Origin of the sequence: Defluviimonas sp. D31 (assembly GCF_033436765.1) — a bacterium.
GTDB lineage: Bacteria > Pseudomonadota > Alphaproteobacteria > Rhodobacterales > Rhodobacteraceae > Albidovulum.
The window spans coordinates 108,805-195,673 of record NZ_JAWQFN010000008.1; the positions used below are offsets into that span (position 1 = coordinate 108,805).

The 86,869-nt window shown below is 66.0% G+C and carries 81 protein-coding genes and 1 tRNA gene (1 of these 82 cut by a window edge); 46 read left to right on the plus strand and 36 right to left on the minus strand.

The features are described 5' to 3' along the window. The 5 genes from R5H32_RS14885 to R5H32_RS14905 all read left to right on the plus strand — a co-directional run. Positions 1-1,966, plus strand: the 3' portion of a protein-coding gene (locus tag R5H32_RS14885) for a dynamin family protein (RefSeq protein WP_318339475.1). 65 nt of this gene lie to the left of the window's left edge; 1,966 of the gene's 2,031 nt are visible here — the last part of the coding sequence; its start codon lies off the left edge, out of view; its stop codon occupies positions 1,964-1,966. Positions 1,967-1,979: 13 nt separating this feature from the next. Next, entirely contained in the window at positions 1,980-3,515 is a 1,536-nt protein-coding gene (locus R5H32_RS14890) for a dynamin family protein (protein ID WP_318339476.1), read from the plus strand. Between the two features lie 88 nt (positions 3,516-3,603). Beyond that, entirely contained in the window at positions 3,604-3,975 is a 372-nt protein-coding gene (locus R5H32_RS14895; RefSeq protein WP_318339477.1) for a hypothetical protein, read from the plus strand. A gap of 33 nt (positions 3,976-4,008) precedes the next feature. After that, entirely contained in the window at positions 4,009-4,776 is a 768-nt protein-coding gene (locus R5H32_RS14900) for a hypothetical protein (protein ID WP_318339478.1), read from the plus strand. Positions 4,777-4,792: 16 nt separating this feature from the next. Continuing rightward, on the plus strand, positions 4,793-6,109 hold the full coding sequence (locus R5H32_RS14905; protein ID WP_318339479.1) for a hypothetical protein: 1,317 nt from the start codon (positions 4,793-4,795) through the stop codon (positions 6,107-6,109). A gap of 148 nt (positions 6,110-6,257) precedes the next feature. On the opposite strand, the gene R5H32_RS14910 is transcribed toward R5H32_RS14905, so the two are convergent. The 6 genes from R5H32_RS14910 to R5H32_RS14935 form a co-directional block, all read right to left on the minus strand. Continuing rightward, entirely contained in the window at positions 6,258-7,361 is a 1,104-nt protein-coding gene (locus R5H32_RS14910) for a LysM peptidoglycan-binding domain-containing protein (protein WP_318339480.1), read from the minus strand. Positions 7,362-7,423: 62 nt separating this feature from the next. Beyond that, positions 7,424-8,680 (minus strand): LysM peptidoglycan-binding domain-containing protein, encoded by a 1,257-nt coding sequence (locus R5H32_RS14915; protein WP_318339481.1) that lies wholly within the window; start codon positions 8,678-8,680, stop codon positions 7,424-7,426. Beyond that, entirely contained in the window at positions 8,680-9,447 is a 768-nt protein-coding gene (locus R5H32_RS14920; protein WP_318339482.1) for a PP2C family protein-serine/threonine phosphatase, read from the minus strand. Before R5H32_RS14920 ends, R5H32_RS14915 begins: the two co-directional genes overlap by 1 nt. A 16-nt stretch (positions 9,448-9,463) precedes the next feature. Beyond that, entirely contained in the window at positions 9,464-10,411 is a 948-nt protein-coding gene (locus R5H32_RS14925) for an FHA domain-containing protein (protein WP_318339483.1), read from the minus strand. Between the two features lie 46 nt (positions 10,412-10,457). Continuing rightward, a complete protein-coding gene (locus R5H32_RS14930) occupies positions 10,458-12,488 on the minus strand; it encodes a protein kinase domain-containing protein (protein WP_318339484.1) in 2,031 nt (676 codons plus the stop codon). A 390-nt stretch (positions 12,489-12,878) separates the two neighbouring features. Next, positions 12,879-14,081, minus strand: coding sequence for a PepSY-associated TM helix domain-containing protein (locus R5H32_RS14935; RefSeq protein WP_318339485.1), 1,203 nt, complete (start codon positions 14,079-14,081; stop codon positions 12,879-12,881). A 150-nt stretch (positions 14,082-14,231) separates the two neighbouring features. Between R5H32_RS14935 and pcaD the strand changes: the two genes are divergently transcribed. From pcaD to R5H32_RS14965, 6 genes are all read left to right on the plus strand, one after another. Beyond that, positions 14,232-15,020 (plus strand): 3-oxoadipate enol-lactonase, encoded by a 789-nt coding sequence (pcaD, locus tag R5H32_RS14940; RefSeq protein WP_318339486.1) that lies wholly within the window; start codon positions 14,232-14,234, stop codon positions 15,018-15,020. Between the two features lie 3 nt (positions 15,021-15,023). After that, positions 15,024-15,770: an alpha/beta fold hydrolase gene (locus R5H32_RS14945; protein WP_318339487.1), complete on the plus strand. Its 747-nt coding sequence runs from the start codon at positions 15,024-15,026 to the stop codon at positions 15,768-15,770. Between the two features lie 143 nt (positions 15,771-15,913). Then, positions 15,914-17,137, plus strand: a complete 1,224-nt coding sequence (locus R5H32_RS14950) for a TCR/Tet family MFS transporter (RefSeq protein ID WP_318339488.1) — start codon at positions 15,914-15,916, stop codon at positions 17,135-17,137. A gap of 18 nt (positions 17,138-17,155) precedes the next feature. Further along, entirely contained in the window at positions 17,156-18,232 is a 1,077-nt protein-coding gene (locus R5H32_RS14955; protein WP_318339489.1) for a Zn-dependent alcohol dehydrogenase, read from the plus strand. A 96-nt stretch (positions 18,233-18,328) separates the two neighbouring features. Beyond that, positions 18,329-19,570 carry a mandelate racemase/muconate lactonizing enzyme family protein gene (locus R5H32_RS14960; RefSeq protein ID WP_318339490.1) on the plus strand — a complete coding sequence of 414 codons (1,242 nt, stop codon included), beginning with the start codon at positions 18,329-18,331 and terminating at the stop codon, positions 19,568-19,570. 195 nt (positions 19,571-19,765) lie between these two features. Continuing rightward, entirely contained in the window at positions 19,766-20,389 is a 624-nt protein-coding gene (locus tag R5H32_RS14965) for an exopolysaccharide biosynthesis protein (RefSeq protein WP_318339491.1), read from the plus strand. A gap of 48 nt (positions 20,390-20,437) precedes the next feature. On the opposite strand, the gene R5H32_RS14970 is transcribed toward R5H32_RS14965, so the two are convergent. Further along, the gene (locus R5H32_RS14970) at positions 20,438-21,184 is read right to left on the minus strand and encodes a porin family protein (RefSeq protein ID WP_318339492.1); all 747 of its coding nucleotides are present in this window, start codon (positions 21,182-21,184) and stop codon (positions 20,438-20,440) included. 311 nt (positions 21,185-21,495) lie between these two features. On the opposite strand from R5H32_RS14970, the gene R5H32_RS14975 reads away from it, so the two are divergent. The 4 genes from R5H32_RS14975 to R5H32_RS14990 all read left to right on the plus strand — a co-directional run bounded on the left by R5H32_RS14975 (position 21,496) and on the right by R5H32_RS14990 (position 27,293). Further along, entirely contained in the window at positions 21,496-22,119 is a 624-nt protein-coding gene (locus R5H32_RS14975) for a cytochrome b/b6 domain-containing protein (RefSeq protein ID WP_318339493.1), read from the plus strand. Between the two features lie 167 nt (positions 22,120-22,286). Further along, positions 22,287-23,207 (plus strand): LysR substrate-binding domain-containing protein, encoded by a 921-nt coding sequence (locus R5H32_RS14980; RefSeq protein ID WP_318339494.1) that lies wholly within the window; start codon positions 22,287-22,289, stop codon positions 23,205-23,207. Positions 23,208-23,299: 92 nt separating this feature from the next. Continuing rightward, positions 23,300-24,856 carry a trimethylamine methyltransferase family protein gene (locus R5H32_RS14985; protein WP_318339495.1) on the plus strand — a complete coding sequence of 519 codons (1,557 nt, stop codon included), beginning with the start codon at positions 23,300-23,302 and terminating at the stop codon, positions 24,854-24,856. A 25-nt stretch (positions 24,857-24,881) separates the two neighbouring features. Beyond that, complete coding sequence (locus R5H32_RS14990) at positions 24,882-27,293, plus strand: FAD-dependent oxidoreductase (protein WP_318339496.1); 2,412 nt, start codon at positions 24,882-24,884, stop codon at positions 27,291-27,293. 117 nt (positions 27,294-27,410) lie between these two features. Here the strand turns inward: R5H32_RS14990 and R5H32_RS14995 are convergent, their stop codons facing one another. From R5H32_RS14995 to R5H32_RS15010, 4 genes are all read right to left on the minus strand, one after another. After that, complete coding sequence (locus tag R5H32_RS14995; protein WP_318339497.1) at positions 27,411-28,457, minus strand: YeeE/YedE family protein; 1,047 nt, start codon at positions 28,455-28,457, stop codon at positions 27,411-27,413. A 47-nt stretch (positions 28,458-28,504) separates the two neighbouring features. Beyond that, on the minus strand, positions 28,505-28,831 hold the full coding sequence (locus R5H32_RS15000) for an ArsR/SmtB family transcription factor (RefSeq protein WP_412099029.1): 327 nt from the start codon (positions 28,829-28,831) through the stop codon (positions 28,505-28,507). Between the two features lie 72 nt (positions 28,832-28,903). Beyond that, the gene (locus tag R5H32_RS15005; protein WP_318339498.1) at positions 28,904-29,395 is read right to left on the minus strand and encodes a heme-binding protein; all 492 of its coding nucleotides are present in this window, start codon (positions 29,393-29,395) and stop codon (positions 28,904-28,906) included. Continuing rightward, positions 29,392-29,688, minus strand: a complete 297-nt coding sequence (locus R5H32_RS15010; protein ID WP_318339499.1) for a hypothetical protein — start codon at positions 29,686-29,688, stop codon at positions 29,392-29,394. The genes R5H32_RS15005 and R5H32_RS15010 overlap by 4 nt, the downstream gene beginning before the upstream one ends. Before the next feature lie 152 nt (positions 29,689-29,840). Between R5H32_RS15010 and R5H32_RS15015 the strand changes: the two genes are divergently transcribed. From R5H32_RS15015 to R5H32_RS15075, 13 genes are all read left to right on the plus strand, one after another. Beyond that, positions 29,841-30,578, plus strand: coding sequence for a cytochrome c biogenesis CcdA family protein (locus R5H32_RS15015; protein WP_318339500.1), 738 nt, complete (start codon positions 29,841-29,843; stop codon positions 30,576-30,578). Positions 30,579-30,597: 19 nt separating this feature from the next. Beyond that, complete coding sequence (locus R5H32_RS15020) at positions 30,598-31,164, plus strand: thioredoxin family protein (protein WP_318339501.1); 567 nt, start codon at positions 30,598-30,600, stop codon at positions 31,162-31,164. A gap of 118 nt (positions 31,165-31,282) precedes the next feature. After that, positions 31,283-31,756: a sulfur oxidation c-type cytochrome SoxX gene (gene soxX / locus R5H32_RS15025; RefSeq protein ID WP_318339502.1), complete on the plus strand. Its 474-nt coding sequence runs from the start codon at positions 31,283-31,285 to the stop codon at positions 31,754-31,756. A gap of 41 nt (positions 31,757-31,797) precedes the next feature. Next, positions 31,798-32,217 (plus strand): thiosulfate oxidation carrier protein SoxY, encoded by a 420-nt coding sequence (gene soxY, locus R5H32_RS15030; protein ID WP_318339503.1) that lies wholly within the window; start codon positions 31,798-31,800, stop codon positions 32,215-32,217. A 17-nt stretch (positions 32,218-32,234) separates the two neighbouring features. Beyond that, positions 32,235-32,564 carry a thiosulfate oxidation carrier complex protein SoxZ gene (soxZ, locus tag R5H32_RS15035; RefSeq protein WP_318339504.1) on the plus strand — a complete coding sequence of 110 codons (330 nt, stop codon included), beginning with the start codon at positions 32,235-32,237 and terminating at the stop codon, positions 32,562-32,564. Positions 32,565-32,627: 63 nt separating this feature from the next. Beyond that, complete coding sequence (gene soxA, locus R5H32_RS15040) at positions 32,628-33,485, plus strand: sulfur oxidation c-type cytochrome SoxA (RefSeq protein WP_318339505.1); 858 nt, start codon at positions 32,628-32,630, stop codon at positions 33,483-33,485. 117 nt (positions 33,486-33,602) lie between these two features. Further along, positions 33,603-35,294: a thiosulfohydrolase SoxB gene (gene soxB, locus R5H32_RS15045; protein WP_318339506.1), complete on the plus strand. Its 1,692-nt coding sequence runs from the start codon at positions 33,603-33,605 to the stop codon at positions 35,292-35,294. Positions 35,295-35,328: 34 nt separating this feature from the next. Further along, entirely contained in the window at positions 35,329-36,597 is a 1,269-nt protein-coding gene (gene soxC, locus R5H32_RS15050; protein WP_318339507.1) for a sulfite dehydrogenase, read from the plus strand. Continuing rightward, a complete protein-coding gene (locus R5H32_RS15055; protein WP_318339508.1) occupies positions 36,581-37,672 on the plus strand; it encodes a c-type cytochrome in 1,092 nt (363 codons plus the stop codon). Before soxC ends, R5H32_RS15055 begins: the two co-directional genes overlap by 17 nt. 1 nt (position 37,673) lies before the next feature. Further along, positions 37,674-38,393 carry a c-type cytochrome gene (locus tag R5H32_RS15060; protein ID WP_318339509.1) on the plus strand — a complete coding sequence of 240 codons (720 nt, stop codon included), beginning with the start codon at positions 37,674-37,676 and terminating at the stop codon, positions 38,391-38,393. Positions 38,394-38,416: 23 nt separating this feature from the next. After that, positions 38,417-39,682, plus strand: a complete 1,266-nt coding sequence (locus R5H32_RS15065; protein ID WP_318339510.1) for an NAD(P)/FAD-dependent oxidoreductase — start codon at positions 38,417-38,419, stop codon at positions 39,680-39,682. A gap of 38 nt (positions 39,683-39,720) precedes the next feature. After that, a complete protein-coding gene (locus tag R5H32_RS15070) occupies positions 39,721-40,152 on the plus strand; it encodes a DUF302 domain-containing protein (RefSeq protein ID WP_412099030.1) in 432 nt (143 codons plus the stop codon). Positions 40,153-40,228: 76 nt separating this feature from the next. Beyond that, positions 40,229-41,278 carry a YeeE/YedE family protein gene (locus tag R5H32_RS15075; protein WP_318339512.1) on the plus strand — a complete coding sequence of 350 codons (1,050 nt, stop codon included), beginning with the start codon at positions 40,229-40,231 and terminating at the stop codon, positions 41,276-41,278. A gap of 105 nt (positions 41,279-41,383) precedes the next feature. On the opposite strand, the gene R5H32_RS15080 is transcribed toward R5H32_RS15075, so the two are convergent. The 4 genes from R5H32_RS15080 to R5H32_RS15095 are packed head-to-tail and all read right to left on the minus strand — an operon-like array spanning position 41,384 to position 45,024. Further along, positions 41,384-41,644, minus strand: a complete 261-nt coding sequence (locus R5H32_RS15080; RefSeq protein ID WP_318339513.1) for a hypothetical protein — start codon at positions 41,642-41,644, stop codon at positions 41,384-41,386. Between the two features lie 52 nt (positions 41,645-41,696). Continuing rightward, the gene (locus R5H32_RS15085; RefSeq protein WP_318339514.1) at positions 41,697-43,124 is read right to left on the minus strand and encodes an ABC transporter permease subunit; all 1,428 of its coding nucleotides are present in this window, start codon (positions 43,122-43,124) and stop codon (positions 41,697-41,699) included. After that, entirely contained in the window at positions 43,121-44,032 is a 912-nt protein-coding gene (locus tag R5H32_RS15090) for an ABC transporter permease (protein ID WP_318339515.1), read from the minus strand. Before R5H32_RS15090 ends, R5H32_RS15085 begins: the two co-directional genes overlap by 4 nt. Then, entirely contained in the window at positions 44,029-45,024 is a 996-nt protein-coding gene (locus R5H32_RS15095; protein ID WP_318339516.1) for an ABC transporter ATP-binding protein, read from the minus strand. The genes R5H32_RS15090 and R5H32_RS15095 overlap by 4 nt, the downstream gene beginning before the upstream one ends. A gap of 292 nt (positions 45,025-45,316) precedes the next feature. On the opposite strand from R5H32_RS15095, the gene R5H32_RS15100 reads away from it, so the two are divergent. Then, entirely contained in the window at positions 45,317-45,778 is a 462-nt protein-coding gene (locus R5H32_RS15100; RefSeq protein WP_318339517.1) for a GNAT family N-acetyltransferase, read from the plus strand. A gap of 10 nt (positions 45,779-45,788) precedes the next feature. On the opposite strand, the gene R5H32_RS15105 is transcribed toward R5H32_RS15100, so the two are convergent. Further along, entirely contained in the window at positions 45,789-46,460 is a 672-nt protein-coding gene (locus R5H32_RS15105; RefSeq protein WP_318339518.1) for a DNA-3-methyladenine glycosylase I, read from the minus strand. Positions 46,461-46,570: 110 nt separating this feature from the next. Here R5H32_RS15105 and R5H32_RS15110 point away from each other — a divergent pair. Next, positions 46,571-46,647 (plus strand) — tRNA-Arg (locus tag R5H32_RS15110). Positions 46,648-47,007: 360 nt separating this feature from the next. Here R5H32_RS15110 and R5H32_RS15115 read toward each other — a convergent pair. After that, positions 47,008-47,589 (minus strand): GNAT family N-acetyltransferase, encoded by a 582-nt coding sequence (locus R5H32_RS15115; protein ID WP_318339519.1) that lies wholly within the window; start codon positions 47,587-47,589, stop codon positions 47,008-47,010. Between the two features lie 174 nt (positions 47,590-47,763). Between R5H32_RS15115 and R5H32_RS15120 the strand changes: the two genes are divergently transcribed. The 4 genes from R5H32_RS15120 (at position 47,764) to R5H32_RS15135 (ending at position 51,515) form a co-directional block, all read left to right on the plus strand. Beyond that, positions 47,764-48,117, plus strand: coding sequence for a cupin domain-containing protein (locus R5H32_RS15120; protein WP_318339520.1), 354 nt, complete (start codon positions 47,764-47,766; stop codon positions 48,115-48,117). 85 nt (positions 48,118-48,202) lie between these two features. Further along, on the plus strand, positions 48,203-49,870 hold the full coding sequence (locus R5H32_RS15125) for an amidohydrolase (protein ID WP_318339521.1): 1,668 nt from the start codon (positions 48,203-48,205) through the stop codon (positions 49,868-49,870). 298 nt (positions 49,871-50,168) lie between these two features. Continuing rightward, positions 50,169-50,936 carry a GNAT family N-acetyltransferase gene (locus R5H32_RS15130; RefSeq protein ID WP_318339522.1) on the plus strand — a complete coding sequence of 256 codons (768 nt, stop codon included), beginning with the start codon at positions 50,169-50,171 and terminating at the stop codon, positions 50,934-50,936. Positions 50,937-51,269: 333 nt separating this feature from the next. Next, positions 51,270-51,515, plus strand: coding sequence for a hypothetical protein (locus tag R5H32_RS15135; protein ID WP_318339558.1), 246 nt, complete (start codon positions 51,270-51,272; stop codon positions 51,513-51,515). On the opposite strand, the gene R5H32_RS15140 is transcribed toward R5H32_RS15135, so the two are convergent. The 6 genes from R5H32_RS15140 to R5H32_RS15165 are packed head-to-tail and all read right to left on the minus strand — an operon-like array spanning position 51,398 to position 58,091. After that, a complete protein-coding gene (locus R5H32_RS15140; RefSeq protein WP_318339523.1) occupies positions 51,398-51,652 on the minus strand; it encodes a transposase in 255 nt (84 codons plus the stop codon). The genes R5H32_RS15135 and R5H32_RS15140 overlap by 118 nt on opposite strands. Continuing rightward, positions 51,645-52,910 carry an aminotransferase class V-fold PLP-dependent enzyme gene (locus tag R5H32_RS15145; protein WP_318339524.1) on the minus strand — a complete coding sequence of 422 codons (1,266 nt, stop codon included), beginning with the start codon at positions 52,908-52,910 and terminating at the stop codon, positions 51,645-51,647. Before R5H32_RS15145 ends, R5H32_RS15140 begins: the two co-directional genes overlap by 8 nt. A 29-nt stretch (positions 52,911-52,939) precedes the next feature. Further along, a complete protein-coding gene (locus R5H32_RS15150) occupies positions 52,940-53,953 on the minus strand; it encodes a glutamate cyclase domain-containing protein (protein ID WP_318339525.1) in 1,014 nt (337 codons plus the stop codon). Further along, on the minus strand, positions 53,950-55,215 hold the full coding sequence (locus tag R5H32_RS15155) for an aminotransferase class I/II-fold pyridoxal phosphate-dependent enzyme (RefSeq protein WP_318339526.1): 1,266 nt from the start codon (positions 55,213-55,215) through the stop codon (positions 53,950-53,952). Before R5H32_RS15155 ends, R5H32_RS15150 begins: the two co-directional genes overlap by 4 nt. Next, positions 55,212-56,702 (minus strand): aldehyde dehydrogenase family protein, encoded by a 1,491-nt coding sequence (locus tag R5H32_RS15160; RefSeq protein ID WP_318339527.1) that lies wholly within the window; start codon positions 56,700-56,702, stop codon positions 55,212-55,214. Before R5H32_RS15160 ends, R5H32_RS15155 begins: the two co-directional genes overlap by 4 nt. Positions 56,703-56,714: 12 nt before the next feature. Further along, positions 56,715-58,091, minus strand: a complete 1,377-nt coding sequence (locus tag R5H32_RS15165) for an aminotransferase (protein ID WP_318339528.1) — start codon at positions 58,089-58,091, stop codon at positions 56,715-56,717. Between the two features lie 105 nt (positions 58,092-58,196). On the opposite strand from R5H32_RS15165, the gene R5H32_RS15170 reads away from it, so the two are divergent. Beyond that, entirely contained in the window at positions 58,197-59,123 is a 927-nt protein-coding gene (locus R5H32_RS15170; protein WP_318339529.1) for a LysR family transcriptional regulator, read from the plus strand. Positions 59,124-59,126: 3 nt separating this feature from the next. Here the strand turns inward: R5H32_RS15170 and R5H32_RS15175 are convergent, their stop codons facing one another. The 3 genes from R5H32_RS15175 to R5H32_RS15185 are packed head-to-tail and all read right to left on the minus strand — an operon-like array spanning position 59,127 to position 65,455. Beyond that, a complete protein-coding gene (locus R5H32_RS15175) occupies positions 59,127-61,538 on the minus strand; it encodes an FAD-dependent oxidoreductase (protein WP_318339530.1) in 2,412 nt (803 codons plus the stop codon). Positions 61,539-61,542: 4 nt separating this feature from the next. Next, positions 61,543-63,957, minus strand: a complete 2,415-nt coding sequence (locus R5H32_RS15180; RefSeq protein ID WP_318339531.1) for an FAD-dependent oxidoreductase — start codon at positions 63,955-63,957, stop codon at positions 61,543-61,545. Between the two features lie 4 nt (positions 63,958-63,961). Then, positions 63,962-65,455, minus strand: a complete 1,494-nt coding sequence (locus R5H32_RS15185) for a trimethylamine methyltransferase family protein (RefSeq protein ID WP_318339532.1) — start codon at positions 65,453-65,455, stop codon at positions 63,962-63,964. A gap of 188 nt (positions 65,456-65,643) precedes the next feature. On the opposite strand from R5H32_RS15185, the gene R5H32_RS15190 reads away from it, so the two are divergent. Then, the gene (locus R5H32_RS15190; protein WP_318339533.1) at positions 65,644-65,787 is read left to right on the plus strand and encodes a hypothetical protein; all 144 of its coding nucleotides are present in this window, start codon (positions 65,644-65,646) and stop codon (positions 65,785-65,787) included. Positions 65,788-65,925: 138 nt separating this feature from the next. Here the strand turns inward: R5H32_RS15190 and R5H32_RS15195 are convergent, their stop codons facing one another. The 7 genes from R5H32_RS15195 to R5H32_RS15225 all read right to left on the minus strand — a co-directional run bounded on the left by R5H32_RS15195 (position 65,926) and on the right by R5H32_RS15225 (position 72,889). After that, positions 65,926-67,572 (minus strand): acyl-CoA synthetase, encoded by a 1,647-nt coding sequence (locus R5H32_RS15195; RefSeq protein WP_318339534.1) that lies wholly within the window; start codon positions 67,570-67,572, stop codon positions 65,926-65,928. Then, complete coding sequence (locus R5H32_RS15200; protein ID WP_318339535.1) at positions 67,569-68,369, minus strand: enoyl-CoA hydratase; 801 nt, start codon at positions 68,367-68,369, stop codon at positions 67,569-67,571. Before R5H32_RS15200 ends, R5H32_RS15195 begins: the two co-directional genes overlap by 4 nt. A gap of 24 nt (positions 68,370-68,393) precedes the next feature. Then, entirely contained in the window at positions 68,394-68,843 is a 450-nt protein-coding gene (locus R5H32_RS15205) for an OsmC family protein (protein WP_318339536.1), read from the minus strand. A 30-nt stretch (positions 68,844-68,873) separates the two neighbouring features. Further along, positions 68,874-70,016: a glycine cleavage T C-terminal barrel domain-containing protein gene (locus R5H32_RS15210; RefSeq protein ID WP_318339537.1), complete on the minus strand. Its 1,143-nt coding sequence runs from the start codon at positions 70,014-70,016 to the stop codon at positions 68,874-68,876. A 181-nt stretch (positions 70,017-70,197) separates the two neighbouring features. Beyond that, complete coding sequence (locus tag R5H32_RS15215; protein WP_318339538.1) at positions 70,198-70,689, minus strand: Lrp/AsnC family transcriptional regulator; 492 nt, start codon at positions 70,687-70,689, stop codon at positions 70,198-70,200. Positions 70,690-70,871: 182 nt separating this feature from the next. After that, positions 70,872-71,729 (minus strand): helix-turn-helix domain-containing protein, encoded by an 858-nt coding sequence (locus R5H32_RS15220; protein ID WP_318339539.1) that lies wholly within the window; start codon positions 71,727-71,729, stop codon positions 70,872-70,874. A gap of 33 nt (positions 71,730-71,762) precedes the next feature. After that, positions 71,763-72,889 (minus strand): IS3 family transposase gene (locus R5H32_RS15225; protein ID WP_318339540.1). Its coding sequence is split into 2 segments (ribosomal slippage): positions 71,763-72,625 and positions 72,625-72,889, totalling 1,128 coding nucleotides; the frame shifts between segments, so codons are not numbered across the junction. A 253-nt stretch (positions 72,890-73,142) separates the two neighbouring features. Between R5H32_RS15225 and R5H32_RS15230 the strand changes: the two genes are divergently transcribed. The 6 genes from R5H32_RS15230 to R5H32_RS15255 are packed head-to-tail and all read left to right on the plus strand — an operon-like array spanning position 73,143 to position 79,193. After that, on the plus strand, positions 73,143-74,351 hold the full coding sequence (locus tag R5H32_RS15230) for an alpha/beta hydrolase (protein ID WP_318339541.1): 1,209 nt from the start codon (positions 73,143-73,145) through the stop codon (positions 74,349-74,351). Further along, the gene (locus R5H32_RS15235; protein ID WP_318339542.1) at positions 74,352-75,179 is read left to right on the plus strand and encodes an ABC transporter ATP-binding protein; all 828 of its coding nucleotides are present in this window, start codon (positions 74,352-74,354) and stop codon (positions 75,177-75,179) included. It abuts the gene before it with no gap. Continuing rightward, positions 75,173-76,537: an ABC transporter permease gene (locus R5H32_RS15240; RefSeq protein ID WP_318339543.1), complete on the plus strand. Its 1,365-nt coding sequence runs from the start codon at positions 75,173-75,175 to the stop codon at positions 76,535-76,537. The genes R5H32_RS15235 and R5H32_RS15240 overlap by 7 nt, the downstream gene beginning before the upstream one ends. A gap of 16 nt (positions 76,538-76,553) precedes the next feature. Then, a complete protein-coding gene (locus tag R5H32_RS15245; protein WP_318339544.1) occupies positions 76,554-77,204 on the plus strand; it encodes a DUF3299 domain-containing protein in 651 nt (216 codons plus the stop codon). A 40-nt stretch (positions 77,205-77,244) separates the two neighbouring features. After that, positions 77,245-77,430 carry a hypothetical protein gene (locus R5H32_RS15250; RefSeq protein WP_318339545.1) on the plus strand — a complete coding sequence of 62 codons (186 nt, stop codon included), beginning with the start codon at positions 77,245-77,247 and terminating at the stop codon, positions 77,428-77,430. A 47-nt stretch (positions 77,431-77,477) separates the two neighbouring features. Beyond that, the gene (locus R5H32_RS15255; protein ID WP_318339546.1) at positions 77,478-79,193 is read left to right on the plus strand and encodes a mechanosensitive ion channel family protein; all 1,716 of its coding nucleotides are present in this window, start codon (positions 77,478-77,480) and stop codon (positions 79,191-79,193) included. Between the two features lie 194 nt (positions 79,194-79,387). On the opposite strand, the gene R5H32_RS15260 is transcribed toward R5H32_RS15255, so the two are convergent. Then, positions 79,388-80,917, minus strand: a complete 1,530-nt coding sequence (locus tag R5H32_RS15260) for a trimethylamine methyltransferase family protein (protein WP_318339547.1) — start codon at positions 80,915-80,917, stop codon at positions 79,388-79,390. A 407-nt stretch (positions 80,918-81,324) separates the two neighbouring features. Between R5H32_RS15260 and R5H32_RS15265 the strand changes: the two genes are divergently transcribed. From R5H32_RS15265 to R5H32_RS15280, 4 genes are all read left to right on the plus strand, one after another. Next, the gene (locus R5H32_RS15265; RefSeq protein ID WP_318339548.1) at positions 81,325-82,212 is read left to right on the plus strand and encodes a MurR/RpiR family transcriptional regulator; all 888 of its coding nucleotides are present in this window, start codon (positions 81,325-81,327) and stop codon (positions 82,210-82,212) included. 104 nt (positions 82,213-82,316) lie between these two features. After that, the gene (locus R5H32_RS15270; protein ID WP_318339549.1) at positions 82,317-83,288 is read left to right on the plus strand and encodes an ABC transporter substrate-binding protein; all 972 of its coding nucleotides are present in this window, start codon (positions 82,317-82,319) and stop codon (positions 83,286-83,288) included. Positions 83,289-83,373: 85 nt separating this feature from the next. Next, on the plus strand, positions 83,374-84,402 hold the full coding sequence (locus tag R5H32_RS15275; RefSeq protein ID WP_318339550.1) for an ABC transporter permease: 1,029 nt from the start codon (positions 83,374-83,376) through the stop codon (positions 84,400-84,402). Between the two features lie 10 nt (positions 84,403-84,412). Continuing rightward, positions 84,413-85,462 carry a betaine/proline/choline family ABC transporter ATP-binding protein gene (locus R5H32_RS15280; RefSeq protein WP_318339551.1) on the plus strand — a complete coding sequence of 350 codons (1,050 nt, stop codon included), beginning with the start codon at positions 84,413-84,415 and terminating at the stop codon, positions 85,460-85,462. A gap of 9 nt (positions 85,463-85,471) precedes the next feature. Here R5H32_RS15280 and R5H32_RS15285 read toward each other — a convergent pair whose 3' ends face one another. Both R5H32_RS15285 and R5H32_RS15290 read right to left on the minus strand, forming a co-directional pair. Beyond that, positions 85,472-86,023, minus strand: a complete 552-nt coding sequence (locus tag R5H32_RS15285) for a Coenzyme F420 hydrogenase/dehydrogenase, beta subunit C-terminal domain (RefSeq protein WP_318339552.1) — start codon at positions 86,021-86,023, stop codon at positions 85,472-85,474. Beyond that, complete coding sequence (locus tag R5H32_RS15290; protein WP_318339553.1) at positions 86,020-86,733, minus strand: coenzyme F420 hydrogenase/dehydrogenase beta subunit N-terminal domain-containing protein; 714 nt, start codon at positions 86,731-86,733, stop codon at positions 86,020-86,022. Before R5H32_RS15290 ends, R5H32_RS15285 begins: the two co-directional genes overlap by 4 nt. Between the last annotated feature and the right edge of the window lie 136 nt (positions 86,734-86,869).

Sequence of the window (86,869 nt, forward strand, 5' to 3'; positions counted from 1 at the left end):
CTCCGAACTCGCCGACACGCTCGACCGGCTTGGAGCGGCCGCAGACGCGCGCACCGCGTCGCGCGCGGCGGGGCTGAAATCGCGCCTTCAGGCCTTTTCGCCGCGGATCACGCTCGTCGGTCAGGTCAAGGCCGGCAAATCGGCGCTGACCAACGTGCTCGCCGCGTCGCCCGGCCTCCTGCCCTCCGACGTCAATCCCTGGACATCGGTCGTCACCATGCTGGCGATCAACACGCGGGCGCCGGCGGACCCGACGGGCCCCGCCAACACCAAGGCGCGCTTCACCTTCTTCAACCGCGACGAATGGGACAACCTCGTCGTGAACGGCGGCAGGCTCGGCGAACTTGCCGAACGGGCCGGCGCCGAAGAGGAAATGATGGAGATCCAGCGCCAGATCGACACGATGCGGAAAACGACCGAGGCGCGGCTCGGCAAGCATTTCGAGCTGCTGCTCGGGCAGAACCATTCCTACGGCTATGTCGATCACGAACTGGTTGAGCGTTACGTCTGCCTTGGCGACGGCCCGGACCTTTCCGATGCCGGTGCCGCGACCGGGCGGTTCGCCGACATCACCAAGTCGGCCGAGTTCTACCTCGACGTGCCGGAATACGATTTCTCCATGACCCTGTGCGACACGCCCGGCGTCAACGACACCTTCCTGATCCGCGAGCAGATCACGCTGCGCAGCCTGCGCAACTCCGAGCTTTGCGTCGTAGTGCTCTCGGCCCATCAGGCGCTGACCACGGTCGATCTCGCGCTTATGCGGATCATCTCGAACCTCGAGAACCGCCAGATCATCCTGTTCGTCAACCGCATCGACGAACTGAACGATCCGATGGCGCAGATCCCCGAGATCCGCGCCGGCATCGAACAGACGCTGAAGAAGTTCAACATCGGCCCCGACGTCGCGGTGATCTTCGGCAGCGCAAGGTGGGCCGAGGCGTCGCTGACCGCCTCGATGCGCCTGCTCAGCCCGGACAGCCAGCACGCGCTCACGGCCTATTCCGCGAACCTGCCCGAGCGCAAGAGCGAGAGCGGCTGGGAAACGATGTGGAACCTCTCCGGCGTACCCGACCTTCTTGAGGCGATCGGGGAGCGGATCCGCGAAGGCGCCGGAAAGCGCCAGCTCGAACGAACGAAACGCAGCGCCCGCAACCTCGCCAACGAGGCCCGTGCCAAGGCCGTCGCCGCGCGCCAGCCGTCCCGCGTCGTCAATATCAAGCTTGGCGAGGGCGGCGCGGCCGCCGCGATGCGCGAGCTTTCCGCCCGCTTCGAGGCGGACGCGGCGTCGCTGTGCCAGCGCCTCCGCGATGATCTTGTGCAGCGCATGCAGACCGCCGAAGCGAGTTTCGTGAAACGCGCGACGGATTCGCTCGTCACCTATCTTGAGCAGCATGGCGAGCAGGGCACCTGGAACTACGACCCGACCGGGCTCCGGGTCTTGCACCGCACGGCCTACGCCAGTTTCTCTCGCGCGCTTGCCGCGAAGGTCGGCACGCTCTACGGCGAGGCCGCTTCGCATGTGCAGGGACTCTATCTCGCGGTGCTCGGCGACGAACTGGCCGACTTCAGCGTCGAGCCGCCGCATCCGCCGCGGGTGCCCGCTCCGGTCGGGCTCGGCCGGACCATCGCGCTCGACCTGCAGAGCACCTGGTGGCGGCGCTGGTGGCAGAAGCGGCGCGGCGCGAGCGCCTATGCCAAGGACTACGCCCAGCTGATCAGCGCCGAGGTCCACGCGATTTCCAAGGAGATCGAGGACAGCCAGGTCGCCGCGGTCCTAGAGAACACCCGCGCGACGCTGCGCGACTTCCTGCGCGAGCATGAGGAGACGATCAGCCGCATAACCAACGCCGACGCCTCCACCGACGAGACGGCGGAAGACCCGTTGGCCGGTTTCCGCACCGGCGGCGACGCGAATACGACCTTCAGCGAGATCCTCAAGGGTCTTGAAGAGATGGCAGCCTGAGCAGGACCGAAAGATGACCGACAGCAAGAACGAAGAGCGGCGCGAGGTGACGGCAGAGTGGATGACCCGGCTGGAAAGCTGGGCAGGCCGCAAGCCGTGCATCGCGCTGATGGGGGAGTTCAGCGCCGGCAAGACGACGCTTGTGAACTTCCTTCTCGGCGAGGACGTGCTGCCGACGCGGGTCACCGCCACCCAGTTGCCGCCGGTCTGGATGAGCTACGGCGAACCCTCGGCACATTACGTCGACACCGAGGGCCAGCACCACGACCTCCCGATCAGCGACCTCCACAACGTCCCGGTCGAAGGCGTGCGCTACATCCGCCTGTTCTGCCGCGGCCGGATTCTCGAGACGATCGACCTGATCGACACGCCCGGCATCTCCGACCCCTCGATTCCGCGCCACATCTGGGAAATCGCGGTCGGTTATGTCAACGCGATCCTGTGGTGCACCCATTCCACCCAGGCCTGGCGAGAGACCGAACGCAGCGCCTTCGAATCCCTTCCCGAAAGGTTGCGCGCGGGCAGCGTTCTTCTGTCGACTCGCTCGGACAAGCTGACCCCGCCGGAGCGCGAGCGCGTGGCCGGGCGCCTGCGCCGTGAGACGGCGGGCCTGTTCCGCCAAGTCGTCATGTTCTCGGCGACCGATGCGATCAAGGCGAGCGCCGAGGACGAGGACAGCGACCTCTGGACCGAGAGCGGCGCGCAGGATCTGCTCGACGCGCTGCAAGAGATCGCCGACGACATCGCGGACCACCGCAAGGACATGCTGTCGCGCTACAACGTGGTCGAGACATCCGCCTCGAAACGCCCGGCGCCGCTCACGCTCGTGTCGACCGGCGAGGAGGGCAGCGAGGCCGGCTCGTCCCGGCTACATGTCCTGCCGAACCGCGTCGGCCGTACCGTACGGCCGGTGCGCGTCGAGGCCCAGAACCGCTCCCGCATGAGCCGGGCAGAGGCCGACTCTCTGCGCACGCAGATGCTGGTCAGCGACACGACCAACGATGCCACGACGGAGCCGGCGGAGCCCGGAGCGATGCCGCTCGTTCTCAAGGCCCCGATCAGGTCCGTCGAAGCGGACGCGTCCGACGAAGGTATCGACCCCGCAGAAACGGCGCTGACCGCCCTGGCCGGTCACCATGACACCGCTGGCGAAACCGCCGATGCTCCCGATGGGGGTGACGCTTTCGAAGACGAGATGTCCGAGGACGCGGTCGACCTAAGCTCGATCGATACCACACCCACGGAAGCCGATGAGGGGGCCGGATCTCCGGCGGAGACCTCAGAGGGCAGCGAGGAGGTGGCGGAGAAACCGGGCGAGGACGATCACGCGCCGGAACACGACGCGGACGAGCGGCCCGGCTCGGTCGAGCTCTGGCGCGAACTCGTCGCCCGCTCGCCACAGATCGAAACCGTGCCCGACGTGCTGGTGCTCATCGAGGAATTTCTCCGCGCCGACGATGCCCGCCGCAGGCGCGAGGCGGCCTCGGAGAAGAGTGCGGCGCAGGGCGGTGCCGGCGGACAGCCGCTCCGCCTGCCGCGGCGCGCTTGATGACACGCGCGGCCGGATTCGCCGCGATCCCTGCCGGCCTGTCCCGTACCGGGACGGGCCGCTCGTTCTTTTTCAAGGAGGCCGGGCCATGTCGTTCCGCGCAGTGATCGAAGCCGGGCTGGATTCGGCGCCGGACTGTATCGCGCTTTCCTATATCGACATGCGGGCGCGGCTGGTGCTCAACTCTGCGAGCCGCACGCCGCTACCGCAGGAGATGCTCGACCGGGTCGCGAACGTCGCCGCCCGGCTGTTCCTCGCCCCGGCCTTCGGCGCGACGGGGAACGCCTCCGAAATGGCAGAACAGGCCACGATCCTCGGCAGCCGCCATATCTATCTTTTCCAGCGCATGCAGACCCTGCCCGACCACGCCTTTTGCCTGCTTTGCCGGCGCGGGGCCGATGCGGTGGGGCTTCGCAGGCACGCGTTGTCCTTGCGCGGAAGGCTCGCCCATGCTCTTTGAGCATGAAGGCGATTGACCGAGGGTCCGACCGTAATGACGCTCAGCACCGAGATCGTGACGCTACTGGCCGGGATCGAGCGGACCGCCGCCCCGCGCGCCCGGCCCGAGCGCGACCTCCCCGGGACCAGCGCCGAGTCACGTCTCGAGGCGATGCTTGGCACCGTCGAGGGCACCGTCCTGCCACGTCGGCTCAGCTTCAACTCGGAGGGCGGAGTCCGGCTCGAACTGACAGCGCGCAGCGGCCGGCTGTTCGCGCCCGGCGGCGAGAGCGGCCTTGCTGGCGTCGCGCGGGCGCTGGTGGCTCACGCGCGGCGTGAGGGGCGGCTTTCGGTCAGCAGCACCCCGACCAGTGACGACGGCGAGGAGGGGGAAGTCAGCTTCCCGCTGGCCGAGCTTCGCGCAGCCTGCAGCCATGCGGCCGCCATGCCCGAGGTGGAAGCGGAACCCGATACGCCGTCCGGCGACGGCACTTTCTACGGGCTGATCGCGAAAGCCTGCCCCGTACGGGCCGAATTCTCGGAGAACGGGACGAGGTTGCGCGATACCGGCGACGCCTCGCTGCCCGATGCGGTGGGCGCCACCGCGCTGCTGGCGGAACTCGCCGCGCTCGAAACCGAAATGGCCGCTTTGGGAGACGCCCCGGCGTTGGTCATGCTCGGCGACGGGCGCGAAGGCGACCTGATCCTTTGCGGCGACGAAACCGGCGCGGTCCTCGGCCGCCTCGGGGGGGCGGGGTGGTCAGAACTGGTGCGCTTATGGGATGCTGTCTTGCCTCCCGAACCGGCGGTAAAGGATGAGTAACGGTGAGAATGGGGCAATGACCAATTTTTCCGACGTAGCCCATGTGCGTGCGTTCCTCGGCCGCCTCCTCGCGGCGATGGATGCCGACACGGGCACCGAGCCCCCGATCGACCCTTCCGCGCGCGAGCAGGTGGTGGGCTGGCTCGCGCGGCTCGATCACCCGGTCCGGATCACCCTCATCGGACCTGCCGGTGCCGGCAAGTCGAGCCTTCTCAACCTCCTCGTCTGCGAGAAGATCCTGCCGACCGGGCTTGGCGGCGTAGCCCTACCGGCCGTGTCGCTGCGCCATGCGGATGTTTACGAGACGGCGGCCGGCTGGTGGGACCGCCCCGAGGAACGTCTGGGTGGGATCGCCCTGGACAAGGCCCTGGCGCTGGCGCCGGACATCCTTTCGATCGGCCTCGACAGCGAACTGCTCGAGGATCTCAACTTCATCGAGCTTTCGGACTTTGACGATCCCGCGGCACGGGCGAACGGGTTCTTCGTCCTGAACCGGCTGACCGACATGGTGATCTGGTGCAGCCGGGCGGGGTCTGACTGGACGGCGCGCGACCAGGAGCTTTGGTCCCAGGTGCCGACCGCGCTGCGCCGGCGCAGCCTTTGCGTGCTCACACATGCCGACACGCTGCCCCCGCAGGAGCGGGCTGCGTGTTTCGCCGGCACCGGCGCACCGTTCGATCACGGCTTTGCCGCCGTCCTGCCGATCGCGACGCCGGAAGGATGGCAAGCGCTTCAAAGCGCTGAAGCCGGTGCCGAACAGCGCTGGTCCAGAAGCGGCGCGGACGCGCTGTTGCAGGCTATCGTCGAGATGGCCGGCTCGATCTTCGACAGCGATCTCACGAAGATCGTGCAGGAGATCGAGCGGCTGCCTGATACCTTCCTGACCCTCGGCGGCGAACCGGCACCCGCGCGCCCGCCAGCCGGCGAAGGGACGCCCGCACCCGCGACCGAGGTGGCACCGACCGCGAATCACTCGGAGGCGCCGAACGATGGGCTCTTCGCCCGCTGGATGCAGGAAGTGGCCGCGCTTCACGCGCGCGCGCTGTCCGGCGACTTCGCGGCTGACAGCGACTTCGCCGAGGCCTGCTGCACGCTGGTCGGGGAGTTTCTCGATGACCCGGAGGCACTTGGTGAACCGGCGTTCGCCGGGCACTGGCTCGTCGACGAGTTCGAGAAGGCGCGAGACCTGCTTGTGCTGATGCAATACGAGGCGGATTCGCCCGCCGGAAGCGCCGCGGCACGGCTGCTCGTGCAGCTGACCGACGACCTTGCCTGGGGCGCGTCGGACGCCACAGGCATCGCGGTTAAGGAAAAGCACCGCAGGCGCGCCTGATCCCGGTGCATCCTCGCGCCCCGGGCCCGCGCTCACTCAGACAATCGGAAAGAAGAAAGCCCGCCGGCTCCTTAGGGGCCGACGGGCAGTTGCCGCCCTCGCGTGACGGTTGGGTGCCGCGGGCCTGTGACGGTCCGCGGCCTTTTGGTCAGTTCGAAGCCGAGCGCTCGTTCACTTCCTGCAGCGTGCCCGAGATCACGTCGTACCATTCGCCCGAGTCGCGCATTTCGGTCAGACCGCGGTTGACCATCGCCAGGTATTCGCGGCCGAAGGGGTTCGACTTGTGCGCCAGAGCCGCCATCGTCATGACCGACGACAGGTAGGGGTTCTCGACCACCTCGGCTTCGATCCCGAGCGTCTTGATCACGTCGGCGGCCGACTGCACTTCCATCGCCACGATGTCGATATTGCCGAACATCATCCCTTCGAAGCACTCCTCACGCTTGGCCGGGCGCACCAGGGTGATTGTGGGTTCCACGAGCCCTTGCTCCTCGAGGTCGAAAGTGTAGTAGCCGTCGAGGCGGCAGATCCGCGCGCCTTCGAAATCGGCGTAGGTCTTGGCAGCCGCGTATTTGCTACCCGGCTTGGCGTAGAAGCCCGACACCGGCTCGTAGAGCGGCAGCGAGGCGTCATAGTCGGTGCAGCGCTTGGCCATCGCCTCGGACAGCTTGTCGATCTTCTCGCAGTTCGGCATGTACCAGGCGAGGCCGATGTCGAATGCGCCCGAGGGCAGGAGCGCGGTCATGTGCGAATCCCAGTCATCGACCCAGTTGACGGTGTATTCGCGATCGTTGCCGCCACGATGCATCGCGGTCGTGGCAAGGCGCACCGCGATTCCGCCGCCGGTCAGCGATTCATCGGCGAAGGGGCTCCAGTCGTTGCCCGAGACGAATTTCACCTTCGGCCGGTAGGCGCCGACGCTGTTGCCGCTCGACGATCCCGCCGCGGGCGCCTCGGGAAGCTCGATCGCGGGTGCCGGAGAATCGGCAGTCAGACGGCCGTCCTTACAGGGCAGCACAAGCTCGGTGCCGGGTTCCAGACCGTTCGGATTGGAGCCGAGGATCTGGCGGTTGGCGTTGAAGATAACCTGGTAGTCGAGCGATCCGTAGGCAGCCTTTGCGATGGTGCCGAGCGTGTCGCCATCCTTGACGGTGTAGGTGGTACAGGCCTCCTGCGCGAAGGTGGACGAGGACATGATCGCCGTGACGGCGCAGGTGGCGGCCAGTTTGACGAGTGTAGCTTGGATATTCACGGGCTATTCTCCTGTGCTGGTATCTGGGAAGGGCTCTGACCCTTTGATGAATTGAGGGGTGATCAGGACTTGGGCGCGACCTTGCGGGCCTGCTCCAGCAGGCCGGCGGAGACGATGTCGTACCACTCGCCGCTCTGGCGCATGATCGCGAGACCGGAGTTGATGGTGGCGATGATCTCCCCCGCATTCGGGTTCTTCTTGTGGACGAAGACGCGCAGCGTCTTGATATGGGCCAGGTTCGGGTTCTCGATCGCGTCGTTCTTGAGCCGGAGCGCGTCGAGCGCCTCGGCCGCAACCTGGACCTCGATGTGAACGACATCGACCGTGCCGGCGGCGAGCGCCGAGAAGCACTCCGCGACCGTGACCGGACGGACCAGCGTGATGTCGGGCTCGGAGAGGCCCGAGCTGCTCAGCCAGGCCAGCGAATGGCCGTCGGGCCGGCAGATCCGCTTGCCGAGGAAGGCATCGAAGCTCTTGGCGTCCTCGAGACCGCTGCCCTTCATCGCGAAATAGCCGTCGACGATGTCGTAGAAGGACTCGCTGTGCTCGAAATCCGTGCAGCGATAGGCGTCGGCAGCGGTCAGCACGCCGAGATTACCACAGTCCGGAAGGCTCCAAGGGAAGGTCGCATCGAAGGCACCGCTCGGCAACAAGGTGTCGAGATGCGCGCCCCAGTCGTTCACGAAGGCGATTGAAACATCGGCGCCGCTGTTTGCGCGCACCATCGCGGTCCGCACAAGCTGGGTGATGATGCCGCCGCCGGCAAGCTGCTCGTCGGCGAAGGGCGGGTAGTCGTCGCCGGTGATGAAGGAGATTTTCTCCAGCGGCGCGACTGAGGGCGCTGCGGGCTCCGTAGCGGCCTCCGCCGTGACTTCGACCGCCGGTTCGGCCTCCTCTACGACTTCCGCGGTTGCAGGCGCAGCCGGCTCCGCCACCTCCGCGTCGGCGGCTAACTGACCATCGAGGCACGGGATCTCAAGCACCGTCCCTTTTTCGATCAGGTTGGGATTGCCGCCGATCGCGGCGCGGTTGGCACTGAATATCCGCTGGAAGTTATAGTCGCCATAGGCCGACCTTGAGATGCTCGAAAGCGAGTCGCCGGGCTGCACCGTGTAGCGCGTGCACGCTTCCTGCGCGGACGCGCCGAGCGGCACCGCAGCCAGCGCGAAGCAGGCGGCTGCGAGTGTCTTGCGAAGGGTTTCGTTATCCATTCCTGGGCCTTTTCTGCGCGCAGCACGAGCCGGCCCGGCAAACTGGTCGCCTGTCCTGCCTGTTGGGTTATCACTTGACCGGCGCCCGGCGCCGGCGGGTTCACTCATTAACTGACCTTAATCACGGCCACCGAGATGTTGTCCTGGTCCGGATCGCCGAGCGACTGGACCGAAGCGACGAGCGCCTTCGCGAGGACCGCACTGCTTTCAGTGCGCAGCCGGCCCAAGATGTCCTGGATCTCCTCGTCGGTGAGGAACTGCAGCCCGTCGCTCGAGGCGATCACGATATCGCCGGGGACGAGCTTCACCGGAGCCTTGCCCCAGTCGATCCGCGGGATCGCGCTGCCCATCAGCACCGAGGTCAGACAATTTCGGTCAGGATGGTTGCGCGCGGTTTCGGCGTCCATCATGCCCGCGCGCACCAGAAGGTCGATCTGCGGCGCCATCGAGTGGTCCTCGTTGACCTGCCGGAGGCCATCCTCGCTGAAGACGTAGAGCGGGGAATCTCCGACCGAGATCCAGTGCAGCATGTCCTGGTGGACGACCGGGGCGATGAGCGTTGCGCCCATGCCGGCGACATCGCGGTTCTGCGCCACGTAGGAGGCGATCGACGCGTTCGCGCTGGTGGCAGCTTCGTGCAGAATTGCGGGGATGTCGTCATCGCTGACCGCACCCGGCTCCAGCCGGTCGTCGAGGCTGCGCGCCACCTCCTCCACCACGATGGCGCTGGCGATATCACCGGCTGCGTGGCCGCCCATTCCATCCGCCAGAACCGCGAAGCCGATCGGGCGATTGGCGGCGAACCTGGCCGCCACGGCATCCTCCTGGCAATCGCGCTGGCCTTGGTGGAGCGCCGTGGATACATCATAACGCATTGAACAAACTACTTTCTTACTGGTCAGCCCAATTGAAATCCTCGTCGCAGAAAGCAACGAAGCTCAGTGTCGTCTCGCCAATGCGGATCAGGTCGCCATCTTGAAGGTGCTCGGTGCTTAGGACCGGCTTGCCATTCAGCCGGACGATGTTCGCCTTGCCGCCATGGCCGAGATAGAACTTGCGCTCCTCGTCGTCGAAGGCGATCGCGGCATGGTTGGAGCGCGAGATGTTGGTATCGCCGAAATCAAGCTGGATCGCCTGGTCGTCACCGCGCCCAATCTGCGAAACACCGGCCTGGAGCGTGAACGAGGCGCCGCGGCCCGGTCCCTTGACGACCACGACCCATCCGAACGGAAACTCCGAACGGCCGGTCACCGGCGCGCTGGTAGCGCCGTCGGCGAACAACTCCGCCACCCGCCCGCCGGAGCGGTCGAAGCCGAGGAACGTCGTCTTGACCCGGCTCGAACGGCGCGGCGCCGACGCCGGCGCGGGATCCGCCGCCACGGCGACGGGAGCGGGATCGGCGGCCGGCGCGGGGGGAGCGACGGGCTCGGGAGTTACAAGAGCGGCGACCGCGGGCCGGGCCTCGGGGGTCGGCACGGGCGCAATGTCGGTGGGCTCCGGGGCGACCGCGGGCGGGGCCTCAGGGGTCGGTACGGGCGCGATGTCGGTGGGCTCCGGGGCGACCGCGGCCGGCTCCACGGAAGACGCCAGGCGCCGCAGGATCAGCGTTTCAAATGCTTCCACCTGCCCGTTTCCGGTGCTGGCCGGGGCCGGCTTGGGCGTCTCGGCCTTGACGACCGGATCGGGCTCCGGCTCGGACGCGGGTTCGGCTGTCGGTACCTGCGCTGCCTTGCGCCGTGACACGAGATCGAAGGAGAAACCGCGGTCTCCGAGTCCTTGCAGTGGTCTTATCTTCATCATCTCGACCTTTTCGGTTGATGTGTCGGGGCGCGGCGACATCCGCAGAACTACTTCAAAAGAACCAGGCCGAGCCTCCGCCGACCGCTCAGCCAGCGGGGGCCAGCGACACTGTCACTGTCACGGTCTGGCCACCACGCTGCACTTCGAGCGTCGCCTCCGTCGTTCCACCGTCGGCCAGCTTCGCGATGAGACGCTCGGCGGAATCCGCAGCGTCGAACCGCGTTTTGGTGGCAGCCTCGCGCAGGAGCACGTCTCCGTCTTGCAGACTGGACGCCGCGCCCTCGGCCTTACCGACCGCAACAGTCTTCCATGCGCCGTCGACAAGACGGCTCTCGAGGCTCGTCGCATCGGCCAGGCCGACGCGGCGCACGGCGGGAATGGCGATTTCGACACCCTGGTATTTCGCACCGCCCGGCGCCTTGATCCGAAGATCGGCGCGGACCATTCCGTCCTTGCCGACCGCGATGTCGCGCAGCACCTGCGAGGCCAGGTCAATCGTGGTCGAGACCGGCCGGCCGTTGACCGCGAAGATCATGGCGCCATCGACCATCCAGTCGGCGACAAGGGCCGGGTCGACACCCTCGTTGACGCCGGTCAGCCGCGCGAAACGCGTGTTGCCGATCACGCGGTATTCGGACGCGAAGGGCAGCGACACGTCCCAGACCGCGTAGGAGAGTTCGGCGCGCGCTGGAACCGCCGCCGCGCCTTCGGTCGCCGCGCTCTCCAATGCAGCAGTCTCCGCCGCCACAGGTTCAGCCGCAGCAGTCTCCGTCGTCTCGGCTTCAGTCCCAGCAGTCTCCGCCGTCTCGGCTTCACTCGCCTTGGGCTCGGCCGCCTTCTCCGCCACCAGGGGCGCGGACGGGGCCGTCGCTGCTACGGGCTCCGAGCCGTTCATCGTCATCGCGACGCCGACCGCCGCCACGATCGCCAGCGCCGCGGTACCGAGCACCAGGCCGCGCCGCCCCTTGCGACCGGCCGGCCGCAAAGCGGCGGCCTCCGTCCGCCCGGCGCCATCATCCGGCGTGGAGGCCTGCGGTTCGTCCTGCGGTTCGTCCTGCCTCTTGTCCTGCGACTCTGCCGCCTTCCCCTGCACGGTGCCGCCCTTGGGCACAGAGGCCTGCGCCCGCTCCTGTGGCTCATCCTGTGGCTCCGCGGCGTCCTCCTGCCCGGACACGGCCACCATCTCGGCCACCGCTGCCTCGATCGCCGCGGCCGCCTCAGCGACCGAAACCGCGACCGCCCCGTCCAGAAGCGTCAGCCAGTCACCGGCCGACTGAATGCGGTTGCGCGGCAGCACGTTCAGCGCCTGGTCCACCGTCTCGAGGTAGCCACCGGGGTATCCCGGGAACCGCCCCGCGAGCGGCTTGTAGGGGTCCGGTTTGGATTCGGCGATGGCGGCGAGCCGCACCTGGCTGTTGACCGGAGCCTCCCCAGCGATCGCGTGGTAGATCGAGGCGCCGAGCGCGTAGAGATCGCTCCAGGGCCCCTGATCGCTGCCCGCGATGTAGAATTCCTGAGGCGAATAGCCGTCCTTGACGACCCGGAGCGCCGAAAGCGCCCGGCTCGCGCGCGTGGCTTCCTCGCGGGCGGCCCCGAAGTCGATCAGGATCGGCTCTCCGGCTCCGTTGATGAGGATGTTGTCGGGCGAGATGTCGCGGTGCAGAAGGCCGTTGTCATGCACGAAGGCCACGGCGTCAAGAAGCCTGCGCGTAATCGAAACGATCCGCGCCGGCGCGAATTCGATCTCCGGATCCTCGATCAAGTCCAGAAGATCGCGGCCGTTTACGTAGTCGATCGCCATGTAGGCGGTATCGTTGTCCTCGAAGACCTGGTGAACACCGACGATGTTGGGATGGACCAGCTTGGATAGGTTGCGCGCCTCTTGCACGAAGAGCCGCACGATCGAGCGGAACTCGGCCTGATGGGCGCGCGAGCGGGCGCCGACGATCGCGTTCGAGCGCCGGCAGAACGCGCCCGGGAAGCATTCCTTTATCACCACGTCGCGGTCGAGACTGTCCTTGGCCAGATAGGTGATCCCGAACCCGCCATGGTTGAGAAATCGGGAGATCGTGTATTGGCCGTTCAGTAGTTTCGTGCCCGCCGAAAGCTCGTCCACGAAGTCTTCCTGCTCCGCAGGGGTTTCCGCGTCAAGTTGCGCTTGCACTGTCATTCTCTTACCCAAGTTTTTTTACGGCCGCACCAATGTAAAAGCTACGCTCGGCGCATCTCAAACGCCGGCTCAACTCACACAGAAGAACGCAACATCACCCCTGGGTACAATTGTTCACAGGATGAAAGAGGCCGAATTTTGGCGCAAGATTGGCGTAACCGCGACTTAACCCTAGGGCGATTGATTTTACTCTTTTTTCACCTCTCACGACATGGCGACGAAATCGTTGATGGGGCCGCCAGGATGCGCGCCGCTCAATCTTGGCGAGAATCGTTTGCTCCCACGGCTTGTTCGCCTGAGCCCGCGCGGGGTCGCCGGAAGGCGCGCCGACAGCCGTCAGATCGCGTGGATCAGCGCCATTGCGGCCATCGCGGCGACAAGCGCCGCATAAGCCCATTTCACCGGACCAAGCCCGTCGAGAAAGACCCGCAAACCGCCCACCGGCAGATCGGTTCGCCCCGGTCGGAGCCGCGCGGCGAAGACTCTCATTCCCGTTACGGAAAGCGTGACCGCCCCGAGACCGAAAACAACCCAGGCGATGAGCGAGACGAATCCGCCCCAATTGCCATAGTGAAGGCCGATCGCCACCGGCAGGATCCGGGCCATCGCATTGCCGGTCTCGGGCACTGACCGCGCGACAATCTCCGTCGTCGCTGGATCGAACTGAACCTGCGCCGGTCCGAAAATCTCCCCCCGGTCGGCGATATGACCGGCGACCACGAACGGATCTCGCGGCAAGCCGGGAAGCGTGATCTGGGTCGCGACCAGCCCCGGAACCGCCGCCTCGGCGGCGGCAACCAGCCGGTCGAGGTCGCGGCCGCCGAAGCCGTCGGGCAACCGCCACGCGCGCTCGGCAAGATCGCCGGGGGGCGGATAGCGCGCGCTCATGCCGACATGGTCGAGCAGGAACACCATCCCGGTCAGACTCGCGATCAGCAGGAACGGCCAGACCCAGACCGCAACCAGCCGATGCCACATTCCCATTCTCTGCCGGGTATCGCCGCCCGGCGCGGGCCAGCGGAACATCCCCCGCCAAAATCGGCGGTAGGTGACGAGCCCGGTGACCACCATCGCGAAGAGCACGACCGAAAGCGCCGTCACGGCGACCTCCACCGGTTTCCACCGGGTCAGGAAGTTGACATGTATCTCGCGGATCGCGTTGCGCGCCGCGGCGAGCCCCGCCCCGCCCGAGCCGAGCACCTTCCCATCCGCCGGATCGGTCCAGACCATCCGCGGCCGGCCACGCACGTCCTTTACGTAGGCTATGTCGCCAAACCAGGGCCGCTCGGAACGCCGCATGATGAAGACGGACGTATCGGGATCGGCCTTCAGTATGTCGTCATAGGCCGCGCCGAAGGAGTGTTGTTCGCTTGGCGTCAGGCGCGCCAGCCACAGATCCGGCCGTCCGGCAAGGATTAGTTCCGGCGAGAAGAGAAGGAGCGTCCCGGTCACGAAACTGAGCGCGAACAGAAGGCTGAGGTTCAGCCCGACCAAGGCGTGCAGCCGAAACAGCACCCGGCGCAGGTTCCGACCGGCCATGATCAATCACACCATATCCAATACCCGTCACGTCGAAGTGGTAGCATTGCCACCGGCACGGCGCAAATCCCTACCGCCGCGAGACCGGCGCGGTCTTGTGGATCCGTCGTCGCCGCCGCAGGATGCCGGAGCAACCCCGGAAGGCACGCGATGAACATTCTCGATCTCGGCGACATCCAGCTCCACTGGCGCGAGGACGGCGACCCGGCCGGCGCGCCGGTGGTCTTCGCCAACTCGCTCGGCAACGATCTGCGGATGTGGGACAAGCTCGTGCCGCTGCTGCCACAGGGGCTCCGCCTGATCCGCTACGACAAGCGCGGCCACGGGCTGTCCTCCTGCCCGCCCGGCCCCTACGCGATGGGCGCGCTGATCCGCGATGCCGAGCGGCTGCTCGACGGGCTCGGGGTGCGCGACTGCGTCTTCGTCGGCCTCTCGGTCGGCGGGCTGATCGCCCAAGGCCTCGCCGTGAAGCGGCTCGACCTCGTCCGCGCCCTGGTCTTGTCGAACACCGCGGCCAAGATCGGCACCCAGCAGATGTGGGCCAACCGCATCGCGGCGGTCCGCAAGGACGGGATCGAGGCGATCGCCGACGGGCTGATGGAGCGATGGTTCTCGAAGCCCTTCCGCGCCACGCCCGAAATGCTGGGCTGGCGCAACATGCTCACCCGGCAGCCGGTCGAGGGCTATGCCGGCACCGCCGCCGCGATCGCAGGGACCGATTTCATCACGCCCACCTCCGGCCTTACCCTGCCGACGCTGGTGCTTGCCGGCTCCGAGGACGGCGCCACGCCGCCCGATCTCGTGCGCGAGACCGCGGGCCTGATCCGCGGGGCGCGGTTCGAGCTCATCCGCGGCGCGGGCCACCTGCCGCCGGTCGAGAAGCCCGCGGACTACGCGGCCCTCCTGACCGGCTTCCTGACCGCCATCGGCCATGTCTGAACGATGGCGCGGTTCCTCCTGATCCACGGCTCCTGCCACGGCGCCTGGTGCTGGAGCGGCGTTATCGCGGCGCTCGCCCACCTGGGGCACGAGGCGAAGGCCATCGACCTGCCCGCCCACGGCGCAGACCCGACCCCGGCGGCGGCGGCGACGCTCGATCTCTACGCTGAGGCGATCCTTGCCGCCATCTACGAGCCGGTGACGCTGGTCGGCCATTCCGCCGGCGGCTACCCGATCACCCTCGCGGCCGAGCGCGCACCGGAAAAGATCACCCGGCTCGTGTATCTTTGCGCCTATGTCCCCGCCCCCGGACTCTCGATGATCGAGATGCGCCGCGCCGGGCCGAGCCAGCCGCTTGCCGGCGCGGTCCACGCCGACCCCGACGGCATCAGCTACCGGATCGACCCGGAGAAGGCGCGCGCGACCTTCTTTCACGACTGCTCCGAGACGGCGCTGGCCCACGCTCTGGCCAGGCTCTGCCCCGAACCCATAGCGCCACAGTCGACCGCACTGCCGCCGCTCCGCCACTGGCCCTCGGTCGAGAAGCACTACATCCGCTGCGACGACGACCACGCGATCCCGCCCGACTACCAGACCACGATGAGCGCCGGCTTCCCGGCCACCCATGTCAGCGCCCTGCCGACCGGCCATTCGCCGTTCCTCTCGGCCCCCGCCCTCCTCGCCCGCCGCCTCGACGAGATCGCCCGGAACCAGCCCCTGATCCCCCTCGAAGGCGACACGTCCGGTTGAAGCGCCTCCCCTCCCCCTCGTGGGGAGGGGATGGGGGTGGGGGGCGATACCGGGCCCGCCCAGATTCCACGGCAGGGATTTCCCGCCTTTCCCCGCCGCGCGGCGTCCGCTAGCGTATCCCGGCCCAAGGGGCAGGACATCCCATGCAGAACCGCCTCGCGCTGATATTCATCCTGATGACCGTGATGATCGATGCCATCGGAATCGGCATCATCTTCCCGGTCATGCCCGACCTCCTCGCCGACGTGACCGGCGCCGACATCTCGCATGCAGCCCTTTGGGGCGGGGTGCTCGCCACCTCCTTCGCGGTGATGCAGTTCCTCTTCGGCCCCGTCGTCGGCAACCTCTCCGACCGTTTCGGGCGACGGCCGGTGATGCTGACCGCGCTCGGCGTGATGGCGCTCGACTACGCGATCATGGCGGTCGCCGGCACGATCTGGCTCCTCCTTGTCGGACGAGTCGTCGCCGGGATCACCGCGGCGACCTACACCACCGCCTCTGCCTACATGGCCGACATCTCGCCGAAAGAGGACCGCGCGAAGAATTTCGGCCTGATCGGCGCGGCCTTCGGGCTCGGCTTCATCGCCGGCCCGTTCCTCGGCAGCCTGCTTTCGACCCTCGGCATCCGCGCGCCCTTCTGGGGTGCGGCGGCGCTTTCGGCCGCCAATCTCGTGCTTGGACTCGTCGTCCTGCCGGAATCCGTGACCGACCGGATCCGCCGCCCCTTCTCCTGGGCGCGGGCCAATCCCCTCGCCTCGTTCCGCGCCATCGGCCGGCTGCCCGGCCTCGGACGGCTCCTCGCGCTCTACCTCGTCTACAACGTCGCGCTCCATGTCTACGAGGCGGTCTGGGCCTTCTACGGCAAGGCCCGGTTCGACTGGGAGCCGTTCATGATCGGCGTCTCTCTCGCCGTCTACGGGCTCTTCTTCACGCTCGTGCAGGCCTTCGCCATCGGCCCGGTGATCCGCGCCGTGGGCGAACGCCGCGCGGCACTCTACGGTCTCTGGATCGAGTTCGCGGCCTGCCTCTTCTTCGCCTTCGTCACCTCCGGCTCCGCCGCCATCGTCTTCACCGCCATCGCCGCCTTCGGCAGCGTCGCCGGACCGGCGATGCAGGGATTGATGTCGAACGGCACCCCCGACGACCAGCAGGGCGAGCTTCAGGGCGTGATCGCCTCGCTCACCGCCGTCGGCATGATCCTCTCGCCGATGCTGATGACCGGGACCTTCTCGTGGTTCACCCGGCCCGACGCCGCGCCCTACTTCCCCGGCGCGCCGTTCCTGCTCGCCGCCGCGCTGGTGGTCGTTTGCGTCATCATCCTTGTCGCGCGTTCGCGCGAATCCGCCCCCGCCGACCCCGTAGCCTGACCCCGAACGGAGACCGCAATGCCCCAGATCCGCGCCGCCATCTGCCACGCCTTCGGCCAACCGCTCACGGTCGAGACGGTCGATCTGCGCGCGCCCGGCCCCGGCGAGGTCGAGGTGACGCTCGACGCCTGCGCGATCTGCTTTTCGGACATCTCCTATATCGACGGTGGCTGGGGCGGAGCGCTGCCCGCGGTCTATGGCCACGAGGCGGCCGGCCGGGTCAGCGCCACCGGCCCCGGTGTTGTCGCCTACGCGCCCGGCGATCCGGTCCTCGTCACGCTGATCCGCAACTGCGGCACATGCACGCCCTGCGCCACCGGCCGCCCGGTCCTTTGCGCCACGCCCCCCGGCGGCGACTGCCCGCTCAGCTGGAACGGCGCGCCGCTCGCGCAGGGCCTGAATTGCGGCGCCTTCGCCGAACGCGTCGTGGTCCAGACAAGCCAGCTCGCGCCCCTTCCCGAAGGCATCCCGATGGACGCCGCCGCACTTCTTTCCTGCGGCGTGATCACCGGGCTCGGCGCCGCGGTCAACACCGCCCGCATCCGCCCCGGCGAGGTGGTGACGGTGATCGGCGCCGGCGGCGTAGGCCTCAATGCGATCCAGGGCGCCCGCCTCGCCGGCGCCGCGCGCATCATCGCCGTCGACATGAGCGCCGACAAGCTCGCCACCGCGATCGAGTTCGGCGCCACCGACGGCGTCCTCGCCACCCTTCCGAAACCCTGGACGGAAGCAAAACGCATCGCCGGGCGCGGCGCCGACGCCGTGCTCGTCACCGTGGGCGCGATCCCCGCCTATGACACCGCGCCGCGCTTCCTCGCCCCCGGCGGCCGCATGGTCGCGGTCGGCATGCCGCATTCCGGCGCGACCTCAACTTACGAACCGGTGCTCCTCGCCGCGACCGGCCAGAGCATGACCGGCTCGCTCATGGGCGACACCGTGCTCGCCCGCGACATCCCCTGGATCACCGATCTCTACCTGCAGGGCCGGCTCAAGCTCGACGAGTTGATCTCTGGCCGCTGGAGCCTCGACGAGATCAACGACGCCATCGCCGACACCAGATCCGGAGCCGCCCGCCGAAACGCACTCATCTTCTGATTTCTTCATTGCCGAAATACCCCGCGGGGGGAGGCCCGGGCCCCGCCCGGGCCCGGGGGGGCGCGAAGCCCCCCGCCACGCCAGAAAGGACAGGACATGCGCCTCAAGGACCTCGAGATCTTCACCGTAGCTCCCCCCGCCCCCGGCTGGGGCGGCCGCTACTGGATCTTCACCAAGCTCACCACCGATGACGGCATCACCGGCTACGGCGAATGCTACGCCTCCTCGGTCGGGCCCAAGGCGATGGAGACCGTCATCACCGACGTCTTCAACCGCCACATGGCCGGCGAAAACCCGGAAAACATCGAACTGATGTTCCGCCGCGCCTATTCCTCGGGCTTCACCCAGCGCCCCGACCTCACCGTGATGGGCGCCTTCTCGGGGCTCGAGATCGCCTGCTGGGACATCATCGGCAAGGCGCGAGGCCGCCCGGTCCACGCCCTCCTCGGCGGAAAGATCAACGAGCGGCTGCGCTCCTACACCTATCTCTACCCCGAAGCGGGCAAGGAGACGGCCGAGTTCTGGGTCAGCCCCGACATGGCCGCCGAGGCGGCGGCACGCTTCGCGGACATGGGCTTCACCGCCGTAAAGTTCGACCCCGCCGGCCCCTACACGATCCGCGGCGGCCACGATCCCAGCCAGTCCGACATCTCCCGCTCGGCCGCCTTCTGCAAGGCGATCCGCGAGGCGGTCGGCGACCGCGCCGACCTCCTCTTCGGCACCCACGGCCAGTTCAACGTCGCCGGTGCGATCCGGCTTGCCCAGGCGATCGAGCCCTATGGGCCGCTCTGGTACGAGGAGCCGATCCCGCCCGACAACCTTTTGGACTTCGCCGAGGTGCAGAAGGCGGTTCGGATCCCGGTCGCGACCGGCGAACGCTTTACCACCAAGGCCGAGTTTGCGACCGTGCTCAGGACCGGCGGCGCCCGCATCCTTCAGCCCGCCCTCGGCCGCGCCGGCGGGATCTGGGAGATGAAGAAGCTCGCCGCCATCGCCGAGGTCTTTACCGCCCAGATGGCCCCGCATCTCTATGCCGGCCCGGTGGAATGGGCGGCCAACATCCAGCTCGGCGCCTCGATCCCGAACCTCCTTATGGTCGAGACGATCGAGACCGGCGGCGCCTTCCACCTCAAGCTCATCAAGAACTCGATCAAGTGGGAAGAGGGCTACGTCATCGTCCCGGACACCCCAGGTCTCGGCATCGAGTTCGACGAGGATCTCGCGCGCTCCCATCCCTACACCGGGACGCGCCTGCACCTCGAGATGCAGGAGGCGCCCTGCGACTACGCGAGGCCCAACTGGTTCGAGGGCGGCGCGCCCGCGACGAAGCGGCCCTGAGGCCGGCCGAAACCCGCCGCCGCCCCGGCAGACGCTCTTGACGCGCCGGGGCGGCGGCCCATTTAAGACGCTAGCGCCCCACCCGCCCCGATCACCGGCGGCGGCATTCCGGCGGCCATGAGGTAGAGAAATGCGCCGCCCCTCCGCCCAGCGCGGATCCGCCCCGCGATGAACGCGCCCGTTCACTTTCCGGACATGAGCGAAGAGCCCCACGGCCCGTTTCGCGAGCCCAAGCCCCTGTCGCAGGTCCTCGTCGAAGCGGTGTCCGGCCCCGCCCCGCGGCTCACGCTCGGCGAGCTGGTCGGTCATCTCTCCTCGCGCGGGCTCGCGCCCCTGATCCTGCTCATGGGGATGATCAACGTCGTCACGATCATCCCCGGCTCCTCGACCGTGCTCGGCCTGCCGCTGGTGTTCCTCGGCCTTGCGCTCCTCATCGGAGCCCGCACGCTCTGGCTGCCGGCGAGCCTCCGCGACCGCAGCTTCGATCGCGCCGCGCTCCAACGGGGAGTTGAGCGCGCCCTGCCCTACCTGCAGCGGATCGAGCGCCTCGCCCATCCGCGGCTCTGGCCCTGGGGACAGGCGTTCCTCGACCGGATCTACGGTGCGATCGTGCTTTTCCTTGCGCTTATGGTGACGCTGCCGGTGCCGTTCGGCAACACGATGCCGGCGATCTCGATCATACTCCTGTCGCTCGGCTTCACCGCCCGCGACGGGCTTTGGGTCGTGGCCGGCCTCTTCACGACGGCACTTGCGCTTGGCATCGTCCTTGGCGTTGCCGGTGCGGCCACCGTAATCGGTACCAATCTGCTGGGGATATGATCCCAGCGGTTGCCGTCACCCGCAACCGTACCGTTTGGGAATGGCCCGTCAGAAGCGGTATGTCGCCCCGAGGATGGGACCGGACTGGGTGAACCTGAAGCCCCGGCCGCTGATGTCGTGATCGAAGGTGATGTAACGCCAGCCGCCCCTGATCACCCAGTTCTGGTTGATTTCGTAGTTTACAGTGCCGAGCGCCTGCCACGTCTCGCTGTCGCTGCTGAATCCGCCGTAGTCCGCAAGGATCGTGCCGCTCCACCGGTCGGCGATGGGGAACCGTACCCTCGCGCCGATCACCGGGTCGACCCAATCGTCGCCAACGGACACCCGACGCCCCGGCAGAGCGCCCGAAAACAGCTCGAGAGTGTTGTCGGTGCTGAACCACCTGAAGCCTCCGGCAAGGTCGATCGATGCGGCAGGCTCTTCATAGACCGTGTACATCGCGTAGCCGGAAAATATCTGCGTGCGCGCGTCAAAATCGGTACCCGAGAACGCGCCGCCCAGCACCGCCCCCCCGGGGATGGAGAGATCGGTGAGCATATAGTCCGCAAGCAGGGACCAGCGCCCGTTTCTCGCCTCGAATGCGCCCATCAGCGCCAGGTCGAGATTGTCGAGCGCGTCGGAGAAACTCAGCTTGGACTCGACAGTTCCGAATGCCGTACCGACGCTGTTCTTGGTTTCCGCTCCGAAAAGGTAGAAGGTCGCGGAGTAACTCCAGTCGCCAGATTGTGCCGCGGCTTGCCCAGCCAAGAGTGCGAGTGCCGCCGCACTGCATGTAGTAAGCATAAACTTGCGCATCATATACTCCGTTTGCTTTTCGGCCCAAGACATTGCGCGAATACACACCGGCGACCCGGACGCGGTCATGATTGCATCATTTTGCCACGACACCAAATGAAATCCGGCCGCGGATTCTTGCCGTCCGCACTGCAAGAGCGAATGCTCTCACGCCGAATGTCTTGCAAGCGAAGCGGCCTGCCTCTCGGCCAGATGCATCATCCGGGGCACTACCTTACAAATCCGTATAGCTCAGGAAAGCGGGGCGGCAGGTTCCGACGCGAAGGGATGAATGACACTCCGTCCACCCTCCATCCGCAACAGGTTCTGACATGCCCACCGCACTTGCGCCGACAAAGCACTCATTCGCCACCCGACTGGCCCATATCGGATTGGCTCTCGCCGTCCTGACTCAGCTTGGCACCAGCCAGGTGATGGAACCGGTCGAGCCCGGCAGCGCCGGCAATGCCTTTTTTACCCTGCACGAGTATGCCGGTCTTGCCGCCTTCGCTTTTGTCCTTGGTTTCTGGATGGCCGCGACCTTCCGGCGCCGTGGCACGGCCTGGGGCCTCCTGCTGCCCTGGTTCTCAGGCGCGCGGCTCGCGGCGCTTTGGGCCGATTCAAAGGCGCATCTCGGATCGCTCACCCGCTTTCGGATACCGGTTTACGATGCGCAATCGCCGCTGGCCTCGGCGGTCCACGGACTCGGCCTTTTACTGATGACCGCGATGGCGGGGACGGGCACGGTCTATTACGCCATCAACGCGGGCAATCCCGATGCGGGCGGGCTGGTCGGGCTGGTAATGTTCGTCCATACCAGCCTCGCAAACCTCGTCTGGGCTTATCTCATCGGCCACGGCACGCTGGCGCTGATCCATCACTTCACGCAGAACCTCGACCTGCGCGAGATGTGGTCGCTCAGCCGAGACGGAACCACCGGAGGCTCGGCGAACTGACCGGTGAATACACCCCGGGCGCTCCGCAATCCGATTGTGCGGCCGGAAGGCGGCTCTCCCCGGCGGCGCCCACGTGGCTGGCGCAACGTCTCCGGCGGTGTTGCATTTCGGCGGGCCGGAAAACAATGATCGACGAGCGCGAGTGAAACGTGCCGCAGGAGAGCCGCTTGAAACGATACACGATGCCGTCCCTGTCGTTGTTCCACACATTCGAGGCCGTGGCCCGGCGAAAGAGCTTCACGCTTGCGGCGGATGAGTTATGCCTGACGCAAAGCGCCGTCAGCCGGCAGATCAGGGCGCTGGAGGACCAGCTGGGCCTGCCGCTCTTCCGGCGCCTGCACCGGGCGATCGAGCCGACCGCAGAGGGGCGGCGGCTGTTCGAATCCGTGACGCGTGGCCTGCGGGAGATCGAGGACTGCGTCGCCGGGCTGCGCGCGGCGACGGAGAACCCGCAGATCACCGTCGCGGCCTCGGTCGCCTTTTCCTACTACTGGCTGATGCCGCGGCTGGAGCGGTTCAGTGCCCGGCATCCAGAAATCGACCTGAGGATTCTCGCGACGGACCAGAGGGTGGACCTTCGCCAGGAAGGCGTGGACGTGGCGATACTGTACGGTTCCGGGCAATGGGAGGGCGCCCGCTCGTACCTTCTGTTCGGGGAGCGGGTCTACCCGGTTTGCAGTCAGGCCTATCTGCGAAGCCACCCGGAGCTTCGCTCGGCCTCGGACATGCTCGACCAGACGCTTCTGCATCTCGATGGCGGCGGCAACATCTGGGGTGGCGTGGACTGGCGCGTCTGGCTCGCGACGCAGGGCGCGACGGGTCAGCCGGTGCGGCGCGGCGTCCGGCTGAACAGCTATCCGATGATCATCCAGGCGGCCGAAGCCGGGCGCGGCGTGGCGCTGGGCTGGAGCTACATCACCGACCCGATGCTGGCCGAGGGCCGTCTGGTGTGCCCGGTCGACAAGGTACTGGAGACGCGCGAGGGCTATTACGTCGGCGCATTGGAAACAGACGCGGATGACCCGGACATCGCCAGCTTTCTGCAGTGGATAAGGGACGAGGTCGACGGGGCTCCGCGTGACGCATGATCCTGGGGAATGTATTGCATTCGAATTGATCGTTTGAACCACGATGACAAAGTCGTTCAACTGCGCCCTCGGAAGACCTCTGGAGGGCCGTCATGACCAATGTCTCGCTTCGCCGATCCAAACGCCCGGGGCGCGGCGGCGGCGCCGAGGTGACGCCCGCGCTTCCTCCGATCACGCCCGGCATGATCGGAGGGCACTACCAGCCCCTCACCGGCCCCGAGATGGAGCGCATCCACCAGCTGGTTCTGCGCCTTCTCGAAGACCTGGGGCTTTCGCAGGTCACGCCAAGCCTGGAGCGGCGCGCGGTCGAGGCCGGGTGCCGGGTCGACGACGACGGCCGCCTGCGGTTTCCCCGCGCGCTGGTCGAGGACGTAATCGCCCGCACAAGGCGCAAGTTCACCCTGCATGGGCTAGACCCGATCCACGATCTGGAGATCGGCGGCCGGCGCGTGCACACGGGCACCGGCGGGGCGGCGCCAACGATCATGGACTTCCACAGCGGAAAGTACCGTGAAAGCACTGTGGCCGATCTCTATGACATCGCCCGTCTCGTGGACCGGCTCGACAATATCCACTGGTATCATCGCTCCGTCGTGGCGCGCGACACCGACACGATCCTCGATCTCGACATCAACACCACCTATGCCTGCCTCTCGGGCACGACCAAGTCGGTTGCCGTCAGCTACACCGACGGCAACAGCGTGCGCGCCGTGCAGCCGATGCTGGACATGGTCGCGGGCGGCGAGGGCAAGTTCCGCGAACGGCCCTTCTGCACCGCCGTATGCTGCCATGTCGTGCCGCCGATGCGCTTTGCCACCGAAAGCTGCGACGCGCTGGAAGCGGCGGTCCTTGCCGGAATGCCGATCCTTCTCGTCTCGGCCGGCCAGGCCGGGGCAACGGCGCCGGCGGCGCTTGCCGGAGCAGTGGCGCAGGCCTGTGCCGAGGTGCTCGCGGGGCTGATCCTGTGCAACATCATCGAGCCCGATTGCCGGGGCATCTTCGCCACCTGGCCCTTCGTGTCGGACCTGCGCACCGGCGCCATGTCGGGCGGTTCGGGCGAGCAGGCGCTCCTGTCGGCGGCCTGCGCCCAGATGGCGGGGTTCTACGACCTGCCGAACTCCGTCCCCGCGGGCATGACCGACAGCAAGTTGCCCGACGCCCAGGCAGGCGGTGAAAAGGGCTACACGATCTCGCTCGCCGCCCATGCCGGGGCGTCGATGATCCACGAATGCGCCGGGATGCAGGGCAGCCTGATGGGCACGGCATTCGAAAGCTATGTGCTGGACAACGATCTTCTCGGCGCGATCCTGCGCACGGTGAAGGGGGTCGAGGTCAGCGAGGATGCGCTCAGCTTCGATGCGATCCGCGACGTGGTAATGGGCGCGGGGCACTTCCTCGGTCATCCGCAGACCTTCGCGCGGATGAAGACCGACTACCTCTACCCCGAGATCGCCGATCGCCGCAGCATCAGCGAATGGCAGGATGCCGGAGCCCGCGAGGCGCGCGAGGTGGCGCGCGACAGGGTGCGCCGGATCCTCGCCGACCACTACCCAAGCCACATCGGCGCCGAGATCGATGCGCGGCTGCGCGATAGCTACAAAATCATCCTCCCGAAGGCCCGCATGCGCGCCGGGAACGGCGTCTGGTAAACCATCGAAAGAAACGGAGTTCGTGATGCAGTCACATGCGAGAGTGGTCATCGTCGGCGGCGGCATGATGGGCGTCGGCCTCGCCTATCACCTGGCCGAGGAGGGCTGGAAGGATGTGCTGCTGATCGAGAAGGCGGAGTTGACGAGCGGTTCCACATGGCATGCGGCGGGCCAGTGCCCGTCCTTCATCGGCAACTACAACATGGCCAAGATCCATCACTACTCCAACACGCTCTATCCGCGGCTGGAGGAGCTGACCGGCCATCCGACCGGCTGGCACGGCTGTGGCGGCATCCGCCTGGCCACGACGCCGGAGGAAGTCGACTGGTTCCGCCACGTCTCGGGCTTTGCCGCCAATGTCGGCTTCCAGATGGAGATCATCGGCCCCGACCGGATCCGGGAACTGAACCCCTGGCTGAACACCGACGGCATCCTCGCCGGCGCGCATACGACAATGGACGGCCATGTGGACCCGGCCAGCGCCTGCAACGCCATGGCCGCCGGGGCGCGGCAACTCGGCGCGACGATCGTCCGGCACAACCGGGTGACCGGCATCACCCGCCTGCCCTCGGGTGAATTCGAGGTGGTCACCGAGCAGGGCAATGTCATCTGCGAACACGTCGTCAACGCCGGCGGCTGCTATGCCCGCGAGGTCGGCGCCTGGCTGGGGGTCGAAACCCCGATAACCAACATGGAGCACCAGTACCTGGTGACCGAGCCCTTGGCGGCCTTCAAGGGTCTGGATACCGAGCTGCCGGTCATGCGCGACCCGGCCACCGCCGGCTATTACCGCCAGGAACAGAAGGCCGGGCTCGTCGGCATCTACGAGCATCACGGCGCGAAGGAGGCCTGGGCGGCACGCGGCGGCCGGCCGGAATGGCAAAGCGAGAACGAGCTTTTCGAAGGCGATCTCGACCGCATCGCGCCTTGGCTCGAAAAGGCGCTGGAGCGGATGCCGATCTTTGCCGAGGCGGGCATCAAGCGGATCATAAACGGGGCCATCCCGCACACGCCGGACGGCAATCCCTTGGTCGGCCCAGCGCATGGTGTCCGGAATTACTGGCAATGCTGCGGATCGTCGATCGGCATCGCCCAGGGCGCCGGATGCGGGAAATACCTCGCGCAGTGGATGGTCCACGGCGATGTCGAGATCAACATGGCCAGCGTCGATCCGCGCCGCTTCGGCGGCTATGCCGATGCGGACTACACCCGCGCCAAGAGCTTCGACGACTATCACAACATGTTCGAAACCCCGCTGCCCGGCCGCGAGATCCATGCGGGCCGCCCGAACCGGGTAACGCCGCTCTACGAGAAGCTGAAGGCGAAAGGCGCGGTCCACACCGAGGTCCACGGCTGGGAGCGGCCCAAGTACTTCGCCCCGGCGGGCTTTGCCGAAAAGCTGCAGTACCGGCGCAACAACACCTTCGATCTGGTGGCCGCCGAGTGCCGCGCGGTGCGAGAGCGGGTGGGCATCATGGACCTGTCGATCTTCGCCAAGTTCGACGTCGCCGGCCCCGGCGCCGAGGCGCTTCTCGATCGGCTGACGGCGAACCGGCTGCCGCGAAAGCCGGGCGGCATCAACCTTACCCATGTCCTGTCGGAGGGCGGCCGGATCGAGGGCGAATGGACCATCACCCGCCTCGCCGACGACCGGTTCTATGTGCTGACCGGTGCCGGCGCCGAGCGCCAGGCGCTCGACCATCTGCGCTTCGCCGCCGGTGGGGACGTGACCATCACCAATGTCACCGACGCCTACGGCATGCTGGTCGTCGCCGGCCCGAAGGCGCGCGAGGTTCTGGTGCCGCTGACCGATGCGGACCTGAGCAACGCGGGCTTCCGCTGGCTTTCCGGGCAGGAGATCACCATCGCAAACGTGCCGGTCCGCGCACTCCGGGTCACCTATCTCGGCGAGCTCGGCTGGGAGCTGCACGCGCCCATGGCCGAGCTGGAAACGCTCTACGATGCGATCTGGGCATCGGGCGCGGCACACGGCATCGCCGATTTCGGCAGCCATGCGGTCAACGCGCTGCGCATGGAGAAGGGCTATCGCGGCTTCGGCGCCGAGCTCACCAACGAGATCACACTGGTCGAGGCCGATTGCCTGCGCTTTTACGCTCCGGACAAGGGCGATTTCTCCGGTCGCGCCGCCACCGAGGCCCGGCGGGCGGACGGCATTGCAACCCGGCTCGTCTATGGCGAGGTCAACGCCACGGATTGCGACATCTACGGCGGCGAGGCGGTGATGCTGGGCGAAAGGGTGGTGGGTGTCTGCACCTCCGGCGGCTACGGCCATGTCACCGGCAAGAGCCTTGCCTTCGCCTATCTGGATCCCGATGCCACCGGCGATCTCGAGGTGGTCATCCTCGGTGAGCGGCGCGCCATGAAGCTTCTGGGCGAACCCGCCTGGGATCCGGCGAACGTACGTCAGAAAGGGTAACGCTGCCCGCATCTGCGACGGAAGAAGACGGGGCCCTTGCCGGATCAGGGCGCAGCTGAACGCCGGCACCGATGCCGGCGTTCCGGCCTTCGGGCCCGGGCAAGACCGCCGGACCTGTCAGTCCGGCTGGAACCCCTGAATCAGCCGCCGCAGCCCGAAGAGGGCGCCCAGCACGATCGCGCCCAGCGTCACCGGCGCGGAAAAGGCCAGTGTGGACATCGCGGTCACGCCCTGTCCGATCGAGCATCCCAGCGCCAGCGTGCCGCCGATGCCCATCATCGCCGCCCCGGAAATCTGGCGGCCGAGCTCGCGGGGATCCTCGCATGCCTCCCAGCGGAAGCGGTGACGGATCGTCGAACCGATGAACGCTCCCGCCAGGACGCCGGCAACGACACCGACCGAGAAGCCCGGACCGCCCGCGGTCGACGTCATTGCGTACAGGATCGTGCGTCCGAGCGGCGCGGTGAAGTACGGCCCCTCGACGGCGATCTCGCCGAAGCTGTAGTCGTTGAGCAGCGACGTACCGACAAAGCACCAGACCACCGCCAGGCCGGCCGCGACGCCCCAGTAGATCTGCCGCGGAGACTCGCGCAGCGGCTGGTGTACCAGCGCCCATGCCAGAGCGCCCCCTCCGGCGATCAGCGCGAAAATGAGGGGCGCAAGCCCGGACAGGTCCGCGAACAGATACGCAAAGCCCTGCGGCCCCTCGGAGGGCTCCTGCGCAAAGAGCGCGATCCGGATCGGAGCGAGCGGGCCGGACAGCGTCACGAAGGCGAAGATGCCGATTACAACCACCACGACCAGCGACCGCAGATCGCCTCCGCCGAACCGCACCAGCGCGCCGAAGCCGCAATTCCCGGCCATCGCCATGCCGTAGCCGAACAGGAGCCCGCCAAGCACGGAAGCCAGGGGGTTCCAGGCGATCGTATGGTAGAAGCTCGCCGCGGGATCGGCCCAGCCCACGGCGGCCGCGGCGAAGGTGCCGATGATCGAGATGCCTAGCACCACGCCCCAGAGCCGAAGCCTGCGCTGGTCCTCGCCGTAGAAGGCCGCCTCGATCGCGCCGAGCGTGCAGAACTCGCCGAGCCGGGCGGCAAGCCCCAGAACGATGCCGCCGACGAGCCCGACAATCGCGGCAAGAGCGCCAACAGGTAGTGACTCCATTGTTCTTCCTTATTGCCCGCCGGTGCCGATCGTCAGCCTTGCGGCTCTCAGTTTTCGTTGCAGTACATATCGAAGACAAGCCCTACGACCCGAGCCGCGCGGTCGTCGTTCAGCGAATAGTAGATCGCCTTTCCGTCCCGGCGCGCCTTGACCAGACCCTCGAGGCGAAGCCGCGCGAGTTGCTGACTGACGGTAGATTGCCGCGACAGAAGAAGCGTTTCAAGTTCGGTGACCGACTTCTCGCCGCTGGCGAGATAACACAGGATCATCAGCCGCCCGTCATGGGCGAGCGCCTTGAGAAGGTTGGATGCCTGCTCTGCACGCTCCGCAAGCCCCGAGGAATGGATGTCGCGAAGCCCGTCCTCGCCGCACACGCGCTGCGCCGACTCCGGCTTGCTCTTCCTGTCTGGGGTGTCCAAAGGGGTGATTCCTCTCGGGTCGCGGGCTCAGAAGCTGATGTCGTCCTCCACCGCGGCGATGCCCGCGCGGGCGCAACCGTCGTCGAGATCCGGCCCTGGCGCCCCCGAAACGCCGACGCCGCCGACCAGCGATCCGGCGGCATCCACCGGCACCCCGCCACCCAGCGCGAGCGCCTGCGACAGGTCGCGGATCCCCGACGAGATCGTACCCGGCAAGGTCTCTTCGGCGAGCGCCAGCGTGTCGGTGCGGAAGCTCACCGCCGTCCAGGCCTTGCGCCGCGCGGTTTCTTCGACATGCGGACCGGCGAGGCGGTCGCGCAGGAACACCTGGGTCACCCCGAACCGGTCGACCACCGCGACCCCGACCTGGTAGCCCTTGGCGCGGCAATCCTCCATCGCCGCCTGAGCAAGACGGAGCGCGACTTCCAGCTTCATCACGCTGAACTGGACAAGCGCCTCTTGGTCCTGCGACTGGGCAGGACCAGCACAAAGCGCGACGGCAAGCGCCAACCTTTTCATTCCTCGTTCTCCCTTTTGTATTGGCCCGTCTCGACGAGCATCTTGCCAAGCAACCCCCAGAAGAAATCCTCGCCCGGATGGCCTTCGATCCTGCCGACCTCCCGCCCGTCGGCCAAGAGGATGAAGGTCGGTGTAAACACCGGCAGCGCCGCGATTTCGGCGTTCGCCGGGTACGGCCCTTTTACATGCACGCGCTCCAGCGGAGCCGCCCGGCCCTCGGGCGTTTTGGGATAGATCGGGGCGATCACCCGGTCCCACTCGGCGCAATAGGCGCAGCCTTCGCGCTCGACCATGAGCAGACGGAGATCGGCTTTCGCTGCGCTTGCAACGGTGCCGGCCAGAAGCAAAAGACAGATCAGGGCGCTACGCATTGTTGACGCCTGCATGATTACATATAAATATCTTAATATGTTTCGGCGCGACCGGCAAGGCGAGGTATTCGGTGTTGCTCGATCCCACAATTGGCGGCGCGATACTGGCGGGGCTCCTGTCGTTCCTGTCGCCATGTATCCTGCCGATGGTGCCGTTCTACCTGTGCTACATGGCCGGAATCTCGATGGCCGAACTCCGCTCGGACGCGTCGGTGGCGCCGGGCGCGCAGCGGCGGCTGGTCCTGTCCGCGGTCTTCTTCGCGCTCGGCGTGACCTCGATCTTCGTGCTTCTCGGCATGGGGGCCACCGCCGTCGGCAATGCCTTTCGGCAATGGATGGAACCTCTGTCCTGGGTCGCAGCGGCGGTTCTTCTGGTCTTCGGGCTGCACTTTCTCGGCATCGTGCGCATCCCCTTCCTCTACCGGGAGGCGCGGATCGAAACGAAGGTGGCGCCGACGAGCATCGCCGGCGCCTATGTCATGGGCCTCGCCTTCGGCTTCGGCTGGACGCCCTGCGTCGGACCGGCGCTCGCGGCGATCCTCATGGTGGCCTCCAGCCTCGAGACAATCTGGCGCGGGGCCGTGCTTCTCTTCGTGTACGGCCTGGCGATGACTACGCCCTTCGTGCTGGCCGCGATATTCGCCAAGCCGTTCCTGAACTGGATGAGCAAATACCGGAAATACCTCGGCCATGTGGAAAAGATCATGGGCATGATGCTGATCGCCTTCGCGGCGCTGATCGCGACCGGTTCGGTCAACGCGATCGCGCAGTTCATGATCGAGCACATGCCCTGGACCATGAATTTCGTTTGACCCTGCAAGGGAGGGAGCCATGAAGACCTTCATTCGCACGCTCGCCGTTCTCGCCGCGCTTGCGACGCCTGCTCTTGGCGTCGAACTCGGCGACGACGGCCTGCACAAGCCCGACTGGCTGCGCAATACGTTCAAGGACCTGCGCGAGGATCTGGCCGAAGCGAATGCCGAGGGAAAGCGCCTGATGGTCATCATCGAGCAGCGCGGCTGCATCTACTGCACCCAGATGCACGAGGAGATATTCCCCGACCCCGAGATCGACGCGCTGATCCGCGAAACCTACTTCGTCGTGCAGATGAACCTCTTCGGCGATGTCGAGGTCACCGACTTCGACGGAACGGCCCTGCCGGAAAAGGAGATGGCCGTGCGCTGGGGCGTGGTCTTCACCCCGACGATGCTCTTCTTTCCCGAGGAGGTGCCCGAGGGTGTGACCGCTGCGCAGGCCGCGGTCTTCACGGTTCCCGGCGCGTTCGAAAGGGGGACAACCTCGGCGCTGTTCACCTGGGTTCGCGACCACGGGTACGAATCGGGGGAGCATTTTCAGCACTACGTGGCCGAGCGCTCCAAGGCGGGCGGGTCGAACTGATCGAGGGATCCCGGACATGCGAAAACACATTCTTACATTCAGGTAGTTGAATTTTTTGTTGCGTGCGGCAACTTGCCTCGGCTACCTTCTGAGTCGGAGGAAATCAGGGAGGACTTCGATGAAGCGCCAGATTGTTCTTGGCCTGGTCTTGTCGGCGCTCACGGCCCCGGCGGCAGTGGGCGCAACGGCTCCGTCGGCGGTGTCGTTCGCTGAGGGCGCGGTGGCCGAGTCCCTGACCGGGACGGCAGGCAACCCGGAAGAGGGGATGAACGTGATTTCGGACCGCGGGCTTGGCAACTGCGTTGCCTGCCATGCGATCTCGGCGATGCCGGACGTCGCTTTCCAGGGCAATGTCGGACCGACCCTCGACGGGGCCGCCGACCGCTGGACCGAGCAACAGCTCAGGGGCATCGTCGCCGATGCCAAGAAGACCTTCGACGGCACGATCATGCCGTCCTTCTACAAGAACGAGGGCTACATCCGCCCCGGCGACGCCTTCACCGGCAAGGCTGCCGAGGGCGAACTGGCGCCGTTGCTGACGGCGCAGCAGATCGAGGACGTGGTGGCCTATCTCCTGACGCTCAAGGAATGAGCGGGTGGGGACGGACGGATCGAATGAGAAGGAACCAAGCGATGCAACTATCCAGACGTAACGCGATGGCGATCGGCCTCGGCGGCGTCGCCCTTGCCGTCCTGCCGCGGCAAGGGCGCGCGGCGACGGTCGAGGAGCTCACGGCGGCTTTCTCTGGCGGCGCCGAGATTGGGGCCGGCGGGCTCACCCTGACGGCGCCCGAGATCGCGGAGAATGGCAACACGGTGCCGATCTCGGTCTCCGCGCCGGGGGCCACGGCCATCATGCTCATGGCTGCGGGGAACCCGACACCCGCCGTCGGCACGTTCAACTTCGGCCCGGCGGCCGGGTCGCAGGCGGTTTCCACGCGGATCCGGCTGGCCAAGACCCAGGACGTGATCGCCATGGCTAAGATGGCCGACGGCAGCGTCGTGCAGGCGCAGGCCACGGTCAAGGTCACCATCGGCGGCTGCGGCGGCTGAGGCAAGGGAGCAAGAAAATGGCAAAAGACGTCAAACCCCGCGTGAAGGTCCCGAGTTCGGCCGCTGCCGGCGACGTGGTGACAATCAAGACGCTGATCAGCCACCCGATGGAGTCGGGCCAGCGCAAGGACAAGGACGGGAGCCTGATCCCGCGCTCGATCATCAATCGCTTCACCTGCGACTTCAACGGCCAGAACGTCATCGACGTGACGCTGGAGCCGGCGATCTCGACCAACCCGTATTTCGAGTTCGACGCCAAGGTCGATGCGACCGGAGAGTTCAAGTTCACCTGGTACGACGATGACGGCTCCGTCTACGAGGAAACCAAGGCGATCGAGGTCGCCTGACGACGGGCGAGGACAGCGCGTCTGCCGGCCTGACCGGCGGACGCCTCTCAGGGAGGATAACGGATGAAGATGAGATTACTCGCCGGCACCTGCGCCCTCGCGGCCCTTGCGCTCTCGGGCCTGACGGCGGCTGCGGATCCCGTGGATGACACGCTGGTCGTCAACGGCGATATCCAGATGGTCACCCGAACCGACAAGGCGCCCGAATATATCGATGGATTGAGCGAACAGTATTCCGGCTGGCACTTCCGCGAGGACGATACCCGCGTGATGCAGGCCGACGACTTCGACAACCCGGGCATGCTCGGCGTCGAGGCCGCGACCGAGGTCTGGAACGCGGTCGACGGCAGCGAGGGCAAGGCCTGTGCCTCCTGCCACGAGGCGCCCGAAAGCATGGCGGGTGTGCGGACCCAGATGCCGAAGTTCAACGAGGCGAAGGGCGACATGTACACGCTCGAGATGTATGTCAACGAGTGCCGGACCGAGCGCATGGGCGCCGAGGCCTGGGAATGGGATAGCTCCGACATGGTCAACATGACGGCGCTCATCTCCTCGGTCTCGCGCGGGATGCCGATGAACGTGGCCGTCGACGGGCCCGCCCAGTCCTACTGGGAGAAGGGCAAGGAGATGTACTACACCCGCTATGGCCAGCTCGAACTCGCCTGTTCGAACTGTCACGAGGACAATTACGGCAACTTCATCCGCGCCGACCACCTGAGCCAGGGCCAGATCAACGGCTTCCCGGTCTACCGGCTGAAGGACGCCAAACTCTCGTCGATCCACAACCGCTTCAAGGGCTGCATCCGCGACACGCGGGCCGAGACCTTCAAGCCGGGCTCACCGGAGTTCATCGCGCTGGAGCTTTACGTCGCCTCGCGCGGCAACGGGCTGTCGGTCGAGGGGCCGTCGGTGCGCAACTAGTGACGCCGGCCGGGCGGTCCATCGCCTGGCCGTTGCATCCGCTAAATGAAAGACGAGGCAGGGCAGCTCGCGCTTCGGCGCGCGGGCGGGCCTTTGCCCAAGGATAAGGACGTAGAGATGATCTCGCGGCGGGACTTTCTTCAGGCGACGGTAGCCGCTTCGGCGCTCTGGGGCGCGTCGGGCGTCGGCAACTGGGCGCGGCTCGCCGCGCAGCAACGGCTCACGCAGGACCAGCTCCTGAAGTTCGAGGATTACGGCAACGTGACCCTCATCCACATCACCGACATCCATGCCCAGATGAAGCCGCTCTGGTTCCGCGAGCCCGAGATCAACATCGGCGTCGGCGACAACCGGGGTGTGCCGCCGCATGTCACGGGGGCCGATTTCCTGAAGATGTTCAATATCGAGACCGGCAGCCCCCATGCCTATGCGCTGACCTACCCGGATTTCGAGGCGCTGGCGAAGGGCTACGGCCGGATGGGCGGGCTCGATCGCTGCGCGACCGTGATCAAGGCGATCCGCGCGGCGCGCCCCGATGCGCTTCTGCTCGATGGCGGCGACACATGGCAGGGTTCGCTTACCGCGCAGCGCACGCTCGGTCAGGACATGGTCAATGTGATGAACGCGCTGAAGCCCGATGCGATGACCTCGCACTGGGAGTTCACGCTCGGCATCGACCGGGTGACTGAGATCGTTGAGGGGCTCGCCTTCCCCTTCCTCGGCGCAAACATCTTCGACACCGAATGGGACGAACCGGCCTACGAGCCCTACAAGATGTTCGAGGCGGGTGGGACAAAGGTCGCGGTGATCGGCCAGGCCTTCCCGTATCTTCCGATTGCCAACCCGAAATGGATGTTCCCGGGCCTTTCCTTCGGTGTACGCGAGGAGCGCATGGCCGAGGTCGTTCAGGAGGTCCGCGACGCCGGCGCCGGTCTGGTCGTCGTGCTTTCCCACAACGGCTTCGACGTCGACCGCAAGATGGCCGGCAATGTCGAGGGGATCGACGTGATCCTGACCGGCCATACCCATGACGCGCTGCCTGAGCCGGTGATGGTGGGCAAGACGCTGCTGATTGCCTCCGGCTCGAACGGCAAGTTCATCAGCCGTGTCGATCTCGACGTCCAGAACGGCCAGATGTTGGGCTTCAAGCACAAGCTGATCCCGATCTTCTCGGACGTGATCACCCCTGACGCCGAGGTCGCCGCGCTGATCGACGCCGAGCGCGAGCCCTTCAAGGCGGAGCTTGAGGAAGTCATCGGCGCGACCGACAGCCTCCTCTACCGGCGCGGCAACTTCAACGGCACCTGGGACGACCTGATCTGCAACGCGCTGATCGACGAGCATCAGGCCGACATCGCGCTGTCGCCCGGCTTCCGCTGGGGGCCGTCGCTGCTGCCGGGCGAGCCGATCACCCGCGAGGACCTGCACAACGCGACCGCGATGAACTACCCGGCAGCCTACCGCACGGAGATGACCGGCGAGACGCTCCACACGATCCTCGAGGACGTGGCCGACAACCTCTTCAACCCCGACCCCTATTACCAGCAGGGCGGCGACATGGTCCGGGTCGGCGGCATGGGCTACCGCATCGACGTGACCAAGCCGCAGGGCTCCCGCATCACCGAAATGACGATGCTCAAGTCCGGCGAGGCGGTCGACCCGGCCAAGACCTATGCCGTTGCCGGCTGGGCCAGCGTCAACGAGGGCACCGAAGGCCCGGCGATCTGGGATCTCGTCGAGGCGTGGATCAAGAAGCAGGGCACGGTGTCGATCGACCCCAACACCTCCGTGCAGGTCGCGGGGGCCTGAAATGATGAAGAAGACCACGAGACAGGAGGTTTCAATGTCTGGAACCGATGACACGGGCACCAGCCGCCGCGCCTTCCTCGGCGCCGGGCTCGCCGCCGGCAGCGCCGTCGCAACCGTGGGGCTGGCCCGCGCGCAAGATGCCGACCCCCTTATCACCGAGGTACAGGACTGGGCCTCCGCCTTCGGCGATCCGGTCGACGCGTCGCCCTACGGAATGCCGATCCACTACGAATCCCACGTCGTCCGGCGCAATGTCGAATGGCTGACGGAAAGTCCGGTCTCCTCGATCAATTTCACACCGATTCACGCTCTTGAAGGCACGATAACCCCACAGGGTTGTGCCTTCGAACGCCACCACTCCGGAGCGATCGAACTGGCGAAACAGGATTACCGGCTGATGATCAGCGGCCTCGTCGAGAGGCCGCTGGTCTTCACCTATGAGGATCTGACGCGGTTCCCGCGGACGATCACCACCGCCTTCTGCGAATGCGCGGCCAATGGCGGCATGGAATGGGGCGGCGCGCAGCTTGAAGGCTGCCAGTTCACCCAAGGCATGATCCACAACATGGAATATACCGGCGTGCCGCTGCGTCTGCTTCTGGAGGAGGCCGGCGTGAAGCCCGAGGGCAAGTGGGTCTATGCCGAGGGCGCCGATGCCTCCTCGAACGGCCGCTCGATGCCTCTGGAAAAGGCGATGGACGACGTGCTCGTCGCCTTCTTCGCCAATGGCGAGGCGCTGCGGAAGGAACACGGCTACCCGGTCCGGCTCGTCGTGCCGGGGTTCGAAGGCAACATGTGGGTCAAGTGGCTGCGCCGGATCGGGGTCTACGACCAGGCGGTAGAAAGCCGCGAGGAGACCTCGAAATACACCGACCTGATGCCAGATGGCCGGGCGCGGAAATGGACCTGGGTTATGGATGCGAAATCGGTCATCACCTCGCCGAGCCCACAGGCGCCGATCCGGCATGGCAAGGGGCCTCTGGTGATCACCGGCCTCGCCTGGTCCGGTCATGGCAAGATCGAGCGCGTCGACGTCTCGCTCGACGGCGGCGTGAACTGGGTCGAGGCGCGGCTCACGGGCGACGTGAAATCGAAGGCCCTCACCCGCTTCCACCTCGACATCGACTGGGACGGGTCCGAGATGTTCCTGCAGTCCCGCGCGGCCGACGAGACGGGTTATGTCCAGCCCACCAAGAACCAGCTGCGCGAGATCAGGGGGCTGAACAACGTCTACCATAACAATGGCATCCAGACCTGGTGGGTCCGGGCCGACGGGGAGGTCGAGAATGTCGAAATCGCTTAAGCTTCTCGCCCCCGCGCTCGCGCTTCTGGCCGCGCCCGCTTTCGCCGAACCGCTTGGCCTCGGCCGCGCCGCGCTGCCCGAGGAGATCGCGGCCTGGGATGTCGCGGTCCTGCCCGACGGCACCGGCCTGCCGGACGGCTCGGGCGATGTCTTCACCGGCGACGAAGTGTTTGCCGAGAAATGCGCCTCCTGTCACGGCGACTTCGCGGAAGGCATCGACAACTGGCCGGTGCTGGCCGGCGGACAGGGGTCGCTGACGAACCGCCGCCCGGTCAAGACGATCGGGTCATACTGGCCGCATCTCTCGACCGTCTGGGACTATATCCACCGCTCGATGCCCTTCGGCGCGGCCCAGACCGTCACAGCGGACGAGACCTATGCGATCACCGCCTTTCTGCTCTATTCGAACGGGATCGTGGAGGACGATTTCGAGCTGTCGCAAACGAACTTCAAGGACATCGTCCTGCCCAACGCCGAGGGGTTCTACCCCGACGACCGGCCCGGGACGGAGTACCCGCTCTTTTCCGTCGCGCCCTGCATGCAAGGTTGCCGGGAGCCGGTGAAGGTCACCAAGCGCGCGGTCGAGCTGAAAGTCACGCCGACGGATCCGGACGGCAAGCCCGCGGGAACGCTCCCGGACCTGCGTGTCGGGGCAGCTGCGGGACTGGCCGCCACGGAGGAAACCGCGGCCGAAACCGAACAGTCCGACGCGGAGCCTGCCGGCGAGGCCACCGCCGAGACCGCCGCCGCCGATCCGGCGCTGATCGAGGCGGGCGCGAAGGTCTTCAAGAAATGCCAGGCCTGCCACAAGGTCGGCGAGGGCGCCAAGAACGCCACCGGCCCGGCGCTGAACGGCATCGTCGATGGCGCAGCCGGCAGCGTCGAGGGCTTTCGCTACTCCAAGCCCATGCAGGCCGCCGCGGAAGGCGGACTGGTCTGGAGCCATGAGGCGCTTGCCGAGTTCCTTGCCGACCCCAAGGGCTACATGAAGGGGACCAAGATGTCCTTCGCTGGCCTGAAGAAGCCCGAAGAGATCGAGGCGGTTATCGCGTATCTCGCCTCGGTCGGTGGGTGAGATGGCCGGGCGGGGCGCGACATGCCTCGCCCTTTGCCTAGCGCTCGCCGGGGCGCCGGGCACGACCGCTCTGCGCGCGGCCGAGATCGGCGATGCCGAACGCGGGGCCGAGATCTTCGGCGAGTGCTCTGGCTGCCACGAGATCGGGCCGGAGGCTGAGAACGCCATAGGTCCCAAGCTCAACGGCGTCTTCGGCAGACGCGCCGCCGCCGTCGACGGGTTCGCTTATTCGAAAAGCCTGACCCGCGCCGGGCGGGACGGCCTCATCTGGACGCTCAAGACCCTCGACGCCTATGTCGCGAACCCGCGCACGTTCGCCTCGGGGACGCGCATGTCCTATCCTGGCCTGAAGGACGAGACCAACCGCGCCGACCTCCTCGCTTTCCTGCGCGATTACTCCGACCGCCCGCGCGACATCCCCGAGGCGGAGCCGACCGCGCGCCGCAGCCTGCCCGAACTGCCGCCGGACATCCTCGCCTTGAAGGGCGATCCGGCCTACGGCGAATACCTCGCGGGCGAATGCCAGACCTGTCACCGCGCCGATGGAGGGGATGCCGGCATCCCTTCCATCACGCGCTGGCCCGAGGAAGATTTCGTGCTGGCCATGCACGCCTACAAGCAGAAGCTGAGGCCGCACCCGGTCATGCAGATGATGGCCGGGCGCCTTGCCGAGGAAGAGATCGCGGCGCTCGCCGCCTATTTCGCGACCTTGACGGAGTGATTTCAATAACGGGAGGAATGACGATGACGATGCAGAGACGCGGATTTCTTGGCACGATGGCGGCGGCCGGTGCGGTGCTCGGGGCGCCCGCCGTCTTCGGGCAGGCGAAGCCCCGGGTGGTCGTCATTGGCGGCGGTGCGGGCGGGGCCACCTGCGCGCGCTACATCGCGAAGGATTCCGAGGGCGCGATCGACGTGACCCTCGTCGAACCCAGCGAGGTCTACTACACCTGCTTCTTCTCCAACCTCTACCTAGGCGGCTTCCGCGACTTCGAGAGCCTCGGCCACCGCTACGACAAGCTCGCCTCCGACTATGGCATAACGCTTGCCCGCGACATGGCGGCGGGTGTCGACCGCGATGCCGGAACCGTGACGCTGGCGGGCGGCGAGGTGCTCTCCTACGACCGGCTCGTCATCGCGCCGGGGATCGACTTCGTCGATGGCTCGGTGACGGGCTGGGATCTTTCCAAGGCCGAGATCATGCCGCATGCCTACAAGGCCGGACCCCAGACCCAGCTCCTCAAGGCGCAGGTGGAGGCGATGCCCGAGGGCGGCACCTTCTGCATGATCGCGCCGCCCAATCCCTACCGCTGCCCGCCGGGACCCTATGAGCGGATCTCGATGGTCGCGCATCTTCTGAAACAGGCGAACCCCTCGGCGAAGATCCTGCTTGTCGATCCGAAGGAGAAATACTCCAAGCAGGCGCTCTTCGAAGAGGGCTGGCAGAGGCACTACACGGGGATGATCACCCGGATCGGCCCGGATTTCGGCGGCGACAAGGTCGAGCTGCGCCCCGAGGCCATGGAGGTGGTGATCGACGGCGAGGTCGAAAGCGTCGATGTCTGCAACGTGATCCCCGGCCAGAAGGCCGGCGCCATCGCCGAAGCGGCGGGCGTGACGGACGATAGCGGCTGGGTGCCGGTCGATCCGCATTCCATGGCCAGCCGCGCCGATCCGAAGGTCTTCGTCCTGGGCGACGCATCGGCGCAGGGCGACATGCCGAAATCCGCCTTTGCCGCGAACAGCCAGGCCAAGGTCGCGGCTATGGTGATCCGGGCCGAACTGCTCGGCTCGAAGGCGTTTCCGGCGAAGTATTCCAACACCTGCTGGTCGCTGATCACCACCGACGACGGCGTGAAGGTCGGCGCTTCCTACGAGGCGACGGACGAGAAGGTCGCCAGCGTCGACAGCTTCATCAGCCAGACCGGCGAAGACGCGGCACTTCGCAAGGCGACCTACGAGGAAAGCCTCGGATGGTACGCGGGCATCACAGCCGACATCTTCGGCTAGGAAGACCGGTTTCCAAACACGGAGGAACTGACATGCAGATGAGATGGAAAGCGGCGCTCGCCGCGCTTGCGGTCTCCGCCACTGGCGCGGCCGCGCAGAACGCGACCACCTACCCCTTCGAGGGCAGCTTCGAGGACGCGACCTTCAGCGTCGAGAGCGCCATCGTCGGCCAAGGCCTGGTGATCGACTATGTCAGCCATGTCGGCGACATGCTCAACCGCACCGGCGCGGACGTCGGCAGCGACGTCAAGATCTTCGACGCGGCCGACATCTTCATTTTCTGCTCGGCGCAGCTATCCCGGAAGGTGATGGAGGCCGATCCGATGAACGTCGCGCACTGCCCCTACGGCATCTTCGTGACCGACAGAGAGGGCGAGGTCGCGATCGGTTTTCGCAACCTGCCCGACGGCCCGATGCAGGAGGTGCAGGCGCTCCTCGATTCCATCGCGCGGGAGGCCGCCGGCCAGTAGGGCAAGAGGTTTGATGCAGGTCATGCCGCGCCACTTGCGCCCGCGCTAGAGGCAGGTCGATGGATCAGGAGACACCATGCTCGAAACGCTGATCGACCGGCTGGGCGAGCCGGTGGTGCTGTTCGGTTCCGGTCTTCTCATCGGCGCGGTGTTCGGCGCGGCGGCACAGCATTCGCGTTTCTGCCTGCGTGGCGCTACGCTCGAAGTGGGAGCGTTCGCCATCGGGCCGCGAATGCTCGTCTGGATCATCGTCTTCGCGACGGCCGTATCGGTCACCCAGGGCGCCGTGGCACTGGGCCTAATCGACGTATCGGCGGCCCGCCAGCTCGCGGCGACCGGCAGCCTGTCCGGCGCCATCATCGGCGGGCTCATGTTCGGCGCGGGCATGATCCTCGCGCGCGGATGCGTGAGCCGGCTGCTCGTTCTCTCGGCCACCGGGAACCTGCGCGCGATCATGACCGGCCTCGTCGTCACGCTCGTGGCCCAGGCGAGCCTCCGCGGCGTTCTCTCGCCCGCCCGGGAAGCCCTCGCGCGGCTTTGGATGGTCGAGGGCGGCGTCGGCCGCAGCTTGGGGGAGAGGTTCGGCATCGGGTCCGGCGCGGCCGCCGCGGTCGCTGCGATCGTCCTTGTCGCCGCAGTCGTCGCGGCCTTCCGGCGGGCGCCGGCACCGAGCCATGTCCTCGCGGCGATCTTCGTCGGCCTTGCGGTCGCGGCCGGCTGGATCGTGACGTCCAGCGTGGCGGCGGTGTCGCTTGAGATCGTGCCGGTCTCGAGCATCACCTTTACGGGCCCGTCGGCCGACACGCTGATGGGGCTCGTGAACGAACGCTATCTGCCCCTCAGTTTCGCCGTTGGCCTCGTGCCCGGCGTGTTCGCGGGATCGCTGGCCATGTCGCTCGCCACGCGCGAATTCGGTATCGCGCGCTTCGGTCCCGACGCCCCGATGGACCGTTACCTGATCGGGGCCGTGCTCATGGGCTTCGGCAGCATGCTCGCCGGCGGCTGCGCTGTCGGAGCGGCGGTGTCGGGAGGCGCGCTCCTGTCGCTCACCGCCTGGGTCGCGGGGGCGTCGATGTGGATCGGGGCCCTTCTGATGCCACTCTTCATCCCGTCGCTCGCCAAGTAGAGGGCGCGTTGGCCAAGCCGGTCGAGGTTACATGAATACGCCGGGATGCCGTCGCGTTTCTTTCGGGCAGCGCGACGGCGGCAGACGGCCAGATGATCGCAAATCTCAAGGCGCGCGGCGAATCGCCGTGACAACCGCCATCGTGAGAGCTGATCCGGCGAAGCCGGCGATCGCGGGATCGGCCAGATCCCCGACATTCATGAAGTCGAGCGTGTCAAAGACCATGCCACCGGCGAGCCCTCCCGCCAGGCCGGCCGCTATGTTGCCGACCAGACCGAAACCCTTGGCGAACATGCTCGCAAGCCCGCCCATGATCGCGCCGCTGATCAGGCTTACGATCGAATCGATACTCATCAAGTATTCCATTGGCAGATCTCCCCACACGTAAACGGTTCATGTGTTCGACTGTGACAGAGGGTCATCTGGCGGCCCCGGCGGCATCGTTGCCGCGCCGCCATCTTCTGGACCGGCGGGAAAGCAGCGAGAGGAGGATCAGCGCGACCGGCACACCGATCGCAACCGGCAGCACGCCGGCAGGGTTGGAGCTTTCGAACGGCAAGACCGTCAGATGGAGGCCGGGACTGGACACGGGCTGGCTCGTCGCCTCGGGGCCGTCGGGCGTCGGGACGACCGTCAGATAGACCAGGAAGTCGCCTTCCAGGATCGCGTCGACGACCCAGGACTGCTCGACGGACTCGCCCGGCGCGATCGGGTCGAGCGCCTGGGTCCGCTCGGGGGACCAGTCCTCGGGATCGACCGGATCTCCGATCTGGGTCTTGATGATGTTCATCGCGACGTTCAGCGGCACAGATGGCCGCGGCCCGTTGTTCACCACGGTCGTGGTGAACTCGACCTCGTCGCCGGCGTTCACCGTCTTGTACTTGAGGTCGATCCCGATCTCGAGCGCCTGCCCCGGGACCCATTCCTGCGCCGGAGCCGGCAAGGGCGACAGGAACGACGCCGCCACCGCGACCAGAACGGCCACCGCCGCGCCCTTCCCGCCCTTGCCGAACAGCCGCGGCGCGCCGCCGTCGAGCCGCATCCGCGGGGCGGCATAGCCGAACAACACGACGAGGATGACCGCGGCCGACAACAGGGTCGCGACGAGATAACCCGACTGCTCCGCGAGGGTACGGTTATTGACGAGTAGCTTCTCGATAAACGCGCTGGTGGCCTGCAGGGGATTCAGTTGCTGGATGAAGTAGCCGAGGTCTCCCTTGTGGGCGCCGCCGGGAAACTGGGTCGGTATGAGCAGGATCACATAGATCAGCAGGCAGGCGAGCAGGCTCTTCTTGTTCGACTTCGACCAAATGCTGACCAGCATGCCGAACCCGGTGAACGCCGCCGCGAGGACCGTTCCCAGAAGTGTTCCGATCACGACCGCCTGGCCGAAGACCGCGTCCCCGCGCGCGACGACGGCCATGTAGGGTATCGAAAGGATCAGTGCCGCCGGCCAGGGCGAGATCGCCGCGAGGAACTTGCCGAGCACGATCTGGCTGCGGCTCGCCGGGGTGAGAAGCAGAGCTTCGAGCGTGGCGCGCTCGCGTTCGCCACTGATGCTGTCGGCACCGAGGATCATGCTGATCAGCACGCCGAACGAGACGCTGCCCAGCAAGGTCAGGTAGACCATCTCGGCTGCGGGAATCGCGCTGATCTGGCTTTCGGTGTTCTGCAGGACCGCCGCGGTCGACATCAGGATGCTGAACAGGATGAGCAGGATCAGCACGCGGCCGCCGATCCAGAGGTCGATCAGCTCCTGCTTGGCGATGATCCACCAGAGCGGCGGAGCGGATGCGGGGTCAGGTTGCACGGGCTGCCGCGCGGACGCATCTTTTTGAAGGCTCATTTGCTCCCCCCCGCTGAGTTGCCCGGCGTTCCGGTGTCGCCGCCCCGCGCGTCCGACTTCCTGCGCGCTGCTCCCGATCCGAATCGGAACGGATTTGCGGGCTCCAGCCCGAGGCGCGGCGCAGCGTAGATCAGAAGAACGCCGAGCAGCAGCGCGATGAAGACGGCCGGCACCACGAGAAAGGCCCAGAGCTCACCGGGCGGCCGGTTGTCTACGAGCACACTCCTCAGGAACCGGCGCGACGCATCCACCGGGTTGACGACGGACAGGATGTATCCCGCGGTCGTGTTCTGGAATTCGGTGGGAAGCTGCGCCGGCAGGAGCGCCAGGACGTAGATCAGCAGCGTTGCCGACAGGCTGACCTTGGTCGAGCGAGACCAGATGCTGATCAGCATTCCAAGACCGATGAACGTGATCGCCAGGAGCGTTCCGACAATCGCGCCCCAGAAGAGAACCGGGCCGAGGATCGGGTCGCCCTTCGACAACACGATCAGGTACGGCGCGGACAGGGCCAGCGTCACCGGCCACGGCGACAGGGCGGCCAGAAACTTGCCCCAGACGATCTGGCGCCGCGAGACCGGCGTGAGCAGCAGCGCCTCCAGCGTCGCGCGTTCCCGCTCCCCGCTGATGCTTTCGGCGGCGAGGACAAGACCGGTGAAGAGCCCGAAGGTGATCGCGGCGAGAAGTGCCACCAGCACCGTTTCGTTCAGCGGGAGCAGCTGTATCTCGTTGTTGGTCGCCACCAGATAGGCCGTGATCGACATCAGCACGCTGAACAGGATCAGCAGGTTGAGCACATGCCCCCCTGCCCAGAGTTCGGTGAGCTCATGCCGGAACACGGTCCAGCCGAGAGAATTTTCGGGAGCGGCACGCGCCGTCTCATCTCCCGCGTTGGACCGGGCGTTCATTCGATCGCCTCGGCGGTCAGTTCGAGGAACACGTCCTGCAAGCGGCGGCCCTCGACCTCGAGCCCGATGACCGGGATATCCGCGGCGATGAGCGCCGCGAGCACCGGGTTCAGGCCGCGATCTTCGGGACGCGCGTCGGGATCTTCGGGGCCGGCATGGTCCACGACCAGCCAGCCGGGATCGGTTTCGTTCGGCATCGCCCCGGTGACGCCCGGCACCGACCGCAGAACGGTCGCGGCACCGGCCACGGCGTCTTTCGGAACGCGGATGCGCGCGGCCACCCGGTTGTCGAGCGCGCGTTTCGCGCGGCGGGTGACCTGGGCCACGGTGCCTTCCGCCACCACCCGTCCCGCATTCAGAATGACGAGGTCGTCGCAGGTATTCTCGATTTCCGGCAGCAGGTGGCTCGACAGGACGACGCCGGCATTGCGCTCATGCGCGATGCGCCGGATCAGCGCCAGCAATTCCGTCTGCCCTCGCGGATCGAGCCCCAGCGTCGGCTCATCCAGAAAAACGACCGCCGGATCGTTGACGAGCGCACGGGCAATCCCCAGACGCTGCCGCATGCCGTGAGAGAATGTGCCGATCGCCGAGTCGACCCGGTTCTGCATACCCACGTCCTTGAGCAGCGCGAGGCCCACGCTCCGGGCCTCGTCCGCCGAACGCCCGAACAGGCGACCGAAATAGACCAGGTACTCGATCGCGGTGACGCCGTTCGGAAACCCCAGTCCTTCGGGCAGAACACCGATCTTGCGGCGGATCTTCTTGGGGTCCTTCGAACTGACACCGGCCACCGAGAAATCGCCCGATGTCGGCTCCAGCATTGTCGTCAATATCCGGATCGTCGTCGTCTTGCCCGCGCCGTTGGGGCCAAGGAAACCCAGCACGCGCCCCGGCTGCAGAGAGAACGTCAACCCGCGAAGGGCCGGCCCGGCGCCGTAGGATTTGCACAGATTACTCGCCGTGAGGACCGGGCTGCGGGTGCCGGGCAACTCTGCGCCGGACGGGTTTGCCTGAGAACGGGTGTCTGGCACCATATGAAACAACCTCATCGCAAAAGAGATTTCGGCTGATACAGTTAGAGTAGCCCAGCGATCGACAACGCGTCGATATAGTTCTTGGGGGTAGTCAGATCGGCTAGGTCGGTTCCGGCTGCCGCCGGATCCGGGTGTTCGGCTCATCAGGGCTCCGGCCCCGGCGCGGTGCCGGCTTCCCCGGCGGCGGCGCGGGGCATTGATTTCCCGCCTGTAATGGTGTGGCTTGGCGACCGAAAGGAACCGCCTCATGACCACGATCCGCCCCGAGAGCCCTCTGACGACCGATCTCGCCCTGCTGATGGAGCGTCACACCGCCGCCATGCATGCGGAAACCCCGCCCGAAAGCATCCACATGCTCGATGCGCATGCGCTCGCAGGGCCGGACATCGACTTCTTCGTCATGCGCGAGGACAACCGGCCGGTCGGAATGGGGGCGCTGAAACGAATCGACGCAACCCATGCCGAGATCAAGTCGATGCACGTCCTGGCCGAACTTCGCGGCCGCGGTCTGGCGCAGGCGATGCTAGATCATTTGATCGTGGCGGCGCGCGCGGCAGGTTACGGGCGGCTCAGCCTCGAGACCGGCAGCGAACCTCTCTTTGCCGCCGCACGCGGTCTCTACGCGCGGGCGGGGTTCGAGGAATGCCCTCCCTTCGAGGGCTACCGGCCCGATCCCAATTCGGTCTTCATGACGCGCGCACTCGGCTGAGGCCGGAGGGTCAGTCGCCCACGCTCATCGCGAGGATCTGGCTGATCTCGGTCAGGCTGCGGCCAGACTGAGCGCGCCAGTGGTTGAAGGCTTCCTGTACCGCCGCAAGGTCACGCTTGGACGTCGGTGCCTTGTCGACGACACCTTCGGCGATCAGCCGGGCGATCACATCGGCCGAAAGAATGAAGGCGTCACTTCCCATCAGACGCAGCACCCGCTGGCCGGTCACGCCGCCGAGCCGGGCCCCGCGCTTCGCCATGAGTGCGGTTAGACCGACCTGATCCTCGTCCGGCCAGTCGCTGAAGAACCGGGCGGCGCTGCCATGCTCGCGGGCGAGGTCGGTCAGGAAGACCGCGTTGGCGATGACGGCGGCGATCTTGGCGCCATTGCGGACGATGCCGGTGTCTGCAAGCAGCCGGTCCATGTCCCGATCGCCGTAAAGCGCGACCCGGGCGGGATTGAAGCCATCGAAGGCGGCTTCGAACCCGTCCCATTTCGCCTCGATCACCTTCCAGTGGAAACCGGCCTGAAACAGGCACTTGGCCATCGCCGAAAGCCAGCGATCATCGGAAATCACGGTGAGCGCCTCGCGTGAGAGGGGCTTCGCGAGCCGCGCCTCGAGGTCGGAAGGACCGCCCTTCCGAGCTGCCGCGATGGCAAAGATCTCGTCGAAATCACGCATAGGACGCCTCCGGTCTGTACGCGCCCGACGAGCCCGGTCCGCGCACCCGGAATGCTGGCCCGACAGGAGCCTTGCACGCAAGGGGCGTGACCCGCTAAAGGAAGCGAAGCGGTCCCGTAGCTCAACTGGATAGAGCAGCTGACTTCTAATCAGCAGGCTGAGGGTTCGAGTCCTTCCGGGATCGCCAACTTCTCCCTTGTGTCAACGGCCTTACGCCGCGACCCCTCGAATTTCCACTATCCATATGATAAATAAAATTATTATCAATCACTCTGGGCTCGCAACCGGACTCTCCCTAAACGTCGCTCGGGTCCAAACCGCAGCTTCAACGCGCCTACGCCACGATCACCGGAGCGCGATCTCAGCCTCGACCCGCAGAAAGACCGGTCCGAAATCCTGCCCATCATGTGAAAACCGCGCGACTCGTGCGGCGGCCAGCATGGCCCTCGGGGAGTTTCGGTGTATCCCGGTCTCGCGGGTCAGCGTCGTCAAGCTGACGAAGCGCCGGTGACCCGGCTCACTCCGAATGCGGCCCTGCGTCGCCGGATCAGGTGGCTCTGACGGGCTTCGTGAAAAAGATCCATTCGCTCGCATCGACATCCCAGTCGCCTTTGACGACTGGACGGCGGGCGACCTGCCGGTAACCCTTCGCCGAATAGAGGCGGAGCGCATCCAGATGCGTGTCCTCTGCGATCAGGCTGATGGTGTCGTGACCGGCGGCGGCTGCGATTTCTTCGGCATGAGTCAGCAACGCGCTGCCCAAACCCTTGCCGCGAAAGGCCTCGTAGGTGGCCAGAACATTCAGGTACCACGACCCTGGCGCGAGAGCTTCCAGCTCCAGAAGCGGCACGAAGATCGGCGGCGTGTCCGGATCGATCGGGCCAGGTTCCGCCTCGGCTGCATAGCCCAGAAGGCAGGCGGCGACCGCGCCGTCGACCTCGGTCAGCCAAGCGTTGCGGTAGGAGAAGTTCCCCGTCTCGCGTGCCGCGCGCTCCTGACCGAGCGCCCAGGGGTCACCCTCCGGGCCGACCGTCTTTCGCCAGAAATGCAGCGGAAGGTCGTCTGCCGCCATGTTGATGAAGCGCACCAGATGCGCGGCATCCGATGCTCTGGCCTTACGGATGTCCATACTCATCCCCTGTCCCTGCCTGTGCCTTTCGCGCGCTTTGGTCTTTGACTGATTTCGCGCCCGCTCGCCAGCCCCTTAGGTGATCGCGCACCCGCTCGGATCATCTGGCTTGCGCTATGCGCGGGCGCCGCCTACCAAGTGCGGTGACCAACGAGCCGCCTGATGAGGATAGATATGAGCGATACGGTTTTCCGCTTCCCCGAACCGGGTCCTGAGCCCATCACCACCGACCTGGATGGCTGGACCAAGACCGAAGGCAATCCCACGATGCGCTACTGGGTGCAGCACGCCTCGCTCGATGGCAGCATGATCTCCGGCACCTGGGAGGCGACGACCGGCACCTGGCACGCGAGCTACCAGTTCTACGAGTTCGTTCACCTGATCGAGGGCCGCATCACCATCACCCCCGACGGCGGCGCCCCCGTCACTCTGACGCCTGGCGACGCCTTCGTGGTCGAGCCGACCTTCAAGGGCACCTGGACCATCGAGGAGCCGGTACGCAAGCACTTCGCCATCAAGCTGAAGTAAGCCACGCCGCCGCTCCGGTGACCCGTCCGCGCCTCCGACGGGGGCGGTCGAACCGCTGCGCGGGTATTCTCGGGATACGACCCACATGACCACCGCCGATCTGATCCTGACCAATGCCCGCGTCTTGACCATGGACCCGGGCCACCCCCGCGCCGAGGCCGTTGCCCTTGCCGGTGAGCGCATCCTCGCGGTGGGCGGCGCGGCGGAGATAGCGGCATTGGCCGGCCCGGGGACGAGTATCATCGACGCGGGCGGACGGACGGTTCTGCCCGGCTTCTTTGAAGGGCACCTGCATGTGGGTCTTGGCGGCGCAGACCTGACGCATCTGCACATCGGCCATCTGCACGGCGCCGACGCGGTAGCCGCCGCCTTCCGCAGCTTCGCCGCGGCGAACCCCGAGATGCCGCTACTCATGGCGCAGGAGGCGCATTACGGCATCCTCGACAGGCCCGCCACGCGCCACGACCTCGACGCGATGATCGCGGACCGCCCCATCGCGATGATGTCGCCCGACCTGCATACCGTCTGGGCCAACACCGCCGCGCTGGAGGCCGCCGGGCTTCTTCATGGCGCCGAGATGCCGCATGGCCACGAGGTCGTCATGGGTGCTGACGGCCTCGCCACCGGCGAACTGCGCGAGTTCGAGGCCTTCGGCCCGCTGATCGCCTACTCGGGCGAAGGGCGCATCAACCTCGGCATTGCTACGGGCGAGGAGCCCGATCCCCGGCCCACGGAGACCGAGCGTGCCGCCGACAAGGCACTGCTTCTGAAGGGGATGATGCATTGCGCCGCGCATGGCGTGACCAGCCTCGTCAACATGGACGGCAACCGCTACACGCTGGAACTGCTCGCCGAGATGCGCGCGGAGGGCACGCTGGCCCTGCGGGTCAAGGTGCCGTTCCATTTCAAGCCTCACATGGGGCTGGACGCGCTCGACCGCGCCTCGGCCATGGCGGCGGAATTCGACGATGACTGGATCAGTTCCGGCTTCGTCAAGATGTTCATGGACGGGGTGATCGACAGCAGGACCGCCTACATGCTCCGGGACTACCCCGACCAGCCCGGCCATCGCTCAGAGCCGCTGTTCCCGCCGGAGCGCTTCGATGAGATCGCCACGGAGATCGACCGGCGCGGCTTGCAGATCGCGGTTCATGCCATCGGCGACGGCGCGGTTCGGACGGTAATCGACGGCTATCAGGCTGCCCGCGCCGCCAATGGCCCTCGCGACAGTCGCCACCGCATCGAACATATCGAGTTGATCGACCCCGTCGACATCCCCCGGCTGGGGACGCTCTGCGTCACCGCGAGCCTGCAACCGCCCCATGCGCCGGGGGCGATGGATTTCCCGTTGCAGCCGACATTGTCGCGGATCGGCGCAGAGCGTTGGGCGGATGCCTACCTGTGGCGCAGCCTGACCGAAGCCGGCGCCCCCGTCGCCTTCTCCAGCGACTGGCCCGTGGCTGACGTCTCGGTGCTTCGCGGCATCGCGGCGGCATTGACGCGCGAGCCCTACGACGGCGCCCGCGACGAGCGACTGTCCCTGATGGAAACGCTGCACGCCTACACGGCGGGCGGTGCCTGGGCGGCGCATCGCGACCACATGACGGGAACCCTGCGCCCCGGGCTCGCCGCCGATCTCGTGATGCTGGGCGGGGACATCGAAGCCACGGACCCGAGCCGGATCTCCGAACTGGGAGTGTCCCTGACCATATGCGGTGGGCGCATTATCCACGCCCCTGGAGTACCGGCCTGACGCAGCGCGGGGAGCGCCACTCCCGAGGCGAAGACCACCCTTGTCACCGCAACAGCTTCCTCGGGCAGCCAGCTTGCTGTGCGTCATCCGGCGCGGCATTCGGATATGAATGGGCCGAACTCATCGACGAAGGCCCGACGCAGGGGACGGGTTTCGTATCTTCGGTGCCGAGCGCAACACCCCGAGGAAAGATTCTCCGGAACCGGACTCGGTCTGATGTATGATTTCGGATGATTCCCGGGCGCAGGGGTTGGTTGGGGGTTCAGACGTGTCGTCAGATGCAGAGCTTCTTGGAAGGATGGACGCGAGTCTTGTCGCCTATTGGGGTGCATACGCCTTGGCCGATGGATCGCGTTACGAGGTAATTCCAGGCGCGGTTTGCCTCTACACACCAATTCCGCATTGCCTTTTCAACTCGGTGATCCTGATGACGGGCGAGCAAACCACCATTGATCGTGCGTTGGAGAGCGCCGGAAAGAGTATTGAGGAAAGAGGTACGCCGGTTCTCTGGCGGCTGAGTGCAGTTGCTTCATCAGATGCCGTAAGGGACAGGCTCGCTGACGCCGGTCTCGAGCGGGAAGGCAGTGATCCGGCTATGCTCAAGGACCTTTCAGACTTGTCCGACGGACCGAAAGTCGAAGGACTGACGGTGCGTCCCGTCGAAGGTCGAAAGGGTCGTTATGATTGGGCGTGGCTAACCTGCGATGCGTTTGAACTCACCGACGATGTCCGCGAAGCGATGAGTCGTTGCGAAGCGGCGATTCCGGAGGAAAAATTCGAAAGCCAGCCGCGCTACGTTGGATACCTCGAGGGAGAACCGGTGGCCGTAAGTTCCCTGGTGATGGCCGCTGATCTGGCAGGTGTTTACGCCGTTGCCACTTTGCCGGCGGCGCGAAAACTCGGGATCGGAACGGCAATGACGCTTCACGCGATGGCTGAAGGTAAACGGCGGGGAGCAAGGCACGCCGTCCTGCAGGCGACCGAAATGGGGCGCCCCGTGTACGAACGGCTCGGATTCTCAAAGGTCCACGAGTACGAGCTCTTTCTTCAGCACGAGACCGTTTGAGCTGACTTCTCCTATGTTAATGCTGCCGGTTCTCGCTCTGGCAGGCCTCAGGAAGTGCAGCCTTGTCCTCATGTTGGATGGCAGTGCGCCATCGGTTCTGCGATGCGGCCCAAACGGCTGCCAACGAGAGTGCAGGAACTCGGCGCGGCCGCTTTTCGCCTGTCCGGTTTGGTGAAGGAATTCCGATGCGGGACGGGGTGTGAGTGGTCGGCTTGGAGCTTGGTCGGCCCGCGTTGGAAATCCTGCCAAGGTGGAAGATGCCGGGGGCCGGGAGCTGTCTTTGGGAAACCATGCCGGCGTGCATGGCCGAAATCTGTGTCGAGCTCCGAACGGATGGGCCGGCACCGCCTCGGTTCCGCCGAAGAGAGGTTTCCCGAAGACACCATACTCGATCTTGCAAGGCGGAGCGATGTAAGCGGCGAAAAGCTGAAGCTCACCGCCTTGTGCCGCGCCGCCAACCCTTACAGAAAAAGCCAGCGCGACAGACGCGAGAAGACCCGGCTGCAACGAAAGAACCCGTGGTGGCAGGCGAGCCATCGCCTGCACTCCGGCGACAGGCCGCCTGGGACCATCATGTGAACATGCGGGTGATGGGTCAGCGCCGATCCCCAGCTGTGCATAGCGCGGGTCATGCCAACAACGGCGCCAAGGAGCCGGGGATCAGCCGCGATTGTCGAGGTCAACGGCGATGGTGGGCCGCGGCGGGCTTCAGGCATTCACGCGACAAACGATCCCCTCGAGCGCTGCCAGAAACTGAGAAACTTCACGCTCGCTATTGTAATGGCAGATAGACACGCGGATGCAGTCAGGCAGACCCAGGGGATCGAGGATGTTGCGCGAGTAGTGGTCTGCTTTTCGGGTGTGCGTCCGGATGCCCTGCTCGTTCAGCCGCGCCACGACATCAGGCGAAGGCATGTCCTTCACGACAATCGACACAAGCCCCTCGCGCGCCGGGTTGTCCGCGCCGCCAATGATGGTGACGTTTTCCATCTCCTTGAGGCCCTTGATGTTGCCCGTGCCGTGGATCATCGCGTCCGTGAGCCGCTTCTCGTGGGCGTGGATCGCTTGGCCCGCAGCCTCGATCCGGCGGCGGCGGTCGGTCTCTTGTGACACCTCGCTGCCGAGCCAGTCGAAGTAAGCCACAACGTCCGACATGGTCGCGTAGGCACCGGTATCGCGCGTGCCGAACTCCCAGCCCTTGACCGGCGCGTCGATCAGCATGTCGTGCGGCAGGAGCGAGAGCCGGTCCGAGATCCAGGCGACTCCGTAGCCGTGGCGCGAGAAGACCTTGTAGGGCGAGATCGCGTAGCCGTCGACGCCGTAGCTGTCGATGTCGAGCTGGCCGTGGGCGGCATGCTGGATGCCGTCGACAATGATCACGCAGTCGGGCGCGACCTTGCGGATCGCCGCTGCGACGGCGGCCACATCGACACCCATTCCGGTCACGGGCGATGTGTGCAGGATCGTCGCTACCGCTACATCGGGCGTCACATGCGCAGCGTAAGCTTCGGCTGTTACGGTGCCGGTTGTGTCATCATGCTTGACGTTGACGTAGTCGAGCCCGGCGATCTCGGCCCACCGACGCGCCGCTGAACGCGAGGCCGGATGTTCGAGCGAACTGCCAAGCACCTTGGCCCCTTTCGGCGCGTTGACGCAGGCGGTGCGGATCATTCGGAACAAGAGTTCGGTCCCGCTTTCGCCGACGAAGAACTGCCCCGACGAGGCGTTCATCAGCACGGCCATGTCGGCCTTCGCACGGTTGATCACCTCGACGAGCGCATGGCTCGCCGGGTTGTCGCGCCCCTGGTTGTCCGGGATCGCGGCGAACTTTGCCGAGGTCTCGACGACCGATTTCAGCGTCAGCGCGCCACCGGCATTCTCGAAGAAGATGCGGGGGCCCTGGTAGGGGCATTCCTCGACATGGTGAAAGCGGCTGCGGATCTTTTCGAGAAGGTCGGGAGTGATGTCGGTCATGGGTCTTTCTCGTCTGGGAATGCCCGGGGTCACAGGGCGCGGGATATGATCGTCTGGCAAAGCGTCGCGACGCCGATATGGGCGGCGCGGGGGAAACCGTCGACGGCATCGTCGATGATGCCGTGGGTGGAGTTGATGAGGCCGGCCGCCACCATCGCGTCGAGCAGGCGCGCTTCGGCTTCGGCCGTGTGGACGAGCCTGGGATTTCCGGCACGGACGGCCATCGCGGCGGCAATCGCGGTGCAGCCCCAGTTCGAACAGGCTGCCGTCACGAGGACGTCGCAGCCGGTCGTCGCGCAGATGCCGCCTCCGCAGCCGCACTTGCACTTCTCGCCATAGGGCACATGCGCGCGAACGTGCTCCGCGACCTTGCCCATGCCGATCTCGTTGCCGCCATCGCCGACCGCCACGACCGGGATGCCTCTCTGAAGCGCCTCATCGACGAGGAAATCGACCCGCGCGCGGCCCATGCCGTAGTCGATGCCGCGCATCGAGTGATAGACGCCCCTGTCGTTGCGCCCGACGCGTTCAGTCGAAAAGAGCAGGTCCGGCGCGAGCGCGTCGAGCATCGCGGGTGCGGCGGCCCGGCCTTCCTCGTCGGTCGTGGGATAGGGCATCATCACGACGGTGGCGAGGCTCCGGTCCTTTTGCGCGATCCGCGCCTGATCGAGGCCGACGGGGAAGAGGCCCGCCGCGACCATGACCGCGCGGATCGCCGGGATCAGCGTCTCCTCGCAAAGGACGATGCAGGCCGCGTTGCGTTCGAGGACGAGCGCTCGGGCGATCGCCGCCGCGCCGGACGGACCGTCGTTCTCGCCCAGCTCCGGCGTGATCCAGGCACGCGACACGGAGCCGGTGGTGATCACCACGGTGCCGCCCATCGGCACCGCCATCAGCGCATCGGCAGCGGTGCCTGCGAGCGAGCCGCCCTGCAGGTCTCGGGCGGCGGCGAACAAGGGCTCCACCCCGCGCTCGCCGATGTCGATGTTGACGAGCCGGTCGAGCCGGTCGTCGAGCCGTGCGATCAGTTTCCGGTCGGTCATTTCCCCTCTCCGAACAGGAGCGCCGAGAACCAGGTCTCGTCCTCGAGATGCGCCGCCACCTCGTCCATGGCTCCGACCAGGCACCCGGCGACCGCCGCTGCCCCGCCCGCGCGCGCCACGGCGCCGGTCGTGGGCTTCAGCCGGATCGAGACACGTCCACCGGGCTGACCATGGGTGTTCACGGTCACGATGCCCTTGGCGCGCAGCATGAGCATGCCCACCGCCGCTGCGACCTCGGCCGGCACGCGCGCCGACCTCTCGGCGCCCGCAAGCTCCAGCACCCGCGCGAACAGGTCCTGTTCGTCGATCTTCGGGCCAAGGGCCGAGCGGTGGACGAGGCCGCCGCCCAGCGCCGCCTCCAGCGCTTCCGACAGGTCGAGACCGTCGCGGGCCTCTTCGAGCAGCATTTCCGCGGTGAAGGCGTGAAGGCTGCGCATCGCGCCGACCGCGATCGGCGCGCGCGCCTCCATGCCAAGCTCGCTGGCCCTGGCGATGACCGGCACCAGTGTATCGCTCGCGCCGCAGAGCACCCCGGCGCGCGGGCCGGTCAGCCCGGCCTTGTCGGTATTGGTGACCACGAGATCGGCTCCGAACGACAGCGACGGCGCGCCGCCGTGGATCACCGGGCGGAAGCGCGCGCCGTAGGCTTCGTCGAGGAACACCTTGCAGCCCGCCGCCCGCGCGGTCTTGACCGCAACCGCGGTCAGCTCGTCCGGCAGCATGGCGAGTTCAGATGTGACCGTGGTGACAATCAGCAGCTTCGGCAGGTGGGCCGCGAGCAGGCGCTTCAGCTCCGGCAGATCATGCACCTCGACGACCGGCACGCCGGCCAGTCTCGCCCCGCGCGACACCGAGGCGTGTGAGCGGTCGCCTCCGGGCACAAGGGACAAGACTGGCCGACCGCCGGACAGCGTGAGGATCGCGGCAACGATCCCGGCGCTGGTACGGTTGACGACGGCGACCGCCTCGGAGCCGTCGCCGCCCATATGGGAAATCGCCGCCTGCCGGAGTTCCTCGCCGTAAAGGCCGGGACCGATCCATTCTTCGCAGATTTCCGGCAGATCGGCCGCCGTTGCAGGGAAGAAGCGCAGGTTGCCGGTGCAGATCGCCACCTTCTCCATGCCCTCGCGCGCAACGAACTCCGCCGCGATCTGGCCGGCGCGGCGGAGGCGGCGGACCTCGTCGGTCGAAGAGGCCAGAAGCCGCCCCCGCGCGTAGCCGACGCCGGGATCGACTTCGTTGCCGAAGCGGTCCGAGGTCATCCGGCCTGCTCCACGTTGATGGTGACGCATTTGCGGTAGGTATAGGCCTCGAGCGCGCCCTCGATCGAGTATTCGCTGCCCGTGCCCGACTGCTTTGTGCCGCCGTAAGACATGCCCGGGATCTGGCCGCCGCCCTGATTGACCTGGATCCAGCCCGCGTCGATGGCGCGGGTGAGCCGGGTGATCCGGCTGATGTCGTGGGTGAAGATGAAGGCGGCGAGCCCGTAGTGAGTGTCGTTGGCCATGGCGATCGCCTCGGCCTCGGTCTCGAACGGGATCGCGACCATGACCGGGCCGAACACCTCCTCCCGGACGATGCGCCAGCTGTTGTCGACGCCGGTGATGATGGTCGGGCCGGGCAGGAAGCCCGCCGGGTTCTCGGCCGGGGTTTCCCCGATCAGGAAGTCCGCGCCTTCCGCTTCGGCCTCGGCCACGAAGTTGCGGATCTCGCCGTAGCGTTCCGCGTTGATGACCGCGCCCATGTCGACGTCGGGGTCGAGCGCGTCGCCGACCTTGAGGGCTGCCGCCTTCTCCGCCACCTTGGGCATAAGCACGTCCCAGATGTCCTTGTGTACGAAGAGCCGCGAGCCGGCGGTGCAGCTTTGCCCCTGCCGCGCGAAGCGCATCGCATTGGCGACCTGTTGCGCGGTGGCGTCGAGCCTTCCGTTCTCGATCGCGTCGGGGAACACGATGGTCGGCGACTTGCCCCCGAGTTCCAGCGTGAGCTTGGCAATGCGGTCGGCGGTCGCGCGTCCGATGAGCCGGCCCACCTCGGACGAACCGGTAAAGGAGATCTTGTCCACGCCGGGATGCGAGGCAAGTGCCGCGCCTGCCTCTTCGCCAAGCCCCGTCACGACGTTGAAGACGCCGGGCGGGAACAGGCCGTCGGCAAGCTCGGCGAGCTTCAGGATCGCGAGCGGCGCATCCTCGGCGGGCTTCAGCACCAGGCAGTTGCCGGTGGCGAGCGCCATGGAGATCTTGACCGCGCCAAGTTGCAAGGGCGAGTTCCAAGGGATGATCGACCCGACCACGCCATGCGGTTCGCGCGTCGAATAGCTGAAGAGGCCGGGGCCGAGCGGCAGCGTCTCGCCCTTCTGTTCGACCGCGACGCCGCCGTAGTATTTCAGCACGCCCGCGGCCCCCATCGCCTCGCCGCGGGACTGGGTCTTGATCGCATTGCCGGATTCGGCGGCGAGGACGCGGGCGACCTCCTCGGCGTTCTCCTCGAGCCGGCGACCGAGTTCCGCAAGGCGCTTGCCCCGCTCGGAGGCCGCGAGCGCGCGCCAAGCCGGAAGTGCGGCGCGGGCGGCGGCGACGGCGAGATCGATCTCGGCCTTCGCGCCGCGCCCGACCTCGCAGATGGGCGTCCGGCGCGAGGGATTCTCGACCGTCAGCTTCCGCCCGTCCGCGGGCCAATGCCATTTGCCGTCGATATAGCATCCGGCAAGCCCCGCCTGCGGCAGTTTCGGCTCCAGCAACTCGGCCATGTCTTACTCCCTTCAGATCTTGTTCTTCACCACCGCCCAGGCGTCGTCCAGCGCCCCCTTGAAGCGCTCGGTCGCGAGGTCGATTTCCTCCTCGTTGATGATCAGCGGCGGCATGAAACTTATCCGGTCGCCGATCGCGCGAAGATAGAGCCCCCGATCATGCGCGAAATCCTGCACCAATGCGCCGACCTTCCAGGCCGGGTCGAAGGGTATCCGCGCCTTGGCGTCCCTCATCAGCTCGAAGCCGCAGAACAGCCCCACGCCGCGCACCTCGGCCACCAGCGGATGGTCCTGCAGGGCGTGGCACCGTTCGAGGAAGCGCTTCGAGACCTTGCGCACATGGCCGATCAGGTCGATCTCGTCGTAAATGTCGAGCGCCTGGAGCGACACCGCCGCGCCGACCGGGTGGCCGGCATAGGTGTAGCCGTGCCCGAAGACGCCGACCTCGTCGGAGTTGCGCATCATCTCGGCATAAAGCTCGTCCTTGAACATCAGGGCCGAGATCGGGAAGAACGCCGCCGACAGCGCCTTGGCGCAGCTCACCATGTCGGGCTTGAGGCCCCAGGTCTCGGCCCCCCACATGTTGCCCGTCCGGCCGAAACCGCAGACGACCTCGTCGACGAGGAAGGTGATGCCGTACTTGCGGATGACCGCCTGCATCTCCTCCCAGTAGCCCTTTGGCGGCATCAGCGCGCCACCGCCGGAGATCGCGGGTTCGGCGAAGAAGGCGGCGACCGTCTCCGGCCCCTCGCGCAGGACCAGCTCCTCGAAGCTCCGCGCCATCCGGGCCGAGAACTCTTCCTCGCTCTCGCCGTCGATGTGGAAGCGGTAGTAGTTCGGCAACTCGGTGTGCTTGAACTCCGGCAGGGGCAGGCCGAACTTCGCGTGCATGTGCGGCTGGCCCGACAGCGACACGGTCGCGATCGTATTGCCGTGATAGCCGCGAATGCGGCCGATGATCTTGCGCCGCTGCGGCTCGCCCCTCGCGGTGTTTGCGTACCAGATGAGCTTGATCGCGGTGTCGTTTGCCTCCGAGCCGGCGCACTGGAACATCACCCGGTTCATTCCGCCCGGCGCCATGCCGATCAGGCGTTCGCCAAGTTCGGCCACGCGGGGATGCGAGCGGTTGTAGAAGGTCGGCGCGAAGGGCAGCGTGTTCATCTGCCGCATCGCCGCCTCGGCGAGCCGCTCGTTGTTATAGCCGAGGCTCACGCAGCCGAGGCCGGAGAACCCGTCGATGATCTCGCGCCCCTCGCTGTCGTAGATGAACACGCCCTTGCCGTGCGTGATCATGGTCGGGCCCTTCTCGGCGTGCTGGCGCAGGTTGGTCTGCGGATGCACGTGATGGGCGATGTCCTGCTCGATGCTGCGCTTCGCGTCGACGTTCATGGCGGTCTCCGGACGAGGAATACCGTAGGAGATCACATTCTATTTGACTGAACGGCAATCTCGAAGTTTTCTCGCTTTCGTGAAACTGATTCATCCAAAGTCGCCATGAAGCCCTATCTCGACCTCCGCCACCTGCAACTGATCCAGGCGGTCATTGAAACCGGGCGCATCACCGATGCGGCCGAGAAGCTCGGGGTCACGCCCTCGGCGCTCTCGCACCGGCTGCGGGAGGCGGAGCGGCGGCTCGACGTGCAGCTCTTCACCCGGATGCACAAGCGCCTGCGCAAGACGCCGGCGGCCGAGTACATGTCGGTCGTCGCCGACCGGATCCTCTCCGATCTGACGCGGGCCGAGGAGGACGTGCGGCGCATGAACGCGGGCATTCATCATGTCGTGCGGCTGTCGGTCGAGGCCTATTCGAACTATCGCTGGCTTCCCGCATTTCTGAAGTACCTCAAGTCGCGCACGACCGGCATCGACCTTCAGATCATGGCCGGCGGCAACCTCAACCCGCTCACCGGGCTGATGAACCGCAATATCGACATCGCCGTTGTCTCGGGCGTTCCGGCACAGGCGGGCGTAAACGCGGTGCCTTTGTTCGAGGATCCGCTTCTTTTCATCATGGCGCCGGGACACCGGCTGGCCGGGCGGGATTACATCGAGGGGAAGGACATCGTCGACGAACCCTTTATCACCTATACCAAGGTTCCAGAGCCCGACCGAGAGTTCGCGCGCCTGTTCCGCCCGACCGAGACCTATCCGAAATGGACGGCAACGGTAGAGCTTCCGGAGGCGATCGTGGAGCTTGTCGCCTCCAATCTCGGCACCAGTGTTTTGGCGGGCTGGGCGCTCCAGACTGCGCTCAAAGAGGGGCGGATCGTCGGCGTTCAGGTAACGCAAGAGGGCATCACCATCCCCTGGTCCGCCGCGTTGCGCAGCGAAGACGCGGGTCCGGACGACCCGATCCGGATCGTCGCCGACCATCTGGCCGAATGGTGCGCGCGGCCGGGATGCGGCCTTCACGTCACCTGAGCGTTACCCCTTCATGCGGGCATTGCCCGGATCATAGAGCGGTCGCAGGCTCGCCGTCGCCTCTACCGGGCGGCCGGCGACCATGATCGTGTAATCCGCCCCGGCGGCGGCCTGCACGCCGCCTTCAGGCAGCACGACATAGCCCATCCCGACCGCGCCGCCGACCGTCCAGCCATAGCTCGCCGAGGTCAGGCGTCCGACGATCTGCCCGTCGCGAAGGACAGGTTCCTTGCCAAAGAGAAGCTTGCCGGGATCGGCGAGGCGGAAGGACAGGAGCCGTGACTTCACGCCCTCCGTGCGGCGCGCGAGGATCGCCGCCTTGCCCGTGAACTCGGTCTCGAAGTCGCAGGCAAAGGTCAGACCCGCCTCGACCGGCGTGTCATGCGGGCCGATGTCGTGGCCCCAGTGCCGAAAGCCCTTCTCGATCCGGCAGCCGTCGACCGCCATGCCGCCGCAGAGACGCGGCGGAGTCTCCGCCGCCATGACCGTCTCGTAGACGTGCTGGGCGAAGTCCGTGGGGATGTGCAGTTCCCAGTCAAGCTCGCCGACATAGGTGATGCGCTGGGCGCGGACCGGGGCGTTGCCGACGAAGATCTCGCGGAACGTGCCGAACGGGAATGCCGCGTCGGAGAGATCGGCGTCGGTCAGCCGGGACAGGAAGTCCCGCGCGCGCGGCCCCATCACGGCCAGCGTCGCCTCGGACGCGGTGACATTGACGACGCTCGTCCCGCCGTCCCCGTGCCGGGCCGTCAGCCAGCGCTCGACCTGCGGCTCCGCGCCGGCCGATGCCATGATCAGGAAGCGGCGGTCGGTGAGCCGGGCCACCGTCACATCGGCCTCGATCCCGCCCGCCTCGTTGAACATGTGGGTGTAGACGAGCACCCCCGGCGTGACCGCCATGTTCGCCCCGCAGAGCCGCTGCATCTCGGTCTCTGCCGCCGGACCGTCGACGAGAAAGCGCCCAAAGGTGAGGTCGATCATCCCGAGATCGCCGCGCAGGGTTTCGTGCTCGGCCTTCCAGGCGTCGAACCAGGGCTGGCGGTCGAACCCCTCGGTGATCCTCGCCCCGTAGACCAGCGGCCGTTCCCAGCCATTGGCGGGTGCGAACTCCGCACCTGCGGCCTTCAACTGGGCGTAATAGGGCGTGCGGCGCAGACCCCGCGCCGCCTCGCGCCGGTGATAGGGCCAGTGCATCGCGTAGGCGAGCGACAGCGTCTCGGCGGCCTTGGCCGCGACAAGTCCGGGCGCGTTCAGGCGCGGATGGATCCGCCGCGCATCGACATCCGTCAGGTCCATCGTCATCCGGCCCGCCATGATCCATTCGGCCAGCGCCTTGCCCGCGCCGGGACCATTCTGGATGCCGGTCGAATTGAACCCCGCCGCGACCCAGAGCCCCGGCACCTCGGTCATAGGCCCGAGATAGTACTTCCCGTCCGGTGTGAAGCTTTCCGGCCCGTTGAAGAACTTGCGGATGCCGGTGCTCGCGAGCGCGGGGATGCGCTCGGCGGCGGCTTCGAGGATCGGGAACAGATGCTCCTCGTTGCAGGGCAGCTCGTCGAACTCGAAATGCTCCGGCAGGCCGCCTGCCGGCTGCCAGGGCGTGGCATTGGGCTCCGAACAGCCGATCAGGAGCTTGCCCGCGTCCGCCTTGTAATAGGTGTATTCGTCCATGACCCTGAGCACCGGCAGATCGCCGGTCACGCCGTCGATCGGGTCGGTCACGACGTAATAGTGGTTGGTGTAGTGCAGCGGGATCGGGGTGCCGTGGCTGAGGCCAAACTCCCGCGCCCACATGCCGGTGGCGTTCACCACATGGGCGGCGCGCACGAAGCCCGCCGAGGTCTCAACCCCGGCGACGCGGCCCTTCCCGGTCACGATCCGCACGACCCTGGTGTCCTCGAAGATCTGCGCACCGTGCAGCCGCGCGCCCTTGGCGAGCGCCATGGTCGTGTCGATCGGGTTCGTGTAGCCGTCGCCGGGAAACCAGAACGCGCCCCTGGCGCCATGCGTGGACAGGAGCGGCCAGCGGTCTTTCGCCGCGGCGGCGGAGATCTCCTCGGCGCGGATGCCGCAGCCATGGGCGTAGTCGACCTTGCGGCGCAGTTCCTCCATCCGCGCTTCGGTCAGCGCAAGCGTGATCGACCCGTTCCGCCTGAACCCGGTGGGTTGGCCGGTCTCCTCCTCGAGCCGCTCCATCAGGTCGAGCCCGTAGCGCGCGAGCGCGGACATGACCGGCACGCCCTGCGTCTCGCTGACGAGGCCTGCGGCATGCCACGTCGTGCCCGAGGTGAGTTTCTTGCGCTCGAAGAGCGCCACGGACCAGCCGGCCCTGGCGAGGTGATAGGCGGTCGCACAGCCGACGATGCCGCCGCCGATGACGGCGACCTGCACCTCCGGGGGGAGCTCTCTGGCCATCGGTCTACCCTTTCAGCCGGGCATTTTCGGGGTCATAGAACGGCAAAATGCGCACGGTCGCCTGCACCGGCTCGCCCAGCACCTCGATCTCGAAGCGGGCGCCGGGATCGGCGGGTATCGTCAGGTATCCGAGCGCGATGCGCTTGCCGATGCGGAAGCCGGTGCCGGCGGAGCTGACATAGCCGACCACCCGCCCGTCCTTCAGGATCGGGTCGGAGGAGAGCGCGTCGGCCCCTTGGCCGTCGAGCTCGAACGCCGTGAAGTGATAGTCGCGCGGCCGGTCGGCACCGGCGAGGAACGCATCGCGGCCGACGAAATCAGTCTTCTTGCGGCTTACGAACCGGTCGAGGCCGGCGTCGTACGGCGTGTACTCGATACCGAAATCCGCGCCCCAGCCGTGATAGCCCTTCTCGATCCGCATCGCGTTCAGGGCGTAGGAGCCGAACTCCACCATCCCCTTGTCCGCGCCTTCCCGCATGATCGCCTCGTAGACGGTCACGAGATCGGCCGAGCGCATGTGCAGCTCCCACCCCAGCTCGCCGACATAGGAGACGCGGAGCGCGACCATAGGGGCGCCGGCCAGCGTGATCTCCCGGACCGACATCCAGGGCGCAGCCTCCTTCGACAGGTCGGCCTCGGTCAGGGGTTGCAGGGTGTCGCGCGACTTCGGCCCCATCACCATCAGCGCCGCGTCGAACCTCGATCCGCGCCGAAGCGTGACGCCGCTGTCCGGCAGGAACTGCGCCATCCAGTCATGGTCGCGCTGATCGGCCAGCGTCGGACCGCAGAGCCGATAGCGGTTCTCGTCGAGCCGGGCGATCGTGGCCTCGGACCAGATCTTGCCCTTCGGCGTCAGCATGTAGCTGAGCTTCACCCGCCCGACCTCCGGCATCGCGCCGCAGAAAACCCGGTCCAGGAAGGCGGTCGCGCCCGGCCCATCCACCTCGTAGCGGGTGAAGCCGCCATGATCCATCACGCCGACATGATCGCGCACGCGCTCGCATTCGGCCCGCACCGCGTCGTGCCATGCCTCGTGCCGTAAACTCAGCTTGCCGTCGTTGCTGACGGTATCGGTCTCGAACCAGAAGGCGCGCTCCCATCCGGCGACTTGGCCAAAGACCGCGCCCTTTGCTTTCAAACGGTCGTAAAGCGGCGTGCGGTTCACCGGCCGCGCCGATTTCCAGATCCGATGCGGATAGGGGATGGCGTATTGGTGCTCATAAAGTTCGCAGGCGCGGGCGACGGTGTAGTCGAAGGTCGCCCAGTCCCCGAACCGGCGCGGATCCCAGGCGGACATGTCCCATTCGGGCTCGCCTTCCGTGATCCATTCGGTGAGCGTCTTGCCCGCCGCTGCCGAATGGGTGATGCCGACCGGGAAGCAGCAGGCATGGTAGAAGTTCGGCAGGCCGAATGCCGGGCCACAGAGCGGCGCTCCGTCCGGCGAATAGGGGATCGGACCGTTCACGAAACGGCTGACCCCCGCCTCGCCCAGGATCGGTATTTGTTCGAGCGCCGCCTCCAGCACCTCGGCGATGTCGTCGACGCTGTCGGGATAGAGCTGGTTGGCGAAGTCGTCGGGCATCCCGTCGAGCCAGGCGGGCCGCCCGGCATGGCCATAGGAGCCAAGAAGCAGCCCGTTCCGCTCGCGGCGCAGGTAGAACATGATGTCGGGATCGCGGACGAGCGGGAAATTGGCCGTGTTGGCTTCCAGTTCGGGCAATGCCTCGGTCACGAGGTACTGGTGCTCGAGCGTCACCACCGGCAGGCTCTGTCCGACCACCTCGCCGACCTGCCGCCCGTAGTAGCCCGAGGCGTTGACGACGACATCGCAGACGACCTCGCCCTTGTCCGTGCTGACCTGCCATTCCCCGGACGGCCGGCGGCTTATCCCGGTGACCTTCGTGAAGCGGACGATCTCGGCGCCGAGATCGCGCGCGCCCTTGGCGAGCGCCTGGGTGAGCTGGCTCGGGTCGACATCGCCCTCATAGGGGTCGAGGATGCCGCCGATGACGCTGCCGCCCGCCCGGTACCAGGGATGCATCGCCTCCATCTCGGCCGGCGAGATCATCGCCATGTCGTAGCCGAGCCCCTTGGAGATGCCGACGAGGTGGTGGAAGAAGTCCATCCGGTCCCGCGTATGGGCCGGCCAGAACGCCCCGGTATGGCGGTAGGTGATCGGATAATCGACGACCCCGGCAAGGTCCTTGTAGAGCCGCCATGCGTAGTTGCCCGCGCGCATCCCGCCCCAGCTCGTCGCATAGGTCGGGATATTGCCCGCCGCGTGCCAGGTGGAGCCCGAGGTGAGCTCGTTCTTCTCGATCAGGAGCGTGTCGGTCACGCCGGCCCTGGCGAGGTGATAGAGCGTCGAGACGCCGACGGCGCCCCCGCCGATGACGACGACTTTGGCTTGTGTTCTCATCGATTCAGACTTCCAGCTTGATGGGCAGGCGCGCGCGGATCGCGGCTTCGGTATCGGCGGGCAGGTGATCGGGGGCGGGGCTCGCCTCGATCTCGGTGACGCGGGCGCGGGCGCGGTCCCAGACGGTTTTCGCACCGCTCGTCAGCCAGTTCGAGATGCTTTGCCGGTCGCCGAGCCGGGGATAGAGGTACTCGGTCGTCATCAGCTTCAGCGTCTGGCCGGTGCCGAGATAGTGCCCCGGTCCGGTCACCACCTCCTCGATCAAGTCGAGATCGATGGCGCCCTCGAACGCCTCCACACCCCGCACCGAGCGCAGGATCGCGCCGCACATGTCGTTGTCGATCACCAGCGCCTCCTTGCTCGCCGCCATGATCGAGCCGAGCATGCCGACGCTGAGGTTGATCATGTCGGCGCCTCCTTGAGCGGCGAGCGCCACGGTATATCCCTTCTCGTATCCGGCCTGCGCGTCGGCGACCTTGGCGTCGGTCATGCCGGCCGAGACCGTCGAAGGCAGATCGAGGTGAAGGAGTAGCTGCGCGGCGGCGGCGCTGGCGACCGCCGCCTCGCCGGATCCGCCGGTCATCGCGCCCGTGCGCAGGTCCGAGATGAAGGGCATGAAGGCGAGGATGCAGGGAAAACCCGGCTGCATCATGTTGACGAGGACGAGGCCCGCGAGCGATTCCGCGAGCCCCTGCGCGAGTGCGCCCGCGAGCGACGCGGGGCTCGTGGCGCCGGCCTGCCCGGCGGAACAGATCTGGAGCGGCATCCCGAGCCGCACGCATTCCCGCATCACGCCGCAGGCCTCGGTGGCCAGCGTGAGCGGCGGCACGACATGGCAGACGGACGCGAAGCAGAAGGGCTGCGCGGCGAAGGGAGTCGGCCCGAGGGCGGCGTCCAGCATCTCGACCACCGGGGCGACATGCGCGGGTTCGAAGAAACTGGTGCCGATCGGTTTCGAGGTCGCCTTCATCGCCGCGAAGGCGGTGTTGAGGTCGAGCGTCAGCGGGTCGGCCATGTCGCGCGCGACGACCGGGCGCAGCGCGTAGTGGATGCTGTCGCAGGCGTCGACGATGCGCATGAGCCCGTAGAGATCGGACAGCGTGCTGTCGCGGAACATGCCGGTGTCGGCGTCAAGTACCTGCACCGCTGCGCCACCGGTGCCGATATGGACATGACCACCACCCACTTCGATCCCGCGCCGGGGATCGAAGCCCGGCAGTTCGACGCGCTTGCGCGCTCCGGCGATCAAGTCCTCGACCAGAGTGCGCGGGAAGGTGAGGCGACCGTCGGGGCGCTCCACCGCGCCGCCGGCAATGGCAAGCTCCCGCATCTCGGGCGCGTCGGTGGCAACACCGATGCGGGCGAGAATGTCGAAGGCCGCCTCGATGATCGCGCGCAGGCTGCTGTCATCAAGCGGTCGGAAACGCCCTCCGACGGGCGGGCGCGTCACTCCACCCTGGGGCTGCGCCTCTCCACGGCTTTGTCTGGCTCTCCGCATCGGCGCGCCTCCTGGCTACTCTTTCCGCGGCAGTCTATGCGCTAGATGGATTAGTTCAATTTCATTAGATATGTCTTTTGATGAATTGATTTCAGTCATGTACGGGCGCATCCGGTTTCGCGTGCGCCCAGCACCCTGTCCAGCCATCGCGGAGCCATCTCGGGAGCCGAGGACAGCAGGAGTTGCGTATGCTCATGACGTGGCGGGAGCAGAACCGCCGGCTTGGGCCCGACATCGCCCCCCTGCCGCGCTGCATGACGACGAGGGGGATCACGTTCCTCGGCGATGGAGAGTGGAACGAGACCCCGACCGTCAGGCCGCCGAAATCCTGATGAGCATCGCCCTCACATGGTGAATCACACGTAGCCACCGGGATACACGACCCATCTGCCCCACAGGTGTAATCCGCACCGCGTCCCGATGACGGCAACGTTGCCGAAGGCCCGGTTAAACAGGGTCAAGATGGCGTGTTACGCTGTCGCCATTTCTCGAGCTTGCTCACGCAGGACGAATTTCTGGATCTTTCCTGTGGAAGTTCTCGGAATGGGCATGAAGACGAACTTGCCGGGAACCTTGTAGGGGGCAAGATGATCGCGGCACCACGCGCGCAGCATCTCCGAATCCGCCTTCTGGCCCTCGGCCAATTCGATAAACGCGCAGGGCGTTTCGCCCCATTTCTCGTGCGGAATCGCGACGACGGCAACGACAGCGACCGACGGGTGCCTGTACAGCGCCTCCTCGACCTCGATCGAGGAAATGTTCTCTCCTCCCGAGATGATGATGTCCTTGGACCTGTCCTTGAGTTGGACATAGCCGTCGGGATGCATGACCGCCAGATCGCCAGAGTGAAACCAGCCGCCGGCGAAAGCCTCTTGCGTTGCCTTGGGATTGCGGTAGTAGCCCTTCATCACGACATTGCCGCGGAACATGACCTCTCCGATGGTCTTGCCGTCGCGCGGAACGGGACGCATCGTCTCGGGGTTCAGAACATCCAGCTGCTCCAGCGCCAGGTAGCGCACGCCCTGGCGTGACTTCAGCGCGGCCTGTGCACCCCGCGGCAGTCCGGACCAGGCTTCGTGCCAGTCGTTGACGACCGCAGGACCATAAGTTTCCGTCAGACCGTAAAGATGCGTCACCTCGAAGCCGGCGTCCCGCATGTCGGCCAGCAACTTTTCGGGCGGCGGCGCGGCGGCTGTGAAGAACTGGACGCTATGGTCGAGGGCGCGCTTGATCGTATCGGGCGCCGAGATCAGCAGAGACATCACGATGGGGGCGCCGCAGAGATGCGTCACGCCGTCGTCGGCGAGCGCGTTCCAGATCGGTTCGGCGCGGACCTGCCTGAGGCAGACATGAGTGCCGGTAATGGCCGACACCGTCCAGGGGAAACACCAGCCGTTGCAGTGGAACATCGGCAGGGTCCACAGATAGACCGAGTGTTTCTGCATCGACGTCGTGAGCGCGTTGCCCAGCGCCAGAAGGTAGGCGCCCCGGTGATGGGAGACGACGCCCTTGGGATCGCCGGTCGTGCCGGAGGTGTAGTTGATCGAGATCGCGTCCCATTCATCCTCAGGCATCAGCCAGGCGAAATCGGGGTTGCCACGGGTCAGAAACACCTCGTAATCGGCGGCCTCGAAATGTGTCGGTTCACCATCGTATTCCGGATCGTCGTACTGGATCAGGACGGGCGTCACCGTGGCGAGGGCCAGCGCCTCTTGCATCAGCGGCATGAACTCGCGGTCCACTATGACGATCTTCGACAAGGCGTGGTCGAGCTGGAAGGCGATGATCGCCGCGTCCAGCCTTGTGTTGATCGAGTGCAGGACCGCCCCGCACATCGGTACGCCGTAATGGCATTCCAGCATCGCCGGCGTGTTGGGCAACAGCACCGAGACTGTATCGCCGCGCCGGATCCCGTTCTTGGTCAATGCCGAGGCAAGTCGCCGCGAGCGCGCATAGAACTCGGCATAGTTGCGACGCAGCGCGCCGTGAATGATCGCGGTGTGCTCGGGAAAGACGCTGGCAGCGCGCTCCAGAAACGTCAGCGGTGTCAGCGGCTGGTAGTTCGCGGCATTGCGATCCAGATCGGTGTTGTAGGGATTCTGCACGGATGTCCTCACTGATCGTGCCACTTGGGTGCGCGTTTCTCGATAAAGGCACCGATGCCTTCCTCGGCGTCGCGGGCGAGCATGTTGTCGACCATCACTCTGGAGGCGTAATCATAGGCCTCTGCCAGTGGCATCTCGCGCTGCGCGTAGAACGCGCGCTTTCCGGTGGCGAGAGTCATGCTGGATTTCGACGCGATCGTACGGGCCATCGCCAGGGTCGTCTCCCGCAACGCGTCCGCAGATACGACCTGGTTGACCAGGCCGATCTCGGCCGCGCGAGCGGCCGATGTCATGTTCCCGATCAGGAGCATTTCCATCGCGTGCTTGCTGCCAACGTTTCGTGACAGCGCCACCATCGGCGTGGAGCAGAAGAGCCCGATATGGACGCCCGGTGTGGAGAACTGCGCGGTGTCCGCGGCGACGGCAAGATCGCAGCTCGCGACCAGTTGGCAGCCTGCCGCGGTCGCAATCCCGGTTACCTCGGCAATGACGGGCTTCGGGCAGTTCAAGATTGCCTGCATCACGCCTGAACACATCGCCATAACCTTGGTGAAATAACCCCGGCCGTGATCGGAAGCCTCGCGGCCGGCGGTCATTTCCTTCAAGTCATGGCCCGCGCAGAACGCCGGCCCGTTTGCTCCCAAGATGACGACACGCACCGAAGGATCTGCCCCAGCCTCGGCAAAGGCCGAGGCCAGCTCCTCCAGCATCGCCTCGGACAGTGCGTTGCGGCGGCGAGCGTCATTCAAGGTCAGGCGAAGTATGCCGTCGCCATCGCGATCACGCAGCAGGATACTGCTCTCTTGCATGAAGTTTCCTCGCTTGCCGGGGGTTTAAAGAATGTTGATCTCGACGCTCTCGGCGAGGGTGTTGGCGATAAAGCAGTAGCGGTGGGCGCGGTCCTGCATCTCCTCAAGCTTCTTGTCCTCGACCGCGAAACCCGTGTCGAAGCGCACCACCGGATGAAGGTCGATGCGCGTGACGGACATCTGTCCCTTCGGGTTCTTGCCGAGGTGGGCGACGGCGTGGTCGTGGTAGCTTGCCACCGGCCAGTTGGCCTTGGCGGCCAGCGCGAGGAACGTCATCATGTGGCAGCTGGACAGAGCAGAAGCGAGCGCCTGTTCGGGGTTCGTGTTTTCCGCCTTGCCGCCCCAGTCCGGGGCGGCGTCTGCTTGCACTTCGTAGCTGTTGTTGTAGCGCACGACGTGCTCGGCCGAGTATCCGCCAGGCTGAAAGCCCGGCTCGGCGCGGTGCCAGTGCAGTTCGATCGAAAGGTCGGACATGACTGCGTTTTCCTGTCTTGGAGGTGGCGCTCAGGCGGCGGCGAGCTTTTTCTGCGGATCGTAGAAGGGGCGCTCCACGATCCTGGCGCGAACCGGGCCGGACGCGGTGACGACCTCGACTTCGGAGCCGATCTGCGCACTGTCCGCCGAGACCATCGCGAGGGCGATGTTCCGCTCCAGCCGGGGCGAATAGACGGCCGACGTGACCTTGCCGATGGCGGCGCTATCCTTGTTGATGGTCCAAAACGTGGTGTTGGGGCCTTTCAGGGGCGCGCCATCGATGACGAGGCCCACCTGCTTGCGGCTCACGCCGCGTTCCTTGAGCCGGCGCAACGCGGCTTTACCGATGAAGTCGGCCTCCATGTCGAGGTTCACGAGCCGGTCGAGCCCCAGTTCGTAGGGGTTAGTATTGATGTCGGCGTCGGCATGATAGGAAAGCATGCCGCCTTCGATGCGACGGATCGAGGAGGTGTGGCCGGGCTTCAGGCCGAAGGGCTTTCCCGCCGCCATGATCTTTTCCCACAACTCGTCGCCGCGCGATCCGTCCTGCAGGTAAAGCTCATAGCCAAGTTCGCTGGACCAACCGGTGCGCGACACGATGAGCGGAATGCCATCCAGCTCGACCTCGCGCAGCCAGTAGTAGCGCAGGTCCATGATGCCGTCGCCAAAGAGCGCCTTCATCACTTCGCCGGACTTCGGCCCCTGAAGCTGCAGCGGCGAAACATCCGGTTCGCGGATCGTGACATCCAGGCCCGAATGCACGGCGACGCCCTGCGCCCAAAGCAGGATGTCGCTGTCGGCCAGCGAGATCCAGAAGTGGTTCTCGGCCAGACGCAGCAGGATCGGATCATTCAGAATGCCGCCATCTGCATTGGTGATGAGCACATACTTGCACTGCCCGATCGCCATTTTCGAAAGATCGCGAGGGGTTAGCATCTGGGCGAACCTGGCGGCATCGGGGCCTGTGATCTCGACCTGCCGCTCGACCGCAACGTCGCACAGGATCGCGTCGTTGATCAGGTTCCAGAAGTTCTGCTCGGGGTCTCCGAAGTCGCGCGGGATGTACATGTGGTTGTACACCGAGAACGCCTTTGCGCCCCAGCGGACCGTGGCGTCGAAGTACGGGGATTTCCGGATCTGGGTTCCGAAACCGAAATCATCTGCTTGTGACATGCTGATTGCCCTTGTTTGCGCGCCCTCGATGGTCCGCGCGACCTCGTCGAACTGAGCGTGTTCTAGTTGCCATCGGCATGCGACAGCGGGCCAAAGAACGAGGTAAAGGAGACCGAACGGACCAATCTTAGGCAGATCCGAGACCGTTCGGACTATTCGCCGCCGACATGTGTTTTGCGGGTCAGATTTCCCGGCCGGCGACCAGGCGACCAAGATTCGGCTGAGCGGACTTAACCTCCCTGGTCACGATGTAGATCATGTAACGGTCGATCCCGAGTTCTGCCGACAGCATCTCGTCCATCAGGCTTTGGAATACGGAAAGACTGGTGGTGACAACCGTCATCACATAGTCCATCCCGCCGCCCGTCGCGACGCAGTCGGTGACCTCGTGAAGGTTGCGGACATGCGACTCGAAGCGGTCGAAATCCGCCTTGCGGTGACTTTTCAAAGAAACGGTCACGACGACCTTGGATATGTGGACGATCTTACCGAGCGCGAGGTCCGCATGGTACCCGCGTATCAACCCCGCATTCTTCAGCCTGGCGAAGCGCGCCCAGCACGGAGTAGGGGAAAGCCCGACGTACTCCGCCAGCTTGGACTTGCTGAGCTGCCCATGTTGCTGGAGAGCACAAAGGATGCGAATATCGGCGGCGTCGAGGGAAGTCGTCTTCATTACCTGGCGGCCTCCATGGCGAGTCACCCTCGGGACAAACTGCGGCCCAAGTGCGCGATCACCGGAACATCTATCCGTTGAATGGCGGTGTTGCCAACTGGCTGTGCACGGCCTTGGCGCTTCGGTATGGGCCTCCCTCGCTGAACCGGTCCACGGCTATGTTAAGGAAGCGGCGGGCCAGTTCAGTGAGGGACGCCAAGGGGCACCCGGGCCTCGAAAGAGCCATTCCGGATCGTTCTCACGAGAGAATCGGACGGGTTCTCTTCGAAGATGGCGCGGTAATCGGCGGCGAAGCGGCCGAGGTTCATGAAACCTAAGGACAGGGCTACATCCTTGACCGAAGCGGGCGGACAAGATCGGTCCAGAAGCCGCGCTCGGGCCGCCGAGAGACGGCGTGCGCGCAGATAGGCGACGGGAGAAACGCCCAGGCTTTCATGGAAACACTTGCTCAACCAAGTCGGGCCAACCCCGCTCGCCGCGCATAGTTGCGCCAGTGAAACGACCGGCTCGCCCTGAACATGTTTAGCGCGCAGCGCGTCACGCACGACCTGATCGGGCCGTAGCCTTCCAGGATCACGGCTGCCGCTTTCGGTCGGATGGGACAGAACGACCGCCGACAGCAGCGACATGAGATCGGCCTCCACAGTTTGTGGCAGGATAAAGCGCCCCTCCCCCAAGGGGCTGCTCATGGCCGAGTTCATTGCAGTCAGAACCCGCTGCCGCAAGGTGGACGATCGCGCTCCGGACAGAAGCAGGCGCCGGTTCCGCGGCAGCCGGACTTCCGCATCGCCGGCGAGCGCGCGCATATCGCGCTCCAGCCGCGACTTTCGCACACCGATGGCCACGGTATTGCGCGCCTCGCCCACCGTCGTGTAGCCGGAAGGCCCCCCGGCCATGAACACGTCCAAGGGACGGGCAACAACGCCGTTGAAGCGGTACTCGCCGTGCCAGCTGAGCGGCAGCATGAACACCATCCAGCGCGGATCCGGAACCACGCTGCCGACAAGCTTGGGGAAAACCCGGTTCTGGAAAATCACCATGGCCAGCCCCACCTGAGTGGTCCAATTTGAGTGTTAGTGCATGACTGGCCTCTGGTTCACCTGGATGACGGTTTCAGGGGCTGGTGGGCGGTAGCCCAAGGCACTGTGCGGTCGCTTCGTGTTGTAGTGCCTCCTCCATTGTTCGATCAGGATCTGTGCCTCGCGGAGGCTGTAGAAGATCTCGCCGTTGAGCAGTTCGTCGCGGAACCGGGCGTTGAAGCTTTCGCAGTATCCGTTCTCCCATGGCGATCCCGGCTCGATGTAGGCCGTCCTGGCGCCGACCGCCGCGATCCAGTCCCGCACCGCCTGGGCGACGAACTCGGGACCATTGTCTGATCGTATTAAGGCGGGGACGCCGCGCAGGATGAACAGGTCGCTCAGCGCGTCGATGACGCTGGTGGCGTTGAGCCTGCGCTCGACCTTGATCGCCAGGCACTCCCGGCTGAACTCGTCGAGGATGTTCAGCGTCCGGAATGCCTTGCCGTCGTCGGTCCGGCCGTGGACGAAGTCGTAGCTCCAGACATGGTTCCGATACTCGGGTCGCAGCCGGACGCACGACCCGTCGTTCAGCCAGAGCCGGCCCTTCTTCGGTTGTTTCGCAGGCACCCTCAGCCCCTCCCGCCGCCATAACCGCTCGACGCGCTTGTCGTTGACCTGCCAGCCCGCGTCTCGCAGCAGGGCCGCGATCCGGCGATAGCCGTAGCACCCATACTGTCGCGCCAGTTCGATCATGTCCGCAACCAGGCGCTCCTCATCAGCCCGACCTCTCGGCAGCTTGCGCTGCGTCGTGCGATGCTGGTGCAGCACCCGGCAGGCGCGACGCTCCGAGACGCCCAACTCATTGCGCACATGATCGATACAGGCGCGGCGACGAGCGGGGCTCAGAAGTTTCCCCGGGCGGCCTCCGTCAGGATCAGCTTGTCGAGCGTCAGGTCCGACACGGCTTTCCTCAGCCGTTCGTTCTCCTTCTGCAGCCGCTTGAGTTCCTTCAGTTGGTCGGTTCCCATCCCGCCATACTGCTTGCGCCAGCGATAGTAGGTCTGCTCGGTGATGCGAACCTCACGGATCGCATCCGCCCGCGCCATCCCCCGCCCGACAAGCACCTCAACCTGCCGCAGCTTCGTGACAATCTCTTCCGGCTTGTGCCGCTTCGTAGCCATTCCGATCCTCCGTTTTCCCAAGCACAACGGCGGACCACTTCACTGGGGGAGGGTCAGCTCGAAAAGGTCGATCTTTCGTTCGGCTACCGCTATCTTGACTGGGACCTGGACAATTATGGCCCGTTCAATGACCTGAATCTTTCCGGTGCGTTCCTGGGGGTCAAGATCCCGTTCTGACGGATCCAGGCCGGCCGGGTTGTGCAGATGATGTACTTGGTCAACGGGTGATGGGAAGAGAACGGACGCCGTGTACATGAAACGACTGGAGTTGCTGTCGCCCGGAGTCGCCGGTCGGTATGTCTTGGCGATGGAAACTGGGCTGAGAGCCCTGATCTGTTTGCTGTCCTTGTTTGTTCTGCTCGGGTGCTCGGGGTCCGCCAAAGACCAGATCATCGGGGTCGAGAATCCGAGGGAGCCTTCTTCGTCGGTACCCGGCGTCAGATCGCATGACCTCTTCGTGCTGACGTCGCGGTCGCAGGCGAGCGATCCGGCGCTCATGTATTCCGGAGACCGGGCCCGAACTCTCGGTTTCGCCCGGGTTACCGTGACGATTCCGCCGACGCACGAGATCGGCCGGATCGAGCGACCGCGGCGGTCTGTGCCGGATCCGAGACGGGAATCGACGGTGATCGACCCAAGAGTCTATGCCACCGATTCCGCGTTTCTCGCCGACCTGAACCGCGCCTTGCGCGAACGGCCTGCAAGCGACCGAACGATCCTGGCTTTCGTGCATGGCTACAACACGTCCTATGCCGATGCCGTTCTGCGAATGGGCCAGTTCGTCGAAGACACCGGATTCAGAGGGGTTCCGGTGCTGTTTTCCTGGGCGTCGGCGGGTAAGTTTCTGGACTACGTCTACGACATCAACAGTGCGCTCGCCGCACGCAACGACCTCATTGCGGCGAGCCGTATTCTGGCCAGGTCGAACGCCACGTCCATCGACCTCCTGGCGCACTCGATGGGGAATTTCCTTACGGTCGAGGCGATGCGTCAGGCCCAGGTCGAGGGTACCTATAACCGGAGCGGCAAGCTGAAAACCATCATCCTCGCCTCGGCCGATATCGACATGGATGTGTTCAGGGACCAGATGTCGGTCTTCAATCCAGATGACCGCAAGTTCTATGTGCTGATCTCGGCCGACGACAAGGCCCTGGCCACGTCCCGTTTCCTTGCCCACGGGGTCAACAGGGTCGGAGATGCGGATGCCGAGGAACTGGCGAAACTGGGGGTTACAGTGATCGACATGACGGCCGTGCAAGATCCTAACAACCTGAACCACGGGAAGTTCTCGGAATCGCCCGCGATGGTGCAGATGATCGGGCAGGCCCTGGCCTCAGGAAATTCGATTGACGCGGCTTCGGGCGGCAACGAGCCGATCACCGGCGCCGTACGCTGGATGGCGAATTCAGCCTATTCCGTCTTCAACGGGGGTGGGTCGTATACCGTCGTGCCGACTGAATAAATGCATCGGCCCGGCGCGGCGCAACGGCGGGCATTGGTTGAGAATGCCGCAGCGGCGGTTACCAGCCAGACATGGGCATCAGGATCCGGGCGCAAGCCGCCCATTGGGAGAACGACAATCTTGGCCGGTCCAGACGAAAAGGCATTCGAGATTTCTTCGTTGAGGTTCAGCTGGCCGGGGCAGCGGAAGGCGGTGCTGTCGATCGACCATCTCGAACTGGCGCGCGGCGAGCGTCTGTTCCTGCGCGGGCCGAGCGGATCGGGAAAATCGACGCTTCTGTCCGCGCTGGCCGGTGTGATCGAAATCGGCGTCGGGCAGGTCCACGTTTCGGGTAAGGACATCGGCAAGTTGAAAGGCAGCGCGCGGGACCAGTTCCGGGGCGACAAGATCGGGATGATCTTTCAGCTGTTCAACCTGATCCCCTGGCTCAGCCCGCTGGAGAACGTCCTTTTGCCCTGCCGGTTTTCCCGCAGAAGGCGAGATCGGGCGGGAGCCGATCCGGCCGCCACCGCGCGCCGGTTGCTCGTCGAGCTGGGACTGACCGATCCGGCGCTGCACGTTTCACCGTCGATTTCGCTCAGCGTCGGGCAGCAGCAGCGTGTCGCCGCCGCTCGGGCGCTGATCGGGGCGCCCGACCTTATCCTTGCGGACGAACCGACCTCGGCGCTTGACGACGGGGCCAAGGGGCAATTCGTCGATCTTCTGGATCGCGAATGCGCCGCCGTCGGTGCCGCGCTCTTGTTTGTCAGCCACGACCGCGGGCTTGAAGCGCATTTCGACCGCGTCATCGACATTGCAGAGATCAACATGGCGCGCCCTCATTGCTGAACCTCGGAATCAAAAGTCTTTGGAACCGGCGCTTCGTCGTCACGCTCACGGTCCTGTCGATCGCGCTGAGCGTGTTCCTCGTCGTCGGCGTCGAACGCTTGCGGAACAGCGCGAAGGATGGATTTGCGAGTTCGGCCTCCGGCATCGATCTGATTGCCGCGGCCCGCGGCGACGCGGTGCAGATCCTGATGGGAACCGTGTTCGGCGTCGGCTCGACAGGTCCGGGCATCGGCTGGGACAGCTACGAGATGATCGCGGACCTGCCAGAGGTGAATTGGGCCGTGCCCATCGCGCTGGGTGACAATCACCGCGGCTTCCCGGTCGTAGGCACGACGGCGGGCTACTTCGACCATTTCCGGCACAGCGGGGGCCAGGCTCTGAGCTTTGCCGAAGGCAACGCGTTTGCGGACCAGGGCGGCGCGGTTATCGGCGCTGAGATCGCTGGCCGATTTGGCTATCGGGTTGGCACAACGATCGTGAACGCGCATGGCGCAGGGGAAATCGCCTTTGACGTTCATGACGAGTCGCCGTTTACCGTTTCGGGCATTCTCTCCCCGACCGGCACGGCGGTTGACAGGATGGTCTATGTGTCGCTCGAGGGCTTCGATCGCCTGCACGCGGACCGCCAAACCGGCGCTGACGATCCTTTTGCCGCTCTCGATGGTGTTAGTTTCGGCGCGGAACAGGCCGGAATGACCGGACAGGAAATCGAAGACCTGGGCGAGGCGGGGCACGGCGAAGCTGGCCACGTTCGAGGCGACACCGATCCCCACGAAGCTCCAGCCGAACACGCCGGACACGAGCCGGCCAAGATCAACGCGGTCTATGTCGGTCTGGTCGATCGCGGCGCTGTTCTGTCCGTGCAGCGGGCGGTCAACGACTACCCGGCCGAGCCCCTGACGGCGGTTCTGCCAAACGTTGCGCTGCTGCAACTGTGGTCGATCACCGGGGCCGCGGAAACCGCCTTGCTGGCCATGGCTTCTGCCGTGGCCTTTGCGGGGATCATCGGCATGGTCGTGATGATCTCGGCCTCGCTGGAGGTACGCCGTCGCGAATTTGCCATCCTGCGCTCGGTCGGCGCCACGCCGGCGCGCATCTTTTCCCTGATCGTCCTGGAATCGGTCCTGATCACGGCGATCGGGATCGTGGTGGGCCTGGCCTCGCTCTGGGCGGTATCGGTGCTGCTGGAACCCTATCTGGCCGCGCGTTTCGGTCTTCGGCTGGGGGCCGGGCCGCTGATGCAGCGCGAAGTCGGTCTCGTTCTGGCGGTTCTCGTGGCAGGTACCGTGGCAAGCGTTCTGCCCGCGGCGCGTGTCTATCGCATGACACTGGCCGATGGCCTATCATTCAAACTTTAGAAGCGAGGAGTGCGCGATGCGTAGAGCCAATATCCTTGTCGGACTCGCGCTGGTTGCCGGCCTGTGCGGATCCATCGCGCTGGCCCGGCCCATGGAGCTCAACTGGGACATGCTGGCGCCAGCGCCGGAACCCTACGATAACCCCTTTGCCGATTTGTCTGTGGACCAGATGCGGGACCTGAGAACCGTATTGAAGGCGCAGGCTGCTGCAGGCGACAATCCTGCCTCCACGCTGCCGGAGGAAGCCGCAGCGGCACGCGCGCGCCTCGATGAACAGGGGCTTGATGTCGAATGGTTGTTCCAGCAGCGCGAGATCATCATGGAAAAGCGGCTTGCCGCGTCGGTTTCGACGGTACCGGAGCATGTCGGCCAGAACGTCCGCATCCCGGGCTACCTGCTGCCGCTTGAGATCCAGGACGGCAAGGCCACCGAATTCCTTCTGGTGCCGACAGTCGGCGCCTGCATCCACACGCCGCCGCCGCCACCCAACCAGATGGTGTATGTGACCTATCCGCAGGGGGTCGCGGTTTCCGGTCTCTACACGCCGGTCTGGATCAACGGCACGCTCGAGGCCGATTTGCGCACCGAGCAAGTGACCTATTCCGATGGGAAGTCGAATGTCGAGGTCAGTTACGTGATGCAGGCCGACCTTGTCGAAGCGTACTGACATGCCCACGGTGACCCCGTTCCGACAGGGCGCATGACGGATGGATGGTCTCGCCAGAATAGTTGCGCTTTACCTGGCGATCATCGCCGCCGTCGCGGCGATCGCCGGGGTGTTTTCGCATCAGACGTTCAGCGTCAGCGACGCCATCGACGACAACCTGCCGGTGGTCAGGACCGACACCCCAGGCAGACCATCGAAAGCTTCTCGGCCGTCGGGCGCGAGCTAGGCAACAGTCTCACAGCCGATCGAGCCGATCGCGGCATCGAAGCCTACATGCAGATACTCGCGATCCTTCGGGATCTTGAGTCGCTCATCGATCTGTCGGCGGTATCGGCGGCAACCCGGCGCGACAGCGGCATCAACACGGCAATGGCGCTGCTGGAGGTTTTCGAAAGGCCCGATCCTCTCGATGTCAGCCGGGTGCCCGACGAGGAAGCGATGTCGGACGGAGGTGCCCGGACCTATCCAATTCCCTCCACACCGCTGGTGATCAGGCGGATTGACGGCGGCAGTCGCGACAGCGAATTCCTGTTCGCCGAAAGCTCGATCCAGATCGCGCCGCGGTTATTGCGCGGGCTGCGCAGCGACGGGATCGGCGATGCGGCACGAGACTGGAGTCACGAGTTGCGCGTCTTCGCCGGGCCTTGGATCCCGACGGATTTCATCACGGCACTTCCGGACTCGCTTAAACGCGACATTCTCGGCACGCCGCTGTGGAAGGCTTTGCTGGCGACGGCGACGTGCATGATAGCCTTGGCAGTCCTGTTGTTCGCGCGCCGGGCATTGCCCGGCGAGCTGACGGAGGAGCGCCTAATCGATCCGGTCGCGCGGCTGGCCTATGCGGCAGCGATTCTGATGACTCTCATCTCTATCGCCTACCTGTTTCGATACCAGCTAAACGTCACCGGCACCTTCGCCGAGTTCCTCTACGCTCTCTTGACGATCGCCTGGTTCGGGACCTTGGCCGCGGTCTTCTGGAATGCGGCGATCGCCGGATTCGACGCGATCAGCCGGAACCCGAAGCGAGAGGCTTTGGAAATTGATCAGAGCCTGATGCACCTTGTCGGACAGATCGTCGGCATTGTCGGCGCGGTCTGGATCGTTGCCTATGGCGCGCAGACGTTGGGCCTGCCGCTTCTCAGCCTTCTTGCCGGTCTCGGCGTCGGCGGGCTCGCCGCTGCGTTGGCGATCCGGCCCACGCTGGAAAACCTCGTCGGCGGGCTGGTCCTTTATCTCGACCGACCGGTGCGTGTCGGGGATTTCTGCGCCTTCGGCTCCTACATGGGAACGGTCGAGCGGATCGGCGTAAGGTCAACCAAGGTGCGCGCGCTCGACCGCACGCTCATTACCGTTTCCAATGCCCAGTTCGCCACGATGGAGTTGGTCAACTGGGCCGAATGTGACGAGATGATGATAGAGCAGACGATCGGACTGCGCTACGAGACCGACAGTGATCAGCTGCGCTATGTCCTGGCCGAGTTGCGGCGAATAGCCTTCGCGCATCCGCGGATCGACAATGACAGCGTTCGCGTGCGGTTGGTCGGTTTCGGAACCTCATCGCTGGACATTGAGGTCCGGGTCTACGCCAAGACGACGGAATGGAATGACTTTTATGCTATCCGCGAGGACTTCTTCCTGCGTGTGAAACAGGTCGTCGAGGACGCCGGTACCTCCTTCGCCTTTCCGTCGACCACCCTTTATGTTTCCCGTGATGCTGGGCTCGACCCCGACAAGACCGAGGCCGCCGCGCATGCCGTGGATCGCTGGCGGCAGCAGCTTGAACTGCCATTTCCAGATTTTTCCGGGGAGAAGAGAAAGAAGATCGACGACACGATCATCTATCCGCCCGAAGGATCTCCGGGTACGGTCACTGACGAGGACAACAGGAACGTCCGGGACGAACCTCTATCGAAGACCCCGGTCGCGGCCGCCAACCCCGAAGAAGACGCGGGGCTATCAAAGGATGGCCCGGTCAAGAAATCTCCCTGACGCAACCGGGCCGACGCTGGCCCAGGCTGGCCTGCCTGATGGGCGCAAGCGGCGGCAAGAGCCCGATCACCTGGGCCGAGAAGGGCAGCCGGACCGCGCGCGAGCGAAAAAAGGATCCGTGCGAAGTGATGCGCTCCAACATCGGCTGACCGCGGCGCCGGGACTGAACGGCCTATGTGCGCTCAGGGACGCCGTCACGCCTCGAGAAGGATGTTGTACTCGGCGCGGATCCGCTCCTCGGCTGCGGGATCGAGATAGGCCGGGTGGTGCGTAGCAAGCACCTCGCGCGCCGCCGCCTTCGCCCGCGTCCAGGCATCGGGCTGGCCCTTTTCGGCCCAGGTGATCGGGGCGTCGCGGTCGGCCAGGCGCGGATAGTAGTAATCGCGCTGCATGGCCGCCAGCGTCTGCGCGCCGCCGAGGAAATGCCCCTCGCCCAGAACCGCCTCGCAGATCGCGTCAAAGCCGAGCGTATCCGGGGTCACCTCGATCCCGCGAAGCGCGCGGTAGATCATCGCATGCATCTCGTTGTCGATGACGAAGGCTTCGAAAGAGGCACCGAGGAGCGAGGCCGTCATGCCAGAGCTCTCGTAGATCAGGTTGCCGCCCGCGAGGCCGGCGGCGAGCGAGGAGAGCGCCTTTTCCACCCCGTATTGCGCGTCGATCGCCTTGGCGTCGGTCATCGAGGAGGCGACACCCGAGGGCAGTCCGAGCCAGTTCGAGATCTGCGCCGAGGCCGCGTTCAGAACCGAGATCTCGCCGCCGCCACCTGCGAAGGCGCCGGTCCTGAGGTCGATGACCAGCGGCCAGTTGGAAAAGACCATCGGATAGCCTGGCTTGAAGACATTCACCATCATCAGGCTGCCGAGCGTCTCGGCCAGAGACTGCGCGAGGAATCCCGCAAGCGTCGCGGGCGCCGTCGCACCGGACTGCGCGGCGGTGATGCAGGACAGGGGCAAGCCATGCTCCATGCAGGCGAGCGTCACCAGAACCGCGTCCTCGCCGAAGCGCATCGGCGAGATCACCGGACTGATATGGGCCTTGAGGAAGGGCGTTCCGAGGAACGCCCCCTCATGGCCGAGCGCCATGTCGACCATGCGCAGGATCGGCGCCACATGCTCGGCCAGCGTGAACGAGGTCGCGACCGGCTTCGTCGTGCCCTTCAGGAGCGCGAAGACCGTGTTCACGTCGAGATCGAAACTGTCGGCGACGTCGGTGGCCACACAGCAGCGGGTGAACCAGCTCACATTGGTGAGCGTGTCCTGGAGCCGGGTGAAGTCATACAGATCGCGCAGCGTCGAGGGCCGGTAGCGGCCGGTCTCAAGGTCGAGGGTCTGGACCGCCGCACCGCCGGTGCCGAAATGGACCCGGTCACCACCGACCTCGATCGAGCGGCCAGGGTCGCGGCCGTGAAACGTGAAGGTCCTTGCCGCGAGGCCGATGCACCGTTCGACCATCGCACGCGGGAAGAGGATGCGCGCGTCCGCTTTCCGCGCCCCGGCCTCAAGGAAGCGCCGCTCGAGCACCTCGGGCACCTCGCCCATGCCGAGTTCGGACAGAAGGCGCAGCGCGGTCTCGTAGATCGCGACGATCTCCGCTTCGGACAGCGGCTTGTAGAAGCCGCCGACCTGTCCGGGTGCACAAGGGTTTACCTCGGGTGCTGCCAGACGTTTCGCGACACGTTCAGCGCGCCCTCCGGACCGGCCGCCAATTCCACCGCGCGTCATTGCACCCTCCAACCCTGACACCCGCATTTCGCGCGCCGGCGCGGAAACAGGCAAGTGCCGCAAGCGCCGTTCGAAATCGCGAATGTACGAAAACGCATTTTCCGAATTCGCTGCTCTCATGTTGCGCGGCGGGTCTTCCGTCACGATTGATCGGATGGAACCACTCTCGGGGCGTCCGGGAACTTGGGCTGAAGGGAAAGTGACAGGTCATGATCATCGCTGGATGCCCGCGGCGTGAGAGCCGCAGCAATGCCCGCCGGCGCGGCGGCGATCGGCCATCAGATCGCCCGCGTCTGGGTGCCGGCCGTCGGGGATGGGGAGGCGCCCAAGGGCCGAATAGACTGGCTGGACAGATTATGCAAACGTTTGTACGTTTCATGATGTCAGAAAAAACAAATGTTCTTCCGATGACGACAAGCACGGATATCCTGAACCGCCTGCAGGCGCTGCGGCTCGACACGACGCCGGAACTTGCGAAGCTGTCGGGGTACCTGCTCGATCATCCCACAGAGATCGGGATAAGCTCGATCCGCCAACTCGCGGCGAAGGCCGACGTCAAGCCGAATACCCTGGTTCGGCTGTCCCGCGCCGTCGGGCTGGAGAGCTACGAGTCGTTCCGCGAGATCTTCCGCAACGACATTCGGCAGGGACGGGAGACCTATCCCGACCGGGCGCGATGGTTGCAGGGGATCTCGCGCAGGGGCGAGCTCGGTCAGCTCTATGCCGCTTCGGCGGAAGCCTCGATCGACAACCTCGAAGGTTTCTACGCCTCGACCGACCATGACGCGATCGCGGCGGCGGCGGCGGCGATCGTCGCAGCGCGCCGCACATTCGTTCTCGGTGTCGGCGTGACCAACCCGGTCGCCCAGAACTTTGCCTACCTGGCAGGCATGGCGATCGACGGCGTGCGAGCACTGCCGAACGGCGGAACGCTTCCGGTGGACGGGCTCGCGCGGGCGGACGAGCGCGACGTGCTCATCGCGATGACGTTTCACCCCTACAGACGCGAGGTCGTCGAAGCCGTGACCGCGGCGCGCGCGCAGGGCGTCAGGGTCATCGCCGTGTCCGACAGTCTCGGCTCGCCGATCATGGCCGACGCCCAGAACCGCTTCCTCGTCCCGACGGAGACGCCGCAGTTCTTCACATCGACCGTCGCGCTGACGGCGTTCTTCGAGGTGCTTATCGCCTTCGTCATCGCCGAAGCGGGCGAGGAGGTGGTCATCTCGATCGAGGCTTTCCACAACCGGCGCCACGCGCTCGGGATCTATGTCGACGAGGCGCGATCGAACGGATGATCGCGCCACGCACCGAACCGGCGGCCGGCTTCGGCCGCCGCGTGAAAACCAACGAGAACCGGGCCAGCCGGCGGATATGTCCATGTCAAAAAGGGAGAACTCACTTGAAGACGACTGTTCTGAAAGCCGCGATCACGGGTGGGGCCCTCGCCCTGTCCGCGCAGGCCGCGTTTGCCGAATGCGGCGAGGTTTCGATCACCGAGATGAACTGGGCCTCGGCGGCCGTGGTCACATCGGTCTCGAAATTCCTGATGGAGAACGGCTACGGCTGCACCGTCACCGTGGTCCCGTCCTCCACTCTGCCCGCCGTCACCTCGATCGCCGAGACGGGCGAGCCGGACATCGCGACCGAGCTCTGGGTCAACACCGCGCCGGCCTATCCGGGGCTTGAGGCGGCCGGCAAGGTGAAGACACTTGGCGACGTCCTCTCGGATGGCGGCGTAGAGGCGTTCTGGATCCCGCAATACCTCGCGGACGAACACCCCGAGCTTACCACGATGGAAGGCATCCTCGCCAATCCCGAGCTTGTCGGCGGCAAGTTCCACAACTGCCCAGAAGGCTGGGGCTGCCGGGTCACCAACGACAATATCGTGAAGGCCTGGGATTTCGAGGGCAGCGGCCTCGAGGTCTTCAACCACGGCTCCGGCGAGACGCTGGCCGCTGCTATCGCCTCGGCCTACGAGAACAAGGAACCGTGGTTCGGCTACTACTGGGCGCCGACCTCGGTCCTTGGCAAGTACCCGATGGCGATGGTGAACATCGGCGAGTTCGACGCCGATACCCACGCCTGCAACGCAACCGCGGACTGCGCGACGCCGGGCAAGTCGCCCTATCCGAGCGCCCGCGTCGTCACCGCCGTCACGACGACCTTCGCCGACAGCAATCCCGAGGTCGCCGACTTGATGTCGAAGGTCACCTTCACAAACGAGCAGATGAACGAGGTGCTCGCCTGGCAGGAAGACAACAAGGCCTCGGCCGATGAGGCCACGGCGCATTTCCTAACGACCTACAAGGATGTCTGGGGCGCCTGGCTGAGCGACGACGCCCGCGGCAAGCTGGCGGCTCTGCTCGAATGACCTGAAACCGGGCGGGGGCGGTCGCCGCCCCCGTCTATAGCCGAAGCCGGGCCAACCGGCTGAACACAAGTGAAGGGGGGCGGCGATGGCGGCTTATTCAGGTTTCTTCGAGACGCTCGGCCTCAAGGACTGGTGCGAAGCGGGCAGCACCGGCGGCCCCCAGTCGCTGGCGGACCTGCTGGCAAAGACCGGCAAGGTCGCCGAGACCAGCCCCTGGGACATGCCCTTTCCCTCGCTCGATGCGCTGCACGAGGCCTGCGGCGCGATCCCGCGGACGCGCGAGCTGACGGCGGGGCTCGAACGCGTGTTTCTCGACATCAAGGACCCACTGAAGTTCGTGCTCGACCCGCTGACCCAGCCCCTGAGCTGGGCGATCGACGGCGCGCTCTGGGCGATCCTTGCCATGCCGTGGTGGATCGTGATCCCGATCTTTCTGGTCGTCGTCCAGTTCGCGGCGCGCTCCGCGCGCGTCACCCTGTTCGTGGCGAGCGTTCTCGTGATGCTCGCCTTCGTCGACCATTACACCTACGCGATGCAGACGCTCGCCATCATCCTTGTCTGCACCGTGATCTGCGTCCTCATCGGCGTGCCGATCGGCATCGCCATGTCGCGCAGCGACCGGCTCCAGCGGTCGGTGATCCCGGTCCTCGACATGCTCCAGACCCTGCCGACCTTCGTCTACCTCATCCCGCTGATCTTCCTCTTCAGCGTGACGGAATCGAAGCTCTACGGCATCGCCATCATCCTCTACGCCATCGTCCCGGCGATCCGCCTCACCGATCTCGGCATCCGGCTCGTCGACAAGGACGTGCTCGAAGCCGCCGAGGCCTTCGGCATGTCGGCGCGCCAGAAGCTCTTCGGCGTGCAGATCCCGCTCGCGCTGCCGAACATCATGGCCGGTGTCAACCAGACCATCATGATGTCGCTCGCGATGGTGGTGATCGCCTCGCTGGTCTCGGCGCCGGGGCTCGGGGCGCTGGTGCTGAGGGGCATCAACAAGCTCGAGCTTGGCGTCGGCATCGTCGCCGGCCTCGCGATCGTGATGCTGGCCATCGTCCTCGACCGCGTGACCAAGGCGGCCCTCGCCCAGGTCAACCGCGCTACCAAGCACTGAGGGGCCCGGAATGAACATGCAAAGTCCGCAGCCGAAACTCTCGATCCGCAACCTCTACAAGATCTTCGGCTCCGACCCGAAGGCGATGCTTGGCCATGTGCGCGCGGGCGTCGGCAAGCAGGAGCTTCTGTCCAGGTACAGCCATGTGCTCGGCCTCGAGGACATCAACGTCGACATGCATGCCGGAAAGATCACCGTCATCATGGGCCTTTCGGGCTCGGGCAAGTCGACGCTGATCCGGCATCTCAACCGCCTGATCGAGCCTACCGCGGGCGAGATCCTGCTCGACGGCGCCGAGGTCACGCGGCTCTCGCACGAGGAGTTGCGCAGACTGCGCCAGACACGGATGTCGATGGTATTCCAGAAGTTCGCGCTTCTGCCGCATCGAACCGTGCTCGACAACACCGCGCTCGCGCCGACGATCCGCGGCGAGCCGGGCGCCGGCACCCGCGAGAACGCGCGCCGCTGGCTGGAGCGGGTCGGTCTGAAGGGCTACGAGACACACTATCCCCACCAACTTTCGGGCGGCATGCAGCAGCGCGTCGGCATCGCCCGCGCGCTCTGCTCGGAAGCCGAGATCATGCTGATGGACGAGGCCTTCTCGGCGCTCGACCCGATCATCCGCACCGACATGCAGGCGCTCTTGCTGGAACTGCAGCGGGAACTGCACAAGACCATCATCTTCATCACCCATGACCTCGACGAGGCGCTGCGGCTCGCCGATCACCTCGTCGTCCTCAAGGACGGCCGGATCGTCCAGCAGGGCGAACCGCAGGAGATCATCCTGAAGCCCGCGGACGACTACATCGAGAACTTCGTCCGCGACATCAACCGGGCGCGGGTCCTCAGGGTCCGCTCGGTGATGGCGGCCGCGGACGGCACTGCGGGGCAAGACCGAATCGACGCCGAGGCGACGCTCGAGCAGGCGCTCGAACGCGCCGGCGGGGACGCGGATCACGCCTTCGACGTGACCGAGGACGGGCGCGTTGTCGGCAAGCTGGCGATGCGGGACCTCTTCAAGGCACTGGTTCCGCGCCGCGCGCGGCAGGCGGCCTCCTAGGGGCGGGCGTTACTCCACACCGCCCCGGCCGGTGGCCAGCGCCCGCCGCATGGAGCCGTCGCGCTGCACCCGGTTCTCCGCCGGGTCGTTCATCGCGGACAGGTGCTCGATCCGCAGGCCGACGCAGTCGGGCGCCAGCGAACCCGCGTCGCGCAGGCCCGCGTGCCGCGCATGGACGAACCGCTTCTTCGTGACCTGATGCGGCTGGGTGTCGTTCATGTAGGCCACATCCACTTCGCGCCCTAACGCAAGCGCCCCGTCGCGGACCGCCGCCGCGATGAGTTCCATCCCGGCGCGGGTACGGATCAGGAGCGAGTTCACGCCGGGATCGGTTCTTGACGCCTCGCGATCCGGGCTCGCGCCGGGCCAGGTGTCGGCGGCGGCGATGTCGGCGCCCTCGCCGACGCCGTCGGGGCAGATCTTGCAGCGGAACGGCAGCGACCAGGCGCTTTCATCCTCGCCCCAGAAGTCGAGGTAATGCATGGAGGTCTCGCTTCCGTCTGCGAACCCGACCGTCGTCGGCCCCGGACAGCCAAGCCCCCGGTAGCGCAGCCGCGTCATCTTCGTTCGATCCCGCGATCCGCGAGCACCTTGGTGAGCGAGCTGTCGGGCATGTAGCCACCGCAAACCGGCGTCAGCCAGTAGCGGATCAGCTGGTTCACCCTCTCGTCGAGATGGGCGAGGTTGCGCACCGCATTGAGATCGCAGGGCTTGGCAATCAGCGCGAAGGGCTTGCCGAGAGCGAGTGCCGCATCGAGGTTGATGAGTGGCGCGGTCGGCCCATAGCGGGATCCCGCGCCGGCGAGCACCTCGGCCTCGGTGCGGCTCAGAACCGCCTCGCCAAAGCTCGGCTGCGCCACCGAAGCCCGGACATGAAGCACGAAATCCACGCGACCGGATCGCAGCAGGTATTGTCCAAGCGCCGTCAGGACGCCCGCCGTCGAGCCTTCGTGCCGGACGGCGGGGTCGGCCGCCCAGCCAAGCACGATCCGATGGAGCGGTCCCCAGACCGGATCCGTGGATGGCGCCTCCGCTGCCAGATCGGGCGGCAGCCCCTCGGCCCGGGTTCCCGGACAGGTCGCATGGATGCGGTCCACGGCAGCGTCGTCCAGATCCGGCATCGCCTCGGGCCGCAACTCGCCGTCCGCGGCCTTCCTCACCTGGACCTTGTCGCGCCCCGCCACCGACTGGCAGAGCCCGCATCCGATGCAGAGACCGCAATCGACGATCCGCTGCAGGCGTGCCTCCGGTGTCAGTGCCTTTACCTTCATTGTCTGCCGGCGCCACCGTTCCCGAGCCCGATCAGGCCCATCTGCTCGAGCTTCAGGATGACCTGGTGCGCGCAGTTGTCGACGTCGACGTTCTCGGTCTCGACCTTGAGCTCGGGGTTCTTCGGTTCCTCGTAGG

Excerpts from the sequence above, each read along its gene's own strand:
- R5H32_RS14990 (WP_318339496.1), top strand. The coding sequence starts at position 24,882 with ATGCAGTCACATGCGAGAGTGGTCATCGTCGGCGGCGGCATGATGGGC.
- R5H32_RS14900 (WP_318339478.1), top strand. The coding sequence starts at position 4,009 with ATGACGCTCAGCACCGAGATCGTGACGCTACTGGCCGGGATCGAGCGG.
- R5H32_RS14955 (WP_318339489.1), top strand. The coding sequence starts at position 17,156 with ATGCCCCAGATCCGCGCCGCCATCTGCCACGCCTTCGGCCAACCGCTC.
- R5H32_RS15005 (WP_318339498.1), bottom strand. The coding sequence starts at position 29,395 with ATGAAAAGGTTGGCGCTTGCCGTCGCGCTTTGTGCTGGTCCTGCCCAG.
- R5H32_RS15135 (WP_318339558.1), top strand. The coding sequence starts at position 51,270 with ATGGGCCGGCACCGCCTCGGTTCCGCCGAAGAGAGGTTTCCCGAAGAC.
- R5H32_RS14960 (WP_318339490.1), top strand. The coding sequence starts at position 18,329 with ATGCGCCTCAAGGACCTCGAGATCTTCACCGTAGCTCCCCCCGCCCCC.
- R5H32_RS15100 (WP_318339517.1), top strand. The coding sequence starts at position 45,317 with ATGACCACGATCCGCCCCGAGAGCCCTCTGACGACCGATCTCGCCCTG.
- R5H32_RS14950 (WP_318339488.1), top strand. The coding sequence starts at position 15,914 with ATGCAGAACCGCCTCGCGCTGATATTCATCCTGATGACCGTGATGATC.
- R5H32_RS15055 (WP_318339508.1), top strand. The coding sequence starts at position 36,581 with ATGTCGAAATCGCTTAAGCTTCTCGCCCCCGCGCTCGCGCTTCTGGCC.
- soxX (WP_318339502.1), top strand. The coding sequence starts at position 31,283 with ATGAAGCGCCAGATTGTTCTTGGCCTGGTCTTGTCGGCGCTCACGGCC.
- R5H32_RS15260 (WP_318339547.1), bottom strand. The coding sequence starts at position 80,917 with ATGACGCGCGGTGGAATTGGCGGCCGGTCCGGAGGGCGCGCTGAACGT.
- R5H32_RS15175 (WP_318339530.1), bottom strand. The coding sequence starts at position 61,538 with ATGGCCAGAGAGCTCCCCCCGGAGGTGCAGGTCGCCGTCATCGGCGGC.
- R5H32_RS14925 (WP_318339483.1), bottom strand. The coding sequence starts at position 10,411 with ATGTCGCCGCGCCCCGACACATCAACCGAAAAGGTCGAGATGATGAAG.
- R5H32_RS15155 (WP_318339526.1), bottom strand. The coding sequence starts at position 55,215 with ATGACCTCGGACCGCTTCGGCAACGAAGTCGATCCCGGCGTCGGCTAC.
- soxA (WP_318339505.1), top strand. The coding sequence starts at position 32,628 with ATGAAGATGAGATTACTCGCCGGCACCTGCGCCCTCGCGGCCCTTGCG.
- R5H32_RS15290 (WP_318339553.1), bottom strand. The coding sequence starts at position 86,733 with ATGAAGGTAAAGGCACTGACACCGGAGGCACGCCTGCAGCGGATCGTC.
- R5H32_RS15180 (WP_318339531.1), bottom strand. The coding sequence starts at position 63,957 with ATGAGAACACAAGCCAAAGTCGTCGTCATCGGCGGGGGCGCCGTCGGC.
- R5H32_RS14920 (WP_318339482.1), bottom strand. The coding sequence starts at position 9,447 with ATGCGTTATGATGTATCCACGGCGCTCCACCAAGGCCAGCGCGATTGC.
- R5H32_RS15145 (WP_318339524.1), bottom strand. The coding sequence starts at position 52,910 with ATGACCGACATCACTCCCGACCTTCTCGAAAAGATCCGCAGCCGCTTT.
- R5H32_RS15115 (WP_318339519.1), bottom strand. The coding sequence starts at position 47,589 with ATGGACATCCGTAAGGCCAGAGCATCGGATGCCGCGCATCTGGTGCGC.
- R5H32_RS15250 (WP_318339545.1), top strand. The coding sequence starts at position 77,245 with ATGGATGGTCTCGCCAGAATAGTTGCGCTTTACCTGGCGATCATCGCC.
- R5H32_RS15230 (WP_318339541.1), top strand. The coding sequence starts at position 73,143 with ATGAAACGACTGGAGTTGCTGTCGCCCGGAGTCGCCGGTCGGTATGTC.
- R5H32_RS15185 (WP_318339532.1), bottom strand. The coding sequence starts at position 65,455 with ATGCGGAGAGCCAGACAAAGCCGTGGAGAGGCGCAGCCCCAGGGTGGA.
- R5H32_RS15090 (WP_318339515.1), bottom strand. The coding sequence starts at position 44,032 with ATGAACGCCCGGTCCAACGCGGGAGATGAGACGGCGCGTGCCGCTCCC.
- soxB (WP_318339506.1), top strand. The coding sequence starts at position 33,603 with ATGATCTCGCGGCGGGACTTTCTTCAGGCGACGGTAGCCGCTTCGGCG.
- R5H32_RS14995 (WP_318339497.1), bottom strand. The coding sequence starts at position 28,457 with ATGGAGTCACTACCTGTTGGCGCTCTTGCCGCGATTGTCGGGCTCGTC.
- R5H32_RS15160 (WP_318339527.1), bottom strand. The coding sequence starts at position 56,702 with ATGGCCGAGTTGCTGGAGCCGAAACTGCCGCAGGCGGGGCTTGCCGGA.
- R5H32_RS15075 (WP_318339512.1), top strand. The coding sequence starts at position 40,229 with ATGCTCGAAACGCTGATCGACCGGCTGGGCGAGCCGGTGGTGCTGTTC.
- R5H32_RS15215 (WP_318339538.1), bottom strand. The coding sequence starts at position 70,689 with ATGAAGACGACTTCCCTCGACGCCGCCGATATTCGCATCCTTTGTGCT.
- R5H32_RS15010 (WP_318339499.1), bottom strand. The coding sequence starts at position 29,688 with ATGGTCGAGCGCGAAGGCTGCGCCTATTGCGCCGAGTGGGACCGGGTG.
- R5H32_RS14905 (WP_318339479.1), top strand. The coding sequence starts at position 4,793 with ATGACCAATTTTTCCGACGTAGCCCATGTGCGTGCGTTCCTCGGCCGC.
- R5H32_RS15235 (WP_318339542.1), top strand. The coding sequence starts at position 74,352 with ATGCATCGGCCCGGCGCGGCGCAACGGCGGGCATTGGTTGAGAATGCC.
- R5H32_RS14915 (WP_318339481.1), bottom strand. The coding sequence starts at position 8,680 with ATGAGTGAACCCGCCGGCGCCGGGCGCCGGTCAAGTGATAACCCAACA.
- soxZ (WP_318339504.1), top strand. The coding sequence starts at position 32,235 with ATGGCAAAAGACGTCAAACCCCGCGTGAAGGTCCCGAGTTCGGCCGCT.
- R5H32_RS15080 (WP_318339513.1), bottom strand. The coding sequence starts at position 41,644 with ATGGAATACTTGATGAGTATCGATTCGATCGTAAGCCTGATCAGCGGC.
- R5H32_RS15140 (WP_318339523.1), bottom strand. The coding sequence starts at position 51,652 with ATGCCTGAAGCCCGCCGCGGCCCACCATCGCCGTTGACCTCGACAATC.
- R5H32_RS15280 (WP_318339551.1), top strand. The coding sequence starts at position 84,413 with ATGAACATGCAAAGTCCGCAGCCGAAACTCTCGATCCGCAACCTCTAC.
- R5H32_RS15165 (WP_318339528.1), bottom strand. The coding sequence starts at position 58,091 with ATGAACGTCGACGCGAAGCGCAGCATCGAGCAGGACATCGCCCATCAC.
- R5H32_RS15060 (WP_318339509.1), top strand. The coding sequence starts at position 37,674 with ATGGCCGGGCGGGGCGCGACATGCCTCGCCCTTTGCCTAGCGCTCGCC.
- R5H32_RS15190 (WP_318339533.1), top strand. The coding sequence starts at position 65,644 with ATGCTCATGACGTGGCGGGAGCAGAACCGCCGGCTTGGGCCCGACATC.
- R5H32_RS15085 (WP_318339514.1), bottom strand. The coding sequence starts at position 43,124 with ATGAGCCTTCAAAAAGATGCGTCCGCGCGGCAGCCCGTGCAACCTGAC.
- R5H32_RS15265 (WP_318339548.1), top strand. The coding sequence starts at position 81,325 with ATGACGACAAGCACGGATATCCTGAACCGCCTGCAGGCGCTGCGGCTC.
- R5H32_RS15170 (WP_318339529.1), top strand. The coding sequence starts at position 58,197 with ATGAAGCCCTATCTCGACCTCCGCCACCTGCAACTGATCCAGGCGGTC.
- R5H32_RS15125 (WP_318339521.1), top strand. The coding sequence starts at position 48,203 with ATGACCACCGCCGATCTGATCCTGACCAATGCCCGCGTCTTGACCATG.
- R5H32_RS15275 (WP_318339550.1), top strand. The coding sequence starts at position 83,374 with ATGGCGGCTTATTCAGGTTTCTTCGAGACGCTCGGCCTCAAGGACTGG.
- pcaD (WP_318339486.1), top strand. The coding sequence starts at position 14,232 with ATGAACATTCTCGATCTCGGCGACATCCAGCTCCACTGGCGCGAGGAC.
- R5H32_RS15220 (WP_318339539.1), bottom strand. The coding sequence starts at position 71,729 with ATGGTGATTTTCCAGAACCGGGTTTTCCCCAAGCTTGTCGGCAGCGTG.
- R5H32_RS14935 (WP_318339485.1), bottom strand. The coding sequence starts at position 14,081 with ATGGCCGGTCGGAACCTGCGCCGGGTGCTGTTTCGGCTGCACGCCTTG.
- R5H32_RS15070 (WP_412099030.1), top strand. The coding sequence starts at position 39,721 with ATGAGATGGAAAGCGGCGCTCGCCGCGCTTGCGGTCTCCGCCACTGGC.
- R5H32_RS14985 (WP_318339495.1), top strand. The coding sequence starts at position 23,300 with ATGACCAATGTCTCGCTTCGCCGATCCAAACGCCCGGGGCGCGGCGGC.
- R5H32_RS14945 (WP_318339487.1), top strand. The coding sequence starts at position 15,024 with ATGGCGCGGTTCCTCCTGATCCACGGCTCCTGCCACGGCGCCTGGTGC.
- R5H32_RS15130 (WP_318339522.1), top strand. The coding sequence starts at position 50,169 with ATGGACGCGAGTCTTGTCGCCTATTGGGGTGCATACGCCTTGGCCGAT.
- R5H32_RS14975 (WP_318339493.1), top strand. The coding sequence starts at position 21,496 with ATGCCCACCGCACTTGCGCCGACAAAGCACTCATTCGCCACCCGACTG.
- R5H32_RS15065 (WP_318339510.1), top strand. The coding sequence starts at position 38,417 with ATGACGATGCAGAGACGCGGATTTCTTGGCACGATGGCGGCGGCCGGT.
- R5H32_RS15245 (WP_318339544.1), top strand. The coding sequence starts at position 76,554 with ATGCGTAGAGCCAATATCCTTGTCGGACTCGCGCTGGTTGCCGGCCTG.
- R5H32_RS15255 (WP_318339546.1), top strand. The coding sequence starts at position 77,478 with ATGCAGATACTCGCGATCCTTCGGGATCTTGAGTCGCTCATCGATCTG.
- R5H32_RS14895 (WP_318339477.1), top strand. The coding sequence starts at position 3,604 with ATGTCGTTCCGCGCAGTGATCGAAGCCGGGCTGGATTCGGCGCCGGAC.
- soxC (WP_318339507.1), top strand. The coding sequence starts at position 35,329 with ATGTCTGGAACCGATGACACGGGCACCAGCCGCCGCGCCTTCCTCGGC.
- R5H32_RS14890 (WP_318339476.1), top strand. The coding sequence starts at position 1,980 with ATGACCGACAGCAAGAACGAAGAGCGGCGCGAGGTGACGGCAGAGTGG.
- soxY (WP_318339503.1), top strand. The coding sequence starts at position 31,798 with ATGCAACTATCCAGACGTAACGCGATGGCGATCGGCCTCGGCGGCGTC.
- R5H32_RS15205 (WP_318339536.1), bottom strand. The coding sequence starts at position 68,843 with ATGTCCGACCTTTCGATCGAACTGCACTGGCACCGCGCCGAGCCGGGC.
- R5H32_RS15285 (WP_318339552.1), bottom strand. The coding sequence starts at position 86,023 with ATGACGCGGCTGCGCTACCGGGGGCTTGGCTGTCCGGGGCCGACGACG.
- R5H32_RS15020 (WP_318339501.1), top strand. The coding sequence starts at position 30,598 with ATGAAGACCTTCATTCGCACGCTCGCCGTTCTCGCCGCGCTTGCGACG.
- R5H32_RS15120 (WP_318339520.1), top strand. The coding sequence starts at position 47,764 with ATGAGCGATACGGTTTTCCGCTTCCCCGAACCGGGTCCTGAGCCCATC.
- R5H32_RS15150 (WP_318339525.1), bottom strand. The coding sequence starts at position 53,953 with ATGACCGACCGGAAACTGATCGCACGGCTCGACGACCGGCTCGACCGG.
- R5H32_RS14970 (WP_318339492.1), bottom strand. The coding sequence starts at position 21,184 with ATGCGCAAGTTTATGCTTACTACATGCAGTGCGGCGGCACTCGCACTC.
- R5H32_RS15200 (WP_318339535.1), bottom strand. The coding sequence starts at position 68,369 with ATGCAAGAGAGCAGTATCCTGCTGCGTGATCGCGATGGCGACGGCATA.
- R5H32_RS15105 (WP_318339518.1), bottom strand. The coding sequence starts at position 46,460 with ATGCGTGATTTCGACGAGATCTTTGCCATCGCGGCAGCTCGGAAGGGC.
- R5H32_RS15210 (WP_318339537.1), bottom strand. The coding sequence starts at position 70,016 with ATGTCACAAGCAGATGATTTCGGTTTCGGAACCCAGATCCGGAAATCC.
- R5H32_RS14965 (WP_318339491.1), top strand. The coding sequence starts at position 19,766 with ATGAGCGAAGAGCCCCACGGCCCGTTTCGCGAGCCCAAGCCCCTGTCG.